This window comes from Fulvivirga ulvae, from assembly GCF_021389975.1.
Classification (GTDB): domain Bacteria; phylum Bacteroidota; class Bacteroidia; order Cytophagales; family Cyclobacteriaceae; genus Fulvivirga; species Fulvivirga ulvae.
This window is the reverse complement of record NZ_CP089981.1, coordinates 1259900-1375242: the sequence shown is the minus strand read 5'-3', so window position 1 is coordinate 1375242 and position 115343 is coordinate 1259900. Positions and strand designations below refer to the sequence as shown.

General features: G+C 42.1%; 108 protein-coding genes and 1 tRNA gene (2 of these 109 running past the window's edge). 60 read left to right on the top strand and 49 right to left on the bottom strand.

Annotation, left to right across the window (positions count from 1 at the left end; translation table 11 throughout):
- The 15 genes from LVD17_RS05765 to LVD17_RS05695 form a co-directional block, all read right to left on the bottom strand.
- A protein-coding gene (locus LVD17_RS05765) for a VanZ family protein (RefSeq protein ID WP_233765365.1) crosses the window boundary here: on the bottom strand, positions 1 to 197 show its 5' portion. Its footprint begins 169 nt before the window's first position; only the first 197 of its 366 coding nucleotides appear in the window; the start codon lies at positions 195 to 197; the stop codon falls past the left edge of the window.
- 5 nt (positions 198 to 202) lie between these two features.
- Positions 203 to 583 (bottom strand): glycine cleavage system protein GcvH, encoded by a 381-nt coding sequence (gene gcvH, locus LVD17_RS05760; RefSeq protein WP_233765364.1) that lies wholly within the window; start codon positions 581 to 583, stop codon positions 203 to 205.
- Between the two features lie 56 nt (positions 584 to 639).
- Positions 640 to 7863 (bottom strand): T9SS outer membrane translocon Sov/SprA, encoded by a 7224-nt coding sequence (gene sov, locus LVD17_RS05755; RefSeq protein WP_233765363.1) that lies wholly within the window; start codon positions 7861 to 7863, stop codon positions 640 to 642.
- Between the two features lie 13 nt (positions 7864 to 7876).
- Entirely contained in the window at positions 7877 to 8470 is a 594-nt protein-coding gene (gene ruvA / locus LVD17_RS05750) for a Holliday junction branch migration protein RuvA (protein ID WP_233765362.1), read from the bottom strand.
- Positions 8448 to 10745, bottom strand: a complete 2298-nt coding sequence (locus LVD17_RS05745; protein ID WP_233765361.1) for an NADP-dependent malic enzyme — start codon at positions 10743 to 10745, stop codon at positions 8448 to 8450. Before LVD17_RS05745 ends, ruvA begins: the two co-directional genes overlap by 23 nt.
- 151 nt (positions 10746 to 10896) lie before the next feature.
- On the bottom strand, positions 10897 to 11994 hold the full coding sequence (locus tag LVD17_RS05740; protein WP_233765359.1) for a DUF4837 family protein: 1098 nt from the start codon (positions 11992 to 11994) through the stop codon (positions 10897 to 10899).
- An 82-nt stretch (positions 11995 to 12076) separates the two neighbouring features.
- Complete coding sequence (locus tag LVD17_RS05735) at positions 12077 to 13477, bottom strand: lytic transglycosylase domain-containing protein (RefSeq protein WP_233765357.1); 1401 nt, start codon at positions 13475 to 13477, stop codon at positions 12077 to 12079.
- Complete coding sequence (gene gatA, locus LVD17_RS05730; protein WP_233765355.1) at positions 13474 to 14901, bottom strand: Asp-tRNA(Asn)/Glu-tRNA(Gln) amidotransferase subunit GatA; 1428 nt, start codon at positions 14899 to 14901, stop codon at positions 13474 to 13476. Before gatA ends, LVD17_RS05735 begins: the two co-directional genes overlap by 4 nt.
- A gap of 7 nt (positions 14902 to 14908) precedes the next feature.
- Positions 14909 to 15112, bottom strand: a complete 204-nt coding sequence (gene tatA / locus LVD17_RS05725) for a twin-arginine translocase TatA/TatE family subunit (RefSeq protein ID WP_233765353.1) — start codon at positions 15110 to 15112, stop codon at positions 14909 to 14911.
- Between the two features lie 101 nt (positions 15113 to 15213).
- Positions 15214 to 16407, bottom strand: a complete 1194-nt coding sequence (locus tag LVD17_RS05720) for a murein hydrolase activator EnvC family protein (RefSeq protein WP_233765351.1) — start codon at positions 16405 to 16407, stop codon at positions 15214 to 15216.
- Positions 16394 to 17152 (bottom strand): lipoprotein insertase outer membrane protein LolB1, encoded by a 759-nt coding sequence (lolB1, locus tag LVD17_RS05715; RefSeq protein ID WP_233765349.1) that lies wholly within the window; start codon positions 17150 to 17152, stop codon positions 16394 to 16396. The genes LVD17_RS05720 and lolB1 overlap by 14 nt, the downstream gene beginning before the upstream one ends.
- Entirely contained in the window at positions 17145 to 18872 is a 1728-nt protein-coding gene (locus tag LVD17_RS05710) for a tetratricopeptide repeat protein (RefSeq protein WP_233765348.1), read from the bottom strand. The genes lolB1 and LVD17_RS05710 overlap by 8 nt, the downstream gene beginning before the upstream one ends.
- A 17-nt stretch (positions 18873 to 18889) precedes the next feature.
- Positions 18890 to 19894: a sugar phosphate nucleotidyltransferase gene (locus LVD17_RS05705; protein ID WP_233765347.1), complete on the bottom strand. Its 1005-nt coding sequence runs from the start codon at positions 19892 to 19894 to the stop codon at positions 18890 to 18892.
- Between the two features lie 70 nt (positions 19895 to 19964).
- On the bottom strand, positions 19965 to 21452 hold the full coding sequence (locus LVD17_RS05700) for a lipopolysaccharide biosynthesis protein (RefSeq protein WP_233765346.1): 1488 nt from the start codon (positions 21450 to 21452) through the stop codon (positions 19965 to 19967).
- A gap of 12 nt (positions 21453 to 21464) precedes the next feature.
- The gene (locus LVD17_RS05695; protein WP_233765345.1) at positions 21465 to 22250 is read right to left on the bottom strand and encodes an enoyl-CoA hydratase/isomerase family protein; all 786 of its coding nucleotides are present in this window, start codon (positions 22248 to 22250) and stop codon (positions 21465 to 21467) included.
- Positions 22251 to 22565: 315 nt separating this feature from the next.
- Between LVD17_RS05695 and LVD17_RS05690 the strand changes: the two genes are divergently transcribed.
- On the top strand, positions 22566 to 23708 hold the full coding sequence (locus tag LVD17_RS05690; RefSeq protein ID WP_233765344.1) for a T9SS type A sorting domain-containing protein: 1143 nt from the start codon (positions 22566 to 22568) through the stop codon (positions 23706 to 23708).
- Here the strand turns inward: LVD17_RS05690 and LVD17_RS05685 are convergent.
- Positions 23685 to 24641: an NAD-dependent epimerase/dehydratase family protein gene (locus LVD17_RS05685; protein ID WP_233765343.1), complete on the bottom strand. Its 957-nt coding sequence runs from the start codon at positions 24639 to 24641 to the stop codon at positions 23685 to 23687. The two genes, LVD17_RS05690 and LVD17_RS05685, sit on opposite strands and share 24 nt — an antisense overlap.
- A 63-nt stretch (positions 24642 to 24704) precedes the next feature.
- Here LVD17_RS05685 and LVD17_RS05680 point away from each other — a divergent pair, with 63 nt between their 5' ends.
- Both LVD17_RS05680 and kbl read left to right on the top strand, forming a co-directional pair.
- Complete coding sequence (locus LVD17_RS05680) at positions 24705 to 25202, top strand: hypothetical protein (RefSeq protein ID WP_233768003.1); 498 nt, start codon at positions 24705 to 24707, stop codon at positions 25200 to 25202.
- 5 nt (positions 25203 to 25207) lie between these two features.
- Entirely contained in the window at positions 25208 to 26404 is a 1197-nt protein-coding gene (gene kbl / locus LVD17_RS05675) for a glycine C-acetyltransferase (protein ID WP_233765342.1), read from the top strand.
- Positions 26405 to 26462: 58 nt separating this feature from the next.
- Here the strand turns inward: kbl and cdaA are convergent, their stop codons facing one another.
- Positions 26463 to 27347: a diadenylate cyclase CdaA gene (cdaA, locus tag LVD17_RS05670; protein WP_233765340.1), complete on the bottom strand. Its 885-nt coding sequence runs from the start codon at positions 27345 to 27347 to the stop codon at positions 26463 to 26465.
- Entirely contained in the window at positions 27344 to 28210 is an 867-nt protein-coding gene (gene folP, locus LVD17_RS05665; protein ID WP_233765338.1) for a dihydropteroate synthase, read from the bottom strand. Before folP ends, cdaA begins: the two co-directional genes overlap by 4 nt.
- A 38-nt stretch (positions 28211 to 28248) precedes the next feature.
- Between folP and LVD17_RS05660 the strand changes: the two genes are divergently transcribed.
- From LVD17_RS05660 to LVD17_RS05650, 3 genes are read left to right on the top strand one after another with little or no spacing between them, the layout of a single operon-like run.
- Positions 28249 to 28797 (top strand): DUF1599 domain-containing protein, encoded by a 549-nt coding sequence (locus tag LVD17_RS05660; RefSeq protein WP_233765337.1) that lies wholly within the window; start codon positions 28249 to 28251, stop codon positions 28795 to 28797.
- Positions 28794 to 29903, top strand: a complete 1110-nt coding sequence (locus tag LVD17_RS05655; protein WP_233765336.1) for a BT_3928 family protein — start codon at positions 28794 to 28796, stop codon at positions 29901 to 29903. Before LVD17_RS05660 ends, LVD17_RS05655 begins: the two co-directional genes overlap by 4 nt.
- Positions 29893 to 30414 carry a shikimate kinase gene (locus tag LVD17_RS05650; RefSeq protein WP_233765335.1) on the top strand — a complete coding sequence of 174 codons (522 nt, stop codon included), beginning with the start codon at positions 29893 to 29895 and terminating at the stop codon, positions 30412 to 30414. Before LVD17_RS05655 ends, LVD17_RS05650 begins: the two co-directional genes overlap by 11 nt.
- 47 nt (positions 30415 to 30461) lie before the next feature.
- Here LVD17_RS05650 and LVD17_RS05645 read toward each other — a convergent pair whose 3' ends face one another.
- Together LVD17_RS05645 and LVD17_RS05640 are read right to left on the bottom strand one after the other, a co-directional pair.
- Positions 30462 to 32063 (bottom strand): OmpP1/FadL family transporter, encoded by a 1602-nt coding sequence (locus LVD17_RS05645; RefSeq protein ID WP_233765334.1) that lies wholly within the window; start codon positions 32061 to 32063, stop codon positions 30462 to 30464.
- Between the two features lie 28 nt (positions 32064 to 32091).
- On the bottom strand, positions 32092 to 33447 hold the full coding sequence (locus LVD17_RS05640; protein ID WP_233765333.1) for a hypothetical protein: 1356 nt from the start codon (positions 33445 to 33447) through the stop codon (positions 32092 to 32094).
- Positions 33448 to 33591: 144 nt separating this feature from the next.
- Between LVD17_RS05640 and proS the strand changes: the two genes are divergently transcribed.
- The 6 genes from proS (at position 33592) to LVD17_RS05610 (ending at position 39777) form a co-directional block, all read left to right on the top strand.
- Positions 33592 to 35067 carry a proline--tRNA ligase gene (proS, locus tag LVD17_RS05635; RefSeq protein WP_233765332.1) on the top strand — a complete coding sequence of 492 codons (1476 nt, stop codon included), beginning with the start codon at positions 33592 to 33594 and terminating at the stop codon, positions 35065 to 35067.
- 147 nt (positions 35068 to 35214) lie between these two features.
- Positions 35215 to 35901, top strand: a complete 687-nt coding sequence (locus LVD17_RS05630) for a glycosyltransferase family 2 protein (RefSeq protein ID WP_233765330.1) — start codon at positions 35215 to 35217, stop codon at positions 35899 to 35901.
- A gap of 3 nt (positions 35902 to 35904) precedes the next feature.
- Positions 35905 to 37359 carry a cellulose synthase family protein gene (locus LVD17_RS05625; protein ID WP_233765328.1) on the top strand — a complete coding sequence of 485 codons (1455 nt, stop codon included), beginning with the start codon at positions 35905 to 35907 and terminating at the stop codon, positions 37357 to 37359.
- A complete protein-coding gene (locus LVD17_RS05620) occupies positions 37352 to 38704 on the top strand; it encodes an MptA/MptB family glycosyltransferase (RefSeq protein ID WP_233765326.1) in 1353 nt (450 codons plus the stop codon). Before LVD17_RS05625 ends, LVD17_RS05620 begins: the two co-directional genes overlap by 8 nt.
- Positions 38705 to 38744: 40 nt before the next feature.
- Positions 38745 to 39194: a rhodanese-like domain-containing protein gene (locus LVD17_RS05615; protein WP_233765325.1), complete on the top strand. Its 450-nt coding sequence runs from the start codon at positions 38745 to 38747 to the stop codon at positions 39192 to 39194.
- Complete coding sequence (locus LVD17_RS05610) at positions 39187 to 39777, top strand: TIGR04282 family arsenosugar biosynthesis glycosyltransferase (RefSeq protein WP_233765324.1); 591 nt, start codon at positions 39187 to 39189, stop codon at positions 39775 to 39777. The genes LVD17_RS05615 and LVD17_RS05610 overlap by 8 nt, the downstream gene beginning before the upstream one ends.
- A gap of 4 nt (positions 39778 to 39781) precedes the next feature.
- Here the strand turns inward: LVD17_RS05610 and LVD17_RS05605 are convergent, their stop codons facing one another.
- Positions 39782 to 40462 carry a Crp/Fnr family transcriptional regulator gene (locus LVD17_RS05605; protein WP_233765323.1) on the bottom strand — a complete coding sequence of 227 codons (681 nt, stop codon included), beginning with the start codon at positions 40460 to 40462 and terminating at the stop codon, positions 39782 to 39784.
- A 91-nt stretch (positions 40463 to 40553) separates the two neighbouring features.
- On the opposite strand from LVD17_RS05605, the gene LVD17_RS05600 reads away from it, so the two are divergent.
- Genes LVD17_RS05600 through LVD17_RS05585 form a run of 4 tightly spaced genes read left to right on the top strand, consistent with a single transcriptional unit; the run spans position 40554 to position 43014 of the window.
- Positions 40554 to 41372 carry an MOSC domain-containing protein gene (locus LVD17_RS05600; protein ID WP_233765322.1) on the top strand — a complete coding sequence of 273 codons (819 nt, stop codon included), beginning with the start codon at positions 40554 to 40556 and terminating at the stop codon, positions 41370 to 41372.
- Between the two features lie 38 nt (positions 41373 to 41410).
- A complete protein-coding gene (locus LVD17_RS05595) occupies positions 41411 to 41959 on the top strand; it encodes a CopD family protein (RefSeq protein ID WP_233765321.1) in 549 nt (182 codons plus the stop codon).
- Positions 41943 to 42572, top strand: coding sequence for an SCO family protein (locus LVD17_RS05590; RefSeq protein ID WP_233765320.1), 630 nt, complete (start codon positions 41943 to 41945; stop codon positions 42570 to 42572). Before LVD17_RS05595 ends, LVD17_RS05590 begins: the two co-directional genes overlap by 17 nt.
- The gene (locus LVD17_RS05585; RefSeq protein ID WP_233765319.1) at positions 42562 to 43014 is read left to right on the top strand and encodes a c-type cytochrome; all 453 of its coding nucleotides are present in this window, start codon (positions 42562 to 42564) and stop codon (positions 43012 to 43014) included. Before LVD17_RS05590 ends, LVD17_RS05585 begins: the two co-directional genes overlap by 11 nt.
- A 3-nt stretch (positions 43015 to 43017) precedes the next feature.
- On the opposite strand, the gene LVD17_RS05580 is transcribed toward LVD17_RS05585, so the two are convergent.
- Positions 43018 to 43428, bottom strand: coding sequence for a DUF2141 domain-containing protein (locus LVD17_RS05580; protein WP_233765317.1), 411 nt, complete (start codon positions 43426 to 43428; stop codon positions 43018 to 43020).
- 311 nt (positions 43429 to 43739) lie between these two features.
- On the opposite strand from LVD17_RS05580, the gene LVD17_RS05575 reads away from it, so the two are divergent.
- The 6 genes from LVD17_RS05575 to LVD17_RS05550 are packed head-to-tail and all read left to right on the top strand — an operon-like array spanning position 43740 to position 49020.
- Entirely contained in the window at positions 43740 to 44057 is a 318-nt protein-coding gene (locus LVD17_RS05575) for a c-type cytochrome (RefSeq protein ID WP_233765316.1), read from the top strand.
- 50 nt (positions 44058 to 44107) lie between these two features.
- Positions 44108 to 44566, top strand: coding sequence for a nuclear transport factor 2 family protein (locus LVD17_RS05570; protein WP_233765315.1), 459 nt, complete (start codon positions 44108 to 44110; stop codon positions 44564 to 44566).
- A gap of 5 nt (positions 44567 to 44571) precedes the next feature.
- Positions 44572 to 45036 (top strand): (2Fe-2S)-binding protein, encoded by a 465-nt coding sequence (locus tag LVD17_RS05565; RefSeq protein WP_233765314.1) that lies wholly within the window; start codon positions 44572 to 44574, stop codon positions 45034 to 45036.
- Positions 45037 to 45040: 4 nt separating this feature from the next.
- Entirely contained in the window at positions 45041 to 47215 is a 2175-nt protein-coding gene (locus LVD17_RS05560; RefSeq protein WP_233765313.1) for a xanthine dehydrogenase family protein molybdopterin-binding subunit, read from the top strand.
- Positions 47216 to 48394, top strand: coding sequence for an XdhC family protein (locus LVD17_RS05555; RefSeq protein ID WP_233765312.1), 1179 nt, complete (start codon positions 47216 to 47218; stop codon positions 48392 to 48394).
- Between the two features lie 47 nt (positions 48395 to 48441).
- The gene (locus tag LVD17_RS05550; RefSeq protein WP_233765311.1) at positions 48442 to 49020 is read left to right on the top strand and encodes a nucleotidyltransferase family protein; all 579 of its coding nucleotides are present in this window, start codon (positions 48442 to 48444) and stop codon (positions 49018 to 49020) included.
- Between the two features lie 461 nt (positions 49021 to 49481).
- Here the strand turns inward: LVD17_RS05550 and LVD17_RS05545 are convergent, their stop codons facing one another.
- Together LVD17_RS05545 and LVD17_RS05540 are read right to left on the bottom strand one after the other, a co-directional pair.
- Positions 49482 to 51512 carry a glycoside hydrolase family 97 protein gene (locus LVD17_RS05545; protein ID WP_233765310.1) on the bottom strand — a complete coding sequence of 677 codons (2031 nt, stop codon included), beginning with the start codon at positions 51510 to 51512 and terminating at the stop codon, positions 49482 to 49484.
- A 144-nt stretch (positions 51513 to 51656) separates the two neighbouring features.
- Complete coding sequence (locus LVD17_RS05540) at positions 51657 to 52040, bottom strand: PLDc N-terminal domain-containing protein (protein WP_233765308.1); 384 nt, start codon at positions 52038 to 52040, stop codon at positions 51657 to 51659.
- A gap of 552 nt (positions 52041 to 52592) precedes the next feature.
- Between LVD17_RS05540 and LVD17_RS05535 the strand changes: the two genes are divergently transcribed.
- Genes LVD17_RS05535 through LVD17_RS05525 form a run of 3 tightly spaced genes read left to right on the top strand, consistent with a single transcriptional unit; the run spans position 52593 to position 53896 of the window.
- Positions 52593 to 53030 (top strand): DUF3592 domain-containing protein, encoded by a 438-nt coding sequence (locus LVD17_RS05535; protein WP_233765306.1) that lies wholly within the window; start codon positions 52593 to 52595, stop codon positions 53028 to 53030.
- A complete protein-coding gene (locus LVD17_RS05530) occupies positions 53017 to 53412 on the top strand; it encodes a hypothetical protein (protein WP_233765305.1) in 396 nt (131 codons plus the stop codon). The genes LVD17_RS05535 and LVD17_RS05530 overlap by 14 nt, the downstream gene beginning before the upstream one ends.
- Positions 53399 to 53896 carry a hypothetical protein gene (locus tag LVD17_RS05525; protein WP_233765303.1) on the top strand — a complete coding sequence of 166 codons (498 nt, stop codon included), beginning with the start codon at positions 53399 to 53401 and terminating at the stop codon, positions 53894 to 53896. The genes LVD17_RS05530 and LVD17_RS05525 overlap by 14 nt, the downstream gene beginning before the upstream one ends.
- A 947-nt stretch (positions 53897 to 54843) precedes the next feature.
- Here LVD17_RS05525 and LVD17_RS05520 read toward each other — a convergent pair.
- The 7 genes from LVD17_RS05520 to LVD17_RS05490 all read right to left on the bottom strand — a co-directional run bounded on the left by LVD17_RS05520 (position 54844) and on the right by LVD17_RS05490 (position 61377).
- Entirely contained in the window at positions 54844 to 55770 is a 927-nt protein-coding gene (locus LVD17_RS05520) for a diacylglycerol kinase catalytic domain-containing protein (RefSeq protein ID WP_233765301.1), read from the bottom strand.
- Between the two features lie 7 nt (positions 55771 to 55777).
- Positions 55778 to 56788, bottom strand: a complete 1011-nt coding sequence (locus tag LVD17_RS05515) for an SPFH domain-containing protein (RefSeq protein WP_233765299.1) — start codon at positions 56786 to 56788, stop codon at positions 55778 to 55780.
- Between the two features lie 4 nt (positions 56789 to 56792).
- The gene (ybiA, locus tag LVD17_RS05510; RefSeq protein WP_233765297.1) at positions 56793 to 57290 is read right to left on the bottom strand and encodes a riboflavin biosynthesis intermediates N-glycosidase; all 498 of its coding nucleotides are present in this window, start codon (positions 57288 to 57290) and stop codon (positions 56793 to 56795) included.
- A complete protein-coding gene (locus tag LVD17_RS05505) occupies positions 57287 to 57700 on the bottom strand; it encodes a hypothetical protein (RefSeq protein WP_155175451.1) in 414 nt (137 codons plus the stop codon). The genes ybiA and LVD17_RS05505 overlap by 4 nt, the downstream gene beginning before the upstream one ends.
- Complete coding sequence (locus tag LVD17_RS05500) at positions 57697 to 59139, bottom strand: nicotinate phosphoribosyltransferase (RefSeq protein WP_233765296.1); 1443 nt, start codon at positions 59137 to 59139, stop codon at positions 57697 to 57699. The genes LVD17_RS05505 and LVD17_RS05500 overlap by 4 nt, the downstream gene beginning before the upstream one ends.
- A 29-nt stretch (positions 59140 to 59168) precedes the next feature.
- On the bottom strand, positions 59169 to 60068 hold the full coding sequence (locus tag LVD17_RS05495) for an NUDIX domain-containing protein (protein WP_233765294.1): 900 nt from the start codon (positions 60066 to 60068) through the stop codon (positions 59169 to 59171).
- 622 nt (positions 60069 to 60690) lie between these two features.
- Positions 60691 to 61377 carry an NUDIX hydrolase gene (locus LVD17_RS05490; RefSeq protein WP_233765292.1) on the bottom strand — a complete coding sequence of 229 codons (687 nt, stop codon included), beginning with the start codon at positions 61375 to 61377 and terminating at the stop codon, positions 60691 to 60693.
- A gap of 138 nt (positions 61378 to 61515) precedes the next feature.
- Here LVD17_RS05490 and LVD17_RS05485 point away from each other — a divergent pair, with 138 nt between their 5' ends.
- The 4 genes from LVD17_RS05485 (at position 61516) to LVD17_RS05470 (ending at position 65270) form a co-directional block, all read left to right on the top strand.
- Positions 61516 to 62052 carry a sigma-70 family RNA polymerase sigma factor gene (locus LVD17_RS05485; protein ID WP_233765290.1) on the top strand — a complete coding sequence of 179 codons (537 nt, stop codon included), beginning with the start codon at positions 61516 to 61518 and terminating at the stop codon, positions 62050 to 62052.
- Between the two features lie 62 nt (positions 62053 to 62114).
- Entirely contained in the window at positions 62115 to 62891 is a 777-nt protein-coding gene (locus tag LVD17_RS05480) for a PhzF family phenazine biosynthesis protein (RefSeq protein WP_233765288.1), read from the top strand.
- A gap of 114 nt (positions 62892 to 63005) precedes the next feature.
- Entirely contained in the window at positions 63006 to 63845 is an 840-nt protein-coding gene (locus tag LVD17_RS05475; RefSeq protein WP_233765286.1) for a PhzF family phenazine biosynthesis isomerase, read from the top strand.
- Positions 63846 to 63848: 3 nt separating this feature from the next.
- Complete coding sequence (locus LVD17_RS05470) at positions 63849 to 65270, top strand: pyridoxal phosphate-dependent decarboxylase family protein (protein WP_233765284.1); 1422 nt, start codon at positions 63849 to 63851, stop codon at positions 65268 to 65270.
- 134 nt (positions 65271 to 65404) lie between these two features.
- On the opposite strand, the gene LVD17_RS05465 is transcribed toward LVD17_RS05470, so the two are convergent.
- On the bottom strand, positions 65405 to 65653 hold the full coding sequence (locus LVD17_RS05465) for a hypothetical protein (protein ID WP_233765283.1): 249 nt from the start codon (positions 65651 to 65653) through the stop codon (positions 65405 to 65407).
- Positions 65654 to 65894: 241 nt separating this feature from the next.
- Here LVD17_RS05465 and LVD17_RS05460 point away from each other — a divergent pair, with 241 nt between their 5' ends.
- The 4 genes from LVD17_RS05460 to LVD17_RS05445 all read left to right on the top strand — a co-directional run bounded on the left by LVD17_RS05460 (position 65895) and on the right by LVD17_RS05445 (position 72368).
- Positions 65895 to 67361: a sodium:solute symporter family protein gene (locus LVD17_RS05460; protein WP_233765282.1), complete on the top strand. Its 1467-nt coding sequence runs from the start codon at positions 65895 to 65897 to the stop codon at positions 67359 to 67361.
- Between the two features lie 407 nt (positions 67362 to 67768).
- A complete protein-coding gene (locus LVD17_RS05455; RefSeq protein ID WP_233765281.1) occupies positions 67769 to 69541 on the top strand; it encodes an ATP-binding protein in 1773 nt (590 codons plus the stop codon).
- Positions 69531 to 69977 (top strand): response regulator, encoded by a 447-nt coding sequence (locus LVD17_RS05450; protein ID WP_233765279.1) that lies wholly within the window; start codon positions 69531 to 69533, stop codon positions 69975 to 69977. The genes LVD17_RS05455 and LVD17_RS05450 overlap by 11 nt, the downstream gene beginning before the upstream one ends.
- Before the next feature lie 3 nt (positions 69978 to 69980).
- Positions 69981 to 72368 carry a hybrid sensor histidine kinase/response regulator gene (locus LVD17_RS05445; RefSeq protein ID WP_233765277.1) on the top strand — a complete coding sequence of 796 codons (2388 nt, stop codon included), beginning with the start codon at positions 69981 to 69983 and terminating at the stop codon, positions 72366 to 72368.
- 59 nt (positions 72369 to 72427) lie between these two features.
- On the opposite strand, the gene LVD17_RS05440 is transcribed toward LVD17_RS05445, so the two are convergent.
- On the bottom strand, positions 72428 to 72583 hold the full coding sequence (locus LVD17_RS05440) for a hypothetical protein (protein ID WP_233765275.1): 156 nt from the start codon (positions 72581 to 72583) through the stop codon (positions 72428 to 72430).
- 172 nt (positions 72584 to 72755) lie between these two features.
- Between LVD17_RS05440 and LVD17_RS05435 the strand changes: the two genes are divergently transcribed.
- Complete coding sequence (locus tag LVD17_RS05435) at positions 72756 to 73544, top strand: RMD1 family protein (RefSeq protein ID WP_233765273.1); 789 nt, start codon at positions 72756 to 72758, stop codon at positions 73542 to 73544.
- On the opposite strand, the gene LVD17_RS05430 is transcribed toward LVD17_RS05435, so the two are convergent.
- Positions 73541 to 74113, bottom strand: a complete 573-nt coding sequence (locus LVD17_RS05430; RefSeq protein ID WP_233765271.1) for an RNA polymerase sigma factor — start codon at positions 74111 to 74113, stop codon at positions 73541 to 73543. The genes LVD17_RS05435 and LVD17_RS05430 overlap by 4 nt on opposite strands.
- A 62-nt stretch (positions 74114 to 74175) precedes the next feature.
- Here LVD17_RS05430 and LVD17_RS05425 point away from each other — a divergent pair, with 62 nt between their 5' ends.
- The 5 genes from LVD17_RS05425 to LVD17_RS05405 all read left to right on the top strand — a co-directional run bounded on the left by LVD17_RS05425 (position 74176) and on the right by LVD17_RS05405 (position 80986).
- A complete protein-coding gene (locus LVD17_RS05425; RefSeq protein WP_233765269.1) occupies positions 74176 to 74919 on the top strand; it encodes a peptidase-C39 like family protein in 744 nt (247 codons plus the stop codon).
- Positions 74919 to 76364: a RimK family ATP-grasp domain-containing protein gene (locus tag LVD17_RS05420; protein WP_233765267.1), complete on the top strand. Its 1446-nt coding sequence runs from the start codon at positions 74919 to 74921 to the stop codon at positions 76362 to 76364. Before LVD17_RS05425 ends, LVD17_RS05420 begins: the two co-directional genes overlap by 1 nt.
- A complete protein-coding gene (locus LVD17_RS05415; RefSeq protein WP_233765265.1) occupies positions 76361 to 77623 on the top strand; it encodes a carboxylate-amine ligase in 1263 nt (420 codons plus the stop codon). The genes LVD17_RS05420 and LVD17_RS05415 overlap by 4 nt, the downstream gene beginning before the upstream one ends.
- Complete coding sequence (locus LVD17_RS05410) at positions 77602 to 78303, top strand: N-formylglutamate amidohydrolase (RefSeq protein WP_233765263.1); 702 nt, start codon at positions 77602 to 77604, stop codon at positions 78301 to 78303. The genes LVD17_RS05415 and LVD17_RS05410 overlap by 22 nt, the downstream gene beginning before the upstream one ends.
- A 262-nt stretch (positions 78304 to 78565) precedes the next feature.
- Complete coding sequence (locus tag LVD17_RS05405) at positions 78566 to 80986, top strand: carboxylesterase family protein (RefSeq protein ID WP_233765262.1); 2421 nt, start codon at positions 78566 to 78568, stop codon at positions 80984 to 80986.
- Between the two features lie 54 nt (positions 80987 to 81040).
- Here LVD17_RS05405 and LVD17_RS05400 read toward each other — a convergent pair whose 3' ends face one another.
- Positions 81041 to 82255, bottom strand: a complete 1215-nt coding sequence (locus LVD17_RS05400) for a TCR/Tet family MFS transporter (protein WP_233765261.1) — start codon at positions 82253 to 82255, stop codon at positions 81041 to 81043.
- Positions 82256 to 82413: 158 nt separating this feature from the next.
- Between LVD17_RS05400 and LVD17_RS05395 the strand changes: the two genes are divergently transcribed.
- Positions 82414 to 83436 carry a threonine aldolase family protein gene (locus LVD17_RS05395; protein WP_233765260.1) on the top strand — a complete coding sequence of 341 codons (1023 nt, stop codon included), beginning with the start codon at positions 82414 to 82416 and terminating at the stop codon, positions 83434 to 83436.
- A gap of 40 nt (positions 83437 to 83476) precedes the next feature.
- Here LVD17_RS05395 and LVD17_RS28780 read toward each other — a convergent pair whose 3' ends face one another.
- Together LVD17_RS28780 and LVD17_RS05390 are read right to left on the bottom strand one after the other, a co-directional pair.
- Positions 83477 to 83656, bottom strand: a complete 180-nt coding sequence (locus LVD17_RS28780; RefSeq protein ID WP_155174278.1) for a PLDc N-terminal domain-containing protein — start codon at positions 83654 to 83656, stop codon at positions 83477 to 83479.
- Positions 83657 to 83718: 62 nt separating this feature from the next.
- Entirely contained in the window at positions 83719 to 84594 is an 876-nt protein-coding gene (locus LVD17_RS05390; RefSeq protein ID WP_233765259.1) for a DMT family transporter, read from the bottom strand.
- Positions 84595 to 84651: 57 nt separating this feature from the next.
- Between LVD17_RS05390 and LVD17_RS05385 the strand changes: the two genes are divergently transcribed.
- Positions 84652 to 85920 (top strand): replication-associated recombination protein A, encoded by a 1269-nt coding sequence (locus LVD17_RS05385; RefSeq protein WP_233765258.1) that lies wholly within the window; start codon positions 84652 to 84654, stop codon positions 85918 to 85920.
- Positions 85921 to 86143: 223 nt separating this feature from the next.
- Here LVD17_RS05385 and LVD17_RS05380 read toward each other — a convergent pair whose 3' ends face one another.
- Together LVD17_RS05380 and LVD17_RS05375 are read right to left on the bottom strand one after the other, a co-directional pair.
- Complete coding sequence (locus LVD17_RS05380; RefSeq protein WP_233765257.1) at positions 86144 to 86860, bottom strand: LytR/AlgR family response regulator transcription factor; 717 nt, start codon at positions 86858 to 86860, stop codon at positions 86144 to 86146.
- 8 nt (positions 86861 to 86868) lie between these two features.
- Positions 86869 to 87942 carry a sensor histidine kinase gene (locus LVD17_RS05375; protein WP_233765256.1) on the bottom strand — a complete coding sequence of 358 codons (1074 nt, stop codon included), beginning with the start codon at positions 87940 to 87942 and terminating at the stop codon, positions 86869 to 86871.
- Between the two features lie 184 nt (positions 87943 to 88126).
- Here LVD17_RS05375 and LVD17_RS05370 point away from each other — a divergent pair, with 184 nt between their 5' ends.
- Positions 88127 to 90226, top strand: a complete 2100-nt coding sequence (locus LVD17_RS05370) for a hypothetical protein (RefSeq protein ID WP_233765254.1) — start codon at positions 88127 to 88129, stop codon at positions 90224 to 90226.
- Positions 90227 to 90334: 108 nt separating this feature from the next.
- Here LVD17_RS05370 and LVD17_RS05365 read toward each other — a convergent pair whose 3' ends face one another.
- From LVD17_RS05365 to LVD17_RS05355, 3 genes are all read right to left on the bottom strand, one after another.
- A complete protein-coding gene (locus LVD17_RS05365) occupies positions 90335 to 92878 on the bottom strand; it encodes an ATP-dependent Clp protease ATP-binding subunit (protein WP_233765253.1) in 2544 nt (847 codons plus the stop codon).
- Positions 92879 to 93000: 122 nt separating this feature from the next.
- Positions 93001 to 93639, bottom strand: coding sequence for a WbqC family protein (locus tag LVD17_RS05360; RefSeq protein ID WP_233765252.1), 639 nt, complete (start codon positions 93637 to 93639; stop codon positions 93001 to 93003).
- Complete coding sequence (locus LVD17_RS05355; protein WP_155168681.1) at positions 93632 to 94261, bottom strand: L-threonylcarbamoyladenylate synthase; 630 nt, start codon at positions 94259 to 94261, stop codon at positions 93632 to 93634. Before LVD17_RS05355 ends, LVD17_RS05360 begins: the two co-directional genes overlap by 8 nt.
- Before the next feature lie 298 nt (positions 94262 to 94559).
- Between LVD17_RS05355 and mltG the strand changes: the two genes are divergently transcribed.
- The 5 genes from mltG (at position 94560) to LVD17_RS05330 (ending at position 98944) form a co-directional block, all read left to right on the top strand.
- Complete coding sequence (gene mltG / locus LVD17_RS05350) at positions 94560 to 95612, top strand: endolytic transglycosylase MltG (RefSeq protein ID WP_370688829.1); 1053 nt, start codon at positions 94560 to 94562, stop codon at positions 95610 to 95612.
- A complete protein-coding gene (locus tag LVD17_RS05345; RefSeq protein WP_233765250.1) occupies positions 95612 to 96019 on the top strand; it encodes an acyl-CoA thioesterase in 408 nt (135 codons plus the stop codon). The genes mltG and LVD17_RS05345 overlap by 1 nt, the downstream gene beginning before the upstream one ends.
- Positions 96020 to 96982 carry a YihY/virulence factor BrkB family protein gene (locus LVD17_RS05340; protein ID WP_233765249.1) on the top strand — a complete coding sequence of 321 codons (963 nt, stop codon included), beginning with the start codon at positions 96020 to 96022 and terminating at the stop codon, positions 96980 to 96982.
- Positions 96983 to 97009: 27 nt separating this feature from the next.
- Positions 97010 to 98776 carry a DUF4153 domain-containing protein gene (locus tag LVD17_RS05335; RefSeq protein WP_233765247.1) on the top strand — a complete coding sequence of 589 codons (1767 nt, stop codon included), beginning with the start codon at positions 97010 to 97012 and terminating at the stop codon, positions 98774 to 98776.
- An 83-nt stretch (positions 98777 to 98859) separates the two neighbouring features.
- Positions 98860 to 98944 (top strand) — tRNA-Ser (locus tag LVD17_RS05330).
- 60 nt (positions 98945 to 99004) lie between these two features.
- Here the strand turns inward: LVD17_RS05330 and LVD17_RS05325 are convergent.
- The 3 genes from LVD17_RS05325 to LVD17_RS05315 all read right to left on the bottom strand — a co-directional run bounded on the left by LVD17_RS05325 (position 99005) and on the right by LVD17_RS05315 (position 101318).
- A complete protein-coding gene (locus LVD17_RS05325; RefSeq protein WP_233765246.1) occupies positions 99005 to 99724 on the bottom strand; it encodes a DUF6503 family protein in 720 nt (239 codons plus the stop codon).
- Between the two features lie 120 nt (positions 99725 to 99844).
- Positions 99845 to 100261 (bottom strand): OsmC family protein, encoded by a 417-nt coding sequence (locus tag LVD17_RS05320; protein ID WP_233765245.1) that lies wholly within the window; start codon positions 100259 to 100261, stop codon positions 99845 to 99847.
- A gap of 31 nt (positions 100262 to 100292) precedes the next feature.
- Positions 100293 to 101318 (bottom strand): alpha/beta hydrolase, encoded by a 1026-nt coding sequence (locus LVD17_RS05315; RefSeq protein WP_233765244.1) that lies wholly within the window; start codon positions 101316 to 101318, stop codon positions 100293 to 100295.
- 109 nt (positions 101319 to 101427) lie between these two features.
- Here LVD17_RS05315 and LVD17_RS05310 point away from each other — a divergent pair, with 109 nt between their 5' ends.
- From LVD17_RS05310 to LVD17_RS05295, 4 genes are all read left to right on the top strand, one after another.
- The gene (locus LVD17_RS05310; protein ID WP_233765243.1) at positions 101428 to 102399 is read left to right on the top strand and encodes a hydrogen peroxide-inducible genes activator; all 972 of its coding nucleotides are present in this window, start codon (positions 101428 to 101430) and stop codon (positions 102397 to 102399) included.
- Between the two features lie 77 nt (positions 102400 to 102476).
- Positions 102477 to 105503, top strand: a complete 3027-nt coding sequence (locus tag LVD17_RS05305; RefSeq protein WP_233765242.1) for an aminotransferase class III-fold pyridoxal phosphate-dependent enzyme — start codon at positions 102477 to 102479, stop codon at positions 105501 to 105503.
- 59 nt (positions 105504 to 105562) lie between these two features.
- Complete coding sequence (locus LVD17_RS05300) at positions 105563 to 105847, top strand: hypothetical protein (RefSeq protein WP_233765241.1); 285 nt, start codon at positions 105563 to 105565, stop codon at positions 105845 to 105847.
- A 218-nt stretch (positions 105848 to 106065) separates the two neighbouring features.
- A complete protein-coding gene (locus LVD17_RS05295) occupies positions 106066 to 106203 on the top strand; it encodes a hypothetical protein (protein ID WP_233765240.1) in 138 nt (45 codons plus the stop codon).
- A gap of 295 nt (positions 106204 to 106498) precedes the next feature.
- Here LVD17_RS05295 and LVD17_RS05290 read toward each other — a convergent pair whose 3' ends face one another.
- Entirely contained in the window at positions 106499 to 107137 is a 639-nt protein-coding gene (locus tag LVD17_RS05290) for an SDR family oxidoreductase (RefSeq protein ID WP_233765239.1), read from the bottom strand.
- Between the two features lie 155 nt (positions 107138 to 107292).
- On the opposite strand from LVD17_RS05290, the gene LVD17_RS05285 reads away from it, so the two are divergent.
- From LVD17_RS05285 to LVD17_RS05255, 7 genes are all read left to right on the top strand, one after another.
- Positions 107293 to 108153 (top strand): hypothetical protein, encoded by an 861-nt coding sequence (locus tag LVD17_RS05285; RefSeq protein WP_233765238.1) that lies wholly within the window; start codon positions 107293 to 107295, stop codon positions 108151 to 108153.
- Between the two features lie 93 nt (positions 108154 to 108246).
- A complete protein-coding gene (locus LVD17_RS05280; RefSeq protein WP_370688828.1) occupies positions 108247 to 108783 on the top strand; it encodes an RNA polymerase sigma factor in 537 nt (178 codons plus the stop codon).
- Between the two features lie 33 nt (positions 108784 to 108816).
- Positions 108817 to 109293, top strand: coding sequence for a hypothetical protein (locus LVD17_RS05275; RefSeq protein WP_233765236.1), 477 nt, complete (start codon positions 108817 to 108819; stop codon positions 109291 to 109293).
- A 1-nt stretch (position 109294) separates the two neighbouring features.
- Positions 109295 to 109771 carry a hypothetical protein gene (locus LVD17_RS05270; RefSeq protein ID WP_233765235.1) on the top strand — a complete coding sequence of 159 codons (477 nt, stop codon included), beginning with the start codon at positions 109295 to 109297 and terminating at the stop codon, positions 109769 to 109771.
- An 11-nt stretch (positions 109772 to 109782) separates the two neighbouring features.
- On the top strand, positions 109783 to 110901 hold the full coding sequence (locus LVD17_RS05265; protein WP_233765233.1) for a hypothetical protein: 1119 nt from the start codon (positions 109783 to 109785) through the stop codon (positions 110899 to 110901).
- A gap of 69 nt (positions 110902 to 110970) precedes the next feature.
- Positions 110971 to 111411: a MarR family winged helix-turn-helix transcriptional regulator gene (locus tag LVD17_RS05260; RefSeq protein ID WP_233765232.1), complete on the top strand. Its 441-nt coding sequence runs from the start codon at positions 110971 to 110973 to the stop codon at positions 111409 to 111411.
- Positions 111412 to 111522: 111 nt separating this feature from the next.
- Positions 111523 to 111966 (top strand): nuclear transport factor 2 family protein, encoded by a 444-nt coding sequence (locus LVD17_RS05255; RefSeq protein ID WP_233765230.1) that lies wholly within the window; start codon positions 111523 to 111525, stop codon positions 111964 to 111966.
- Between the two features lie 197 nt (positions 111967 to 112163).
- Here the strand turns inward: LVD17_RS05255 and LVD17_RS05250 are convergent, their stop codons facing one another.
- Positions 112164 to 112568: a GNAT family N-acetyltransferase gene (locus LVD17_RS05250; protein WP_233765228.1), complete on the bottom strand. Its 405-nt coding sequence runs from the start codon at positions 112566 to 112568 to the stop codon at positions 112164 to 112166.
- Between the two features lie 19 nt (positions 112569 to 112587).
- Positions 112588 to 112785, bottom strand: coding sequence for a hypothetical protein (locus LVD17_RS05245; protein ID WP_155173752.1), 198 nt, complete (start codon positions 112783 to 112785; stop codon positions 112588 to 112590).
- An 81-nt stretch (positions 112786 to 112866) separates the two neighbouring features.
- Between LVD17_RS05245 and LVD17_RS05240 the strand changes: the two genes are divergently transcribed.
- Positions 112867 to 113625, top strand: coding sequence for an SDR family NAD(P)-dependent oxidoreductase (locus LVD17_RS05240; RefSeq protein ID WP_233765226.1), 759 nt, complete (start codon positions 112867 to 112869; stop codon positions 113623 to 113625).
- Between the two features lie 352 nt (positions 113626 to 113977).
- The gene (locus tag LVD17_RS05235) at positions 113978 to 114214 is read left to right on the top strand and encodes a DUF6364 family protein (protein ID WP_233765224.1); all 237 of its coding nucleotides are present in this window, start codon (positions 113978 to 113980) and stop codon (positions 114212 to 114214) included.
- A 167-nt stretch (positions 114215 to 114381) separates the two neighbouring features.
- Here LVD17_RS05235 and LVD17_RS05230 read toward each other — a convergent pair whose 3' ends face one another.
- A protein-coding gene (locus tag LVD17_RS05230; protein WP_233765222.1) for an MBL fold metallo-hydrolase crosses the window boundary here: on the bottom strand, positions 114382 to 115343 show its 3' portion. 415 nt of this gene lie beyond the right edge of the window; only the last 962 of its 1377 coding nucleotides appear in the window; its start codon lies beyond the right edge, outside the window; it ends in the stop codon at positions 114382 to 114384.

Sequence of the window (115343 nt, the reverse complement as noted above, 5' to 3'; positions counted from 1 at the left end):
TTTTTTCTTTTTATCGAATCCTTCAGGTTCTCATACAGTCCGCTAATCAGCAAAAATGCGAGAACAAAAAAAACAAATCCATGACCTAATTTATCATATGAAAAAATAGATAGGTCCGGAACAGATTTGCCTGGGGTTAGGGTAAGGATCAGAATTAAGATCGCCCAAAGTATCGATCCTATCAGGTATTTATTCATTAAATTTAACCGCCTATAACTTCTTTGTAGGCATCTGCACTTAATAAATCATCAATCTCTGATTGATCTGACATCTTGATTTTGATCATCCATCCTTTTTCATAGGGATCTTCGTTTACCACTTCCGGCGCTGATTCCAGTTCGGAATTTACCTCTTCTACGGTGCCGCTGAGTGGCATAAATAGATCGGATACAGTTTTTACAGCTTCAACAGTACCAAAAACTTCTCCTCTTTCTACATCTTCTCCTTCGGTTTCAATCTCAACATACACTATATCGCCAAGTTCTCCCTGTGCAAAATCGGTAATACCTACAGTGGCTATATCGCCATCAATTTTTACCCATTCGTGATCCTTTGTGTACTTTAGTTCGTTCGGAATGTTCATATCTTTTTTATTAAATTTTGGCTCAAAAATACATTCTTTTTCCAAATGCAGAAATTTTATTGAGCTAAACTAAAGCGTATCTGAACTCCCAATCTGGTTGTTGCCCGTCTGTAAGAATTCGATATTTTGGGTTCATTAATATTGCGCTCAAAATAAAACTGCAGGTTAAGCTTCTCATTCAATACATAACTGATGTTAGGTCTTAATTGAATATTGAGACCACCATTAGTGATAGTATTTACTTCGTTGATCTTTCTTTGAATGGTTTCCGTATCTCTAATAGTAAAATTCATTCTGAACGTAAGGTCATTCTTTAATGAAACAACCCGTCCCTGCGATTTAAACGGAAGCTTAAAGTTAGCTTTTGTAAATCCAACTTCGAGAACAATGTCATTGCTCCTGACTTCGGTTACCTGAGCATTTGTGATATTTAAGGCCACATCGCGTTTTGTTTTGTACTCCACTTTTGCCGTAAGCCTACTTTTTGTTCTGACATTAACACCAATTAGCGGAGAAAATTGTTCACTTATCATTACCTGACTAATGATGTAGATGGGTATAAGCCTGCCTTCACTGTTTAAACTGCCAAATTCAGAATCGTTATAGCGCTCTATATTGCGATCCAATTCCAGCCCTTCGGTATAGTCTAACGAATTACTATAGTTCGAGACAGTGTAATTTGATTGATATCCGTGAGTAATTGCTACCGATTGAAAAATCTTCTGAAGTGCCGGAACGCGACTCAATCCGGTGTAGTCGACTCTCCAATTGGGTAGTGGTGTAGCCGGAAATGGGCTTAAGCTTACATCATTTACATTTTTACCGGTGTAAGCTGCGATAAAGGCAGGGATAATTACATCCTGAGAATTGGTGTCATATACTATGCCTGTCTTTTCATTAAATCTGCTAAGAATATCAAACCTGTTGGTTTCAAAATCCTGAAATATTTCAGAATTATTGTCGTCATCATCCCGGCTAAACGCTGTTCTTATTGTCATAAATGAGACGGAATATGCGCCGGATCTACTCGGGTTCAGCGACATGAAAAATGGTTCTTCTCCATCAAGGGCTTCATTCCTGAATATTTCTTCATATGATGAACTCTTTGTTTTTCTCACGTCTAACTGTACCTTCAAATCTCTCAAAGGCTCAACGTTAGCTCTGATGTTGTAATCCTCTGTTTTAGTTTGGGTAAAAGGAGCAGTCAATTCATTGTTGGTAGTTAAAGCTCCCGCCTTTTGAAGTTCAAATCGAATATCCGGGTCCTGTGAGCCAAGAATAAAAGGAAGACCCGGTTCGTTCCAGCTGCTATCCATACCAAAAAGGAAAGCTCGTGGCATGAAACCTGGTATTAATGTACCCTCCCTAAGTGTATAAGTGGCGTTAATAGATCTTACAGACATTAAGAATCTGAAGAATCCTTTCACGCCTTTGTTCTCAGCCTTTGAGGCTTGTTGAGTCGTATCCTGCGGCGTGGTTTGTCTCAATGAGCTCCTTCTTGTACTTCTTGAGGGAGAATTGATTTCTTTCAGGAAGTTTATTTTATTATACAACTTAACCAGGTCTATTTTTCCACTCACAGTATTGTCCCGACTGTTTTGAATAGTATTTCCAAAATCCAGGCTATCCGGCCTGTTAATCGGTCCCGCAGCCCACGAATAGCCGGCCTGATATCTATATTCTGCACTTGTCCAGTCAGTGATAGGCAATTTATCCAGGGGTAACCGATAATTGGCGCTGACCGTCTGGTCGAAATTTTTCATCCTACCCAGATTTTTTAGGTTGGTCATTACAGAGTCCCTGTACTGATCAGCAGTTATATATTCATTTGTACTCAGACTATTACCTCCTCTGGGGTCACTATCAGGCTCATCAATAATAGCGTTGGCCCGGGCGTTGTAATCAAGCGAAAGGCTCTTTGTAATGTCCCACTGTAAATTATAAGTACGGTTAAAGGTAAAATACTTCTCCATGTTTACAAGATCACTATTGTAAACATCCGGATTATTGCGATACACTGTTTTCCTAAATTCCCTTCTTAATTCACCTCTTACCGAAATATTAGTGGGAACCGGAGTAAAATTGAAGTCTTTGATCAATTTCAAAAATGGTGATTTGAGGAATTTAATATCTTTGAAAGGCTCCCAGGGGAGTACCTGGGGACTGTAATTATAAGCTACAGCAGCATTATGATTTTCCTGAAGCTGTTGTTGTAAGTTGAAGTTTGTCCGGATCATTTCACTGTAAGCATAGGTGAAGGACAGGTTTTCAACATCATAAATATGTTTTTTTGCATCAGGCTTAACCTTTACTTTACGAACATTGGTAAAGTTGATACTCCTTCTTGTGGTTTCATCCGTCACTTTATCTTCGTATTCTCTTCTTTCTTCCTCGGTTTCTAATGATTGGAGGGTTGCATCTAGTGTAATATCCGGATTAGCAGGATCAAATTTTGGTTTAATAGTGGTTTTCTCGTAACTCACATACATTGGGATCTTTAAGCCCAGCTGCTCAGGCAGTAATTTATCAAGTGTAACATTAGCAGAAACATCATAAGATGTAGTTTCCTCCCGGGTACGCTCAGCAATCTTCGATTGTATGCCTCCAAAGCCGAAGGTGGTATGCCTTGCTGTAGCCGTAATGTTGGCAAAATCTGCGAGTTTAGTATTTAGTGTGGCATTTGCAGCCCAGCCTTTGGTTCTGTCAAAGTCGGTCACCCTTAGTTCGTTGGCCCAGATGCACACCGATTTAGCAGCACCATCAGAGCGTGGATTTCTAACACCTATTGTGAGCCAGGTAACAGCGCTCATGTCAGGGTTACCTCGTAGTCTGATGCGGTTGTTACCAACTTCCTTAGCACCACTAAGCGGGAAAAGCTCTCTTTTTGATATATTTTCTCTGTCACGCTCTGATTTTAATGCATATAGGGCTTCAATATCTATATCTATTTCATTTACCGCAGGCCAGATATCCTCGGCCAACATTGCTCCTTGTGGCGTAATCTTTAATGGTACTTCTATTTCATAATAGTTTGAATCCACATCTGACCCCAGCCTTAAGAATGCCGTAACTTCATCATCTTCTGCATCCTGGCTATCTGCATGTAAAAACATTTTGATCCTGCCGTAGTTAATCAGGTCAAGTGCTACCTGTTTGTATACGGCTCGGGCATTCCCATCTTCAAGATCCTCAACACATACTTGAAGTGATTGCTCGTTTAACCGTCTCTCAACAGATGATGTATTGTCACGATCCCGGTCGAAGCCCGGGGGCAATACATACGGTGACAAAGTTTCGCTACCGGCACCATTCTCTTCAATATTTACCACTGAAACAGTAAGGTTTGTAAAATCTTCGGCTTCATTGACCTGGTTGAATTTAGGGTCAGCCAAAGAGTTATCATATCTCCTCCACCGGCTTGCAACAAAGCGAAAGTTAACCATTCTAAGTACAACAGGCTCCGAAAAATTAGTAAGGTAAGTCCTTAAATACTTAATTGATTTGAAACCTGATATTCCACCAAAAGTGGCATCGGGTTGCCTGATGGGTATTCTGAACAAGTACCAGGTTACTTCATCCCCGTTTATTTGCTGGCTAACTTTATCCACCACATATTCATGGGTTTCTAACTGATTTGGGTCTAAATCAATTTTATATTCATAATATTCCTCTAATTCATTTAGCGTATTGTCATTGTTAAGATCTTCGTTATCGGGAATAGTAGTAGCAGAGGGAGTATAAAGGCCGGTGTTATTTGTAACAACAGGGGAGTTGTTTTCTACTCCGTTGAAGTTTTTATATCGCTCGAGAATTCCGGCATCTTTGGCATCCAGCTCGTCCCCGAGGAAATAATTAAAATCATCTGCTGTTGGGTCAGGGAAGTTTGCAAAAGCCTGGAAGGGGCCGTAGATTTTTTCTTCTTCATTAGCTAAACCATCAAAGCCGACATCCTGATTTGATCTTGATGATTCGGAATTATCAAATGCATTAGTCAGGTATTGCTGTGTGGTAATGAAACCCCAAGGCAGGCTTTCCTTTGCTCCTGTTGGGTTATTGACATCAAAACCATCTGCAGGGAGCCCATTTTCAAATGCATGTTTTCCATCCGGTATTAAATCTTCTGAAATAGACCCGAGGTTGAAGTAAAGATCCCCACCTGTAGTATTGGGTTTATTATTTCCCCGTCCATCATCTATACTACCATAGGGAGAGTTGATGAAGGGATCCATCAACCAAAATTCAATATATTCTACATTTGATTTATCAAAATCTACTTCCGATCGAATAGCATTGGTCATACCTCCCCAGTTTGCTCTTATATCGCTGGGGTTTGTAAAAATCCCATCAGAACCTGCTACTGCTGGATTTAAATTATACTGGCCCCTTTCAGAAGGATAAAAAGCTATGTCAAAAACAGGCTGAATATTTATAACGTTCGGGTCCAGATTAGGGAAGATTTCCTGTGGAGCCACCTGTCTTACGTAATGGTTCTTAAGGTCTTCATCAGAAATTCCGTCAGGTTTTCTCCTGTCTCCTCTATAAAAAAGGTTATCGACCTGATACCAGGCAAACTTTGCCCTTTTATATCCATATTCCAGGTCGGAACTCCTTCCATTGAATCTGTTGTCCGTAGTTCTTGGGGTAGCAGCTAGTTTCCAACTGTTAGGGTTACCTAGTGCAAAGGGGGTAGCAGTATTCTCGAAATCATCAATATAGGAAGTGCCTTCACCATCAACTACATTCGACGTTCCCGGAATAAGCTGCGCAAATTCAGCGTTGAAAGTGACACTTGAAGGTTCTTTGGTTTGTATTAGCGGCAGTTTATCGAGCATCTTTGTGAGAAAGCGTGAATCTTTCCTCACGTTAATATCAAAACCATATTTTGTATTTCTGGTGGGTTCGTTACCAACGCTTATTCGTGATATTAATGGCCGTTCATTCAGGTGTAGCAATGTAGCTCCAAGGGTAATATCATCATCTACCTTGTAGTCAAGCCGCGTTCCCAAAAGTGTTCTGGATTGAAAGTTAAACAGGTCAGCTTTTTCATATGAAATGGTCAACTGCTTGCCGGAATTAAGAACACCTTCATTGATGATGTTTACTTTTCCAAATGTATAGTCAACCTGATAGTCCACGCCTTCCTGCAATGGCGACCCTCCGGCATAAACCCTTACAGAACCTTCCGCTATGTTGAAGCCGGGAATAACAATCTCATTAGTTGAACCAGCCTGAAATCGCCCGACAATTACATATTTGTTTTTACTTGAGACCAGTTCGGCGTCATTCTTGGTTTTACTGTATAGTTCTTCATACACATATTTCTCTACCAAAGATTGTTCCTGGGGTTGAAATTCGTTGCGTAAGGGATCATCGAAGGGTTGTAGGAAGGGGAAAATTATCAAACCTGACTCCGGTTCAATAGTGATGCCTGCCACATAGTCAAAGTTACCATCTCTGGAAGGATCTTCATTCTGATTAAGCCTGTCTAAACCCAGGATTTCTATTAAGGGCTTTGTGCTGGCAGTAACACCTTGCTGAAGCTGCGGGTTATCAATACCAGTATTGTCATCACGATATATTACGCGCAACTGGAAGCCCTCTTCTGCGATGTTGGTACCATTAAGATTATAAATATTCTTCATCATCAGGTCCCATGTAGGTACCCTGTTATTCTGGGCATCGGTAATGTTGATTTTTCGGGGTCTTAGCAATTTCAGGAACACAACCTGGTCTTCGTTGAGATTGGAATAATCTTCCGAAAGTTCACCTACTTTATAGCTTCGGCCATCATAGGTATACTCGTAGGCCACCGCCAGTGCTTCGTCGTTTTGTAATTTTCTAAAAAGTGTAATGTATCCCAAACGTGGGTTAATCACATACTCATTTGGAGCCAATTTGCGAGCACTACTGATTTTTTCAAAATCTAATCCGTTTGACTGTTCTCCAAAAAGTCCTTCCAGTTCTGACGTTATATCATCAGCATTTCTATTGTTTAGCCCCAGCAGTTGCTGGTATAGTGTGTTTGCTCCATTATAGTTGGCCACTGCTCCTGCTGTTGGAGAAACTACAGCATCTCTGTAAATATTTGCAGCATTAGGCTCAGCTAAATCCATAAGACCAACTACGTTTCTTAGAGTCTGGGTGTCATTGTTTCTATTAACTACATAAACTTCTACACGGGTTACATTAACTCCAGAATTTATAAAAGGGATACTACTCAGCCATTTTTCATAATTATCTCTAAAGAAGTGCCCGAGGAAGAAGTGTCGGTTCTCATCATAGTTTGAGGCACGAATCTCAAATTCACGTCCTTGTACACCTCCGCCATCTATTGTTATCGATTCTGACTTTCCTCTTTGTGTGGAGGCCACGCTGGTAACATAAAGATCACCAAATTGCATTTGAGCTTTAATTCCGAACAGGTTTTGCGCCCCAGTGATCAGACTGTTGTTGAGGGGCAGGCTTACATTACCAATTTCGAGCTTTTGTAGTATGTCTTCTTCATACCCGGTGTATTCTACTTTAAGGTTGTTTTCAAAATCAAAAGAATTGTTGTTATCAAAGTTTGCAGTCACCTGCAGTTTTTCTCCAATCTTACCGACAACGTTCATACTGATCTGCTGATCAAATTCAAACCCTCCGCTTCTTTGCTGTCTGATTGGGATATTAGGATTATTGATTCTTTGCCACCTGCCACCAAAATCCAGGGTTACAAAACCTCTTGGTATGATTTCTACATAAGTGCCACCGAAAATTCTGTCGAAGATAGGGCTTACATAAATTGGGGGTATAAGGTTCCTGCCACTTACAGCACTTTCACCATCTAGCCCTGCAGACCTGTTTTTCCAATATTCTTTTAATTGTTGTCTTTCCTGGTATTGCTTGAATTCTTCAAAAGTCATTGAAGAAGTAGGTCGGTAATTTAAATCGCCAATCTTTTCATAAATGGTATAATTCATACCGGTATCGATCTCAACATCTAACTGAAGGCTGGCCGGATCCTGCAACAACAACGGTGACGGACTCGTAACATTGCTGAAAGGATCACCGAGGCGATCTTTAGGTTGATAGGTAGGCTTTCTTGATGGCTCGTATTGCTCGTTTTTTGCTGAATCCAGCTTTGTAGTATCCTGCTGTTGCAACTTTGTAAGATACTTTTTCGTAGAACCTGTAAGGCTAAAGCTTTTATTCTTTGGATCTTCTTCGTAAGTAAATCCAGAGCAAATCACGTAAGCGCATAGAATAGCTGATAGCGATTTATAGAATCTCTTTGAAATCAAAACGTAAGTATTATCACGCGTTTTTTAAAGTGAGCTTAATTAATTCCTCCAAAGTAATCGTATTTCCCGAATTTTTCAGGATCCTGTCGATACTTTTTTCCGCTGTAGATTTGTTAATTCCCAACGTTATCAACGCGGATAACGCCTCAGAACGAATAGTATTGTGTGAAGGTGATGTTAATTCTGATTCGCCCGGATAAAGCCCTTCTTTTTTGATTTTGTCCTTTAGCTCCAAGATAATGCGCTGGGCAGTTTTCCCTCCAATGCCTTTCACACCCTGGATCACTTTAACATCCTCATTTATAATAGCTTGTTTAAGTTCTCCTGCTGTCAATGATGATTGTATCATCAAACCGGTGCTTGGCCCAACGCCAGAAATAGAAATGAGGTTAAGGAACATCTTTTTTTCGGAAGTGCTTGAAAATCCATAAAGGGTATGGGAATCTTCCTTTACATGCAAATAAGTATGTAGCATGATATTTTCGACATCCTTAATATCTCCGTAGGTAGCCAGGGATATGTTGACGTGATATCCGACCCCGTTGACGTCTATTATCACGTGGGTCGGATCTTTGAATGAAAGTTTACCTTTGAGGTACGAGATCATTTTTTAGGTTGTTATGGTATATCTGAGCGTCTACCACTGCAATAGCGGTCATATTAATGATTTCCCTGACGGAGCTGCCCAGCTGTAATATATGAACAGGCTTTTTCATGCCCAAAAGTATTGGGCCTATTGCCTCTGCTCCACCAATTTCCATTAGCAGTTTGTAGGCAATATTACCTGCCGCCAAGTTAGGGAAAATAAGTGTATTTGCACCTTTTTCAGCTAATTCACTAAATGGGTAATTATTTTGTTGAATCTTAGTGTCCAGGGCCACATTTGCCTGAATGTCGCCGTCTATGATAAGCTCAGGAAATTTTTGTTTGGCTAGTTTGACTGCCTGCTGGACCTTCTCAGGGATTTCCCCTTTACTTGACCCGAAATTGGAATAAGATAGTACGGCTACACGCGGTTCAATATCAAAGAATTTCACACCACGGGCTGTCATTCCGATGATATCAACAAGCTCTTCTGCCGTAGGATTTACGTTAACTGTAGTGTCAGAGAAGAAGAATGTACCCTTTTTGTTGGCTATAATATACATGCCTGCCACCCTTTTTACATCTTTCTCCATGCCTATGATCTGCAATGCAGGAAGTATGGTTTTAGGATAGTCTTTTGTAAGGCCGGAGATAAGTGCATCCGCCTCGTCATGCTCGACCAGCATGCTGCCAAACATATTTCTTTCACGCATTAACTTCGTAGCTTCATATAAGGTCACACCTTTTCGCTTACGTTTTTCATAGTAGGATCTGGCGAATTTTTCGACCCTTTCGTCTTCTTCATAAGTGTCAATGATGGAGCAGTCATTCAACTCAAGTTTATGCTCTTCAATAAGCTTTTCTATTACATCCCGCTTACCTAGCAGAATAGGATGGGCAATTTTTTCATCCTGCATGATTTGGGCTGCCCGAAGTATCTTAAGGTCATGAGCTTCTGCAAAAACTACCCGTTGTGGGTTCTTTTTGGCGCGATTGATGATTCTGGACATTAATTTCTCATCAATACCGATCCTTTGCTGAAGTTCGATATGATACTGGTCCCAATCTTTTATCTCTATTCTGGCCACTCCCGTATTCATAGCAGCTTTAGCTACAGCGGGTGATATGGTTGTGATCAGCCTGGGATCGAGAGGTTTCGGGATGAGGTACTCTTTTCCAAATATTATCTTACTATCTCCATAGGCTTTGCTTACCATGTCAGGCACGGGTTCTTTAGCCAGGTCGGCAATGGCCCTTACAGCAGCCAGTTTCATTTCCTCATTTATTGAGGTAGATCTCACATCGAGTGCTCCTCTGAAAATATAAGGAAAGCCTAAAACATTGTTCACCTGGTTAGGATGATCAGACCGGCCTGTAGCCATTATGATATCAGCACGGGTGTTCATGGCGGTTTCATAGTCTATTTCAGGACTTGGATTGGCTAATGCAAAAACAATTGGGTCATCGGCCATTGACAATATATCTTCTGGCTTAAGTATATCAGCAACAGAAAGACCCAGGAAAAAATCAGATCCTTTAATAGCTTCGGAGAGTGTTTCAAGCTCGGTTTCAATGGCAAATTCTGCTTTTGAAGCATCAAGGTTGTTTCGCTTTTTGCTTATAACACCCTTGCTGTCGCACATGATTATATTCTCTTTTCTCGCACCGAGTGCGATGTAAATTTTTGTACATGCTATTGCGGCGGCCCCGGCTCCATTAACTACGATCTTAATGTCTTCAATTTTTTTGTTTACTAACTCCAGAGCATTGAGAAGTGCAGATGCGGAGATTATGGCGGTACCATGCTGGTCATCATGCATCACCGGGATATTCATTTTTTCCCGAAGTTCCTGTTCTATCTTAAAGCTTTCCGGGGCCTTTATATCCTCGAGGTTTATTCCTCCAAAGGTAGGTTCCAGTGATTTGACAATCTCAATAAATTTATCCGGATCTTCTTCATTGATTTCAATGTCGAAAACATCAATTCCTGCAAATTTTTTAAAAAGTACTCCTTTACCTTCCATTACAGGCTTTGAAGCCTCTGCCCCTATATTTCCAAGACCGAGCACCGCAGTACCGTTGGAGATGACCCCCACTAAATTGCCCTTAGCCGTATACTTATAAACATCATCTTTATTTGCTGCTATTTCCTTGCAAGGCTCAGCTACTCCGGGAGAATACGCCAGGGCAAGGTCCAGTTGAGAGCTCAGGGATTTAGTCGGTACTACTTCTATTTTCCCAGGTTGATTCTGGGAATGATAATTGAGCGCGTCTTGTTTTCGTATTTTAATTGCCATAAGTTGGTATGTTAGCTTTAAAAGTAGAAAACTGCTTCAGGTCAGGTGGTCACCGGCTTGCCTATTTTAATCTGTATAAAATAGTTATATCAGGTGATACTGTTTTGAAGCAGCCTTCTTGTTCTTATAAGATAAAGTTAATAAATAATCATTAGCTGCCAGATGTTGGCACCTGCTGTTTGGTTTTAAAAGTGGACAGGATTACCTCCAGTTCCCGAATAAATTCCCGTTGGTTTTTACCCGGGCTGTAAACAAAACCTTCTATATAGTATAGTCTGCCCAGTTCTTCATCCACCAGAGTGTAACTTATGAATGGGCCTCCCATAGAGAGGTTACTGGTTTTCCATAAGCCCCTCATTTCTACGGCATAGCTGCCATTAAAGTTAACTTGCGTTGTTTTTACCGGAATGTATGGTACTTTCGTTTCTGTAATAATATGTGTTTCCGGTGCAGCCGGGTCTTCGAACAATTGGAATCTTGCAATTGAATCTCTCAAGTCGATAATAGCTTCTTTTTCAAAAGCCTTTTCTGATTTGTATGGTCTGTAGGTGATGAATAAATTCATGTCACTCTCAGCATTAATTTGCCTGAACCATACAAAACCAGGTTGGTTTACTACAAGCTTATATCCAAAGGGTATACGCATGGCGCATTCATGATCTTCTTCGAGCATTTTTGTAAGCCCTTCCACTTCTTTGGCTTTAAAGAGTCCCGCTTCGAGTCGGTTATTTTCCGCTTTATTGAAGAAATCCTGAAGTTGCTTTTGATTCTTTTCAATATTGTCAACAAGCATTTTTTCATTTTGTCCAAAGAGGTACATCACTGTTTGTCCTCTGGCGAATTCGTCGCGGGCTGTATGAACAAAAAGGTTAGGATCTCCTTTTATTTTATCAATAGACGACTTAGTAAAGTAGTTACGAACCACCCGAGAACCAGGCTTCTTGTCATCGATAGTCATAACAAATAATAGGTTCCTGACTGATTTCAGAATGTCATTCAGTTGTCTTGGGTCAACATAATTGAGTTTAAACATGGACTCTTCTCTCGGTAGTCCACCTACTTCTGCTCTAAAAGTTTCTCTTATTTGCTCGCCAACTTTCCCCTTCCATTTGGAGGAATCCATTACCACTATTATTTCTCCTGATTTACCGCTTGCCGGAGGAAGCAGACCTTTGCTTTTTCTGCTACTGTTGCTGTCGCAGGAATAAAATATTGTTACTAATATTATTAAGGAAAAGATACTTCTCATATTGGTATATTCTTTATAGGAATAACCGGCAACTTACAGTAAAGTCACTCGGTGCCCTAAAATTAAATAAATGAGAGCAGTTTTACTTAAGGCTAACGATTAGTTTTTGACCGGGCTTTATATTGTTGGTTTCCAGCTTGTTCATTTTCTTGAGCTCATCAAGGCTGATCTCTGAAAACTTCCTGGAAATATCCCAAAGAGTATCACCAGGTTGTACTACATACATCTTGAGTCCATCCTGAGAAGTGACAATTGGTGTTGCTGTTCTGGCTACGGTTCCTGAGTTTCCAGATTGCCATATGTTAAGGCTTTGACCTATACGAATGGTATTACCTCTCAAATTGTTCCACTGCCTGATATCAGCAACCCTTACATTATACCTTTCGGCTATAGTTCCCAGTACGTCACCACTGCGAACTCTGTAAACAATTTTTTCACGCCCATAAGTTGTGCCTATAGTGTTCACGGCCAAATGCTCTAATTCTTTTCTTCCTACTTTACTGGCCGAATCAAGTATGGCAAGCCTGTTTACATCGAAGGTTTCTTTAATATCTGCCGGTACTTTAAGTATATAACCGTTCTTGGTTTCGGGAATGACACTGCGTTTTAATCCGGGATTGAGCATCTGTAAATCTTCCACACAAATGTTAACCTGATCTGCAAATGTTTGAAAATGCAGGTAATTTGCAACGTGGATAGTGTCTGCTTCCATTCTGTACTCTAAATTTTCTTCGATGAAATTATGCTCATGTGCGTAATTCATAATATACGCTATGGCTATAAACTGAGGAAGGTAAGCCCGTGTCTCTCTATGTACATAAGGATATATTTCCCAAAAAGAGTTTTTGTACCCTGATTTTCTTATAGCTTTTCTGATATTTCCGGGTCCGGTATTGTAAGCAGCTATGGCAAGCTCCCAGTCGCCAAACATGTTGTAAAGTTGTTTTAAGTACTTACAAGCCGCTTCTGTGGATTTTTCAGGATCCATTCTTTCGTCAATGTACCAGTCCTGATGAAGCCCGTAATGCCTGCCTGTATAAGACATAAACTGCCATAGTCCTACGGCATGGGCTCTTGATACTGCTGTTGGATTAAGTCCGGACTCGACTATTGATAAATATTTTAGTTCTTCAGGAATTCCATATTTTTTCAGATACTTCTCAAATAATGGAAAATAAAGATTCTTCCTTTTGATAATCATTCTGGTATAATCCCTGTCCTTTACGGCAAAATAATTTACAAAAGCATGTACCCTGTTATTGTAGTGTAAGGGTATCTCGTTTTCTATGCAACTTAATCTATCCTTAATAAGATCAAAATCCGCATCTGCGGGAATAAACTCGTAATCTGATTCGGGAAAGTAATAATTATCCAGAGTGTCAGATAAAGAGACAGGACCTGTCAAAGAGTCGTACGAATTAAATTTTGCTTCACTTTTCTTGAGTGAAAAAAAGCATAAGGCGATTAGTAGTAGTTGTCTCAATTAAGGTTGATTAAATAATCTGAAAACGCTAGCAATTTATTCTCCTGAAAATCATCGGCCATGATTTGCAGGCCGATTGGTAAACCACCTCCATCCACTCCATTGGGAATAGATATAGCAGGTAGACCAGACACAGACGATTGTACGGTGAACAAATCAGCAAGATACATTTCCAAAGGATCTTCACTATGCTCTCCCAACTTAAATGCGGTGGTGGGAGTAGTTGGCATAATGATGAAATCATATTTAGAAAGTATCTCTTTGGTATACTCTCTGATAATTCTTCGTACTTTCTGAGCCTTTGTATAGTAAGCGTCATAATAGCTTGCACTTAAAACAAAGGTTCCCAGCATTATCCGTCTTTTCACTTCTTCACCAAAACCTTCCGTACGTGTTTTTTTATACATAGATTCAAGATCAGAAGTATTTGGACTTCTAAAACCATATTTAACACCATCAAACCTGGAAAGGTTCGAACTTGCTTCGGCAGTGGTGAGAATATAATATGTAGGAAGCAGATAAGCAAGCCATGGAAAGTCTACAGCCTCTATGGTGTGTCCATCGGCCCTGAGCCTCTCAAGTGCCTCCCGGGTTTTTAATCTTATGTCCTCACTAATCCCTTCAGTTTCCAGAGTTTCCTTAATGTAGGCTACTTTTATTTTTTTTGAAGAGTCAAACTTGGATACTGAATAAGCCTCAACCGGTTTGGTTGATACGGTACTGTCAAACTCATCTTTTCCTGCTATTACCTCCAGCGTAATAGCCATATCTTCTACATTTTTAGAAAATAAACCTATACAGTCAAATGAAGAGCCGTAAGCAATCAGGCCATGCCTTGATATTCTTGAATATGTTGGCTTTAGCCCAAGTATACCACAAAATGCAGCGGGTTGCCTCACTGAACCTCCTGTATCTGAACCCAGGGAGACAAGACACATATCTGCCTGGACCGCAACAGCTGACCCTCCGGAAGAGCCACCCGGTACACGTTCGTTGTCAGCATCATTTAGTACAGGCCCGAAAGCGGAATTTTCATTGGAAGACCCCATAGCAAATTCATCGCAGTTGTTGCGGCCTATAATAATAGCATCTTCGTCAATCAGACGCTGTACAGCGGTGCCGTTAAACTGAGACTCAAATCCGTTCAGGATTTTACTGGAAGCCTGAAGCCCATGGTCAGTATGACAGAGTACATCCTTTAAAGCTATTACCATTCCTGCGAGCCTGCCGGCCGTACCCTCTTTTAATTTTTGGTCAACTTCAAGGGCTTTTTGTCTGGCTTCATTATCATAAACCTCCAAAAAAGCATTCAGATGTTTTTTTGAATGAATGTTGCCTAAGTAGTAATTTACAAGTTCGGCGCAAGTAACCGAGCCGGCTTTTAAATCTTTTTGAATAAGACTTAAGGAGGTGTACTTTTTCAAAGGATGGTTATTTTTTTTCGTCCTCTAATTTTGATGAATCATCAATATCCTTTTTGATCTCTTTGGTAGCATCTTTAAACTCTCTGATACCACGACCCAGTCCTCGTGCCAGTTCTGGAATCTTTTTGGCTCCAAAGAATATCAATACTACCAGTATGATGATGACCCACTCCCAACCTCCGGGCATGCCTAGTGCAAATAAACTTTTCATCTGTATTTTATTTAAAAATTGCGTTGTAAAGATATACATTAATTAATCAACGAGAAAAAACTCGCTTCACATAGAAGATAATTGAGATAGAAAAAGTTCGCTTAATTACGATTTAACCATTGCTGAGGGTCAAGTGCTGTTACACTCTTCCTGACTTCAAACTTCAGTTCAGAAACACCATCTTTATTGGTCATAATCTCCCCGAGCTCCTGACCCGTAATCACCTTTTGCCCTGTTTTTACAAGCACATCCTTCAAACCGGCATATACGGTATAATAATCACCATGATTAATCACTACGGTGTTTCCGACCAGAGGTATAAATGCTACGGTTCTTACTTCACCATTGAATATTGCCTTTACCTTTTCTTTTTCTTTTGTTTGAATGTTTATACCGGTACTTTGAACGACTATACCCTTCAGTACAGGGTGATTATGCCTTCCAAATTTTTGAGAGACGAACCCCGATACTGGCCAGGGAAGTTTAGATTTATTGTCGGCAAATTCATTAGATAACTTAACACTGGCATCTGTTACGGTCTTTTCTGCCTTACGTGCTTTTTCCAACTCTTCTTTGATCAGATCATTGATCAGTTTGTCAAGCTTGGCAACAGCTTCTCTGCGTTCTTCAAGATCCTGCTTTAAGGATTTCTCCTGCTGCTGAAGATTCTGCACCAATTGGCTTTGATTTTGTTTTAAGCTGGACAGACTTTTATTTTCTTCCAGCTGCTCTGCCAAAAGGATGTTTTTTTCTGACATCTTACTTTCAATTAGCAGTATTTGTGAGCTAAGTGTTTCCTGAACTTTACTGATCTGTTCCGCCTGTTTTTTACGGGCTTTGCCGTATTGATCCATGTATTGCAGTCGCATCAAAAATTGATTGAAAGACTTGGCAGAAAAAATAAATGTGAGCTTGTTAAACCCGCTATTGGCTTTATGAGCAGCATAAACCATGGATGCATACTCTTTTTTTAATTGCTTCACATCGTCCTCTAGGGATGCAATAATTTGATTATTCTCTTCTATCTCCTCATTCAACAGGTTGATTTCCTTTCTTATGGAGCTGATCAGGTCTTCCTGGGTTTTAATTCGCTGATTCAGTGCGTTCAACTGTCCAAGAGTATTTTTTTTCTTACCGGCAGTTTCAGCAAGGATTTTCTCCGCTTCCTGTATTTTTCTCAGGTTTTCCTGCTTCTCTTTCTGAAGCTGGGCTTTGGATTTTTGAGCAATGGAGGTGGATGTGCTAAAAAGTAATAAGAGGAAAAATATTCCAAAAATTCTTTTACTTACGCTCATATTTTTTTGGAATGTTAAAAGGGAATTTTAGTTCCTTATCTTCAATTTCGGCCTTGCTGTACTCCAACTCAATTACGGTATTGAGTGTGCCGGACTTGCCTTTGTAAAATAATGAAATTATCTCTGAAAAAGGAAACGCATGAGAACCAACCATTTGAAAATCGTAATAGCGGATTACAGCGGAATTTTTTGAGGGATTTTCCAGCATCTCAACACGTTCGATTTTCATGGTTTTAGGATTAACATAGTTGCTTAGGCTAACCGATCCGGATTGCTGTTTGAGAATGTAAAAACTCTCGTCCTTAATAACCTCGTCGGAGCGGTTCCTGTTTACCAGTAAATTACCTAACGCGGCAGCCTGTATAGCTTCATAATTAACATCGAAATTAAACTGCTTGGTCAGTGAATCGTAATTGAAAACATAATATTCCTTTTTCACCAGGTTAACTATGGTTATTGAATCTTTACTTATGAGACATCGCGCGCCCTGAATTCCTACTGATGAGAAGGCTATCCATATAACGCTGTCTTTCTTAATTCTTATATTGGCCTTGGCTTTTATATCCAGTTCGTCATCTTTATAGTTGATTTTGGCTTTGCCTGAGAAGTATTCGAAGTCAACCTGCTGAACATCAAGTTTGTTTTTATCGAGGAAATTCCAGTGCACACCGGATAAGCGCTTACTACATGAAGAGGAAATGATCAATAATAAGCAGGTGAGAAAGAGGGCTGTTGTTTTATTCATAGAGTTTGCGGTCAGCTATCTTTTTGTCTATCAATTCGGAGTTAGGGTTGAGGCCTTTTGCAACTTGCCACTGCTTTACAGCTCCATCTACATTACCTAATTTATACAGGATATCTCCATAATGTTCATAATGTATGGCAGATGCGTTACCTGTTGATATAGCATGTTCTATTATTTTTTTTGCCTCTTTGTACTTTCCTCTCATGTATAGTACCCATGCATACGTGTCTAGAAAAGTAGCATTATCAGGGTTATCCTTTACGGCTTTAGCCGACATTTTTTCAGCTTTTTCGAGATCGTCTTTTCGAAGTGCCAGAAAATAGCTGTAGTTATTAAGTACCGCATAATTATTAGGATCATAATCTAAAGCAGCTTCAAATGCTTTGGCCGATTTATCATATTCCTGATTGCCATTGTAGGCGTCTCCCAGTATACTATTGAAAGCATTTACCAAAGCCAGGTTGGCAGACGATAATCTTTTTCCATGCTCAAGCGCTGCAACCGCTTCTTCGTAGTGCCGTTTTTGAAGGTGAGCAATGCCACTAAAATAGTATAGCGATCCCTGGTTAGGAAATAGCTCCAGGGCTTTATCGGAAATAAGCAGTACACTATCCATTTTATTCAACTCCGTAAGTATTTGCAAGGAGTTTTGCCATACAGCGAAGTTTGATCCGTCTAATTCCAATGAGCGCAAGTATTGGTCCTTAGCCTTATTATTTTCCCCTATGGCCTGTAGTAAGTCCCCGTAAATAGTATAGGCGTCAGCTACATCGGGGTGAGCTTCTACCAAAATTTTGGCCAGTTGTAATCCAAACTTGTTTAAATCTTCCGGCTTCAGCTCAACCCTGTATTCTGCCAGAAGCTGAATTTTATTGTCGACACTCAGGTCTGGGTTTTTAAAGGCCTGCTCTATGTTTTTAATAGCGTCCTCTACATGGCCTTTTTTTCTTTGAAGTTCGGATAGCACCAGCAAAGATTGAGTGGCTTCGGGGTGATCTTTAATAAAAGACTTTAGATAAACTATCGCCTCTTCATTTTGATCATTTGAAATTAATATTTCTGCCTGCTTTAGAATGTATGCTTCCTCTTCAGGGTATACCTCAATTAATCGCCGGCCTTCTTCAAGGGCCTTTTGAAGATTATTGTTTTGTAAGTAGATTTTTTGTTTCTGTGTAATAATCTCCTCTGATATACCATACGCAGCTTCTATCTTGTTATAGGTGGATAAGGCATCATCATACCTTTGTTGATAAATATAAATTGCGGCCAGTTCGAAAAGATACTGGTCGGTATTATCGAGCCTGCCTATCATTTCTTCATAGGTATCAGCTGCATGGCTAAAATCCCCAAGCTGAGTGTAAATATCAGCAGCAAGTACATAGAAATATTTGTTGTCCTGGTCAAGGCTCAGGGCTTCCTTAATGTGAGCCAGGGCCTTTTCTAATTCGTTACCCTGAGCCAGTATTTGAGCTATCTTGTAGTAAATCGTAGCATTGTCGGGTGTTACTTCCAGGGATTTCTGAAAGAGAACGAGGGCTTTGGCATAATCTTCAAGAATAAAATACTTCTCTCCTTCTGTAAAATAGAATTCTGCCTCCCTTAATTTGGAGTCAGAAATGTCATTTTTGTTTTTTGTCTTTTGGCCAGACGCATCATGTAAAGATATTGCTGAAATTAAAGAGCAAAAAATGACTGCGATATAATGTTTGCTAAAACCCATCAAAAAATTAACAATGATTACTGTACGGAGTTATAATCCCCCAGGCTCAGATCATCAGATTTACCTTCAAAACTAACGAAATTTCCCAATATTGAGTTTTTGAAGTTAGCGTTGTTCACTTCGCTATTTGTCTGAATGATAGAATTTTGGATGACAGAACTCTTGATTATAGTATTTTCACCTATCGAAACGTGAGGACCAATGACTGAGTTCTCTAAAATCACGTTTTCTCCTATAAATACAGGTGGGATAATTACGGAATTTTTCTTTTGAACGGTTTTGGCTACTAAATCGGAGTCTTTAATGAACTCAAGATATCTTTTGTTGGTGTAAACTGTAGCATCTTTATTTCCACAATCCAACCATTCTGATACCTGACCGGGGCTAAATTTAGCACCCTTCTTTTTCATGTTCTCCAGTGCATTCGTCAACTGGAATTCGCCTTTATCCTTAATGTTATTATCGATCAGGTACTGCATTTCTTTTTTAAGAAATTCACCATCCTTAAAATAGTAAATACCAATGATGGCCAGATCGGATACAAAAGTCTCAGGTTTTTCAACGAAGTCGGTGATGATTTGATCATTGTCAACCTTAATGACACCAAAGGCTGATGGATCATCTACTTGCTGCACCCAAATAATACCATCTTTAGAGGCATCCATTTTAAAGTCGGCTCTGAAAAGGGTATCAGCAAAGGCCACAATTACATTGCCTGCCAAAAGCTCCTGAGCACACAAAATGGCGTGAGCTGTACCCAACTTTTCATCCTGGTAGTAAATGCGTCCTTCACCACCTACAGAAGCTGCTATTTTTTTGAGATTTTCTTCCACGTCTTTGCCAAAATCCCTGCCTATAATAAAGCCGATTTTTTCGATGGATGTATCACTTACTTTAGCAATATCTTCCACCAGACGCTGAACAATGGGTTTGCCGGCGATGGGCATTAATGGTTTGGGAACTGTTAATGTATGAGGGCGTAATCTTGTACCCCTTCCGGCCATAGGTATTATTATATTCATCGTGAAAATATCTCTGTTTAAGTATGTGCAAAAAAAGTTTATTAAGGAGGCAAAACTAATGAAATAAGTTCTATTTTTTAATCAAACGAGGTTTTTCCAAAAAGTAGATAGCTGCAAGGATTCCAATTGAAACAATAATGCGAATAAAGCTATCTATCAAGAAATCACCATATTCAAATGACATGGACATTATGACAAAGGCACATGAAACGATGAAATATGGAAATAATATTTTGAAATTATAAGGAATAGGGTAGTGTTTTTGTCCCCAAATGTAGCAGATAAGGGTCATGCAGCCATAGCAAAGTACGGAAGTAATAGCACAGCCCAAATATCCAATATAAGGAATAAGTAGAAAATTTCCTGTAATGGTCACAATGGCACCAATGATACTGAAGTACATTCCATAGGCGGTTTTGTCTGTTAGCTTAAACCATATACTCAGGTTCATATAGATGCCATAGAAGAACTTTCCGAGCAGTAATATAGGTACCAGATACAGGGCAGTCCGATATTCGGGGTTGCGAAGGAATATGAAACCGATGAGGTCAACATTGATACTAACAAGCACCAGTATAAGCATGCTTAAGATCACAAAATAATGCATGACCCGCGCAAAAAGATTGGGAGCGTCAGGATCCTTGGCGTTGCTGAAAAAAAAAGGCTCTCCTGCGTAGCGAAATGCCTGGATGGCTAGCATCATGAAAATACTTAACTTGAATGTCTGCCCATAAACTCCCACCGCACCTGTACTTGAAAGGTTTTCATAAAAATCATCCGGAAGCAACTGTTCCAAAAGAATTTTATCCAGCTGTTCATTAAACATACCCGCAACTCCGGTGATCAGAATTGGAAAGGCATAAATAAGCATAGGCCTGAGCTTATTCCAGTCTATTCTAAACCTGATTTTAGAGATTGACCTCCAAAGCATAGGTACCAGCAGGGCGTTGGCTATTAAATTGGCCAGAAATATATATCCAATGCCTAAACTGTCGCTGTAAATGGAATTCAGGAATTGGTATCCGGGCCATTGATTGGAAATCATAAAAGGGATGACCATGAGGAACAGCACTTGAAGGCCGACATTGATAATGATGTTCAGCATTTTGGCAGTAGCAAATAGCCTGGCCTTATTTTCCAGTCTTAACCTCGCAAATGGGATGGCTAATATACTATCTATCCATAGAATTATGGCCAGCCATATTATTAACGTTGAGGCATTGGGGTAGCCAGCTGCAACTGCCAGATCGGAGGCAAACAGTATGATAAAGGAAGAAAATAATGTACTTACCACAGCTACCGTGGTGGAGGCAGCATTGAAAGTATCGGATAGCTTATCTTTGGTGGCAAAACGGAAAAACGCTGTCTCCATGCCGAAAGTATAAATTACTATCAGTATAGCTACATAGGCGTATAGGCCCGTAACAACACCAAGATCCTCAGAGTCCGGAAATACCTGAGTATGAAGAGGTACCAGAGCATAGTTGAGAAGCCTGCCTAGAATACTGCTAATACCATAAACAGCGGTTTGACTCGCCAGACTTCTCAGCTTGCCCATTTGAGTACTGGATTACTCGCCTTTAAATTCAGGTTTTCTTTTTTCTATAAAAGCTTTGGTTCCCTCATGAAAGTCTTCGGTTTTTGTGCAGTTAGAGAAGAAGTTGGCCTCGGCCTGAAAACCGTTTTCTTCAGAAGAGTAGTATGCGTTAACGCAATTAATGACCATGCCGACTGCCAGAGGGGCTTTTGAAATGATTTTGCTCATGATCTTATTGCTCAGCTCCATCAATTCCTCCTTTGTTTCCACAACATGGTTTACCAAGCCAATGCTTTTGGCGTCCTGGGCGGTGATCATATCACCGGTAGTCATAAGTTCCAGAGCTTTGCCTTTACCAACAAGTTGAGTGAGCCTTTGAGTACCACCGTAGCCGGGAATAATACCCAGATTTACCTCAGGCTGACCGAATTTTGCATTTTCTGATGCTATACGTATATGGCAAGCCATGGCAAGTTCACATCCGCCACCCAGAGCAAAACCATTGATAGCTGCAATTATTGGCTTTTCACATTGCTCTATCAGTGAAAATACTTCCTGACCATTCTCAGCAAATTTTCTGGCGTTAAGCTCATTAAGCTCAGCGATTTCCTTAATGTCAGCACCAGCCACAAAAGATTTGCTGCCTTCACCGGTAATGATGCACCCTTTAATCTCCTTGTTATCATATACATCTTGAATAGCGGTCCTAAGTTCCTCAATAGTAGAAGTATTTAGCGCATTAAGGTGTTCAGGTCTTGATACAGTCAGAGTGAGAATCCCATTGCGAATTTCCTCAGTCAGGTTTTGATATAAACTCATAAAATTTCTTTCGACTAATGTGGCTTCAAATATACGAGAGAATGAGCAAACGAAAAATCACTACATTCCTCGCCGTGCTATTTTTTCATATCTTACATGCTCTTTAGTGCTATTTCTAGATGTTTTTTCCTATTTTGGGAAAAATTTTAAAATATAGAATTTATAAATAATTGAAATTGAGGTATATATGTGTTTTTGGTGTAATTGGTTCGTAAATTGGGTATGTATATTAAAGTAATCATTTAAACAGATTTATTACTCAGGTTACTTTTTAGATAAAAATAAAATAAATACACTAGGAATAGGAAAAAAATCATGAAAACATTATTTACAATATCCGCATTACTCTTAGCCACAATGAATGTGTTTTCACAAGAAAGCACTTACAGCAATTACACTGGAAATTGGACAACTAACGGAAGTTGGACAGATGGTACAGCTCCTGCTTCTCTCAATTTGCCCATAACTAATGGCGATATAACTATGAACGGATATATCAATCTTGGAACGGCCCCGGCTCCGGCTCCTGGCTCTGGTGATATACTGACTTTTTCTGCGAATAAGGAGGCTTATGATTTTATCATTAATGATACCCTGGTTGTGTATGGGGATGTCTTTTTTGCAAATAAGGCAATGAATCTTGTGATCAATTCAGGAGGTTTTATGATCGTGTTAGGTAATATGGAGCTTAGTAATAAAATAGTTCTGGCCTCCGATGGAAACCTTATAATTAGCGGAACATTTAATAAGACAGGTTCGCAGGGTTCATATACGGGTACTGGTAATGTATATGCAGGCAACTATACTGGAGATGCTAGTGATTTAGTGCCGGATGCTTCCGAAATGAATGCTGGCAGCGACTTGCAGAATGATTTCCCTGATATTTACGACTTTATACAAGGAGGAGGCTCTACTCCACTTCCTGTATCTCTATTATCTTTTGATGCACGAGTTATAAATCATTCAGTTGAACTTGTTTGGTCGACTGCTTCTGAAGAGAATAATGATTATTTTACAATCGAAAAGTCGCATAATGGCATTGACTATGAAGAGGTTGCGACGATTGGTGGCGCTGGTTCTCATACAGGTGTGCTGAATTATAGTTACTCTGATAATGCTCCGATAAGAGGAAGGTCTTACTACAGATTGTCACAAACAGATTTTGATGGTACCACAGCTTATTTTGACGTGGTTACTGTGGATTATACAACGATAAAAGGCTTATCAGTATACCCTAACCCGGTTAATGTTTCTAATATGTTAACCATTCAAACAGGTGCGGATGCTGATGAAGATATAGAGATTGCAATCTATAGCAATGCCGGTCAGTTAGTGAAATCAGAAGTAGTTAGCGGTAATGGTGCAGTAACTATTCAAAATGATCTTAAAGCCGGATTCTACATGCTCCAGGTTAAATCAGGGCAGGTTATAATCTCAACCCGCCTGGTGGTTCAGTAGTTCTTTTAATCCGGTGAGGATGGTAGACGTCATTTTAGACAAATCAAATTGATGCTGCCATCCCCACTGACTTCTGGCTTCAGAATCATCGATTGAGTCAGGCCAGGAATTTGCGATAGATTGCCTGAAGTCAGGGTTATAAGTTATGGAAAAGTTTGGCAGGTGTTTCATGATTTCACCTGCTATTTCTTTTGGAGAGAAGCTGATCGCGGCAATGTTATAGCTTGACCTGATTTTGATCTTTTCTTTGTCAGCTTCCATTATATCTATAGTAGCTTTAATAGCATCATCCATGTACATCATGGGAAGATATGTATCTTCTGAAAGAAAACTTTCATAAGTACCATCTTCTAAAGCTTTGTAAAAAATGTCCACAGCGTAATCTGTTGTTCCACCGCCGGGTTTTGCTTTATAACCTATTAATCCGGGGTATCTCAGACTTCTGACATCCACTCCATATTTTTCAAAATAATATTCACACCACCTTTCCCCGGCCAGTTTGCTGATTCCATATACTGTATTCGGATCCATTACTGTATGCTGGGGGGTATTTTTGCTTGGTGTGTTTGGGCCAAATACGGCAATAGAACTTGGCCAGTATATTTTTTCAAGTTTTTTATCCCTGGCAAGTTCCAGTACATTCAGTAAACTGTTCATGTTGAGGTCCCAGGCAAATTTGGGGTCTTTCTCGCCTTTGGCAGAAAGTATGGCGGCCAGGTGATATATCTGGGTTATAGAATATTTGTCTATAATATTTTCCAGATCAGATTTATTCATAACGTTGAGTATTTCAAACGGCCCGTCGGCCAAATCACCTTCAGGCTCCCTGACATCAGAAGCTACAACATTATTTTTGCTATGTATATCTCTGAGGGCCAATGTTAATTCAGAACCTAACTGTCCACAGGCACCAATCACCAATATTTTGTTCATGAGGTCTCTTTAAAATTTTGATGGTGCGAAATTACCAATTAAATGACGTGCAAACCAAATCATTTGCCTGGCTTAATAACTATTGCCCATTCGATAAAGTTTTTATATTTGCTACTCGGGCTTATGGAATTCAACGAATATTTACATAGCAAAAAGATCGACTCTGATGCTTTCAGGAAAGCTAATTCATCACAATGGAATGAATGGAAAGCTATTTTTGATCAAATGCACCCCAAAAGTTTTACTGCTCAGAAGCTCTTTCTGATCAATCCGCTCAGGCATGCATTTCCTTATGAAGCACCTGTTGAGGTGGTGAAAGAGAAGAAAGCAGGGTCTCAAAAACCTATAATGAAACCCAAGCCTAAAAAAGAGGAGGAAGGGGAGAAAAAGGAAAGTGCCGCTAAACCAACGATGAGGCCGAAGCCGGTGATGAAAACTAAGCCAAAAATCCAGGTCAAGCCGAAAATACAAGCCAAACCAGATGGCGAAGGAAATGCAGGTGAAAGTAAACCGAAATTTAAACCCAAACCTGTGATCAAGAAAAGACCTAAAACTGATTGATAAATATGTACAATACGCTTAAAAAGAAATTGCAGGATGAACTTGATTCTATCAGAGAAGCAGGCCTGTATAAAAAAGAAAGAATTATAACAACACCTCAGGGAGCAGTAATCAAGACGCAGGATGGTAAAGAGGTTATAAACTTCTGCGCCAATAATTACCTGGGACTTTCGTCGCACCCGCGAGTAATAGAGGCAGCCAAAGAAGCAATAGATTCCCATGGATACGGAATGTCGTCCGTACGATTCATTTGCGGTACACAAGATATACATAAGGAGCTGGAGAAAAAGATTTCTGAGTTTTTGGGCATGGAAGATACGATTCTTTATGCGGCCGCATTTGATGCCAACGGAGGCGTGTTTGAGCCACTGTTTGGTCCTGAGGATGCAATTATATCAGATGCACTCAACCATGCTTCTATTATCGATGGGGTGAGGTTGTGTAAGGCGATGAGGTATAGGTACAGCCATAATGATATGGAAGACCTCGAAGCCAAGCTCAAGGAGGCTGATGCTGCCGGGGCTAAGGAGAAAATAATAGTTACTGATGGTGTATTCTCTATGGATGGTACCATAGCCCAGTTGGATAAAATCTGTGATTTGGCTGATAAATACAATGCCCTGGTCATGTCCGATGAATGCCACTCCACCGGCTTTATGGGAAAAACAGGCCGAGGAGTTCATGAGCATCATGGTGTGATCGGCAGGATGGATATAATTACAGGTACTCTGGGTAAAGCTCTTGGTGGTGCGTCGGGCGGTTTTACGTCCGGTAAAAAAGAAATTATCGAAATCCTTAGACAAAGATCGAGGCCTTATTTATTCTCAAACACGCTGGCTCCTTCTATTACGGGGGCCTCTATTGCAGTGATTGATATGCTTAGTGAGACTACTCAATTGAGGGATAAGCTTGAAGAGAATACTAAATATTTCAGGGAAGAAATGACAAAGGCAGGTTTCGATATCAAGCCCGGAACTCACGCCATTGTGCCTATTATGCTATATGAGGCTCCGCTGGCACAAAAATTTGCCGATGCACTTTTAGATAAAGGCATTTATGTGATAGGGTTTTTCTATCCGGTAGTTCCTAAAGGACAGGCCAGAATCAGGGTGCAGATGTCCGCAGCCCATGAGCGTGAGCATTTGGATAAGGCCATTCAGGCGTTTACTGAAATTGGCAGGGAGTTAGAAGTTATAAAGTAAAAAAACGCTACCCCAAAAGAAATCCCTTCTTGTTATCAAGAGGGGATTTTTTATTGTTTCAGGCTCTTGCCTTGGCCTCATTTATCGACGTAGCTTTTGCTTCCTTTTCGACAGGCTCCTCTACAGCCTCTTCTTTTTTCTCGTCTTCGGTGGTGAGGTAATCATTGATTTTCTTTCGTAGCTCCTGAGGAGACAGGTTATGAAGCAATTTGCCGTTTCTTGCCAAAGAAAACTGGCCTGTTTCTTCTGATACAATAAGCACCATAGTGTCTGTAATTTCAGACATCCCCAGGGCAGCTCTGTGCCGTAAGCCAAACTGCGCAGGCAATGCGTCATTTTCAGAAACAGGAAGAATACACCTGGCTGCTTTTATTTTGCCTTTAAATATAATAACCGCGCCGTCATGAAGCGGACTGTGCTTGTTGAATATTGAAAGCAACAATCGCTTGGATAAATAGGCATCTATGATGTCTCCTGATTCTGCATAGAATTTTAATTCAGAATCTTTGGAAAGAACGATCAATGCCCCGGTGTTTGTGCCGCCAAGGGTTTTGGCAGCCTCAATTATAGGAGTGATGTTATAGGCTTCTTTTGGGGCTCTGCGTTTCCATACAAATAAACCGTTGAAAAAATTGCCTTTATTGAAGTCAGTCGTCTTGCCAATCAAAAGGAGGAATTTTCTGATTTCCGGCTGGAACAATATGATAGCGGCGAGAACACCAACACCCATAAACTGGCCAAGGATTAATCCCAGAAGTTCCATCTGTGCAGCCCTTACGATCAGGTAAATAAGGTATAATGATAATACGCCGAGGAAAATCTTAACAGCAACGCTGCCACGCATCAACTTATAAACCTGATAGAGGAGAATACTTACCAGCATGATGTCAATTACATCAACCCAACTGACTTCCAAAAAACCTATGCTGAATAAGTAGATCAATTTTCTATACTATTATAAGTTAAATTAAAAAGTTTTACTGTTTCAACTGCCTCTTTCACATCGTGGACTCTCAAAATCTGTGCCCCGTTAAGAAGGGCAATTGTATTTAGAACAGTGGTTCCGTTTAAAGCTTCTGATGGGGCAATACCAAGTTTTTTGTAAATAAATGATTTTCTGGAAACTCCTGCTAATAATGGAAGCCCTAAAACCTTAAAATACTTCAAATTTTTTAGCAAAACATAATTTTGATCCATTGTTTTGGCAAAACCAAATCCCGGATCCACCACTATATCTTTAACACCTCTCGAATGTAATTCGCTCACTTTTTTCTCAAAAAAATCGAGAATTTCAATCAAAAGACTATCATACGCAGTGTTTTTGGTCATAGTTTTAGGGGTACCGCGCATGTGCATTAATATATACGGTACCTGCGTATCTGTAACCACATCGTACATACGTTTATCCAGTTCACCTCCGGAGATATCGTTGATAATATCGGCTCCTGCTTCTATGCTTTGTTCAGCTACAGCAGCCCTGAAAGTGTCGATAGAAAGGTATACATCGGGGAATGCTTTTTTGATGTTCTTTATGTGTGGGATGACCCTTTTCAACTCCTCTTCCTCCGGGATGTCATCGGCCCCTGGGCGGGAAGAATAGCCTCCGATGTCAATAATATCCACGCCCTGATCTGCCATGGCAGCAGCCCTGGCCAGGATAGTTTCTTCATGGGTATACCTGCCACCGTCAAAGAAGGAATCCGGTGTGGTATTAAGTATTCCCATTACCAGCGGAGACTGCAGGCTGACTACATTTCCGCCAATGTTGAGTGTTTTTTTACCTGAAAAAACTGTATCTTTCGCCACGTTTAAAGAAGGTTATTTATATAAAATAAGCATTAAAATTGATAGATAAAACGGTCAGCGAATATAAGCAGGTAATACAGGAGTGTAAAGGACTTTTTGAAAAGAAGACAAAAGATTATGGCACCGCGTGGAGGATATTAAGGCTTCCTTCTATTACTGACCAGATATACATAAAAGCGCAGCGAATACGCTCAATTCAGGATAAGGGACAGCAAAAAGTTGGTGAAGACGTAACCTCAGAGTTTATTGGTATCATCAATTATTGCATCATGGCCATTATTCAGATTGAACTAAAGGACAATTCTAATCTCGATCTCAAATATGATGAACTTGAACCGTTGTATGATCGTATAGCAGAGGAGACCCTTGATCTTTTGCAGAATAAGAACCACGACTACGGTGAGGCCTGGAGGGAAATGAGGGTAAGTTCGATTACCGATATTATATTGATGAAACTCCTCCGTGTAAAACAGATAGAGGACAATCAGGGCGTGACTCTGGTATCTGAGGGGGTTAAAGCCAATTATCAGGATATGATCAACTATTCAGTATTTGCATTGATAAAACTTAATTTTTTGGTTAAATGATAAAGAAAGGGATTGATATTTTTTCGAGGGTTTTTGTAGGTGGCTTGTTTATCTTTTCCGGTCTGATAAAGCTCAATGACCCAATAGGCACCAAGATAAAACTGGAGGAATATTTTGATGTTTTTGCTGCTGATTTTGGATCATTCTTCGAATGGTTTATACCTGTAGCCTTGCCGTTAGGCATGGTGCTTATTGTACTTGAGGTGGTATTGGGGATAGCAGTGCTGATTAATTATAAAATGAGGACAGCAACCTGGATTCTTTTATTGTTAATGATCTTTTTCACCTTCCTTACATTCTATTCGGCATATTTTAACAAGGTGACAGACTGCGGTTGCTTTGGAGATGCTATTCCTTTAACGCCATGGGAATCTTTTTATAAGGATGTCATTTTGATGGTTTTTGTACTACATCTGTTCTGGCATCGCGGACGTTTTGAGCCTATGTTCCGAAACAGGCCGGGCCATTTTATTATTGGAGCGGTAACCGTAGTATCATTTGCGGTTGGTGTTTATGCTATTCAACATCTTCCTTATATTGATTTCCGTCCGTATAAAATCGGAGCGAGCATACCTGATAATATGATAGCCGAAGAAACCCCCAAGCTGGAGTATACTTTCAAAGGTCCGGATGGAGAGTTGATAGAGTCCGATAAATACCTTATGCCCGACGCTGGATATGAATATGTTTCATCAAGAGTGGCCAACCCGGAAAAGTCAACGCCAAAAATAACAGATTATCAGGTGTTGAGCATTGAAGGAGAAGATTTTACGCAGGAGTCATTTGACGGAGCAAAGCTGATTCTTGTATTTTATGACACGCAAAAGGCCAATAAGGAACACATTAAAGATATAGTTGATCTGGTCAATGGCCTTGAAAGTTCCATAAAGCCTATGGTGCTGACTTCGGCCAGTGAGGGTGATTTTGAAGCTCTTCGCCACGAGTATCAATTGGCTGTTCCCTATTATCAAACTGATGCGACTGTATTGAAAGCTATGATACGATCCAATCCGGGGGTGTTGCTGTTTAAGCATGGTATTGTTTTAGGGAAATGGCACCACAACGATGTGCCGTCGTCAGAAACCGTCAATGGGCTTGCAAAATAAAATCTTCCTGGTTGGTATGCCCGGCTCTGGTAAATCTACAGTTGGTCTACAGTTGGCAGCCAAACTCAACATGCCTTTTATTGATCTTGACCAAAAAATCGAGGAGCAGGCACAATGTACAATCAAAGAAATATTTGCTCAGCATGGTGAAGCCCATTTTCGTGAGCTCGAACAGAAAGCTTTACATAATGCTGTTGAATCGGAAGGAGGCTTAATTATAGCCACTGGTGGTGGCGCCCCATGTTTTTTTGATAATATGGATGTTATTAAAGCCAATGGTGTAAGTGTTTTTATAGATACACCACTAGAGGAACTGGTGGCCAGGCTTAATGCCTACGAGAAGGACAAGAGACCAAAATTTTCATCTCGGGAAGGACTAAAGGGACAACTTGAAGAATTGTACAAGAACCGGCTCTTCTTTTATGAACAGGCAGACCTGAGATGGAACAACGCAACCGAAACGGCAGATCAGTTGATTGAAAGTCTGAAGAAACTAAAAAAGCTCGACTGAATATTTCGGTCGAGCTTTTTAATAACCTGTGATTTATTAATATCCTTTTAGAAAAAGAATCCTACTGAAATGGTAGCAGTGGTGTTAGTATTTTCAACTTCGGCTACCGCTGCTCCGGGGTATGGCATAATGGTAGAGTTTCTTCCAAGACTGTTTATCAGTCCAAGGTCTACAAAAAAGTCTTTGGTTCTTATGCCAGCTCCAACGGAAACTTTGCTTTCGCTATTATCAACGCCGTCATCCGTTGGGTCTCCAAGGTAGTTGAATCCTGCCCTTACCCTGAACATGTCAAAACGATATTCTGCCCCTGCTCTGTAATTATAAACGGCTTCATATTGATCTATACCCTGATTACTGTCTGAAAATGTATAGCCATCGTCCCCATTGCTTAATTTGGCCTGTGAATAATTAACCCTTTCCACATCTCCGGTAATAAATCCGTTTTTCCCGATGAAGTAGGTAATACCACCGCTTACTCTTGATGGGGTTGAGATGTTATAGTTAAAGGGAGTGTAGGTGATCGTCCAGTCATGATAGGCATCCCTGTAATCTGTAGAGCTTGTATAATCCGCCTGTAGTATTGTTTCCTGAGTTTGTTCCATGCCATAGTAACTAGGAGTGGTGTATGATAAGCCCAGCAATATTGGGGCTACAGGCCGTGCGATAACTCCAAAAGTAGCATTGATACCAATACCACTAATGTTATAATTGTCTATAAGAGTAAGCCTTCTTAACGTTGCCTGGGTAGGTTCTTCCGTATATATTCTTTCCACATCTCTGTCAACAGATAGTATGCCTATACCTGCGCCAAAATATACGCGGTCATTATAATTTCCACCATAGGAAATGGATGTTTGATAAATTCCGCCTTTTGAGTTAATAGTTTCTCTTTGTCGGGTAGGGAAATTCTCTTCAGGAAATGCGGGTACATAGATGGGGTCGCCATTGTTATCTGTGAGCAGAGAGCCATTTTCATCCGTAGCATAGATATCCCTGTCTACGATTGATTCTGTAGGACTTACAGGAAATACATCGATTAGATAAGTTTCATAAGCAAGTTCTACAAAGCTATTGCCGTTGTAGGTAAGGTTGCCACTGCCATCTATACCTGCGCTTAATACGGCATATTCTATAAAGTCTTTAGGAGAATTGGCATCCAGGACTATATCTCCATTTGAATCGACCGGATTATAAGAATCCCCTTCATAAGTTACCCTGTTTTGAAAGTCAGCGATCCTGTTAAGGCTCAGTCCGAATGATCCGCCTCTCCATTTGCTTTCTACCAAATCGCCTTTGGTTTTATTGAGTACCACACCGAGATTGGCAAAATTCAGGTTAAGCTTTGAGTCATTAACATTGGTGCCAAGATAGTCGGAGGATGAGCTGATAACATTGAGGGTAGGGCTAAATGAAAATTCTGACCTGTTAAAAAAACCCAGTCCTGCCGGGTTAGAGGAGGCAGAACTGATGTCTCCCCCTAATGAAGTTTGTGCTCCGCCCAAGCCCTGGATTCTGGCTGATCCGCCCAGGTAAGTTCTACTCATGTCCAGAGCAGTGGCGGAGAAGTCTCCTGCATCCTGTGCCTTAGCGGTTACCAAGAGGCAAAGCTGTAGCAGGCCTATTGAAATAAGCTTAATTAATCGGTTCATGAAATAAGGATCTTTGAGTTTTTACAAATTAGTTACCACCTCTTCTTGATCTGCTGCTTCCGCCACTGCTTGACCTTCCGGTAGAGCCAGAGCTTCTTGAGCTACTTCCTGAAGAGTAAGATCCGCTACTTCTGCTGTTGCTTCCTGAGCCTGAAGAGTACCCGGAGCTTCTGCTATTGGATCTGCTTGGAGAATAACCACTACTGTTAGATCTTGATCTGCTGGGAGTACTGTAGCCTGATGAAGACCTGCTATTGGACCTTGATCCACTGTTGTAATTTGAATTATTGTTTCCGGAAGACCTGTCGTAAGATGATGATCTGCTACGGCTTGTGCTTCTGGACTCAGTAGAGTAATTGGAAGTAGACCTTGTTCTGCTATTGTAGGTTCTGCCGTTTGACGCATTGTCATTAGAAGAACCTGAAACAGCTTCCCTTGATCTCCTGTAGTATCTGCTTTGGGTATTGGAATAATCCCTTGACGTTGCTTCGGTTGCCACACGGCTTGTTCTGCCATTTGATATGTCTCCACCAGAATTATTAGTAGTGGTTCTACCTGTTCTTCCATTACCGACTAAATCACCACTTCTTGAAGTACTTGGTCCTCTTTTTACCGTTCTGTTGCTTCTTGTCTCGTAGTTATTGATTACCACATAATTGTTTCTGTAAGGATAGCCATAGCCGTAATAAGAACCATAATAGTATGGTGAGCAGAAAGGATCATAAAAAGAGTAGAAAGGATCATAATAACCTCCCCATCCATTACCCCAGCCCCAGCCGTATCCTACCGAGACTCCTGAGTACCAGCCATTTCTCCATCCCCAGGTATTGCCAAAACCGAATGAAACAGACCAGCCGGATCTGAAAGGCCTGTAGCCATGCCCGTATCCGTAACGTCCGTACATATAAGGGCTATAGAATGGATCAAAAGCAGTACCTCTATAATATGAAGGATCGCTCCAGTAAACATCTGATGAATTTCTAAAGTAAGTGGTATTGCCATATCGATCTCTTACTACGACATCTGCATCCTGCTGATAATCGTTGACTACGGAGTAGTCATTATTATAATCATCGTTGTAATATTCATCTCCCGAATATTCACTGTCGCTTGAGTAATCTTCCTGCGATTTTGCCTGATAACGGGCGATGTATTCCGGGTTTACAGTTTTAGAAGAGAAGTTTTCCTGAGGGTTATTGGTAAGTTGTTGTACCTGATTGGCATCTTGTACTACCTTATCTTCCACTTTGACCTTCTTCACTGTATTGCGGTCGCTGGGCATGAAATAAAGGTCATCGTATTCTTTGTCCTGGGCGAATGAACTACCCAGCGCAAATATCGATGCACCTAAAAAAGCGGATAATTGTTTGATGTGAATATTCATGGCATACCTGTTTTGGGTTATAAACATACTTTATTAAACGACAATTCCAAAAAACGGATATATTTTAAGATAATAATATCCTTATATTTGCCGGAATAAAGTTATTTCAAGCTATTTACATCAAATTTTATACCAAAAACTGCTATGGGTAAAGGATTACCAAAAAGAAGTGAAGATTATTCTCAATGGTACAACGAATTAGTAAAAAAAGCCGATTTGGCGGAGCATTCGGCTGTGAGAGGCTGTATGGTCATTAAGCCGTATGGTTTTAGTATCTGGGAGAAAATGCAAGCTGCGCTTGACAAAATGTTTAAAGACACAGGTCATTCCAATGCTTACTTCCCTCTTTTTGTACCCAAATCTTATTTGAGTAAAGAAGCTGACCATGTCGAAGGATTTGCCAAAGAGTGTGCCGTCGTAACGCATTACAGATTAAAAAATGCAGAAGATGGCAGCGGCGTGGTGGTAGATCCGGATGCAAAACTGGAGGAGGAACTGATTGTAAGGCCTACTTCAGAAACAGTGATCTGGAATACTTACAAAAACTGGATCCAATCTTACCGCGACTTGCCATTGTTAATCAACCAATGGGCCAATGTGGTGCGTTGGGAAATGAGGACGCGTTTGTTTTTAAGAACTGCTGAATTTCTGTGGCAAGAGGGCCATACTGCTCATGCTACAAAGCAAGAGGCTATAGATGAAACCGTACAAATGCTGAATGTATATGCAGAGTTTGCAGAAAAGCATATGGCTATGCCTGTATATAAAGGTGTGAAGACCGAAAGTGAGCGCTTCCCGGGTGCTATTGATACCTATTGTATCGAGGCCCTTATGCAGGATGGCAAGGCTCTCCAGGCTGGTACATCTCATTTCCTTGGCCAGAATTTCGCCAGGGCTTTTGATGTAAAATTTGCAGACAAAGAAGGTAAACTTGACTTGGTTTGGGGAACTTCATGGGGAGTAAGCACAAGGTTGATGGGAGCACTGATCATGGCGCACTCTGATGATGACGGTCTCGTATTACCTCCGAAACTGGCGCCAATCCAGGTAGTAATTGTGCCTATTTTTAAGAATGAGGAGCAGCTTAATGCCATCACCGAAGTGGTTGATAAAATTCAGGCTGAATTGAAGGCTTTGAATATCAGTGTTAAATTTGATACAAGAGATACCAATTCTCCAGGCTGGAAGTTTGCGGAGTATGAATTGAAGGGGGTGCCTGTAAGAATGGCAATAGGGCCTCGTGATTTGGAAAATGGTACCATTGAAGTAGCACGTCGCGATACCAAGGAGAAGGAAGTAGTAGCTGTTGATGGTGTGGTGAAAAAGGTGCAGGACCTACTGGAGGATATTCAGGAGAATATTTACAAAAAAGCGTTTGATTATAGGGAAAGCAACACTACCAAAGTTGATACCTACGAGGAGTTTAAGTCAGTCCTTGATGGAAAAGGTGGCTTTGTTTTGGCCCATTGGGATGGAACTCCCGAGACAGAAGAGAAAATTAAGGAAGAAACCAAAGCGACTATCCGTTGCATACCTGTGGGTGCCCCTGAAGAGTCGGGCAAATGCGTTTACTCTGGCAAGCCTTCCGGCAGAAGAGTGCTTTTTGCAAGGGCATATTAAGATTTTAATAAACGAATACTAAAGACATGATGGCACTGTTGCTGTCATGTCTTTTTTTGTGCTTTATCGAAAGACTTCAATATTGTCACTAACCTGACTTTGCCCGCATCATATTTCCCGTACTTTTGCATTTGATTTTTAGATAAAATGAAACCAGTTATACGGGTGATCATCCCTGCTTTTAACGAGCAGAATGGCGTTGGCAATGTGATTAATGAAATCCCCCAAGATCTTGTAGAGGAGGTAATTGTCGTTAATAACGCGTCTACGGACGAAACAGAAAAGGTAGCGAAAAATGCCGGTGCTACGGTGCTTAAGGAACCAACCAAAGGCTATGGACGAGCTTGTTTAAAGGGTATTGATTATGTAACTAATCAAGGGAATACAGACGTTGTAGTTTTTCTTGATGCTGATTATTCTGACTATCCCCATGAAATGTATGAGGTTGTAAAACCCATAATTGATAACCAGGCTGATCTGGTGATTGGTTCCAGGGCTTTAGGGCACAGGGAGCGTGGGGCTATGACTCCGCAGCAGGTATTTGGCAACTGGCTGGCCACTTCATTATTGAGGTTGTTCTATGGAGTACGCTTCACTGACCTCGGGCCTTTCAGGGCTATCAGTTATGATAAGCTGATGGCTTTAAAGATGAAGGACAAGAATTATGGCTGGACTGTGGAAATGCAACTAAAAGCAGCCAAACAGAAGTTGAGATGTGTGGAAGTACCGGTTAACTATAGAAGAAGGATAGGCTTTTCAAAAGTTTCCGGTACGGTCAAAGGCACTATTATGGCAGGGTATAAAATCATTTGGACGATCTTTAAGTATATTTAACAGGTGGAATATATCGTTATCATACTCTATGGTTTATCTCTGCTGCTGATCTTTCTTTTTAGCCTGGGGCAGTTGCATCTTACCTGGCATTACCTCAAAGCAAAGAAACAAAAAGATGTGGCTGTAAAGCCTTTGCAGGTATATCCGAAAGTGACAGTGCAATTGCCAGTGTACAACGAGCGGTATGTTGTGCAGCGGCTTATTGATGCCGTATGCCGGTTTGAGTACCCTAAAGAGAAACTGGAGATCCAGGTACTTGATGATTCTACCGATGAAACGGTTGAAATTATAGCTGATAAAGTCAATACATGGAAGGCTGAAGGGGTGAACATCAGACATATTCGCAGAGAAGAGAGAACAGGTTTTAAAGCCGGGGCACTACAGTATGGCCTGGATATGGCAGAAGGAGAGTTTATTGCCGTATTTGATGCTGACTTCCTCCCTCAACCTGATTTTCTGAGTAAAACGCTGCCTGTTTTTGAGAATACAACCGGTGTGGTACAAACGCGTTGGGGGCATTTAAATAAAGACTATTCCATACTCACCAGGCTGCAGGCCTTTGGATTGGATGCACATTTTTCAATTGAGCAAACCGGGAGGAACCATGCCGGTAGCTTCATAAACTTTAATGGTACAGGTGGAGTGTGGCGTAAGAAATGCATTTATGATGCTGGTGGCTGGTCGGCAGATACGCTAACCGAAGACCTGGATCTTAGCTACAGGGCTCAAATGAAAGGTTGGAAATTCAAATACCTGGAGGACTATACAGCACCGGCAGAGCTACCTGTAATCATGACAGCTGTCAAATCTCAGCAGTATCGCTGGAACAAAGGGGCGGCAGAAACGGCCCGGAAAAATTTAGGGAAAGTATTCAGGTCTCCGATTAACGGGGTTGGTAAATTGCATGCTTTTTTTCATCTTTTGAATAGCTCGGTATTTATATGCCTGCTGCTTGCCTCAGTTTTAAGCATTCCAATGTTATTTATTAAAGATGCTTACCCCGCATTTAATTTCATCTTTAACCTTGGCAGCATCTTTTTGATCGGCTTTTTGTCTATTGGTTTTTTTTATTGGATAGCAAGCAGGCAGAGCCATCCCAAGGGAACAGGGAAGTACTACCTGACTACCTTCCCGGTTTTTCTTACTGTATCAATGGGGTTGTCACTGCATAATGGCATAGCAGTGCTTGAAGGGCTGCTGGGAATCAAAAGCCCCTTTATCAGAACACCTAAATTTAACATTAAAAGTAAAGCGGATTCGTGGAAAGACAATATCTACGTCAAGCGCAAAATTGACTTCCTTACTATATTAGAAGGGTTTTTGAGCCTCTATTTTATGTTTGGTATCGCCGCTGGCATTTATCTTAACGATTTGGGGTTGATCATTTTTCATGTGATGCTTACTTTGGGCTTTGCAAGTGTGTTTTATTATTCCATCAAGCCGTTGAAGCATGGTTAAGAGTAAATCAGGTCCTGTCTTATATTTGGCATCAGTACTTTCTTTACTCTTATATATTTTTATTGCCTATGTTGTTAAAAGGCATGATTCCTTTCTGCTTCTAACTTGCTACACTTTACTCTTTACAGCATTCCTTACCATGTGGTATTATGCATACTCCTCCAAGAGGGTTCGCTGGCTGGTGGTATTGGCTATATTTCTAAGGGTAAGTTTGCTGTTGGCGTTCCCTAATCTTTCAGATGATATTTACCGTTTTGTATGGGATGGCAGGTTGATTAACAATGATATTCATCCTTTCTCGTACCTCCCTACTTACTTTATGTCGCCCGGGTCTCCCGATGTTCCGGGGATTACCTCCAGTTTATTTTATCAGTTGAACTCACCGGAATACTTTACCATTTACCCACCGGTATCACAGTTCTTTTTCTCAGTGTCAGCCTCTATCTTCCCCGAGTCAGTGCATGGCAGTGCTATTGTGATGAGAATATTTATAATAGTTGCAGAAATAGGAAGCATCTGGCTGATCACGCGCATTCTTTTTCACTACAAGCTTCCGTCAAGGCATGTTTTGTTATATGCACTAAACCCGTTGATCATTCTGGAATTGACCGGAAACCTTCACTTTGAAGCCTTTATGATCTTCTTTTTGCTGGTGGCTGTTTATTTTTTTCTTACCCGGAGGTATATTATTTCTGCTCTGGCCTTTGCCTTCACTATTGCCAGTAAACTACTGCCGTTAATCTTTCTGCCGTTGCTGGTCAGAAGGATATGGGGAAAGCAGGTGATGGTGTATTATGTGCTTACGGCCATTTTTACCCTCATTTTATTTTTACCGTTGATCAACCAGGAGCTGATCAATGGCATGTCATCGAGCCTGTCGCTTTATTTTCAGCGATTTGAATTTAATGCCAGCATCTATTACCTGTTGAGGGAAGGAGGCTTTTATTTGAAGGGATACAATACCATTCACATCCTCGGAAAGTACCTGGCAGCTTCAACCTTTATATTGATCATGGGCTACGCCCTTCTTCACAACCCAAGGCGTGTGAAGCTACCGGAGGCAATGCTTTGGGTAATATTGATTTATTGCATGCTTACCACTACACTGCATCCCTGGTATTTGGCTACGGTTGTTTTGCTGAGTGTTTTTACTCCCTTCCGGTTTCCTGCTCTGTGGTCATTCCTGGTATTTGTTACCTATGTCGGATATTCTGAAACCGGTTTTCAGGAAAATTTGATTTTGACAACCATTGAGTATATTCTGGTGTATACATGTATGTTATATGAAATTTATATTCACTATATAAGGTCAACCAACAAGAAGGTAGTAGAAGTATATGAATAGACTATATATTTTTTTAGTGTTACTAATTTCGACTCAATGTATGGGACAGAAAGATTTTGATGAGAAGCTAAACTCCATTCTGGATAAGTCCGTGCCCTTTATTTATACTAATGAACTCAATGAGCTTACCGAAAAGGAAAGCCAAATTTTGATCCTGGATACCCGGTCAAAGAAGGAATACCGGGTGAGCCATATTCCCAATGCTATTTTTGTGGATTATGATAACTTCTCCGGAGAGGCAGTACAAGGTTATAATAAGGAAGCACCGGTTATAGTGTATTGTTCCGTGGGTTACAGAAGTGAAAAGATCGGGGAGAAATTGGAGGAGCTGGGCTTTAGTAATGTCAGAAACCTTTACGGAGGTATTTTTGACTGGAAGAATAAAGGACATGAGGTAGTGAATGACGAAGGTATGGAAACGGATAGTGTACATACCTATAATGAAAACTGGTCGAAGTGGTTAAAGGAAGGTGTTAAAGTCTATGAATAGACTGCTGATCATTTTTGTTAAAAATCCTGAACCAGGAAAAGTGAAGACCCGGCTGGCCAAAACCATAGGTGATGAAGCAGCCCTGGCGGTTTACTTAAAACTTTTGACGAATACCCACCAGACTGTAGACGGCCTGGAATGCGACAAGGCTGTCTATTATTCCGAATATATCGACTCTGAGGATAACTGGGAAAACAGTCGCTATCAAAAACACCTGCAAAAGGGCGACGACCTGGGGAAGCGGATGTTTAATGCCATTCGTGAAGCCTTTGTGTCGGGCTACAACTCGGTTTGCCTGATTGGTTCAGATATTTACGGGCTGACCGCGGACATTATTGCTCAAGCCTTCAATAAACTGGAAATAAACGACATAGTACTGGGGCCTGCGGAGGATGGTGGATACTACCTTATAGGAATGAAAAAACCCTACTCCGGAGTTTTTCAAGTATCACAATGGAGCACATCGACGGTTCTTAGTGATACTATTAAACTCATTGAGGATCAGGGATTAACTTTTGATAAAACCCAAACATTAAAGGATATTGACCGCGCAGAAGACCTGAAAGGGACTGATCTTGCATGATGTGCTAGCACAACTTATCAATATCCCTGATCAGTATTTTTCTCCTGTCAAAGTTGATCAGGTTTTTCTCTTTTAGCTCATTTAGAATAGTGGTCACGGTCTGGCGGCTGGTGCCGGTCAGGTTGGCAATGTCCTTATGAGTAAGTTTTGTAGGGATCATAGTTTCGAAACCCACTTTCTTGCCTTTCCAGGCAGCAGCATCTTTTAAGAAGTCTATGATCCGTGTTCTGGCATCTTTGAAGACCAGGGACTCAATCCTTCTTTCAAGCTTTCTTATTCTCAGGCCAATCAGCTTATAGATTTTAAAGCTCAGCTCTTTGTTTTCGGCCATTAGTGCCTGCATCTCTTCTATACTGATAGGACAAACGGTGGTGTTATCATCCATGGCCTGAGCAAAGTCGGCCCTTTTTTCTTCTCCGGCAAGGGCCAGCTCCCCAAAAATTTCACCCGTGCTCAATATCGATTTTACTACTTCCTTTCCTTCTTCGGTATAGTGCCCGATCTTAATCCGGCCAGCCGCTATCATGTAGATGTTCTTGGCTGGCTCCTCGGGAAAATAGACAAACTGGTTCTTTTTATAATAGTTAAAGCTATGTCTTTCAGAGATGGTTTTGATCTTGTGCGGACACATCAGGTTAAATAAATCAACATCCTCAAAGTACCATAAAGTTGAGTTACTACTCATTGCAATTAAACTTCTCGCGTTACGTCCTGGAAAAAATATTTATACTTAAGTTAGTAAATATAATCACTTTAGTAAAGATATACCTATAGCTATGTTTCTTAGTGACATCATCATTTACCCTATAAAATCCTTCCCGGGTGTACGTATAAACGAAATTAAAGTTGAGCAGCGTGGTTTGGCGCACGACCGCAGGTGGATGCTTGTTGATGAAAACGATAAATTTATCACCATTCGGCAACGCCATGAGCTGCTGCTTTTTGATTTGCATATTGAAGGCAATGGTTTCGTGGTAAAGCACCGGGAAAGCGGGGATACGCTTTCGCTTCCATGGAAAATTACAGAAGGCAGAGAAGTACAGGTAACCATCTGGGAGGATAGTGCCATGGCCCTCGAAGGAAGAAGTGAATGGAGTGACTGGCTTGCAGAAAAACTGGACCTGGACTGCCGGCTGGTGTACATGCCCGATACTTCCCGTAGACAGATTAAAAGGGAATGGGCCAAAGATGATGAAATTGTAAGTTTTGCCGACGGCTATCCGCTGCTTGTGGCTGGCTCGGCCTCACTGGCAGATCTGAATGGAAAGCTGGAACAAAAAATCACGATCGACAGGTTCAGGCCTAATCTCGTTTTTGAAGGAGGGAATCCATACGAGGAGTTTACCTGGGGGCAGTTCAAGATCGGAGAGAATAAATTTCAAGGGTTAAAGCCTTGTATCCGGTGTGTAGTGACTACCCTGGATCCGGTAACGGCTGAAAAGGGACGGGAGCCTTTGCTGACCTTATCAAAGCAGAAGGTTGACAACAAAATAGTTTTTGGGCAGCATGCCTACGCCACTGAGTATGGTGTGATAAAGATTGATGACGAAATAGAGGTACTTAATTATAAAGATTCGCCTTACGATCCGATTTAAATTGTGTCTGATGGTTAACTTTGCCGCAAATTAACAGCATGTCATTTTTATACGTTAAAGCCCTCCATATCATATTTGTTACCACCTGGTTCGCCGGGTTATTTTATATCGTCAGGTTATTTATTTACCAGACAGAGGCTTCCGAAAGACCTGACCCTGAGCGGTCTATTTTGGTAAAGGAGTATAAAAGGAACACCAAAAGGTTATGGTTTGCCATCACGTGGCCTTCGGCTGTGCTTACATTGATCTTTGGTACGTGGGTTTTGATGCATGTACCCGCCTACCTGAAAGAAGGGTTCATGCACATCAAGCTGGCCTTTGTGTTTGTGCTTTATGTCTATCATTTTATTTGTCACCGCATATACAAACAGCTCCAAAATGATGTTTATAAATACTCTTCGCAGCAATTGAGGATATGGAATGAAGTGGCGACTATTTTGCTGGTAGGCATCGTGTTCATTATTGTTTTAAAAAATGCTATGAGTATGGTTTGGGGGCTGGCAGGGCTTGTCGGCTTTACCGTTATACTCATGCTGGCTATAAAAATTTATAAAAACATAAGAGAAGGAAATGAAAAACAGAAGTAGTTATATCCTGGTTGTTCTTTTGGCCATAGTATTTGCTTCATGCAACGGGCAAAAAGAAAAGAAGAAATTACCCATTATGGGCAGAACAGAAATTGACGGTACTGATACTATACATCATACCATTGCGGATTTTAAGTTTGTAGATCAGGATAGCAATTGGGTTTCCACTGAGACTTTCACAGACAAAATCTATGTGGCGGATTTCTTTTTTACTTCATGCCCTACCATTTGCCCCGTGATGAAAGCCCAAATGCTCAGGGTTTACGATTCCATTCAAAACAAGTCTGATGTACTGATACTATCACACACCATAGACCCCAAGCATGATACCGTGGCAGTACTTAAAGAATTTGCAGATCGACTGGGTGTAGAGAGCAGCAAATGGCACTTTGTAACGGGTGAAAAAGATGATATTTACAAAATAGGACAAACCAGCTATATGGTGAGTGCTTCGGAAGATCCAACAGAACCGGGAGGCTATATTCACAGTGGTGCTTTTATATTGGTGGACAAGGGAAGAAGGATACGAGGGTTGTATGACGGCACAAAACCTGACCAGGTTGACCGACTTATTAATGATATTGATGTTTTACTTCAGGAATATGAAAAATAACATGATTAGAGGCTTAGCATTACTATTAGCAGTATTTATAATTTCCTGTAGTGGAAAAGGTGGCGAGAATAAAGAAATGAGCCACTCTGAGAATGTGAAACTGGAACAATATATGGTTACGGGGAGCAAACTCTATACGATCCACTGCAGTAGCTGCCATCAGTCGGAAGGGCAGGGCCTGGCGAAACTTTTTCCTCCACTTAGCGGATCGGACTATCTGGACGATAAGCTGCAAACTGTGCCATGCATTATTAAAAATGGGCTAAGTGGGGAAATTACCGTGAATGGCGTGGTTTATAACCAGCCCATGCCGGCGATACCTCAACTCACTAATCTCGAAATCGCCGAGATTACCACATATATTTATAATAGTTGGGGAAGAAACCACGGCATAGTGAATGTAAAGGACGTGGAGAAAATGCTTGAAAACTGCAAAAAATAGTTGCTACATATACTTTAAAGGGATGGTGATGGCCTCATCACTGTCCACTTTAATTTTGGTATCGTTGTAAGAAGGAGGCCCAAATGCCCCCATAGACTTTTTAGAGAAACCGAAGCCCTCTGTTGGTATCCCGAAAAAATTCTTGTCCAACTCTCCGTTTTCATTCTTATCATAAATGATGGACACCGAATAATGTCCTTGAGGTAAATCCGTGAATTTTATGTTTTTTGAGTTCTGGCTAACAGCAACCGTCTGACTTTTAAAAGGCTTCTCTAAGAAATTTTCCTTTGAGTTGAATATCGCTATAATCAATTGCCCTTTGGGTTCTTTGATATTTTCAACAGTAACATTCAGTTCATAGCTGCCTTGTTGAGCATGGCCGAATATTAACAGTAACGAAAACAAGATGGTCATTTCAATTTCAGGTATGATTAAAGTAAACTCAATTTAAAAGGGAAACCGGTATAAATTGATAACACAAGTGTACAAGTAATGTTGCATTTGTCAAACTAAACCTGCTATTGAGATTGAACAAGGTGAAGTTTATCGAATAAGCGGGTATGCTGCCATCATAGAGAGGATATTTTACGTATATGCAATATCAGCAACTACCTAAACGCTCTATGTATCTCAAACCCCTGATACGGCTTTCCATTTTTTTATTTGCCCTATTTCTATTCTCATTTTCCTATAAACAGCGCCAGAGCAGTGACTTAAAACAAAGTATGGATCGTGGCAAGAAACTGTACATGTCATATTGCCTTACCTGTCATATGCAAAATGGAGAGGGTATACCTGGTACTTTCCCTCCGCTGGCCAATGCTGATTATCTTATGGAGGATGCAGAACGCTCCATAGGCCAGATCATTAATGGAGCATCAGGCGAAATGAAGGTGAATGGTGTAGTTTATAACAACGTGATGCCCGGGTTCGATATGACCGACCGGGAGATAGCGGATGTGCTTAATTATATCAGGAACAGTTGGGGCAATCAGGGTGAGGTAATAACTGAGGAGCAGGTACATGAGGTTAGGGATAAATAAAATAACAGATCAGGACGACAAATAAATATATAACCTAAAAGCAGCAACACATGGAAACTAAACAATTACTATTGATTTTGACCCTTATTTTGGGCTTCAACTTTGCCGATGCCCAAACAGACAAGGAGCAGGTGGAGGCGGCAATACTGGATTATGTGGAAGGGATTTATGAGGTTCAACCTGAAAGGATTAAGAGAAGCGTACATCCTGAGTTGGTAAAAAAAGGTTTTTGGAGGCCCAAAGACCAGTCAGCATATAAGGATGAGTCCGTAATGACATTTGATGAACTGGTCGATCTGGCCGGTAAGTGGAACGCCAAAGGGTGGTTGCCTAAAGACGCACTCAAAGTAGTTGAAGTTTATGACGTTCAGGATAAAACGGCAGTGGGCAAGCTTACTGCTCACTGGGGTACGGATTATTTTCATCTTGCCAAATATGGTGACCGGTGGATGATCACCAATATACTGTGGCAGAGTCCTGCACCCATGGAAAAAACCGCTAAAAACTAATTCCCATGGCACAGTTCAGTTTAAATATCAATGCACAAACCTATAACATCGATGTTAGCCCCGATACGCCTTTGCTATGGGTGCTCAGGGATACCCTGGGTCTGAAAGGCACAAAGTTTGGATGCGGCAAGGCACTTTGTGGTGCCTGTACTGTACACCTCGATGGCAACGCGATCCGTTCGTGCAGCTTTCCGGTGTCTGCCGTTAAGGGCAAAGTTGTGACCATAGAAGGGTTATCCGAAAAAGGTGACCACCCGCTTCAACTGGCCTGGCAGGAGGTCGATGTGCCGCAATGTGGCTACTGCCAGACAGGGCAGATCATGTCTGCTGCGGCACTATTGCAGAGGAACCCGAACCCTACCGATAAGGATATTGATATGGCTATGTCTGGGAATATTTGCAGGTGCGGCACATATCTTCGTATAAGAAAAGCGATCCATACAGCCGCGAAAGGAGGGGCAGATGAGTGAATTGATGAAAATTAAACGCCGTGATTTCCTTAAGATCAGCGGCATTACCGGCACCGGACTTATCCTGGGCTTTGGTTTGTCAGCGGGAGCCAGAGACAAGGCGCTAACGCATTTTGAACCCAATGCATTTTTGAAAATAGGGTCAGACAACAGCATTATCATATTTGCCAAAAATCCTGAAATAGGTCAGGGAGTTAAAACGTCCCTTCCGATGATCATAGCAGAGGAACTGGAGGTTGACTGGAACAGCATAGAGATAATACAGGCAGGTCTTGACAGCAGGCTTGGTGCGCAATTTGCCGGAGGCAGTACGGCCATCAAGACCAACTGGCAAACTTTGAGAACTGCCGGAGCGGCAGGCAAATCTATGCTCATCGCCACTGCGGCCGGGAAGTGGCAAATTTCCGAAAGTGAGTGCTATGCCGAGCGTGGAGTAGTAAAGAACCGGCGAAATAAAAAACAATTTACCTATGGGGAACTGGCCGGTGATGCCTCAAAGCTTAAAATTCCGGAAACACCGCCCTTGAAAGACCCTAAGGATTTTAAAATTATCGGCACCTCCAAAAAAGGAGTTGATAATCAGCAAATAGCGACAGGGACTGCTGAGTTTGGTATTGATGCCCGCAAAGAAGGCATGCTGGTGGCAACGATATTGAAATGCCCAGTTTACGGAGGTAAGGTAGGAAGCTTCGATGACTCGGAAGCCAAAAAGATTGATGGTGTAAGGCACGTGATCAAAATAGATGCCCTGGGGCCTGTTGAGCGGGTAGCAGGTGTGGCGGTGGTCGCAGACAATACGTGGGCGGCTATGAAAGGCAAAAAAGCACTCAAGGTAACCTGGGATTATGGAGAAGGAGCATCAGAAAGCAGTGCCGGCATACTGGAGAAATTTGACACATACCTTGCCAAAAAAGGGGAGATAGGTTTGCGGGATGATGGCGATGTAGACGCAGCTTTTAACAAAAATGAAAAAGCGATTGAAGCCATCTACGAGGTGCCATTTCTCTCTCATGTGCCCATGGAGCCGATGAACTACTGTGCCGATGTAAAGGAAAATGAGTGCGAGGTATGGGGACCAACGCAGGTTCCCGGTTACGTACAGCGGTTGGCTTCCGGAATTGCCGGCATTCCCCGTGAAAACATTAAAGTAAATATGACGAGGGTAGGCGGGGGCTTTGGCCGAAGGCTAATGGCAGATTATGCGGCAGATGCAATTACCATCTCCCATCAGATAAAGCAGCCCGTACAGGTGGTTTGGAGCAGGGAAGATGATATACAGTATGACTATTACAGGCCTGCAGGCAGGTACAAACTTAAAGCTGCACTGGACAATGCAAATAAACTTACAGCCTGGTACCTCAATGCGTCAACAACATCGAGAAACCTGTTCCGCGGCTCTCAGGAGTCACCACATACCACTGAAGTTTTTCCTGATGGATTCCCGGCCGGGTTCGTGCCTAATTTCCGGATGGAGTACACGCCTGTGAAAACAGTGGTGCCTAGTGGTGCCTGGAGGGCACCGGGCCATAACGCAACTGCCTTTATCGACCAGAGTTTTATTGATGAAATGGCGCATCTGGCAAAGAAAGATCCCGTCGACTTCAGGCTGGAAATTTTGGGTAACGAAGATAAAGAAATGCCCTATGCAGACCATGGAGGGCCAACGTACAGCACCAAAAGACTTAAAAATGTTATTAAAATAGCGGCAGAGAAATCCAACTGGCACAAAAAAGAGGTTGGCATCTATAAAGGGTTTGCAGCGCATTTTATGTTTGGTGCTTATGTGGCAGAAGTTGTAACTTTATCACTGGACGCCAATAAGGAACCACATATTGAGAACGTATTGGCCGTGGTGGATTGTGGTATCGTGGTGAACCGGAGTGGTGCCATGTCGCAGATAGAAGGAGGTATAGTGGATGGCCTTGGAGCCGCCATGTTTGGAGAGGTTACCATAGCAGATGGCATGGCTCAACAGGACAACTTTGATACCTATAAAATGATCAGAATGAAGGACGCACCGAAAATAGAGGTACACCTTGTAGAAAGTAAGGAGTCTCCCGAAGGCCTGGGAGAAATGAGCCTGCCCATGATCAGTGCGGCTTATGCTAATGCAATTTTTGCGGCCACAGGTAAACGAATCCGTAAGTTACCTGTTCAATTATCTGAAGTCAGTTCGTAAATGAAGGAAATAAAAAACATAATAGCCGAGTATCATAAGATAGATTTTGATAAGAAAAAAGCCGCTTTGGCCACAGTGGTAAAGGTCAGAGGCTCGTCTTATCGCAGCCCGGGAGCCCGTATGCTGATTACCAATGACGGCCGGTGGATCGGTTCTATCAGTGGCGGATGCCTCGAAGGGGATGCATTGAGAAGGGCCAGGGAGGTAATGCAAACCGGCGAACCTCAGGTGATCACTTATGATACTACGGCCGACGGAGATTCCCTGGGCATAGGTCTCGGCTGCAATGGCATTATCGATGTGCTGATCCAGGCTATAAGGGAAGATGATGCAGATAACCCTATTAAAAGACTTGAAAGCTTTGTGAACTACGATAATCTGTCAGTAATAGCGACAGTTTTCAGAACGCATGGAACGCCAGGGGTCGCAGAACAGCTATGGATCGATAACAACAATGATGTTCATGGTGACATCCGCGACAATGCCTTGAGAACACAAATGAGTCAGGACCTGCTATGGGTACAGGAAAACAGAAAGCCGGAAATAAAAACATATGCCAATGGACAGTTGGAGGTGCTTTTTGAAATTGTTGAGCCTTGTATAGATCTGTTGATCTTTGGAGCAGGGTTTGACGCTCGTCCCGTGGTTGACCTTGCCAAGGTTATGGGGTGGGAGGTAACGGTTACGGACGAATGCATAGCCCATATTGCCCCGGCCCGGTTTCCGTTGGCTGACCAGGTAAAGCTTTGCAAACGTGAGCATGTCAGCGAGGAAATTAAAATAAAACCCTATTCGGCGGCGGTATTGATGTCTCATAACTATGAATATGACTTGCAAGTGCTAAAGAGGCTTCTTCCCACACCGGTAAACTATATTGGTATACTGGGCCCTAAAAAGCGCGTAGATAAAATGTATGAATCTCTTGAAGCAGAGGACTTTCAATTAACGCCAGAAGACAAACACCGGATCCATAGCCCAATAGGTTTGGATATCGGAGCTGAGACCCCGGAGGAGATAGCACTGTCTATTATTACCGAAATCCAGGCCAAGTTTACCAACAGGAGTGGAGGCTTTCTGAAATACAGAAATGCCCCGATCCATCACCGTGATGGCAAGGAAGACCAGGTATTTAAGCAGGTTTTTATCAATCAGGTCATCGAGAAGAAGAGCTCAATATAGCCCAATTTGGGGGAGTTGATAAAGTGATTTATTTACTAACTTCAAGTGTGAGTAAAATTGGAGTTATTATTCTTGCAGCAGGTTCATCCTCCAGGCTGGGCCGCCCAAAGCAGCTTTTGAGGTTCAATGGTGAATCTTTGCTTCAAAAAAGTGTGAAGGCGGCACTGGATGTTTCTGATATTACACTTACCGTGCTTGGAGCCCACTACCAGGAAATAGGTGAAGAGATCAAATATCTCAAGACCAAAAGCCTCTTTAACCTCGACTGGAACAAAGGTATGGGCAATTCGATCAAATTTGGCCTGCATGAAATTCATAAAGAGCATCCCGATCTGAACGCCGTTATTATCATGGTCTGCGACCAGCCCTTTGTATCAGGAGAGCTTTTGAAAACAATGATAGATGCCTACCACAGAGGAAACGCCCTGGTGGCTTCATCCTATGGAAGCACGGTGGGTGTGCCGGCTTTGTTTGACAGGCAATACTTTAAGCAAATATTGAAAATCGATGACAAAAAGGGGGCAAAAGCAATTCTCAATCATGGAGATACATTTTTGATCCCCTTCCCACAAGGTAGTCAGGATATCGACACGCCGAAAGACTGGGAGAATTTTAAAGCCATGTGATAGTGGAGGATGATGGAGATGCTGTTAAGTAAAAGGTTTTGGGTAATCGGTGAAAGAGTGACCGGTAATCGGTGAATTGGGTGAATAGTAAATGGTGAACTGTAATTCGAGGTGCTAAATCGGTCAGTGCTCCGAATTGGGCGATGACTTCGTCGTGCCTCCTCGCGATTACGGTGTAGTATAAGGGATCAAACGTTAAACCTGTGGAGTAAATGGATTGAGGAGTAAAACAAGTAAAGTGAAACTTGCTACTGAAAATCAGTGAACCGAGCTTATTGTTATATTATACGCCTTTGTCTACTGCTTTTGCCGACTGCTATTAACAACTGTCTGTCAGCAAAGAGGTGAAAGTGTTAGGGGCTCCCCAGAAATTTCGCTTGATCCAGTATAAGCTGCTTAATGGCAAAAAAAGCCTTACCAAATATCAAATTTAGTAAGGCCGTTCTTGAAAAATATTTTATTTACTTGGCTACAGGCACCAGGCTGATGGCCGCACCTCCGCCCGGGGCAAGTTTAAGGTCCAGCTTATCTTTACTGGTTACCGTTTTAGAAGTGATTTCATAAGCCGTTGGGTTATCATCCCAATGAGCATCCGCCGCATCTGCATAGATTGTTGCAGTGTAAGACTGTCCATTATCCAGAAAGCTAAGGTCAACCGTCAGCTCACGGGGGTTCTCATCTGTGATTGATCCGATAAACCATTTATGGGTATTTCGCTCTCTTCTGGCAATGGTTACATAATCACCAACCTCGCCATTCAGCACCTTAGACTCTTCCCAGTCTACCCCAACATCACGGATGAACTGAAAGGCAGCATTTCCTTCATAGTTTTCCGGTAAGTCGGCGGCCATTTGTACCGGCCCGTAGATCACCACATAAAGAGCCAATTGCTGGGCAAGGGTTGTGTTTACCTGACTGTTTTCCTTCCATGGGTTTAGCTTAATGTTAAAGATCCCCGGCGTGTAATCAATCGGGCCTGCCAGCATTCTTGTGAAGGCCACCGTTGGTAAATGAGACGGCGGGTTTCCTCCTTCAACTGACCAGGCATTGAACTCCTGACCTCTTAACCCTTCACGCGAAATAGCGTTAGGCAATGTCCTTCTGATGCCCGTAGGCTTTATAGGTTCGTGGGCATTGACCGCTACCTTATGCTTTGCAGCCGTTTCCAGTACCTTTCTGTAATGGTTCACCATCCACTGACCATGGTGGTACTCTCCTTTAGGGATGATCTTACCCACATAGCCCGTTTTCACGGCATGCATACCCAGGTTTTCCATCAATTTGTAGGCAGTGTCCAACTGCTGCTCGTAAGTTCTTGGCGCGGCCGACGTTTCATGGTGCATGATGATCTCTACACCTTTCTCTTTACCGTACCTTACCACTTCTTTCAGGTCGTAATCTTCATATGGTGTTACAAAATCAAACACACCCTCACGATCTTCAAATCCGATCCAGTGTTCCCAGCCCGTATTCCAGCCTTCAACTAATACTGCTCCAATATTATTGGCGGCGGCAAAGTCAATAAATGCCTTTGCGTTTTCAGTAGTAGCACCATGTTTGCCGCTGGCCATGTCCCAGGTAGATTTGCCGAGGTGCATCTCCCACCAGATGCCGACATATTTTGTAGGCTTAAACCACGATACATCACCCAGTTTATTAGGTTCGTTGAGGTTTACAATAAGCCTCGATTCGATCAGGTCACCGGCCTTGTCAGCAATCTGGATTGTTCTCCAAGGCGTACTGAAAGGCGTATTCCGCTTTACCTTGTAACCCGTAATTTCAGAACCTACCAGTTCACTTTCCATACCTAAAGTCTCTGTATCCACCTTTAAAGTCATGCCGGAGTAGTCGGTAAGGTTGGCTTCATGAAAGCTCAGGTAAAGCCCGTCATCGGTTTTCATAGTCACCGGTGTGTTTACGGCATTTTCTGGAATGTAAGTCTGAGCAAGGTTCGGATGGTTTCGTTTGCTGATAGCATCTATTTCAGAGAATTTGGTTTCATTATAGAGATGTTCGTAAATGTCCCAGTCGCCAGGTATCCACCATACCATATGGTCTCCGGTGAGGTTAAACTGTGTATTTTCATCCGTAATGATCACCTCCTTCATATTCGGCTGGTTGGGGAAATGGTACCTGAATCCAAGACCATCATCATACACCCTGAAAATTACCGTCAACTTACGCTCCAGGCCTTCCTGCTCTTTCAGGTCTACCGTGAGTTCATTGAAATTATTCTTCACCTTCCTTTGCTCCCCCCAGGGCATCTCCCAGGTTTCCGTAACTGATTTGGATGATGAGTTACTTACTTCAAGCCCGGATTTGATTGCGTCCATATCCTTAAAATCAAAACTTAGGTACGAACTGTCAATAACTACCTTTCCGCTATGAGCCACGGTATAGCCTACCTCTCCTTCTTCATTGGTAAAAAACATCAGGATATTATTTCCGGAAGGCGACTCGACTGTAAGCGGGGCAACGGTTTCTACGGGCATCTTACAAGCAGTGTTAAAAACAAAAAGAATAAATATGAACAGGCACTTGTACCAGGCCAGACGTTTTAGTTGGGTATTTAACATATTGGATGGGGTTATAGTTAGTTTAAAAGAAATGTAAAATTACTAAATAGAATATAATGGCTATTGTTGTGCCGGTATGTTTTCAGCCTTATCCGGCCACACCTCTACAATAAAATAAGCAATCTGACCTATGGTGCTGGTGAAAACCACAATGAGCACCCACATAATCCGCTGTGTGCTATCAAAAGACGGGTTTTTGCTGATCAATACAATGTAGTAGATCATTAAAATGAACCCGGATCCTACCGCTATAAACATCATGACCATCATAGGAACGAAGGACTGCAGGAATAACGGAACTTCATCCGGAGGCAGGTCGTGAGGATGCAAATCCATAGAAGCAACATTCACGAAAAGCGTGAAAAAAAGAACGAAATAAACCATTAAGAATATTAAAGGAGCAATGGTAAATAGCCCAAGAATTACTTTTTTTGATGTACTCATATGTTGTCTACTTGTGTTGACACGTAATTTAAGGAGATATTGACAAAATCGGAATTTTGAAGGTCAGTCAGAAGGACTGTGGAGTGGATACCCTAAAAACAGACAGAATTAAATACCCGCTTTACTAAGCCTCCAAGGATTAGTAAAGCTGAACCTTCGGAACCTACAGACCTAACAAACCAGAATTCCGCAACATTACAATAAAGACCTCTCCCTGTTCATGCTGAGCCTGCGAAGTATCAAAACAGTTTCCTCCTCTGGCTGAATAGTAAGCAGTTACCTACTTAGGTAGATCCTTCCTATCGTCAGGAAGACTGCGGGGGTGGATAATGATATTTATGACCAGGAGCGCAGATTATCAAAACCCTAAAAACAGACAGAATTTAACACCTGCTTTACTAAGCCTCCAAGGATTAGTAAAGCTGAACCTTCAGAACCTACAGATCTAACAAACGAGTAATTAACCGGAATCTCCGCCCTATACAGTTACACCAAGCACGAAGGACACATTAATATGCGAGCGTGATATTTGAAGTTATTAACCAACAAGGAATGGCAAATAAGGTAAGGTTTTATCACATTTGGAATGTTAAGCATATATTGATTGGACTAGTAATATCAATACTGGTCCTGGTCGCTATGGTTGCTTATTATAATTACCCATTATGGTATAACAGTTATCAGCTTTCTAAATATGATCGGGCCGTATGGGGGAAGATTTTGTCAGTTCAGGAAAAATCGATTATCAGGCAGACGAAGCTAGGAAACAAGTTAGATATTGAATATTATAAAGTACAATACACATATCAAAATGGTGACTCTACTTATAAACAAGAGGAGGATATTAAAGGCACCTTTCTTAATGGTTATAGATTAAAACATGTATTATCTTCATCGGATAGCTCGGCCAAAGTTCGTTTTTTGGCATCTGACCCTTCAAATAGTATATTAGATTTAACAGAAATCAATAAGTCCAATGCTCGATTTTGAAGAAGTTAAAAGATTTTTAGATAAAAAAATAAAAAATAATCCACTGGTAAAGGGATGTCTTGATACGATCACTCGGGAAGAGGTAGTATTTAGAAAAGGAATTATTAAAAGTAGAATAGAACTTTTGAGTCTGTATGACTTTAGATTAAAAAATGCCAAAAAATATAGAATAGACATTTTCTTGAAAGAGGAGCTAGATTCGTGGGAGTTAGGATTGGATAATCTCAGAAAAAGCGAAGCTGAAATTATGTTATTAAACTCCATTCGTACCAGCAATAGGTGCTATTTATTATTTTGGAATAACGATTCCTTTGAGTTAGAAGCAATTTTTTGGTTATCAAATAAGCAGTTAACTGCAATGGATAAAAATGACAACATTTAGATCAGAAATTTTCTTTGAAACAGGTGAAAATACAGATAAGCTCAAGGAAAAGATCAGATTTACATATGAAGCCGGTGATATGCTGAAGCATGACGAGTTTCGCCCGTTTGCAAAAAATTATACAACAACTCAGTTAAAAGGCCTCAGGCGGATGTCAATAAACGATCCCAATCTTCACTATATAGGTAATTATGTGGAGGGTAATTTTAATCTGCGGAGTCCAAGGTTTTTATTTTGGTACAGAGTGACATTATTTGTTTTTCCGCGCCCGCATGGAGCGAAAGTTTCTCTTGAGTTAAAATCATTTTGGCTGATTTTTGTGCCTTTAATAGTGTTAAATCTAATAGGGTTATTGCTGTTGGTTATGGAAGGATCAGCAGGCTTAGCCATATTGATCTTTTCGATGCCTCTAATGACACTTTTTATTATTAAACAGAACAATACAATAAAGTACTTCCGGGGTAAGCTTTGTAATAAAAACTGATCTTAAAAAGTTTCTTCCTTTCCAACGGATGACACTCAAAGAGAACTCCGCGACAAATACATAGGCACCTCCTCCCCGGTCACACCGAGCCTGCGAAGCATCTAACTTTTGCACCGGCTGAACGGTAAGTAGTAACCTGATTAGATAGATCCTTCCTATCGTCAGGAAGACTGCGGGGGTGGATAATGATATTTATGACCAGGAGCGCAGATTATCAAAACCCTAAAAACAGACAGAATTTAACACCTGTTTTACTAAGCCTCCAAGGATTAGTAAAGCTAAACCTTCGGAGCCTACAGACCTAACAAATCAGAATTCCGCAACATTTCAATAAAGACCTCTCCCTGTTCATGCTGAGCCTGCGAAGTACCAAAACAGTTTCCTCCTCTAGCTGAATAGTAAGCAGTAACCTATTAGATAGATCCTTCCTATCGTCAGGAAGACTGCGGGGGTGGATAATGATATTTATGATCAGGAGCAAAGATTGTCAAAGTCCTAAAAACAGACAGAATTAAACACCTGCTTTACTAAGCCTCCAAGGATTAGTAAAGCTGAACCTTCGGAGCCTACAGACCTAACAAATCAGCAATTCCACAGCATTTCAATGAACACCTTATCCCCGGTCACGACCTTGCGAAGTATCAAAACAGTTTCCTCCCCTGGCTGAATAGTAAGCAGTAACCTACTTAGGAAGATCCTTCCTATCGTCAGGAAGACTGCGGGGGTGGATAATGATATTTATGATCAGGAGCAAAGATTGTCAAAGTCCTAAAAACAGACAGAATTAAATACCCGCTTTACTAAGCCTCCAAGGATTAGTAAAGCTAAACCTCACAAAACCTACAGACCAAACAAACCAGTAATTCCGCCGCAAATACATAGGCACCTTCTCCCTGGTCATACTGGGCCTGCGAAGTATCTATCGCCGTGTTTTGCGCCGGCTGAAATCACCTGCTTATCAAACACGCCTTTTCTGAAGCTGTACCAATGCTCACTTTGCGTCCCGAATTAAATTCGAGATAATCTTCCAAAACCCCATCACTGAAGATCACTCCATTTTCCGGCATTTGTGATTCTATTGTTAGCTTGATCTGCTTATTTACCGCACCTACTACTAACTTCGAGCTTGTGCTTGGGCTTCGGTAAGGCTCCCGGACTATAAAGCACAGGCGGTCATCATCCCATTGCATTTCATAGGAATAAGAGGATGAGCCTGTCCCAAAAAATTGGGACAGGCCATTGTACTCATTAAAAACCGAACTCAACCAACCCGTAGAACCTGCACCTGTAGATACAATCAGTCCGCTGGAAGATTGTGTCTCGGTTTGGTCACCGAACGTGATCCTGTATCGGGCGGATGTGTGGTTGGCTTTGCCGATAAAGAAATCATTAAAAGCCAATAACTTTTGACCATCATTAAGCTCGGCCTCTGCCAGTGTTACTTTTTTGATCCCGACATTCCCTCTCAGAGATTGGGCCAACCCGTCCTGATAGTTGCCAACATTAAAAGGTAGCAACACTCCGCTATTCCTCTCAGGGTCAGGGTTGATGGCCAGGATAGGATTGGAGCCGACATATTTAGCTGTGTTGGCGACCAGGCCATCCTGTCCCAGTACTACTATGAGATCAGTATCCGTAAAAATGTATGAAGGCAGAAAATCCTTTTCCAGCACTGTGGTTTTCAGTTGCCTGGTTACCGTTCGTTGTACCGTAAGCAGACTGTTATAAAAGGTATTATGCTCCTGCTCATAGTCTTCAAAATCACCACCACTATGCTCAATGTAAAATTTAGCCTGCGGTTTTGTGTTAAACCTTTCTACCAGCTTTTCCAGCCTGGTCTTGTTCTTCACCAGAACGATCCTTTCAAAATCCATGATGGTACTATTTTGAATGTTTCAACAAACTGTCGAGCAGGTCAGGGCTAATATTCAGGTTGCTGATCTTACCTGCATTATCAGCCAATTCCCTGAAAGCCAGCGCTATGTTTGACCCGGCATCTGATTTTTGAGACATCGCCGTCAGCAGCCTCCAATCCATATTTCTGTAAGGCTTGATCATCGCTTCTATGGCATAGCCTTTGGCATCAGCCGTTTTCTTCTCATTGCTCACCTTCATGTCTATATAGTCCTGCTTTTTAGACTCCACGGAAATATCAGCCTCAACTCTCATTTCCCTGATCTTTCGCTGGTTTTGTGCTTCAGCAACCTCACGCTCCATTTGAGTTTCTGCGATCTCCTTCTTCTTTTGCTCTATGGCAATTTCCGTATTCAGTTCACTTTGCTTGATCTTTCTTTCCTGCTCCACGGAAAAATTCCTTCGTTCATAAATAGCCAGATCAGCCTCTTTCAACAATTCTTCTCTTGCCTTTGCTTCCAAAGCCCTGCTGGTTTCCGGTGTAGCTTTTACGGCCAGTATATTGACACTTAAAGGCTCTATACCCAATGAAGCTATCGTTGCAGAAGCCTTCAAGCCACTGCTGATTGTGTTTTCAAGAGCAGAAGAGCTATTGATAGCTTCCCTTAAGCCGGTTTTTCTGATAAAAGTTGCTGTGGCAGTTTGTGCCTCATTGATGATCCTCGCATTGAGTTTCTCATGATCATCGGTTTTAAAGTCGCCTTTTTCATTTACTGTAAAGTCTAGCAGGTCGGCCAATTGCTTCGGGTCTTTAATTTTATAAGTAATCTGACCTTGAATGGTTGTTTGCTGAAAATCTGACGTAGTTTCTGTGAAAATGAAATTCACATCACTACTTCCCATCGGAATCGCCGTAATAGAGGTGTTTGGAGCGAAATAGAAGAAAGATAGCCCTCTGCCTTCATTGGCGATTTTACCATTTTTGTATTTGATGACATAGGTCATCGAGTCGAATTTTATATATTTTATACCAAACATGGCATTAAGATTTAAGTGAATTATTAAGTAACAGTTCTTCACGTAGCTCGGTGAGGATCTCCCCAAGCAGGTTTTTACCGAGCCATGTATGGCGCGACTTTGCCCTGGGGTCGTCCTCCGTCAGACCTATTCCCCAGATGGGGTCTACCGGGCTGGCTTCTACGATGGTGGTGTCTTCCGTTTTCAATAACCTTTTCAGCAGGTTTTCATTTTGGGTAAATTTGGCCTTGTTACCGGCGTAAACAATACTTTTGCATTGCTCCTCCCAAACCTGCTGATCAAAGTTTTTGACCTTCCTGCCGAGGGCCTTTTGCTTACCCGGTGATTTGGCTTTCAAAATTTCCGTGGCTGTTTCCTGGTCACCGAATAGCAATGCTTTATGATACATCATGTGCTGCTCGCTGCTGTTGAAAGTGATGCCATCAATCTCAAAAGTGCAGGGGTGCCAGTTACTAAATGGAGAAGCTGTTCTCCAGAAATATGTGAATTTTTCTTCTGTCATTCTTTTACCAGTTTTATGACTTCCTCCCAATCTTCATAGGGATCGAAGCCTGCTTTATCTTCAAATAGTACGTTGAAATAAGGCTTCTTTTCATAGTAGCCGTATTTTTTGCTGATAATCTCAGGATTACCGTTTACATGGTCGAAATGAATGTCATGCTCCCTGAAAAAGGCCAGATACTTTTCAATCTCATTAGGGTGTGAGCAGGTAAAAAGGATCCTGCTCACATCTTTTCTCTTGCTGATCAATTGCAAAGCTTCTTTAGCCAGAGGGTAAAACTCGGTGGGGATCTTATGCTCTGACCAGTTGGGCTTTATGATCGTTTCATGAATATCGAAGGCCCAGAAGGTTTTGTCCCAGTTTTTTTCTTTGGCTTGTGCAAATGCCTTTTTGATCGCTCTCGTTATCATCCTACTAATTGTTTTTCGTTTATATTAATCTTTGCTTTGTCTCGCAACGCTTCAAAAGTCCATTCCTGAATGAGTTTACCATTCTCAAAAATTGTCACCATCTCATCTTTCAGCTTAGGAAAGTCATGTTCCAGTACCGTTTCATAGGTTTCATCCACCCTGATCAGCTTCAGCCTTCCGCCTTTACTTTTCTTAAAGCTTCCGGTAATGTTGCCCTCGGCATCCATTTCGGTAGGGCTTTTTTGTACTACCACATCTTTACCGTTGACCTGGGCATAGCTGCATTTCAAGGCAAACTTTTGCGTATCGCGGTCAACTTTTTGTAGCAGTGCCCCGCCCATGCCCAACACCAGGTTTTCAGCGCTGATGCCATTGGCCTTCAAGGCTCGGTACATGTCCTTAATGGCGTCATAATTTACACCATCACCCTGAATGACACGCACTTGTGGAGGCAATACTTTATAACCTTTTTCATTGACCGTGTAACCGAATTTGTCAAAAAGTATGTTGAATACACTGAGCAAAGTCATTACAGGATCGCCACTGTCGGGGCGTATAACCAGTACACCCTCTCTGTCGAGTACCTGGGCTTTCAGGTTTTCTCCCCAATACTCTTCACAGGCTTTGAAAATGTTGTAGCTGTCAGATACACAAGCCACCAGGCCGGTAGGGAAAGTGTTGAGTACGTGTTTAAATACATCAAGTTCACCATCTTTACCTAAAAGTGTGCATATACTGTGTTCTGTTGCAGGTATGCTTTTGCCATACACTTCGCTGGTGTTGTAGTACTGCTGCGCCAGTACAGATCCTGCCAGGGTATCGCTGCCCTGAAAGTTGATCAGGTGAGCGCTTCCGCCAAGGCCTGCACTTTCCACACTGCTCACGCCGCGGAACCCGAAGTCGTTAAGCACAAACTCGATACCTGCTTCAGCCCCTTCGGCAGCGGTTTCCTCAAAGTATTGGGTTACCACCTTTTTTACCTCTCTGCTTAGCGTAGCAACCGTGGTAGGGTACCAGATCTGCATAAGCAAAGTCTCCAGAAAGTTGGTTAACCAAAAGCACTCAGGATCGGTATTTTCTATGGTCATCAGCACATTTTGAGTGGGCACTGCAGTTCCTTCCGGTACAGCCTTGATCTTAACAGGGAGCTTGCCGTCATACTTGTCCAGGATGTATTGGAACTTGCTTTTGTCAAACACATCGTCCCGTCCGAAAACCTGTTTCAAAAATGGCTCAGCCTGGTCAAGGTCTTCCTGAGTGAAAGCTTTGCCTTCCAGATATTCTTTAATGAAGTACTGCAGGCCATAGAAAACAGTATTGTCAAATTTACCACCGCGGCTTTCGAGGTAGCTGTATACTTTGGTAGTACCCGGGTAGTACAGTTTGTGGTGAGAATACTTGTAAGCATCTGCGAGGAGGATTAAGTTATTGCGTTTCATAGCTATAAATGTTTGTGGTAAAACTTTAATTAATTTAAAACTGCTGCGTATCTGTTGGTTAGGAACCTGATCAGCCCTGTATGTTCATTGCTGAATTGTCCACAGGTGATGAGGTTTTCTATTCCTTCAAGTTTGAACCATTTTACTTCGGCGATGTCATCATGCGCTGTGGGCGTACCATACTGAAGATCGCAGCTGAAGAGCAGGGTTATAATCTTATCCGTATCACTTCGGTATCTCCAGTCATCTATTTTCATAGAAGTCTCATAAGTCATGTCGCCCACTTCAATCTGTCCGCACTCTTCGATCAACTCACGTCGGGCAGATACCTCATAGTTTTCATCTTCCGGATCGGCAAAGCCACCTACAAGTCTCCATTTGCTGCTGTTGGCCTTTCTGCCCAGCAATATCTCCTGCTTGTTGTTCCTGAATACGGCCACATCTACAGTAGGGTATACTTTCTTGAACTGGTTGTGGTATGCATAAAGGATCCCGGCCCTGAAATCCCTGGAATCAAAGATCTGATCCTGGTATTTCTTTCTAAGCTCAGTGGCGTTATAGTCGCCATGCTCTGGAAGGTCAACAGTCTCAAACCTGCCGGTGTAGTAGGGTATGAAGCTGTCGCGGCTGCCGTACAATTTAAATTGTTCCGTAGGGAACACACTGCTTAACAGGTTATCCAGGTTTTCAGACCATACCACATCGCTGGGGTGATCGCTCAAAGGCAGTACCACCACATCGTTATATTCCTTTTTGATCATCTTCTCCCTGGTGTAGTAATCGTAAGGGTTTTTTCGCCCAGGTACCGGGCTGATACCCAGCACAATGATGAGCTTGTTGTGATTTGCTTTCACCTTTTGGATGAGGTCAATATGCCCCTCGTGAAGGTATGGTGTCTGAAACCGTGCTATTATAACTCCTGTTTCCATTTCTTTTTGCGTTAATGTTACACAAATATAAATATGTGTAATTATAACGCAAAATAATTTACGTAAAATTTACACATTTTATTGATATTCATGATTAACCATTTGATAATCAGTGATTAATGCGGAAATATTTTTTAGATGAGAATGTCTTTCACATTAAATAAAGGCTTAGAAAGTGTGCCTGTCAGGGGCCAGCACCGGGGGATTGGTACCTGACGTCACCTGTTTTACTCAGCTTTTCAAGATTAGTAAAGCTTAACTGAAGCTATGGAATGCCAACGAAGCTATCTTGCATAACATAGAGTTGTTGATAAAAACGCCCAACAAGAGAGGGGATCGTTATGGCTGATGAATAGATTGTAATCGTCATCCTGAAATTTTCCATCTCGTACTTCCAAAACAAATAGCAAACTTTATGGAAAATATTCAGGATCCCCCGGATCAGGACAGTGTCATCACCTTAGACTGGACACCCGAATGTATACAGCTAAAATGTGGCGATGTCGTCTTCGAGAGAGACATCCGCTGGGAAATAGAAACAATGGAGATTCCGGAGGTTTCCGTTACGCTGTGAAAATTCAGGAAATGATGTGGAAGGTGGTAGGCAGCCTTCAGAAAATTCTTAAATCTCAAAAGTTATCCCCTTTTTCTTCAGCTCGAAATATTTCTTCTCATTGAATCGGAACAGATTCCCGGGGCGGCCGGCGCCGGTCATGTTTTGTTTTTCGTCCGTTTCTTCGAGGAAGCCGAATTTTAAGATTTTCTTTTTGAAGTTTCTCCGGTCTACAGATCGGTCGAGTACTGTCCGGTAGAGCTTTTCAAGTTCTGAGAAAGGAAATTTCTTTTCAAGCAATTCAAAGCCAATGGGTTCGTAAGTGATCTTGCCCTTGAGTCTTTGTATGGCTACATCGAGGATGCGCTTGTGGTCAAAAGCCAGTGGAGGGAGTTTCTTTACATTAAACCAGGCCACATCGCTGGCATCGGTGCTGGCGTGGAGCTCAAATGCGTCAGGCTTTACCAGTCCGTAATAGGTTATCGAAACCACCCTGTTTCTCGGGTCACGATCAGGGTTGCCAAAGCTGTAGAGCTGCTCCAGGTAGTTGATCGAAATGCCGGTTTCTTCTTTAAGCTCCCGCTGTACTGCCTCTTCCAGCGATTCATTATTTTTCACCAAACCGCCGGGCAATGCCCACATCCCCTGATAGGGCTGAATATCCCGTTTGATCAGCAGCACGGATAAACCCTCTTTTGAGGTATATCCAAAAACTACTGCATCTACTGCTAATTTAATATCCTGATCGAGGCTCATAGGCCAAAGATATTATTTATGTAAATATTACGCAAATAATAAAATGCAATCGCATGTATTAGTTTTTCTAATCAAATCATTTAAATAAAAACATACTGATTATCAGTCAAAACCATTGAGCCTGCGTTTAACAAAACCATGGAAAAGACCGAGATTAAAAATATTTGGGAGGACCTTCATGGAGAACTCTACCGCTTTATAGCTCATAAAGTGCAGGGCGATGCTGCCGCGGATGATATCCTGCAAGATGTTTTTATCAAAGTATATCTCCATATCGATCAGTTAAACAATGCGGGAAAATTGACCTCCTGGGTTTATCAGATTACCAGAAATACCATAGCTGATTACCTTAAGCAGAGGCCTGAGAAAAGCAATGTGTATAACGAAAGCTGGCCTGACCAGGAAATGGATGACGACCTGTACAGCTCTCTAAGCAATTGCATCAATAGTAAAATCAACAAGCTTTCCCCGGCCGACAGAGATGTGATGTTGCTTACCTATTTCAAAGGGTACAGTCAAAAGGAGTTGGCAGCATTTCTTGACATGTCATATTCGGGAGCTAAAAACAAAGTGCAGCGGCTCCGGTCAAAGCTTAAAGATTCAATCCTTAGCTGTGAAAATGTCGAATCTGACAAAACAGGGAAGATCACAGATTACACTGGAAAAAATATTTAAAAATTTCCGGGTCTTTTTTGAAGCCGTTTAGTCTATCGGGTGAAAACAAAATTATACGACTGATGAAAAATATTGATGTACACATTATTAATGCTTTTGAATACCAAAATAATGGCGGCAATCCGGCGGGAGTCGTACTAAATGCTGATGGCCTTACCGCCAAGCAAAAACTGGAAATAGCCGGGCAGGTTGGTCTCTCTGAGACAGCGTTTGTGTCTGCATCTGCCATGGCCGATTATAAGCTGGATTTTTTCACGCCGACTAAACAGATAGCACATTGTGGACACGCGACCATTGCTACTTTTACCTATTTGAAACAGGAGGGAAAAATAAAAGGAGATTCATCCTCGAAAGAAACAGTGGATGGAGTAAGGCAGATTTACTTTGAAGGAGCCAGTGCCTTTATGGAGCAGGATGCCCCGAAATATATTCCTGTTTTGCCGGAAGATAAGGAAAGCACCCTTTTAGCATTAGGCTTGGACAAACAGGATCTGCTACCTGGCTTCGATATCGAAATTGTGAACACAGGCAATTCTTTTCTGATTGTGCCTGTAAAGAGTGAGAATGTACTTAAAAGCTTATCACCCAGGCAAGAGGTCATAGAAAGTCTTTCTGAAAAGTACGGGCTTATCGGTTTCTATGTTTACAGCCCTTCTGAGGACTCAGCAGCACATGCCACTTCGAGAATGTTCGCTCCATTTTACGGCATTGAGGAAGAAGCTGCCACCGGCATGGCGGCCGGCCCGCTTGCCTGCTATCTTCATCACTATGGTGCGGTGCAGGCAGAAGAGGTGGTTATCTCTCAGGGAAAGCACATGACTCCCCTTCGCCAAGCATGATCACGGTAAGGTTGAAAATAACGGCACAAGGTATTGAGAAGCTCTATGCGGGCGGCAGAGGCTACGTTTCAGGGGTCAAAACTGTGTCAGTAGATCGAAATGAAGATAAATGAAATGAGAACAGTCAAGATATTTCAGGTCGATGCCTTTACAGACCAGAAGTTTAAAGGCAACCCGGCAGGAGTAGTGCCTGAGGCTGACGGGCTCACCGACCAGGAAATGCTGGACATAGCGCGGGAGCTGAACAACTCGGAGACAGCTTTTGTACTGAAAGGTGATCAGGAATATGACCTGCATATCAGGTACTTTACACCCCAAGCGGAGGTGCCTGTTTGCGGACATGCCACCATCGCGGCGATTTATGTACATGCACTGCAACATGCCTTGCCTACATGCACGATCAAAATAAAGACACAGGTCGGTATTTTGCCCATTCATGTTCAGGAAGTTAAAGGTGAATATGAGATCACCATGGAGCAGGCTTCACCGGTTTTTGAATCGCCTCTCGATGAATTGGTCACGAGTGCCATAGTTGAGGCATTGGGACTAAACAAGCAGATAATCAACAATCATTCACCCAATAGGTTGAACCCTGATTTGTCCCGGCTTTCACAACTGAGCCGGGAGATCAGTTGCAACGGATATTTTGTGTTTTGCATAACCCAAACCTCACCTGAATATGTTACTTATGGGCGGATGTTTGCCCCGGCCATAGGCATAGCGGAAGACCCGGTAACAGGCAATGCCAATGGCCCTCTGGGGGCTTACCTTATTCACCACCATTTGGTAAAACCTGATGGTGCTACATTTCAGTTTACTGCTACGCAGGGCAACGCCATGCAGCGGCCGGGAAGCATGAAAGTAATGGTAGATATTGTGAATGGTAAACCTGCTAAAGTCAGAATAAAAGGAACGGCAGTTATTGTATTTTCAACCACCCTCAAACTTGATTAACCTATGGATGCGACACTTAACAATGATTTAAAGACTCTGAACAACCTGCTGGAAGCGGCACTTGACGAAGGCCTGTTATATTTGAATGATATTGATAACCTGCCCACTTCAGTATCAGTTAAAGATACTGAGGGGATCGGTTTGCTCATGGAAGGCCAGGGAGGAGCCTCTGCCCTTGCAGAATTTAAAAAGCGGTACAGCAACCTGATGGTGTCGTCTACAGGACCCCGCTATTTCGGGTTTGTAACCGGAGGAGCGACCCCGGCGGCACTAATGGGTGATATACTAGCCACCATTTATGATCAAAATACGCAGACCACGAAAGGTCATGGTGATGTTTCTGCCATAGTTGAGTTTGAAGCCATACACATGCTCCTCGACTTTTTCGGTTTACCCAAAGAGGCATACCTAGGAGGATTTGTAACCGGCGCTACCATGTCTAATTTTACCTGTTTGGGCGTAGCACGGCAATGGCTGGGAAAAGAGAAAGGAATAGATGTGGCCAAAAACGGAGTGAGTGGTAATTTTAAAATACTTTCTGCAGTACCCCATTCGTCTTCCATAAAAGCTTTGTCCATGCTGGGGCTGGGCAGTAGCAATATAATAAAAATCGATACGGTTGACCCTTTGCGGGAAGCCATAGATATTAATAAACTGGAAAAGGAAATAATGACTCTTGAAGGGACGCCCTTCATCCTGATCTCGAGCGGCGGCACTGTTAACACGGTTGATTTTGATGATATGCAGGCTATTGCCAACCTCAAAAAGAAATATAATTTCTGGTGGCATGTAGATGCCGCATTTGGTGGTTTTGCAGCGCTTTCGCCCGACTATGCTCATTTGCTTAAAGGTTGGGAAGATGCGGACAGCATTACCATCGATGCTCACAAATGGCTGAATGTGCCTTATGAAAATGCTTTTTTCTTCGTTAGGGAAGAGCACAAGATGCTACAGGTAGAAACTTTCCAAAACTCCAATGCTCCCTATCTGGGTGATCCTATGGAAAATTTCAATTACCTCAATTTCCTGCCCGAAAACTCCAGAAGGTTCAGGGCATTGCCTGCATGGTTTACCTTAAAGGCCTATGGAAAGCTGGGATACCGGGAGATAGTGGAAAGGAATATCAGGCTGGCCCGGCAGTTAGGCGATTTTATTGTCAGTAGCGAATTCTTTGAGCTTTTGGCACCAGTGAGGCTAAATACGGTATGTTTTACTCTCAAAGATGGCCTTGATCCGCACCGCACCCAGGCTTTTCTCGATGCACTAAATGACAGTGGTAAAGTGTTTATGACGCCAACAGTTTACAATGGAAGAAAAGGAGTAAGGGCAGCACTGGTCAACTGGAGAACCTCTGAAGCGGATATTAGAATTGTGAAGGATGAGATGTTGATCGGGGTGAATAAGATTGCTACGGTGTGGTTTTGAACGGAATTGTGTTTAAGATTCTGGCCTTGTCAGATTAACCACTTATCAAATTTTTGCTAAAAATTATACTGTGGAGTCAGATACACAAAATATAGTAAGATCCCCCGGATTTCCGGGGGATCTAGCTTTATCAATTAATTCTTGTTTTCCTTTTCTTCTTCTTTTTCACCCTGAAGGTCGATGTCAACATCTTCGGTTTCAATACCTACTTTTTCGTTATCGGCATCTACTTCAAGTTCTACCTTTTTCTCGTCAGAAGCCTCTTCCTGTACTTCTATTTCCTCATTTTCAACATTTGCCTGGTCTCTTTCAGCATTGTTGTTACAACTTATTAAAGCCATAAAGCCCATGGCAACTATAAATAACTTTGCTTTTTTAATCATGATCTTAATCAAATTTTGATTGTTTGGTTTAACGGTATAAGTACAAGGTGTTTGCCAAACATGGTATGGGAGTTTAACCATTTGTCCATTCTTTCCCACCGGTGCAGCAATATTGTCCTACCATCGGTTAAAATTTGCATAGTCTCATCTCACAATTTAGCACTATATTTAGCCCGCAGCTTAAAGCAGGTGGCCTGAACTTTGGTTTGGCCGCCGCAGAAGGAAAAAAGATAAGAACACTATGACATACATAATTGTAACTATTGCCTACCTCGTTTTTTTAACAGGGATCATTATTTATAAAAGCCGCTCTGTTAAAACCCAGGACGACTTTGTAGTTGCAGGCAGAGGAGTGCCTGTATATTTGCTGGTAGGCACCCTGGTATGTACATGGATAGGGTCAGGTAGTCTTTTTGGTACGGCAGGCCTCACTTTCCGGTCTGGGTTTTCGGAGCTATGGTTCTCCATGGGGGCCTGGATTGGTATTATCATCATCTACTTCATTGCGGCGCGGATCCGTGCCATTTCAAAATATACACTTACAGACTTGCTGGAGACTCGCTATAACAAGGCTGCACGGCTATTGGGCACTATTACCATCATTGTAGCTTATCTTGTTATTGCGGGTTACCAGTTTAAAGGCGGCGGCCGGTTCATCAATATCCTTACCGAAGGAGCCATTGGTCCGGAGACCGGAACTATGATCACCTGTGTGCTCATCATTTCGTTTACAGCACTTGCCGGTATGGTTTCCATTGTGAGTATTGACATCTTCAATGGCGTTATTATGGTACTGGCAGTAATTGTAGCAGTGCCTCTGGCTATCAGCTCTCACGGAGGCTGGGGCGAGGTGGTCAATACCATAGAGCAGACCCGCCCGGAATACCTATCGTTGACCGAAGGGCATGATTTTACCTGGGCCCTCGGTGTTATATTACCTACATTGATGCTCCTGCTTAGCGAAAGTAGCATTTACCAGAAATTCTCATCAGCTAAAGATGCTAAATCAGCCAAAAAAGCCGTGATAGGAATGTTGTCCGGCGTTGTGATCATTGAGCTGCTGATGTGTACATTGGCAGTGGTAGGGTTTGCCATTTATGCTCACGATCCAAGGTTCTTTTTGAGCGACGGCTCCGTTAACAGGGCGATGTCGGAAGAGATTATACTTAGGATAGGTTATGAACAACTACCGGCCTATGCAGGCTCATTGATATTTGCCGCAGGTGTTGCCATAATCTTATCTACAGGTAATACCTTTTTAATGGTGAGCTCAACAAATGTCACCAGGGATCTTTTACAACCTATCTTTGGCAAGGCAGTGGAAGAAAAGTTTTTGTTAGTGCAGCGAATCGCTATTGTGGTACTGGGTATCTTGGCTTTTGTACTGGTATCTCAGTTTGAGACCATCTTGGAGATGGCCTTTATTTCATATACTATGATTGGTGCCTCCATAGCACCCGTGCTGATGGCATCTTTCTTCTGGAAGAGGGTTACTCCTGCGGGTGGTGTAGCTTCTATTTTAGGTGGTATGATTATACCGGTAATCAATAAGGCTTTGGAATCCCTGGATATGAGCTTCTGGATTTTTCCTATGGATACCGATTATATAGCTATCCCTGCATTGGCCACGTCACTGATCCTGTTAGTTGGGGTAAGTCTGTTGACTAAACCATCGCCTGAGAGTAAATGGAAGCCATTCTTCTCCTGAAATCAGGGAATATCACTTAGTACTTTTTAATATTTAAGCATTTCGGACGCATTCCTACATTTGTACCTTTTAGGAGACATTTACTCATTAGGGTGCAAATAGTAACGCTTGCATGGAGTAATGATTTATGTGTTTATAACATAAGTCTTCTTTTTATAATCCCCATATTAACCCTTATGCTTTGTGATCAGGGAGAGTCTTGTGTTTGCGGTCAATAACTTGTATCTTCTTTATGGCCTTCTTCGGCCAAGGGCTTGAATCCATGTAATGTAATTGCCTTTATAGCAAAAAACAAATACTAAAATGAAGGTTTTCTACATTGTTATGCATGTACAACCCGTGTTCCTTTTATTTCTTAAATTGAGTTGAACAAACTGACTACTGCTTATAGTTATATGAGTAAAAATATGATGAATTATGAAGCGTTATTTACTCATTCACCATCTCCCATGGTGGTGGCCTCAACAGAGGGGGTTATTCTTAACGCTAATATTGCATTTTGCGAACTGTTGGGCTGTTCGGTGAATCAACTCATTTCTACTCGCATTAGTGAGTATGTATACGGAGAAGACATTGAGGAGTATTTTGACCTGAACAAAACCAACACGGATGTAAAAAAGAAAGAGCAAGTAACACTACATATCAAAAATAAAGCCGCTGGCACTATATCAGTAACCTGTAAGTCAAAAATGATCAGTGATGAACAGGGCTTACCACTGCACCAGATCATCACTATGAATGTGTGCGACAATGAAAACATCTATTTAAATGCCTTAATGAGCAGTTTTCCCGGGCTAATTTATTTCAAGGACAAGGATAGTCGGTTTTTAAAGGTAAATAAAGCCTATATTAAGAAGTTTAGTGTAGCCACCCCGGAGGATATTATTGGTAAATCTGATTTTGATTTTTTTGATGAAAAGCACGCCCGTAATGCCTACAATGCTGAACAGAAAATTATAAAAACAGGACAACCTTTGCTAAATGTTGAAGAAAAAGAGGTATGGCCTGATGGACATAATACGTGGGTGGCAACAACTAAAATGCCTTTGCAAGAGATAAATGGCCAAACCATTGGTACTTATGGTATTTCCATCGGTATTACTGAAAAGAAGGAGAGCGAGATGAAGTTAAGAGAGAAAACCAGTATACTGAATGCTGTTACTTTACGTATGCCGGTGGTTATTTATAAGTTTCATGTAAATGAGGGATTACAAATTATAATGGGTAATCCCCGGGTAAAAGATGCCTTTATGTCCAGCAAGATAGTAAAACTGAGCATGGAAGAGGGCCTGGCCAGTCTTGTAGATAAAATTTCAGATGATGATGAGAGGCACAACCACCTTCACTTTAACAGTACTAAAGATGATCAGCATTTTGAAAACTTCGTGTTCACAAGCAGGTCGGTTGATGGTGAATTCATTGGACTGGCTCTTGACATAACCGACCGTAAACAAGCCAGACAAAAAATAAAGAAAAACGCTAAGGAACTTGAAAAAATCAATAGAGAGCTAAACCAGTTTGCCTATATTATATCCCATGATCTTAAGGCGCCATTAAGGGCTATCACGAATCTGTCTGAATGGATTGAAGAGGATCTTGGTGAAATCGAAAACGACGAAATAAAAGAAAATCTGCGACTTTTACGCAGCAGGGTGAACCGAATGGAAAACCTGATCAATGGCATTCTCACCTATTCAAGGATAAGCCGTACAAAGATAGATTATGCTGAGGTTGATACAAATGAAGTCGTGGCAGAAGTAATCGACTCACTTCTGGTGCCTGAAAGGTTTAGTATCACTATCTCGGGGCCACTTCCGGTAATAAGGTTTCCTAGGGTTAATCTTGAGCAGATATTCTCAAATTTGATTTCCAATGCGATAAAATATCATGATAAATCATTGGGCAATATTGAGGTTGGTTATAAAGAAAAGAATTCTTTTCATGAATTCTGGGTTAAAGATGATGGGCCAGGTATTGCAGCTGAGTATCACGAAAAGATATTTGTCATATTTCAAACCCTGCAGGCCAGGGATACTATGGAAAGTACCGGCATAGGACTTACAATTGTTAAAAAGATCGTTGAGGATCGCGGAGGAAACATTATTTTGAAGTCAGAACCCGGAAAAGGAACAAAGTTTGTTTTTAGTATACCCAAACTAATTGATGATAATGGAAATTAATATACCAGTGCAAAGTCAGTTATTACATATCTTACTTGTGGAAGACGATGAGGTAGATGTTAGAAACGTGCAGCGTGCATTTAAGAAAAACCATATTTCAAACCCGTTGCATATAGCAAGAAATGGACTGGAAGCACTGAATAAGTTAAGGGGAAGCGATGATATTGAAAAGCTTGACCCTTTGCCAAAAGTAATACTGCTGGATTTGAATATGCCTAAAATGGGAGGGTTGGAGTTTTTGCAAACCATTAGAAAGGATCCGGACTTAAAAACTATTAGTGTTTTTGTAATGACTACTTCCGATGAAGAGAGTGATAAGTTTGCTGCATATAATCTGAATGTAGCCGGATACATTTTGAAGCCACTCTCATTTGAGCGGTTTGTTAAGGCGGTTTCAATTTTAAATCATTATTGGACATTGTGTGAACAGCTTTAAATAATGGACTACGTAACTCAGGTATTGGTCATTGATGATGATGATGTGGACAGAGCTTCACTGAATAGGACGATGAAAAAAGCGGACCTTAGTTTCGCTTTAACAGAATGCTCGGACGGAGATGAAGCCATGAGGCTTTTAAAAGAGACTAAGTATGATTGTGTCTTTTTGGATTATCTCTTACCGGGTATAGATGGTCTTACCTTATTGCGCAAAATAAGGTCCAGTGGTATTAAAGTGCCCGTAATTATCATAACCTCTCAGGGAGATGAAAAAGTGGCTGTTGAGATGATGAAGGCGGGGGCATCTGACTATGTGGTAAAGGATCAGATAACTCCGGTAAGTGTAAAGCGACTGATCCAGACTGCAACTTTCGTAAGAGAAATAGAAAGAGAGCGAGAGGTGGCCGAGCAGGCCAGAAAGGTCAGTGAACTCAGGCTTTCGGAGGCACAGAGGATAGCTAAGATAGGGAATTGGGAGTATGACTTTAAGACCGATGTAGTTTATTGGTCTGAAGAGATGTTCAGGATATTCGAAGTTGACGAAGAATTTTTTGAACCGAAGCTTATCCACCTAACCTCCATGTTCCATGAGGATGACAGGGCTGATATACAGGCCGAAATCCAAAAATGCATGGAAGGAGGCCATATCTTTAACCTTGACTTAAGGGCCATTATGCCCGATAATTCTATCAAGCATGTAAATGTTCATGCCTATATACAATACGAGGTAGATGGTAATTACGATAAATTTGTCGGTACTACCCAGGATATTAACAAGCGTAAGCAGGTAGAGCAGGAGCTAATAGAGGCCAAAAAGCTGGCAGAGGAATCTGGCAGGGTGAAGGAGCAATTCCTGGCCAACATGAGCCATGAAATACGGACGCCTATGAACGCTATTATAGGTTTTGCCAACCTGCTATTGAAGGACAAGGAAAATTTCAGCATCCATCATCAAAAATACATTAAAGCGATACACCATGCCGGAGAAAACTTACTGGTGATCATTAATGATATCCTTGATGTTTCAAAAATCGAATCCGGTAAGTTTGAGTTGGAGAGTACGGATTTTAACCTTTCTGAAGTTGTGGATGGTGTGCTCAATCTCTTCAAACATAAGGCAGCCGAAAATGACATTGCCCTAAACCTCACTATTGAAGAAAATGTGCCTCTCTACTTACTGGGAGATCCTGTCAGGCTCAATCAAATATTGGTAAACTTGGTTAATAATGCTATGAAATTTACCAATGAAGGATACATTCATGTGAGAGTGAAGGAGCTCAGTACCACTGACAATACGGCTATGATCAGGTTCAGTGTGGAAGATACAGGCATAGGTATAGAAGAAAGCAAGCTGGAAACCATCTTTGATAGTTTTACCCAAGCCAGTAGTGACACCACGCGTAAATACGGAGGTACAGGTCTTGGCCTGACAATTGTTAAAAATATTGTAGAACTGCAGGGAGGAAGTATCGGTGTCGAAAGTGAGGTGGGCAAAGGTACTACCTTCTTCATGGATCTTCCGTTTGAATTGAGCGATGCGGAAATAATTGAAGGCGGTTCGGAAGAAATTATGAAAAATATAGATGAAATGGACCACCTGAAAGACATTAAGGTACTCATGGCCGAGGACAATGAAATCAATCAGGAACTTGCCCGGTTTATTTTCCAAGACCTCGGTTGGGATCTGGATATTGCCGAAAATGGTATTATAGCGCTGGAAATGCTGCTGAAAAAAAACTACGATATTGTATTGATGGATATCCAAATGCCAGAGATGGATGGTTATCAGGCAACCCTGAAAATACGTTCAGAGTTTGAACCTCCGCTATCCGAAATACCAGTAATGGCTATTACAGCACATGCCTTAAAATCGGAAGTGCAAAAATGTCTGGATGCCGGAATGGATGGCTATATTTCAAAACCCTTTCAGGTTGATGAGCTTGTAAGGAAAATTGAAGCTTTGCTTAAAGACAGGCAGAAATCCACGGAAGATCAGAGTAGGCAAAAAACTCAGACCCCAATTGATGAGGAGCCCGAAGAAGGACCGGTAATCAATCTAAGCAGTCTGTATGCTCTCTCTGGTAAGAACTCTACCATGGTCAATAATATCATAAATATCTTTGTAAAGGAGACCCCTAAAGTTATTGAGCAAATAAGGTCCTTTTACAAGGAAAAGGACTGGAAAAGCCTGCAAAGTGCCTGTCACAAGATGAAATCGTCATGCTCTGTAATAGGTGCAGTAGAAATGCATAAGAATATGGAAATGATCGAAATAGATTGTTTGAATAACAATATCGATCCTGCAAAAATTGAAAAACTTATCGGCAGAACAGAGGTGTTGCATGAAAAAGCCATCATAGAGTTGCAGGGTACGCTTGCTACCAATTAATTAGAATGAACTTCTGAAAGCGGCCTGCTTCCAAGGGCAATGTTGCAGTTTTATGCGTACTACCCTTTCTTATGTTTCCCCTTTTTTAATATTGTTTTGTAGGACTTTGCTTCCTGCGTGCGCTTTACCTCCAGACTTACAGACTGTTCCGGATGCTCATTGATAGTGGCAGCCACCAGGTTGGAGGAGACTGTCATAGGCCGGACCTTTTTCATGATTTCTATATTTGGTATCCATTCATGTGACGTTCGTTTTAGCAAAAGTCACATTTTCAGTCAAATAGTATATCCCGCCAAAGACCCTTTGCAGACAGCTAAAATCCTTATTTTAATTAGTGACTTTTAAACGAAGCCTCGTCTGACCAGTATATCATAAATAGGATAAATTATGTCAGATAATAAAGAATTGAAAATCAGCGCTTATCATTTAACCGGTAATATTGATATCCGGGGCTGTAGAGATAAAGTCAGCGAGAAGATAGTTGCGGAAACCAAAACCGACCTGTTTATTGAAACAGGTAAAGAGCAATACATTTTCATATTTAACTATGGCGTTATCACTTTTTATAATATGAGTGAAAAGGAAATGGGCATTGCTTTTAGCCGCTATTTCCCCGGAGTTTCCAAGGCCCTGCTTCCGGCAGATGATTTTGTGCTCAAGATAGGTGATCTGAATGAATTGAAAGTAGAATTCAATAGCCTTAGCCTTCAACTGATCAATCAGGAGACTATTAAAATTGCCATGCTTAATGTGGCGCAAAGCGTAGCCCTCATGTATTTTGACACAGTATCTCAGGACCTTTTGATGAGGGTGCGCGGCTTTACCACTCAAATGGAGGAAGAGGGAAAGTTAAAAATAAGCCGAAAGAACATTATGAAGTTTATCGGAAAGGCTTTAAACACAAAGAACAAGATTGCCGAAAACCTCTATATCTTTGATGCTCCTCCCGTCACCTGGAACAACGAATACCTCGAAAAAGTCAACAGTACGCTTTCAAAACACTTTGACCTTGGTCTCAGATACCGCTCTATCGAAAATACCTTCGGCATAGTAGAGGATAACCTCGATGCCTTTATGGAATTGTACCATCAGAACGAAAGCAGCAAACTGGAGTGGATCATTATCATACTGATTCTGGTAGAAGTACTGGATACTTTTATAACAAAGATAATCTAGGACTTTTGTTTGGAGCGGTATGTCTGATAGAGTTTGTTTACCTTGCTTTTTGCCCTTTTTAACCTCATTTTAACAGCGCTCTCAGAGAGGCCAAGGGTAAGCTGGATGTCTTTGATCGGGTGTTTTTCCTTGTACTTGAGCAGTAATATCATTTTTTCCTCCGGGGAAATCTCATCCAGAAGGTTGTCCAGTATTTTAATGGATAGCTCCTCAGGCACTTCATCAACGCCCTCGATCATTTCGGCTACTTCTTCAGCCATCTTTTCCGTTATTACCTGTCTTACATTCTTTTTGTTTTTTCTCAAATGGTCAATGCAAGTATTGTGAATAATGGAAAAAAGCCAGGTCGAAAAACGTGCTTCACCCTTAAAAGACTTGATGTTGATAAAAAGTTTGATCAAAATTTCCTGGCAGAGATCTTCGGCCACATCCTCACTTTTGACATAACTCATGCATTTCCGGAGAATATACTTTTCATGCCTTTGAACAAGCAAAGAAAAATACCCCGGATTATAGACATCCTGAAGAAGAAGGATCAACTGTTCGTCGGAAATATTTTTATCAATCATTAAAACAGGGTGACTTTTTATTAAAACACCGTCAAAAATGTGAATTAGAAAATTAGGCAAAGATGCTGTTAAAAACCAAAGAAAAGGTTCTGGATTTGAACATAAAAGCTCAGCCAGATGATGTGACCTGCGGGCCCACCTGCCTGCATGGTGTTTATCAATATTATAATGATAATGTACCTCTCAGGCAGGTAATAGATGAAGTAAAGCAGTTGGCTTCGGGGGGAACCATTGCAGTACTGCTTGCTAACCATGCCCTGAAGAGGGGCTATAATGCCACAATTTACACCTATAACATAAGTACGTTTGACCCGTCCTGGTTTAAACAAAAAGTTGATCTTACAGTTAAATTAAAAGAACAGTTGAAGGCCAAGCCGGATGATGAGAAGCTACAGGTAGCTACTGCCGGTTATCTACAGTTTTTATCAAATGGAGGCAAGTTGAAATTTGAAGAGCTGACCCCAAGCCTGATAAAATACTTCCTAACCAAGAAGATGCCGATTCTCACTGGATTAAGTTCTACTTATTTGTACGAAAGCCCCCGCGAGACCGAAGAGTTTATAACCGGTACGGGAGAATACGTGATCAGGTATGATGATATCAACGGCGTGCCTACCGGGCATTTTGTAATCATCAATGGGTTTAACCAGGAGAAGAGGCTGGCACTAATTGCCGATCCGTTAGATCCTAACCCTATTAGTGAAAAGCAATACTATAAAGTAAGCTTTCAAAAACTTATTAACTCTATTATGCTTGGCGTAATGACTTACGATGCCAATTTGCTAATCATATATCCTAAAAAATAATGCCGAAATTAATTATTACAGAAACCCCGGAAAAATGGAACCTAAAGTCTGAAGGCGCTGAAGTGATCTCGCCTTCAGAGTATTTTAGCAAGCCTGAGTATCAGGAATCAAAAGCTTATAAGATCATCAACTTATGCAGGTCGCATCAGTATCAGAGCCTAGGGTATTATGTATCGCTGCTTGCCGAGGCCAGGGGGCATAAGGTTATACCCGAAATCGCCACCCTTCAGGACTTCCGTTTCCCGTCATTAATCAGGGATGATGCTGAGGAGTTTAATGACCTGATTCAAAGTAGCCTGAAAACACAGACAGAAAATAAGGTTGTTATCCATATTATGTTTGGTCAGGTCGATAACCTGCAATTTTCCAAAATTGGTGTTTTACTGTTCAATCTCTTTCAGATACCAATTATCCAGGCAGTATTTGTAAAAAAGGATAAATGGCAATTGCAGGCTTTGAAGCCCCTTCACTTGAAAGATCTTGATGAAAGCAACAGCAAGAAGCTTCAGGAAGCGTTGTTTTTCTATATTACAGGTAAAAAGGTGGTTAGGAAAAAATATAGCCGGAAGAAATATGATCTGGCCATACTCATGAGCCCTGAAGATGCTACGCCGCCATCAAGCCCTAAAGCTATTCAGAAGTTTATTGCAGCAGCAGATAAGTTAGGGTTTAATACAGAGGTGATCACTAAAAACGACTTTGGTAAACTCGTTCAGTTTGATGCCCTGTTTATCAGAGAAACCACTAATGTAAATCACTATACCTATAGGTTTGCCAAAAAAGCAGAGTCCGAAGGCCTTGTAGTGATCGATGATTCTAACTCAATACTAAAATGCACCAACAAAGTATATCTGCACGAATTGCTGGTTGCTAATAAAATAGCTGTCCCCAAGTCATTCATCCTTAGAAAAGACAGTCAGAAAATTCCGGATAATTTCAATTACCCCATGGTCATCAAGCAACCTGACGGCTCGTTTTCCAAAGGAGTAAAGAAGGTATCGGACGAAAAGCAGCTGGCAGAAACATTGAAGGATCTTTTTCAGAAATCTGAGCTACTAATCGTTCAGGAGTTCATACCTACCTCATATGACTGGCGGGTTGGGGTGATCAATAAACAGCCATTGTATGTGTGTAAGTATTTTATGGCTCAAAATCACTGGCAGATTGTGGACTGGAAGAAGAATGGAGAGCACCGTGAGGGAAAAAGTGAAACTGTAGCTGTCGCTGATGCCCCCAAAGCACTTATAGATACGGCTCTAAAATCAACGGCGCTGATAGGGAATGGCCTGTATGGGGTAGATATCAAAGAAATCAATGGCAAGTTTTATGTAATTGAGATCAACGATAATCCCAACATAGACGCCGGTGTGGAAGACAGGATAATTAAAAACGGCCTGTACACAAAAATTATGGAAACCTTTCTCGAGAGGATACAAAAACGATGAGTAATTCTAGATTACACCTGTTCCAGGGCTATGGTATAGAGCTGGAATACATGATAGTTAACAAGGAATCACTGGCCATAAAGCCAATTACGGATGAGCTCTTCAAAAAGATCAGCAATGAATATGTAAGTGAGATAAATAGAGGTAAAGTAAGCTGGTGCAATGAGTTGGTACTACATGTCGTAGAGCTAAAGTGCTCAAAGCCTGAGCCTGACCTTGTGGAAATGGGCGAAGAATTTCATAAAAATATCAAAAATGTGAATAAAGAGCTCGCATCTTTCAATTCACAATTGATGCCAACGGCGGCCCACCCCTTGATGGACCCTAACAGGGAAACGTTTTTATGGCCTCATGAGAGTAACGAGATCTATGACGCCTACAACAAGATATTCAACTGTTGTGGTCATGGATGGTCCAATCTTCAAAGTACTCACTTAAACCTGCCATTTTATGACGATGAAGAGTTTGCCAGACTACATGCAGCCATCAGGCTGGTGTTGCCTCTGTTACCGGCGATAGCTGCCAGTTCACCGGTTTTGGGTGGTAAAAACACGGGATTTTTAGATAAACGACTGGATTACTACCAAAAAAACCAGCGCGTAATACCATCGCTGACCGGAAAAGTAATTCCTGAAAGAGCATTTTCAAAAAGGCAATACCATAAACTGATCTATGATCGTATTGCCCATGATATTGCACCTCACGATCCTAATAAGATATTACAGCCGGTATGGCTGAATTCCCGTGGTGCCATAGCCAGATTTGACAGAGGATCTATCGAAATTCGTATTCTGGACATTCAGGAATGCCCCAAAGCGGATCTTGCCATACTGGCTCTGGTCATTACGCTTTTGAAAATGCTCGTCAATGAGAAGTTTACTTCCTTTCATGATCAGCAGAAGTGGGAAATAGAGCCCCTTTATGCCATATTTCAGGAAACGATCAAATATGGGGAGAATGCCGTGATTGATAATGCTGCTTACTTTGAAATGTTTGGTGTTTCCGGACATGAGCACATGACTGCCGGAGCACTTTGGAGTGAGATACTCAAAAAGGCGGAAAAGCAGCACCCTAAAGAAATAAAGCCATGGCTTGCAGAGCTAAATATTATCCTGACCCAGGGAACACTGGCAAGCAGAATATTGAAATCATTGGCAGGTGTTTATTCAGTTGAAAATATTAACCTGGTTTACCGAGAGTTGTCGGATTGTTTAATGTATAACGAAATGTTTGAATTATGCGTGGAAGAAAAATTTTGATTTCATGTGAGCATGCGGGTAACTATATACCAAAAGATTATAAATTCATGTTTGCCAATGCTGAAGAGGCTTTGGAGTCTCATCGTGGTTGGGACCCGGGAAGTCTTGGTATTGCAAAATATTTGGCCCGACACCTTGAAGCACCAATGTTTTATCAGAAAGTGTCACGACTACTGATTGAAACCAACAGATCGCTGGATAATAAAGAACTGTTCAGCGAATACACTCATAATATTGACAGGAGTATTAAAAACGCGCTTCTGGCTAAATATTATCATCCATACCGTGATGAGATTGAAAACAGGATCAAGGATTTTATAGCTGCGGGAGAAACTGTATTACACCTTTCCATTCACACCTTCACTCCTCAGCTCAATGGTATAGTGAGGGCTGTGGATGTAGGGCTTTTGTATGATGAGTCCCGTATTGAAGAAAGAGAATTTTGCAATCAATGGAAAGGACGGCTTGATAATATGTTACCAGATCGGCTAATTATGCTCAACTGTCCTTACAATGGAGCTGATGATGGATTTACTACCTATTTGAGAACCAAATTTCCAGGTAGTGCTTATTTAGGAATAGAACTTGAAGTTAATCAGCGCTATCCTGATACCCCCGCAATGAGCAAAATAAACGAAGCTTTCAGTCAATCTCTATTGTCCACGTTTCTCCCCGCTTAAGGTGGGGAGAAATTTACCCACCCCAAAAAAGCCGCTTAACAGGCTAACCTATTAAGCGTTAATATTTTATTGGCCCTCTTGACGGCCAAAGATGATATGCTGGTTTCGTCGACAGAACCTGCGCCTCATATATTCTTATAGTACAATAACTTTTCCTACCCTATACATTTGCAGCATCAGTTAATTGAGGTTGTTGAGTGTAGCATTTGATCCACACCTTTAACTGTCTAAAATCAATTTTTTAAGTTTAACTCACAGATTAATGAAGTTAACAATCACAACACTTTTAATCCTGGCTGGTTTTGTAAGTTTTGCACAGAACTCAGCTCTTAAACACAACAAAGTCAAAACAGTGGCGCTGAACAAGGTCCAGGGGTATTTGGAACATTTACCTCCTGGTTACAGTAGTAATCCTACCAAAAAGTATCCCCTACTTATTTTTTTACATGGCGCAGGAGAAAGAGGAAGTTCACCAGCCGATATGTACAAGGTGGCCAAAAATGGTCCTCCTAAAGAAATTGAAAATCAGGGAAGCCTTTGCTTTAATGTCAACGGTAAGCAGGAGTGTTTTATCGTATTATCACCGCAGCTAACAGGAAGCGGTAACTGGACAGGTTATGCTCAACAGGAATTTTGGAACTATATTCTTAATGGGCCAAATAACTATCGTTATGACCCCAACAGAATTTACCTTACTGGACTTTCACTGGGTGGCAACGGAGTTTGGGAAAGAGCTTATGATGTTGAAAACTCAAACAACAACCTCGCTGCTGTTGCACCGCTTTGTGCATGGGGCAATACCAACAAAGGTTGTATTGTAGCAGAAAGAAATATTCCTGTTTGGGCTTTTCATGGTACTTCGGATGATGTAATTGGTTTTAACTCAGGTATTGCCATGTATAACTCAGTCGATAACTGTGAGAGTAACGGACAGACCAACCAATTTACTGCTATTCAGGGTGGTGAACACTGGATTTGGAATGATGTATACAAAACAGACCATTCTCAATATAGTCCAAATGTTTACGAATGGCTATTGTCACACACGCTTGACGGCAGCGGCAGCGGTGGTGGAGGTGGTGGTTCTACTACCAACCAGCCCCCTGTAGTAAATGCAGGTCAGGATGTAACCGCTCCTGCCGGAACCACATCCATAGGCTTTGAAGCTACAGCTTCTGATCCCGATGGTGCTATAGCTGCTTTTGCCTGGACCCAGGTAAGCGGGCCAACAGCCAACTTGTGGAATGCCGACAGAGCTAGCGTAACTGTTGGAGGCCTTACAGCAGGTTCGTATAAGTTTAAGGTTACTGTTACAGATAATGACGGTGCCAAAGCTACTGACAATGTATTGCTTACCGTGCAGGCATCTTCAGGTGGTGGAGGTGGTGGTTCTACTACCAACCAATTGCCAACGGTTAATGCCGGTGCAGATGTTAATGCTGGCACATCAGAGACTGCTATTTACCTGGTAGCCCAGGCTTCTGACGCTGACGGTTCAATTGCTTCCTATAGTTGGAAAAAAGTAAGCGGACCATCTGCCAGCCTCTGGAACCCTGACAGAAGCAAGCTTACACTGGTACATTTTGTAGAAGGTACCTATGTGCTGGAAGTTACCGTTAAAGACAATGATGGAGGCCAGGCGAGCGATCAGGTTACGGTAGTGGTTGGAAATGGCTCTGGGTCTGGCTCAGGAGACGATACTAATACCGTTGCAACAATTGAGAAGAAGGTTTCATCCGATGGCATGCCATATATGGAGTATTTGCCATCTTCCTATAGTGAGTCTGGAAAGTACCCTGTAATCATTTATTTGCATTCAGATAAAGCTGAGGGAACGAACCTTGATCTTTTAAAAGCAGAAGGCCCGATGTATTTTGCCAATCAGGGTAAAGAAATTTGTGCCAATGGTCAGTGCTTCATTGTACTGAGCCCTCAGATCGAAAAAGGTTCTGGCTTCTGGAAGGGTAAAGTAGACAGGTTCTACAATTATGCAGTGGCTAATTACCCTGTAGATCAAAATCGCATCTACCTGGTAGGCTTTGATGGTGGAGCGGTTGATGGCCTTTACAGATTGATGGACGGCACCAACAGCCCTAACAGATGGGCAGCTGCAGCAGCAATCAGCTACTCCATGCCTCTTTCGGTAGGCTGTAACATAGCTTCAAGTGGAGCTGCCCTTTATATGGCAAACTCTACGCTTGATGAAGTAAATAATTATAATGATGCCCTGAGCTTCTACAATAAAGTTGACAACTGCACTTCAAACACAACACATTTTGTGACGGAGTCAGGTAGCCAGGAGCAAAGCTGGAAAAGGTCTTTCGATCCCGGTATTACCAACCTGTATGCATGGTTGCTTAACCAGACCATCAGCTACCAGGCTTCAAGCGCACGTATGTCAGGTGAAGAAGCACCAGTTCTGGAATCGGAGGATATGTTTGAAGGCAACCTGACCAATGTTGAGAAAAACTTTAGAACTGATAAAAACCAACTGTCGTTGACTGCTGATAACCAGCCGGTGAAAATTGAAGTAAAGTCAATCAATGGTACCACTGTAAAAAATGTGAACAGCAATGGGGAAGTTGCCCTTGATGATGTGGAAAATGGTATCTATCTGTATTCAATTGTAGATGAATCGAACAACCCGCTTCAAAGAGGCCGGATAGTGAAGTTCTCCAGATAGGATTTTGTGTTTTAATTATCTGTATAAAAGGCTGCTGTAAAAGGCAGCCTTTTCTCATGTTTTAAGGTTTTGAAAAGTCCGGAATGCAAGGCCGAGGCTGATCAGTGTGAGCAAGGCCCCTAAAACAAAAGGTGCTCCCGGGAAATAAACCTCATAAGCATTGGGATCGGTAAAATAGGCAAATATACCAGTCATAAGAGGAGGTCCCACGATAGAAGTTACGCTAATCAGGCTGGTGAGGCCACCTTGTAACTCGCCTTGTTCGGAAGCAGGTACCTGGTTGGACATAATACCCTGCAACGATGGACCGGCAAGTCCACCCATGGCGTAGATCACCGTAAAGGCAAACATCATCCAGCCCTCATAAGCATAGGCGAACAGCATGAACCCAACAGCGTATACAAAAAGCCCGATGTAAACACCTTTTACCTGTCCTATCTTGGGTAAAATAATGCGAATCAGTAATCCCTGAACCAGAGCTACCATCAGGCCGACAAAAGCGAGGGAATATCCGACCCAGTCTTCGCCCCACTTGAATTTTTCCATAGTAAAGTATGCCCAGGTGCTTTGTGTGGCATGAGCTGCAATATATACCAGCACCAGCGACGAGACCAGGCCGAGGATAACAGGATATTTTTTAAACTGAAGCAATGAACCGACCGGGTTGGCACGACTCCATTCGAAAGGTCGCCGGTCTTCCTGCTTTAAGGATTCAGGCAGTACGAGATAGCCATAAAGCCAGTTAATAAGCGTCAGTGCCGCCGCTGCCATAAAAGGGACACGAGGCCCAAACTGACCCAGCACACCACCTAAGAGAGGCCCGACAATGAAGCCTAAGCCGAAGGCTGCACCGATAATGCCAAAGTTTTGCGAACGCTTTTCCGGTGGGCTTACATCAGCAATGTAGGCTGATGCCGTTGTAAAGCTGGCTCCGGTGATCCCGGAGATTAACCTCCCTACAAACAGCCAGCCGATAGTAGGTGCCAAAGCCATGAAAATATAATCTACACCAAAACCAAGAAGGGAAAAAAGCAATACCGGACGGCGGCCAAACTTGTCACTTAAACCTCCCAGCACCGGTGCGAAAACAAACTGCATAGAGGCATAGGCAAATACCAGCCAGCCACCGTAAACTGCCGCATCACTGATGTCTCCATTAATAAGCTCGGCAATAAGCGTTGGCATTACCGGAATAATAATGCCCAGGCCGATTACATCGATCAGCAGTGTGACAAAAATGAAACCAATGGCTGCTTTACTATTCTTCATGCTTCTGAAAAGTTTGGCCTAAGGTAGTTCAAAAAATGAAAAATATCATAGCGGAGAAGATAGGTGCATTGTACAGGTACTTATTATATTTGATCGGTAAGGCTTGAGTAAGCCTGAATCCTTATCTTAATAATGCTTTTACAAAAAAATAATACCCGATGATAGCAGACCTTCGAAGTGATACAGTGACCAAACCAACGCCCGGCATGCTGGAGGCAATGATGCATGCCAGAGTGGGTGACGATGTTTTTGGTGAAGACCCTACCGTAAATGAGTTGGAAGAAAAATGCGCACGGCTTTTTGGTATGGATACGGCCATTTTTTGTCCATCGGGCACCATGACAAACCAAATAGGGATCAATGTGCTTTCAAACCCTTACGAAGAAGTGATTTGCTACAAAGGCTCACATATCTATAAATATGAAGGTGGTGGTGTGGCAGGTAACAGTGGCCTGTCATTCAGGCTGCTTGAAGGTGACAGAGGCAGGATTAATCTGGACGATATTTTGGCCAACGTTAATGCTGATGATATTCATTTGCCCATATCTTCCATTGTATCGTTGGAGAATACCGTTAACAAAGGAGGAGGTAGCTATTATACCTTGTCCGAGATTGCAGAAATATCTGAGGCATGCATGTCACGAGGTATTAAAATGCACCTTGACGGTGCCCGTCTTTTTAATGCCTTGGCAGAGACCGGTGATAAGCCGTGTGATTATGGGAAATATTTTGATACCATTTCAATATGCCTGTCTAAAGGCCTGGGAGCGCCGGTCGGCTCTGTTTTGTTGGGTAAAGCTGAGCATATCCGCAAAGCGCGGCGCATGCGCAAAGTGTTCGGTGGAGGCATGCGACAAGCCGGATATTTGGCAGCAGCCGGTATTTATGCCCTCGATCACCATGTACAAAGGCTGACAGAAGATCATCAACGAGCACGTAAAATAGGAAAAGTGCTTGAAGATATGCCTTATGTAAACAACGTACTTCCGGTAGATACCAATATTTTGATCTTTGAACTGGCTCAAGGCATTACTACAGATGCATTTTTACAGCGGCTTGATCAAAAAGGTGTTAAAGCAGTAGCTTTTGGGCCGCGGGAAATAAGGTTTGTAACACACCTGGACTTTGATGATGACGCATTAGACTTCACTATAAATGTATTGAGTCAGCTCAGTTTCTGAATTGGTTCCGTAAATCGTAATTGATAAGGAGGAGGGCAGCTTAGTAAGCCCTCCTTTTGTGTATAAAGTAATATATGATGGCTGCCAGTATATTGGCAAAAACTGCAAGGATAGTCCAAAGAAGTTTAGAAGTTTCATCCAACCTTTTATTGACAACCCAGACATCATAAATAACCCAAATCGCACAAATAAGCCCAATTAAATAGATTAATCCACTCATGATTTTTATGTTCTGGTTTTAATTAATCACGTTAAATTATCAAAAACCAGCGAGCTATACAATCATTTCTGACTAACGAGGTATACGCCAAGCATGATTACCATAGAATACAGTACGGTAAAAACATCCAGTTGGTCGTCACGAAATGCTACAGCCACCAGCGTGGCAAACACCGGTTGCAAATAAATATAACTGCCAACCAGAGAAGAATTTACAAACTTCAACGACCATACATTAAGCAGATAAACCAAAAATGTAGCAGCAAGGATAACATAAGCGATGCAAAGCCAGATAGAGACCGGAATACTGGCCCAATCGACAGCGCTGAGCTCACTGATACCAAAAGGGAAGGCAATGATGCCACCAAATAAAAATACCCATTTTATAACCGTGATCGCTTTGTACTTGGCCATCAGAGGCTTTACAAGCACAAGGTAGACCGCGTAGGATGATCCGTTGAGGAGGATGAGCAGGTCACCCAGAAATGTACCTTCACTTAGCGAAACGCCATCCTTGGTAAGAAGGAGATAGGCTCCGAGGGCTCCGATTAATACACCTATAATTTTTTTAACCGTAATACCCTCTTTCCCCAGGGCATAAGCCACAATCATCACCATAATAGGAGAGGTGGTCATGATCACCGAGCCATTGATCGGGTTAGTGAGGCTGAGGCCTTTGAAAAACAGCAGTTGGTTGGCCGCTACCCCAAACAGGCCGCATAGAAAGAGCAGTCCAAAATCCTTTCGCGATTTAATCTTATCCGCTCCGGTAGCAGCGCTGAAAACCCAAAAGAGTAAAGTGCCCAGAATAATCCGAAAAACAATAAAGCCAAAGGGCTCTAAATACTCCGGCATTACGAACTTTGCAACCGTGTAGTTGGCACCATAGATCAGAGTAACAAAAAGGAGTACGCTGTGTATTTTTATCTTTCCGGGCATGTCCAAAACTATGATTTAAAGAATTGAAAATTGTTACCTTTAAAATAAAATACTGTGATGTTTGATTTGAATTTACCTTTGGCAGAACGCATGCGGCCTGCGTCCCTTGATGAGCTCATAGGCCAGGAACATTTGGTAGGAGAAGGAGGAATTTTAAGGAAGACCATTAAATCAGGCGTAGTCCCGTCTATGGTACTCTGGGGGCCTCCCGGAGTAGGTAAAACTACAATCGCCAACATCATTGCCAACCAGGTAAAGTCGCCATTCTATACCCTAAGTGCGGTGAGTGCAGGTGTTAAAGATGTAAGGGAAGTCATAGAAAAAGCAAAGAGACAGTCCAAAGCCATACTCTTCATCGATGAGATCCACCGCTTTAATAAATCACAGCAAGATGCTCTACTTGGTGCTGTGGAGAAAGGAACTATTACATTAATCGGTGCAACTACTGAAAACCCGTCATTTGAAGTAAACTCAGCTTTGCTCAGCCGTAGCCAGGTCTATACCCTGAGATCGTTAACCGAAGAAGATTTGCTCCGGCTGATCGACATGGTGCTGAAAAAGGATGAAAAGCTGAAAAAGAAGAAAGTTCACCTGAAAGAGTACAAGGCCATGCTCAACATCTCCGGGGGCGATGCCCGCAAACTGCTCAACCTCCTGGAGCTTGTTTTTGATTCACTGGCTGGTGATGAGATTGAGATCACCGATGAAAAAGTAATGGACATAGCACAGCAGCGCGTGGCCATTTATGATAAATCCGGAGAGCAGCATTACGATATTATTTCTGCTTTTATCAAATCTCTCAGAGGCAGCGATCCCAATGCCGCGGTCTATTACATGGCACGTATGATTGAGGGCGGTGAAGACGTCAAGTTTATTGCACGCCGCATGTTGATCATGGCCTCTGAGGACATCGGTAATGCCAATCCCACTGCACTGGTGATTGCCAACAATACCTTCCAGGCCGTAAATGTGATAGGTTACCCAGAAGCAGAGATCATACTTTCTCAATGCGCCACCTACCTGGCCTGCTCACCCAAAAGCAATGCCAGTTATATGGCCATTAAAAAAGCCAAAGCCATAGTACGGGAAACCGGTGACCTGCCCGTACCCATGTCTATAAGAAATGCCCCCACCAAGCTTATGAAAGACTCCGGCTATGGACAGGGCTACAAGTATGCACATGACTTCGCCAACAACTTTGTAAGCATGGAGTTTCTTCCTGAGCAGATCAAAAATTTCAAACTTTACGACCCCGGCAAAAATGCCCGCGAAGAAGAAATGAGAAAGCGCCTGAAAGCCCTCTGGAAGGAGAAATATGGGTATTAGTGTGGTGATCGGTATTTGGCAATCGCTGACCAGTAATTGGTCAAACAGTGTTTATTAAAGAATCGGGGTTTAAATATTTTTACGACACTACTATCCCCTTTACGGGATTATAGGGGTGTTTTTGAACCATAAATTAGTAAACCAAAGATTGAAGCAAGCACGGTCAGTCACCCAGAAACCCAGTACCAGAAACCAGAAGCTAGCCACAGAAACCAGCACCCAGTTAAATCTGATGCTTAGCATTCAATACCTCCAGGACCTGGTCTTTATAAAGTCTGCCAATGGGTAGTTCTTTGCCGGGCACTTCTATGGAAGTAGCAGAGTAGGTCTCCACCTTTTTAAGGGCGACTATAAATGAACGATGAATACGCAGGAAGCATTCTTCGGGTAGTTTTTCCTCCAGATAGCTTATTTTTTGATGGGTTATTACCTCTTTGTCACTCGTTTTTACCCTTACATAGTCTTTGAGGCTCTCAATGTATAAAATGTCCCTAAGCTGTACTTTGACCATTTTCTTGTCCGCTTTCAGGTATATATAAGCTTCTTCCGACTCTATATCAGTGGTTTGTGTTGTTTCAGGAGAAATTTCTGTATGGTACACGCGGCTCACGGCTTTCAGGAACCTTTCAAATGAAATGGGCTTTAATAGATAATCCACTACATTTAATTCATAACCTTCCAAGGCATAATCACGGTAGGCAGTAGTGATAATTACCTTCGGCGGGTTTTGAAGAGTTTTTACAAAATCAAGTCCCGTAAGCTTAGGCATTTGGATGTCCAGAAAGATCAGGTCTACAGGCTCCTTTTTTAAGATCTCAAATGCCTTCAGAGCGTTACTGCATTTGGCAACTATTTCAATATTTTCCAGCCGGTTGATATAAGATTCGATGACTTCAATGGCAAGAGGCTCATCGTCCACTATGATACATCTGATCTTCATTTTTTTATTTACGTTTTTTGTGCGTATTCGTTTAAATACAGTTTGAGTACTATCAGATACGAATCTTCAGCATCCAGAATTTTCAATTCATAGCCGCCACCATACAGCAATTCCAGCCTTCGGTTTACATTTTGGAGACCAATACCTTCCCTGTAGTTTTGCTCATCTATGGTCTGGTCAGCACTTTTACTATTATCCACCTTCAAAGTCAGCAGGTCGTCCTTTACGTTCAGGTCTATACTGATCCATGAGTGGTCTGTTTCACCGCTTACACCATGCTTGAAGCTATTCTCCACAAAAGGCAATACCAGCATGGGAGCAATGGTCTTCCCCGATACGTCACCCCTTACTGAGAATGAAACGTCCAGCCTGTCCCCATACCTGAGCTTTTCCAGTGCTACATAGTTCTTTACAAGTTCAATCTCTTTGGTTAGGGGTACTGTATCTGTATTACACTCATAAAGCATATAATTCAGCAGGTCAGACAGTTTCAAAACTACCTCCGGGGCACTATCAGATTTTTTTAGTGCGAGGGCATACAGGTTATTCAGAGTATTGAAGAGGAAGTGAGGGTGTATCTGCGCCCTTAAAAATTTTAACTCGGCCTGTAGTTTATCCCTTGCCAGGCTTTGAGAGTCCTGCTGGGTTCTGTACCAATGTTTAAAAAATTTAATAAGTGTAGCCAGCACCACTACTGGATAGATGTAAGTAGCAGATTTCAGTATTTTTAACGGATGCCACAAACCACCCCAGTCGTCATCAGGATAATAAATGGGGCGCTCTATATAATAGGCGGTTAGCCAGTGGGTAAGCCCTGCAATGAGCAGTATGACCACTGCCCAGAAGAAGAACAGGAAGTACTTTTCCTTCAACAGGTATTTGGGCAGGAGAATGTACAAGGCAATGTACGTGGCAAACAGTTTTTCAGGCAGGTAGAGCAGCTGCATCTTGAACTGGTGTAAATAATCATCATTAAAGCTGCCCCAGAGCACAGCAAAGAAACTGATGAACACCAGCCAAAAGATTATATGTTTCAGCACCCGTGGTGTCCGTTGATAATATACTGTGAATTTCTTCTGCACGTTATTCCATTTATATCATAAAATTAACCCAGATAACCGTCTTAAAATTGCCGTATTAAAGATAATTCGACATATAGCAGAAACCTAATGATGAACAAAGGCTTAATCCCCATGTTCATATCCTTATTAAGGGTAAATTTTGTAGAAATTATCTTAATTTGCGTAGTACCGTTTTAATCCAGTGATGCAGAAACCCGCGTTGATTTTTGAACATTCCCCATGGTTTTTAGTGCTGTGCGTACTCGCAGGAGCAGCGTATGCACTCTTATTATACACCAAGTCCGGCCCGTGGGGCGCCGGCCTTAACAAGCTCTTGTTTGTCTGCCGTATGCTTACGGTAACCATAATCGCAGCTCTGCTCATCTCTCCGGTATTGAAGCAGATCAAAAACCTCATAGAGCAGCCCGCTATGATCTTCGCCATCGATAACTCATTATCCCTGGCAGAAGTGACAGACAGCGTGCAGTTAGCCACCTTCAACGAACAACTCAGACAGGTAGCTTCTGAGATAGATGATCAATACCGTATCGAATTCCGGAACCTCGCGGGAGATGAAAGCGATGAATTTCCGCAGCAGGTTCAATACGATAAACAGAGTACTGACCTGAGCAACCTTCTCAATGATATTAAGCAGGATTATGAAGGGCGAAACCTTGGTGGTGTTGTACTGGTATCAGATGGTATTTACAACCAGGGAGTTTCACCCACTTTTGCCGATTACAACTTTGACATTTATACTTTAGGAGTAGGTGATACCATTCCGAAATCCGACCTGTCGATCATGTCCCTGCTTTACAACAAAATATCATATCAGGGCAATAAATTTCCGCTTATTGCCCAGGTCACACACCGTGGGTATGCCGGGCAACAGGCAAAAGTTTTGGTAATTAAAAATGGAAATGTAATAGCAGAGCAGCAGGTAAAGCTAAGTGGTGATAACCAGTTGGTTGATGTTAAATTTCTTATTGAGGCGGAGGAGAATGGGTATCAGCGATACCAGGTTACAGTTGAAAGAAAAGATGGAGAATTTACCTATACCAATAATCTTCAGCAAGCTTACATAGAGGTGATCGAAGGTAAAGAACAAATTGCCCTTTTAGCGCCGGCGCCCCACCCCGATATTAAGGCCCTAAAATCGGCTGTTGAGAGCAATGCCAACTACACTATAGATCAATACATACTAAGTATGAATGAAGACGTTCAGAAGCTGGTATCTTCAAATAAGAAATATGATCTGATTATTTATCATCAAATTCCAGATAGAAGTGGGGTGTATAAGCGCTTTACTGAAAAGTTTGAAAAGGAAAAAGCCTCAACCCTGGTGGTGTATGGCTCCCAGACCGATGTCAGGCAATTTAATTCATTTAACAAAATATTGTCACTGGATGCTATCCCCGGAGAGTATGATCAGGTAACGGCTGTTTTTAACCAGGGATTCAACAGCTTTAAACTATCTGATGAACTGCAACAGTCCATGGATGAATTTCCCCCTGTGGTAGTGCCGTTTGGCAGGGTTTCTATGTCTGCCGATGCAGATGTTTTGCTATATCAGCAGGTGGGAAGTATTGCCACTAACAAGCCGTTGATAGCGGTGATGCATCAAAACGATAGCAAAAGAGGAGTGATCATGGGTAGTGGCTTATGGCGGTGGAAGTTGACTGACTATGCCCAAAATGGTAATAACGAAGCTTTCAATGAGCTGATCACAAAATTGGTTCAGTACCTGTCTTCAAAAGAGGATAAGAGAAAATTCAAGGCATATCCGGTTAAAAATGAATTTCTTACCAATGAGAAAGTAATATTCGATACCGAAGTCTATAACGATCTGTATGAAAGGGTCTATGGCAACAAAATAGATCTTACCCTCACCAATGCAGAAGGCAAAAAGTTTAACTACAGCTACATAACCAATGAAAATAATACCCGCTACGAAATCAGCGGACTGTCTGAGGGAGTTTATAAATACTCAGCATCCACTCAGTTGGGTAATAAAAGGGAAACAGTAAATGGGGAATTTCTCATCAAGGAACTGCAAATCGAAAACATCAATCTGACTGCCGATTTTAACCTGCTCAGAAAACTCTCCGACAAAACCGGCGGTAAGTTTTACAAAGCAGACGAAATGACCGGATTGAAACAGGAATTGACAACCCTGAAAGCCCAGGGTACAATCCATACCAGTGAAAAGTACCTGCCATTTATTCATTTGAAATGGCTGTTTTTCCTGCTGCTTTTCCTTTTGGCAGGAGAGTGGTTTATCAGAAAGTATAGCGGAGGGTATTAATATTGTTCATTTTTTAACTCTGATAGGGTTTCAAACCCTGTCAGAGTTAAAAAATGAAAAGGCCATCTCTTTCGAAATGGCCTTTTCTTATTTCAGTTAAGGATTAACTTACTCCTCTTTCTCTTCCTTCTTAGATGCCTTAGGCTTTTTCATTTTAAGCTTTAGCTCGTCGCCTTTACCATCGTAATCTGCTACTATGGTTGCACCTTCTTCGATCTCACCTTTAAGGATCTCCTCGGCAACAGAATCTTCCAGATATTTCTGAATGGCCCTGTTCAAAGGTCGTGCACCATACTGAGGGTCATATCCTTTCTCTGCCAAGAAGTCTTTCGCTTTTGTGGTCAACTCTACGTTGTAACCAAGCGATTTGATTCTCTGGAACAATTTGTTCAGCGTAAGATCGATGATCTTGTGAATATCTTCCCTTTGCAGAGAGTTAAATACGATCACATCATCAAGTCTGTTCAGGAATTCAGGGCTGAAAGCTTTTTTCAGTGCACTTTGGATTGTCGATTTCATTACATCATCAGCATTGTTTTGCTTAGATGATGGTGCGAAACCAATTCCTGCTCCGAAATCTTTCAGATCCCTTACACCAATATTGGACGTCATGATAATGATAGTGTTTCGGAAATCAACCCTTCTGCCCAGTCCATCGGTAAGTATACCATCGTCCAGTACCTGGAGCAACAGGTTAAATACATCAGGGTGAGCTTTTTCTATCTCGTCCAGCAATACCACACTGTAAGGCTTTCTTCTTACTTTCTCTGTAAGCTGGCCACCTTCTTCATAACCCACATATCCCGGAGGCGCTCCAACCAGTCGTGATACGGAGAATTTCTCCATGTATTCACTCATATCTATCCTGATTAGTGTGTCCTCTTTATCAAACAGATAAGTGGAAAGTACTTTCGCCAGTTCAGTTTTACCTACTCCGGTCGGTCCGAGGAAGATAAACGAACCAATCGGCTTCTTAGGATCTTTCAGCCCCACACGGGTTCTTTGGATAGCTTTTGTAAGCTTTTTGATGGCATCGTCCTGTCCGATCACCTTACCGCTCAGCTCCTGGTTCATACCCAAAAGTTTGTTACTCTCTTTCTGAGCTATACGCTTGGTAGGGATACCAGTCATCATGGCTATAACGTCAGCGACATTTTCTTCGTCTACGGTATAGCGCTTGCTCTTGGTTTCTTCTTCCCATCGTTGCTTAGCCTGCTCAAGCTGCTCAAGGAGTTTTTTCTCCTTATCTCTAAGCTGGGCAGCCTCTTCGTACTTCTGGCTTTTTACAACCTGGTTTTTCTCTTCCTTAATATCCTCAATGGCAGCCTCAAGCTTCACGATTTCATCAGGAACGTGTATGTTGTTGATATGTACCCTCGCACCGGCCTCATCGAGTACATCTATCGCCTTATCCGGAAGATATCTGTCGCTGATGTATCGGTCAGAGAGTTTCACACATGCTTCTATGGCCTCAGGCGTATAGTTTACATGGTGGTGGTCTTCATATTTTTCTTTAATGTTGTCCAGTATCTGAACAGTTTCCTCAGGAGTGGTTGCATCAACCATTACCATCTGGAACCTTCTGGCTAGAGCGCCATCTTTTTCGATGTACTGTCTGTACTCATCAAGTGTAGTAGCACCTATGCATTGGATCTCTCCTCTTGCCAGGGCAGGCTTGAACATATTAGAGGCATCCAGTGAACCTGAAGCTCCTCCAGCTCCAACTATGGTGTGAAGCTCATCTATAAACAGGATCACTTCAGGGGATTTCTCCAGTTCGTTCATCACGGCCTTCATTCGTTCTTCAAACTGACCGCGATATTTAGTACCGGCTACCAGAGAAGCAAGATCCAGCGTTACTACACGCTTACCGAAGAGTACCCTTGATACTTTTTTCTGTACGATCCTCAGTGCCAGGCCTTCTGCAATGGCAGTTTTACCAACACCAGGTTCACCGATAAGTATAGGGTTGTTTTTCTTTCTACGGCTAAGGATTTGAGCTACACGCTCAATTTCTTTTTCACGGCCTACGATAGGGTCCATTTTATTCTCTTCAGCCAGCTTGGTCAGGTCACGTCCGAAATTATCCAGTACTGGAGTTCTTGATTTTTCCGTGCCTTTCTTCTCTTTTCCGGCTCCTGATCCGGCACCTCCTCCGAAAATTTTGGATGAATCATCATCCGGATCGTCAGTATCTGATGATGCCATCGGATTTTCTGTCTGGTATTCCAGAAGTTCTTTGACAACATCATAATTGACATCAAATTTTTCGAGGATCTGCGTGGCTATGTTATCCTCATCCCTAAGGATAGATAATAACAGGTGCTCTGTTCCTATGAGCTGGCTTTTGAATATTTTGGCCTCTAAGTATGTTATCTTCAATACCTTTTCAGATTGGCGCGTAAGAGGAATATTGGCCAGATTTTTCACATCGTGAGAAGCGGTACCTTTAGAGACTTTCTCTACGGCTCCTCGTAACTCATCAAGCGCTATTCCTAACTTTCTAAGCAGACCAACTGCTACACCTTCTCCTTCTCTGATCATTCCCAGCAGCAGGTGCTCAGTGCCGATATAGTCATGCCCAAGTCGTAACGCCTCTTCCCGGCTTAGTGAAATTACTTCTTTAACTCTATTTGAAAATTTTGCTTCCATATTTGAGCAATTCTAGTGACTAGTGTAAATGTATGATTTCTTCAAAAATATTACCACCTTCCATAGTAGTATTTGTTTAGAATGATTTATTAATCGTTTAACGAAATACTAATTCTAAATGTTCATTCTTGTGCCATCGAATTAGTAACTGATGCGGCCGCGTTTGGCCCTTCGCAAAACAATAGGTCAATTATACTAAGGTTAGCCACAAAAGTGTTGCCAAAAACCTGTTGGTACGGCTGAGGGCGGTAAAAGGTGTTCTGCCCGTACCCCTGTTTTGGATGAATAACTGACCTCAGGTCAATTATATCGCTTTCAGGCTTCTTCTCAAACTTATCTGTAAAATTTATTACAGGTTTAAGCTGTAATAATTTAAGACATAATGTCAGTAGATTCAAGTTTAAGTCAAAGAGAAATTTTTCCCTTTTTTGGAATTCAACCTCAAAGTAGTCTGAAAAAAACTCATAAAAAGGGGCACGCCCATACGCCGACATGATCGTTCTCCAGTGGTCGTTATACCACTTCTCTTTATAGCTGATCCTGATATCTTTTATTTTAATTTTTTTGTTGCCCCCTTCGACAGGAACCGAAAGGCGTTCAACTTTATTGGCACTCAACACATGGCACCTGTTGCGGTAAGTTTGCTTGACGTAGTATTCTTCCTTTTCAATAAATATAGTGTCAAACTTTTTCAGGCATGTAAAATATTCAATGCATGGCAGGTAATGAAGGTCAATAAGTGCTGTTTTGTTATCAGGCATATTCATGAATATCTCCAAGTCCTTCCCTCAGTACCACAAACTCATCCTGCGTGCAGTCTACTACGGTTGATGGAATATTGCCTCCCGGGCCTCCGTCAATGACAATGTCTACCTGGTGTTTAAACTCTTCGAAAATTACCTCAGGGTCGGTATTGTACTCAAGCACATCATCGTCGTGTTTGATCGAGGAGTTTACAATAGGGTTGCCCAGAATGTTTACCATCATTCGGGGTATGTTATTGTCAGGTATCCTGATCCCGACTGTTTTTTTATTTACGTTAAGTATCTTGGGTACATTGCTGTTAGATTCCAGAATAAAGGTAAAAGGGCCTGGGAGTGCCTTTTTTAACACTTTGAAAGTAGGTGTGTCTATTCGCTTTACATAATTGGAAATATCACTCAGATCATAACAAATAAACGAAAGGTTAAAATCCTTGGGTTTTATGCCTTTGAGCCAACAAAGTTTGTCAATAGCTTTTTTGTTGAAAAGGTCGCAGCCAATACCGTAAATGGTATCGGTGGGGTAAATGACTATTCCCCCATCCTTGAGCACATCCACAATGTGTTCTATTTTATCCCGTTGCGGATTTTCAGGGTATAGTTTGATTAATTCTGCAGGCATCAGGCTGATTATTTCAAATGAGGGGCAAAGTTAAAGAAAAGAAATAATACATGTGGGGTAACGATCTTTCCTTTCCTGCAATGGTGTTTTTACCACCACAATAGGCCCTGGTGTATTTAAAATGATCTATTAATCATTTGGTTTGGAAATGTTAATTAGTCTGTCAGACATCAACAGATACATCTTGGATGGTGCTGAGGAACTATTTTATTAAAGGAATTATTACTTTTGTCGTGAATTACAAGTACACATGCCAGCGTTACTTGTAGAGACATTACTACTTATTTAAAATCATATGATGAAAAGAAGGAATATCTTCGTCATTTTTATTTTAGTTTTTACCATACTGTTGTCTTCGTTCTCATTCTATGTTTACCAGATGATTTATTCACCCAACTTTTTGGTAGATAAGGAAGACAAAGTACTCATAATTAAATCTGACGAGACTTTTAAATCTTTGCAGGACAAACTATACGACCTCAACTATGTTCAGGATCTGGTGTCGTTTAGCTTTCTTGCCAAATTGATGGATTATGACACTCAGGTCAAGCCGGGCAGGTATCTGATAAAAGCAAATTCTGCAAACCTGGAGGTACTCCGTATATTGAGGGCAGGACTGCAGCAGCCGGTCAATCTCACCTTTAATAACATCAGGCTGAAAGAAGAGCTGGCAGAAAGGCTCACCAGGAATATTGAGCTGACACCGGAGGGGTTTAATCAAGCCTTGAAACACTATATAAACACCAATAAAGATGGTTTTAATGACAATAATATCATCAGTATGTTTATACCCAACACCTACCAGGTATACTATGATATTTCAGGGGATGAGCTTCTTGAGAGAATGCATGGCGAGTATGAAAAATTCTGGAATAGTGAGCGAAGACAAAAGGCTAAAAATTTAGGGCTTACGCCGCTGGAAATATCTACTTTGGCGTCCATTGTGCAGGCTGAGAGCATAAAAAAGGATGAAAGCGCCAAAATAGCAGGCTTATATATCAACCGGCTTCAGAATGGTATTGCTTTACAGGCAGATCCCACGCTGGTTTTTGCTTCCGGGGACTTTACCATCAAGCGGGTGCTTAATGTGCACAAAGACATCGATTCTCCTTATAATACCTACAAATATCCCGGTTTGCCTCCCGGTCCGATCAATATGCCTTTTATACACTCCATAGATGCGGTATTGAATTATGAAGACCATGATTATCTATACATGTGTGCAAGAGAAGATTTTTCCGGATACCACAACTTTGCGAGTAATTATAATGAACATTTGAGAAATGCTGCGCGATACCAGAGGCAACTGACTATTGAACAGCGCAAAGCAAGAATGAACAACAGTAACTGATGTTTGAGCAAACTACCCAAGTAAGAGTGAGGTATGCCGAAACTGACCAGATGGGTTATGTTTACTATGGTAACTACGCTACTTATTTTGAAGTGGCCCGTGTTGAAAGCCTGAGAAGCTTGGGGCTTAGCTATAAAGAGCTGGAGGATCAGGGGGTAATGATGCCTGTACTGGAAAATAAATCGAAATATCTGGCACCTGCCAAATATGATGAGCTTCTTACCATCAAAACGACCATCAAAAAGAAACCTGCTGTAAGGATACAATTTGATTATGAAATTTATAATGAATCTGATAAATTGATCCATATTGGTGAGACGGTTTTGGTTTTTGTAGATATGAAAACCGGAATGCCCTGCCTGCAACCAGAGATGATGGCAAAATTGCTCAATCCTTTTTTCGACTAAATGAAGAAAAGAATAACCAACTATATTCTTGAGAGCAAGTATTATTATGGGCTCATAGACCTTCTCAAACGGATCAGGTTCAGAAGTTATGATGACCTTACACTTTACGAGATCATTACTGTTTTTATTGGTAAAATCAAGAAAGATGAGATTGTAGAAAGAGCAAATGCTGTTGCGTTCAATTTTACAGTGGCGGTATTTCCTGCTATCATTTTCCTCTTTACACTCACGCCCTACATTCATCAGGTGATCCCGGGGGTGAGCAAAGATTCCATAATGCAGTTTATCGGAGATATTATGCCGGAGAGCATGTATGAAACGGTTTACGCTACCGTGGAAGATATTGTGGGCAATACCCGTGGCGGACTATTGACTTTTGGTGCGCTTTTGTCCCTCTACCTGGCTACCAATGGGATGATGTCATTGATGAAGGCATTTAACTCATGCTACAAAACCATCGAAAAAAGGGGCTTTCTTAAGATGAGGCTGGTGGCAACAGGGCTTACTATAATGCTGGCTATTGTACTTATCCTCGCCAGTGTGCTTTTGGTAATAGGCAACGCAGCAGTGGATATTATCAATAACTTTCAATGGCTTGATATTGAAGACTACCTGATCTATATCTTCTTTTTACTGCGTTTTGTAGTGCTTTTCATTGTGTTTTTTCTGGCTATCTCGTTTATCTACTATTTTGGCCCGGCGGTTCATTACAACTGGCGGTTTTTCTCGGTAGGCTCGCTGATAGCCACACTCCTGAGCATGGGCGTGACTTATGGTTTTTCATTCTACATTTCAAATTTCGCCACCTATAACAAGCTTTATGGCTCCCTGGGAGTGCTGATCGCTTTGATGATCTGGCAGGAGATACTTTCGATTGTTTTGCTGGTAGGCTATGAGATCAATGCAAGTGTACACCACGCTCACCGTATTTCAGGTATAGACGAAAGCAAGCTGGCAGGCTAACAAAAATTTGCTTAATATAGCTTCCCTATGATATCCAAAATTAAGATCCCGAATCTCAGGGAAACGCTTATACTCACTGCAAAGACAGTGGCAAGATTCCCTTTGGCAACCTTGTGTGGCATAATAGGCACGATAGCCATGTGCTACTACGTAGAGGTCGATTACCAAAACGATGACTTACAAAAGAAACTCATGAAGATCGTGATGGTCAGTAGCCTGGGTATTTCATTTTTTACGGCTTTGCAGCTCTTTGGTGAACACCTTAAAAGCAGGGTCCTCCATTATGCAATTCAACTCTTAGGCCTCGTGCTGCTGTTACTTTATTATTTTTCGTTGCCCTTAGAGCTTAAAGTTGTTCATGGAGTACGGTTTGTGTTGTTTGGGCTTGTGGCACACCTTCTGGTATCTTTTGCTCCATTCATTATCCATTTTAAAAGGCCGGGGTTTTGGTCGTACAACAAGCAGCTTTTCCTGCAAATACTCACGGCATTCTTCTTCTCCATGGTACTGTTTGCTGGTCTGGCTCTGGCTTTTCTTGCTGTTGAGAAACTCTTTGATGTAGAGATCAGGGATAAGACCTATTCTAAGTTGTTTTTCATTATTACCGGTATATTCTCCATGCTGTATTTTTTGGGAGGTGTGCCCAGGAGGGAGGTGATGTTTCAGGATGAAGAAGCCTACTCCAAAGGCTTATCAATATTCACCCAGTACATACTTATACCCTTAGTAGGTATATACAATATAATTTTATACCTCTATACATTTAAGATCATCATTCAGTGGGACTGGCCCAGAGGCTGGATAGCCTATTTGTTTGTGAGCTATTCGGTGTTGGGTATACTGTCTTATCTGCTTGTATATCCTGTAGTTACTGATAAAAGCAAAGTGTGGCTACGGGTATTTGCGAAGGTTTTCTTTATCTCACTCATTCCTTTGGTGGTGGTACTTTTCCTGGCGGTTTACCTGAGGGCTTCCGAGTATGGGCTCACGGAGAACCGGTATTTTCTTTTTGTGCTCGATTTCTGGCTGTTTGGAATCGGCGCCTATTTTATCTTCTCCAAATCCGGCAATATTAAGCTGATACCACTTACACTGGCAGTAGTAATCCTTCTGACGTCCTTTGGGCCTTGGGGAGCATTTTCGATGTCCATCAACAATCAGGTGAGCAGGTTTGAAAAAATATTTGACGAAAAAGTAAAAGGGACTGAAGAGCTTCAGTTCGAAGACCAGAAGAACCTGTCGTCTATACTGACTTACCTGATGAGGCGGGAAAGCCTTGATGAGGTGCAGGGGTATTTTAAGCATGACATCGACTCATTGAAAAAGGAAAAGTATGTGAGTATCGAAAACCTTCTGCTCCAGGAGTATAATTTGGAGTATGTCAATGAATGGGCTGACGAAGGGAACACGCTGCGAAGGTATTTTTCTTTTACTACCCGCACCAACTACGTTGCTGATATAAATCATGCTGTGTTTCTGAGGTTTGAAGACTATCAAAAGAGCAACTACAAAGGAGTGGCTATCGAAATTGATAAAGATGAACTTCTGATCAACATGTCGGACTCTGTAGGGTGGGAAGCTCAGATCAGTATTAAGTCATTGGTACAGGATCTGGCAAAATTAAACAATAGCTACGTATATGATATGGAACCTGAAAAGATGGCCTTGCACGGAGAAAATGAAGCCATAAGCTACTCATTATATGTGCATAGCCTATATGTCGAAAGGGTGGCAGACGGGCAGTTTGCGCTTCAGAATATCGGGTTTGATCTGTTTTTTACGAAGCGTAAATAAAAAAATTAAATTGTTGTTTGCGGAAAATAAATAATCATATACATTTGCAGTCCCATTCGGCAAAAGAGTTCGAATGACAACATAGAGGAGTGGCAGAGTGGTCGAATGCGGCGGTCTTGAAAACCGTTGTACCGCGAGGTACCGGGGGTTCGAATCCCTCCTCCTCTGCATAAAGGAAAGGCCTTGGCTATTAAGCTGAGGCTTTTTTGTTTTTAATTACATCATGCATCAAGACCTGCTTACTATAACCACAATATCACTCCCCAAATAATTGTCATCCGCATCAAACCAATGCTTTACGCGCGGTAATTTCAGGCCACCTGTTTCGATCAGCATTTTGTCAAACTTCAAATATTCTGCCGGCTCTCCCGTTTCATCGTTCAATAGAGAGCATCCCAATAACTGGTAGGTATCTGTGTCGAAGTAGAAGACCCATGTGGAGGCAATCAAAGGCTTTTCAAGTTGATAGGTGACAGCGTAGACTGTTTGGCCATGAAAACCGACTTGTTCCACTACATGCTTAATTTGTCCGCCGGCTGTTTTGAGGCTCATAGGTAGCCCTAAAGTGAAACTGTAGAATTGTTTGTAGCCTTCCGTTCGGGTTGGCTGCAGCCTGTATTTGCTAACACTATCAGCAGGCAAAGTTTCGGAGCTGGACTGATCCATGAAAGTTGAGCTTTTGCCATCCTCGTAAAGCCATTTCAAATTATGACCTTCTGAGTTTCTCTTCAAACTAAAATTGCCGTTTTGATTATTAAGTAGCAATTCGCTGTGTCTTTCAGGCCATGACGTTCTGGGTTCGTCAATTATCATCTTTAATGCTACCTTCTGCCATTGCTCTTCAGGATCATGAAATTGAATGGATCTATCAATGATCTGATTAACATCAGCCTGGCCAAAAACACTTGCCGGAATAATGATAAGGAGTGCGAGTTGAATAATTTTCATAAATGATAATTTCTGAGGCTTAAAAATTATTTATACGAAGGGAATAAAATGAAGTAGCCCTAAAAGTCAATTTTATTGCGTCAAACTGGCTTTTAGGGCAGGATTTGTTAACAGGGCAATTTATACCAAACTCGCTGACAAAGTGATCTTCGTATTCAGCAATTTGCTAATCGGGCAGTTTTCTTTGGCGTTCTGAGCGGCCTTCTGAAATTCGTCATCTGAAATTCCAGGTACATCACCTTTTACAATCAGATCGATCTGGGCAACTGCACCATCTTCGAAAGTGAGTTTGGCCTCAGTGTCCAGGTTGTTAGGCTTATAGTCAGATTCGCCCAAAACAAAGCTCAGTTTCATGGTGAAGCAACCTGCATGTGCCGCTGCTACCAGCTCTTCAGGGTTAGTGCCCACACCTTCTTCAAACCTTGATGAGAAAGAGTATTGGGTTTTGTCCAGTACGGTGCTTTGTGTGCTTACGGTTCCTTTTCCTTCCTTACCGGAACCTTTCCAGTTGGCGCTGGCTTTTCTTGTAAATTTCATAGTTAAATTGGTTTTTATGGTTTAACAAATATTAATGTAGTTTGGCTTTTAATGCTGCCGTTGCTTGCTCTATGGCAGCACGGGGAGCAGGTGTATTGGTAATAGGGTTAAGCATCACAAAGTCGTGAATAGTGCCGATATACCTGGTGGCAGTCACCTTTACACCGGCCGCATTTAACTTTTTGGCGTAGGCCTCACCCTCATCTCTAAGCACATCATTTTCTGCAGTAATAATTAAGGCCTCGGGCAAATCCTTCAACTCTTCTATATCTGCACGCAGCGGAGAAACCGTAATCAGGTTACGTGTTGCTTTATCAGGGGCATACGCATTCCAGAACCAGATCATTGCGTTGAGAGTGAGAAAGTGGCCATTGGCAAATTGTTGGTAAGACGCTGTATTAAAGTTAGCATCTGTTACGGGATAAAAAAGTAACTGGAAATCAATTTTTGGACCTCTTCTTTCTTTTGCCATTAATGTAACGGCTATAGCCATATTTCCTCCTACACTGTCGCCTCCCACAGCAAGTTTGGACGTGTCCAGCCCCAGTGAAGCCCCGTTTTCTTTGATCCACTGAGTGGCCGCATAAGCTTCTTCATTGGCTACCGGATATAGCGCTTCAGGTGAGGGCGTATAGTTTACAAAAACCACGGCAATGTTACTTTTTACGGACAGTTCCCTAATCAGGCGATCATGTGTGAAATCGTTGCCCAATATCCAGCCACCGCCATGAAAATACATCAGGGCTGGCAGCTTTCCTTTGGCATTTTTTGGTTTTATGACCTTGAGGTTAACAGTCTTTCCATTTTGTGTAATAGTTTTTTCCTGAATGTCTACCGGCAGCTTTTCGTAATCTCCGGTTTGCGCATTGATCAGTACCTTACGGGCGTCTTCTATGGATAGTTCATAGATTTGCGGGCCGGAGTTTCCATGCACGGCTTTCAAAAATTCCCTGGTTTCCTTTTCTACATTGTAGCTCCCAGGTAAAGAAGGATCAATTTGTCCCTGACCAAATGTGGCACTGAATAATGCCACTGCGAAAATTAATAGCTTTTTCATCGTTTATCTGTTTTTGTTTCGATTAATAATTTGATGAAGCAAAGCTTGAAGTTTTGTAATTATAAATCAAATTAATAATTTTGATGTATTATAAAATTTATTTATAATCATGACTATCCAACAACTTAAATATATAGTTACCCTTGATAAAGAGCGGCACTTTGCCAGGGCAGCAGAGGCCTGCATGGTATCCCAGCCCGGGCTAACCATTCAACTAAAAAATCTTGAGGAGGAAATAGGTGTCAAGATTTTTGACAGGGCAAAAGTACCGTTGAAACCTACCGTGCTAGGTGCAGAGATCATAGCCAGGGCGCGCAAAATACTCAGGGAGGTTGATGGCATCCGTGATTTTGTGATCACTGAAAAGAACGCCCTGGAGGGCAATATCAAAATGGGTGTGATTTCCACGCTTTCACCATACCTTGTGCCCATGTTCATCAAGGCGATGGAGGAAGTAGCGCCAAAGATGAAGTTTACCATTCGTGAGGCTTCAACCGGCCAATTGATGCAGGAGCTGGAAACGGGTACACTTGATGTAGCATTGATGGCAACACCTACCGGCAGTACGGCGCTAAGGGAATTTCCCATATTCAATGAGCCATTTATTGCTTACTTGCACTCATCACACCCTATGGCCAAGGCGGATTTTTATGAAATGCAGCCACAGGATAAAGCCGACCTGTTGTTACTTGAAGATGAATACTGCTACAACGCCCAGCTTCTGGATATATGCAACCTCGATAACAGTAAAAATATCAGTGAGCAGTTTACCTATGATATTACATCTATTGAAACCCTGAAAAATATGGTGCGAGCTTCACTCGGGTTTGCCATCATCCCCCAACTTTCGATAATGCATGAGAGTGAAGGCGCTTTTGCTAAGCCCTTTAAAGATCCAAAGCCGGCGAGGGAAATCAGCCTCGTGGTTTCAGATACTTTTTCACGTAAACTACTTCTGGAAAAAATGAGTGAAGCCATATGGGATATCCTGCCGGCAACACTAAAGAAAGATATAAAATACCGTGAGATCAGGTGGAACGATTCTCCTTATTTTGTAAAGGCAATTAAGAGCCTTGCGTGAAGTTTATCCTGTTGTAGTAACTAAATTTTGGTCTCTCACGGTTGTTTCGCTAATATTACCTCAAACGTTAAGGTCATATGTTAGTAAAACCGATTCAGGAAGAGCGCATTCAAAAAGCCCGGCAGCTTGTAAGCGAATATTATGGTATTTCCGGGGAGCTAAAAGCACTGCAAGGTGAAGTGGATGAAAACTATTTGCTACAAACCGGTGCGGGAGAGCAATACAGTTTTAAAATATCTTCAACCCATATTTCCGAAAAGGAAGTGGAGTTCCAAAATGCCTTGCTCAATCACCTGGAGGATAAGACTGATCTCATTTTGCCCAAAGTGGTTAAAAGCCTGAAAGGTAGCTACTATGAAAAAATTGATCTCGATGGAGGAACAAAAATCCTGCGATTACTGACCTGGGTGCCGGGCAGGTTGTATGCTGATGTAAATCCAAAGAGCAGCGAATTGCTCATAAGCCTGGGCAAAGCTTGCGGCAAGTTAAGCACGGCCCTCAGTGGTTTTGAGCATCCTGAAGCCAACCGCAAGCACCGATGGGACCCTGCCCAGGCTGACTGGGTAAAAGACCACTTCAACAAGTTTTCCGAACCGGGGCAAGCTGATACGGGCAGACATTTCTATGCGTTGTATGAGTCCGTTCAGCCTTTAGTAAAAGACCTTCGAAAGGGAGTAAACTACAATGATGCCAACGACTACAATATCATTGTTAACGATGATCATTTAAACCCACAAGTCAATGGTTTTATTGATTTCGGTGATGCCATATACACCTTCAGGGTTAATGAGCTGGCCATAGCCCTGGCTTATGCCATGATGGGTAAGCATAACCCACTCGAAGCAGCCTGTCACGTCATTGCAGGCTACCATGAAGCATTTCCCCTGGAGGAAAACGAAGTAGAAGCCTTATTTGCCCTGACCTGTATCCGGCTGGTTATTAGCGTAACCCACGCTGCCATTAACAAAAAGCAGCATCCGGACAATGAATATCTACTGATCAGTGAAAGGCCCGCCTGGGACCTATTGCAAAAGCTGGTGAAAGTAGCGCCTGCATTTGCCCATTACAGGTTTAGGGCTGCATGTGGATGGATCGCGTGCCCCAATGCAGAAAAAATAACCCAGGCAGCAAAAAAGCATAATCTGAGATTTGCCGGTGTGGTAGACGGGATGGAAGATCAAAAGCTACACTGGATGGACATAAGTGTGGGTTCTGTTGAGTTGGGCAATGCTACGAATTATCAGACTACCAAAGCTTTTTGCCGACAGGTTGACCGGTTGATGGAAGACCGTGATGTGGCGATAGGCATAGGCCGGTATAATGAGGTTCGACCGATTTATACAACAGATGCCTATCTGCAACAGGGCAATGACGGCCCACGCTGGCGCACCGTTCATTTGGGTGTGGATCTTTTTGCTCCGGCAGGCACGGCGGTTTACGCTGCATACGAGGGTATAGTACATAGCTTTGCCAACAACAGTAGCGCCCGTGACTATGGCCCGACGATCATATTGGAACATGAGCTTGATGGAGTTAAATTTTACACACTGTACGGGCATTTATCCATAAAGTCTTTAAAGGAGTTAACCGTGGGGAAGGCTTTCAAGAAGGGTGAACTTCTGGCATGGTTTGGTGATGAAAGCGAAAATGGCGAGTGGCCGCCTCACCTGCATTTTCAGATGATGAGCGACATGTTAAATTATGAAGGGGACTACCCCGGAGTGGCATACCACGATGAAATTGACGTGTGGACGCAGCTTATCCTGGATCCGATGCCGTACATGGGCCTGACCCCGCCGGATGATGAGAAGAGCAAGGCAGAGGATATTCTGGCGCAGAGAAAGAAAAAGCTGGGCAGAAGCCTGAGTATTTCATATCACAAACCTTTACACATCGTAAGGGGCTTTAAGCAGTACCTCTATGATGCCACGGCAAGGCGTTATCTCGATATGGTCAATAATGTAGCGCATGTAGGACATGAACATCCGGCGGTAGTGCGGGCAGGGCAGGAGCAAATGGCCGTGCTGAATACCAATACCCGATACCTGCATGAGCAATTGGTTTATTTTGCCGAAGAGCTTACGGCCACGATGCCTAAAGAACTGTCCGTCTGCCATTTTGTAAATTCAGGTAGTGAGGCCAATGAATTGGCACTGCGAATGGTACGCGCCAATACCCATCAAAAAGATATGATAGTACTCGAAACCGGTTATCATGGCAATACCAATGGCTGCATTGATATCAGCTCCTATAAGTTTGATGGCAAGGGAGGACAAGGTGCACCCGAACATACCCATGTAGTGCCCGCGCCAGACCTTTTCCGCGGGCTATACCGGGCGGATGATCCGGAAGCCATAAAAAAATACATCAGGCATGTTGAGCAGGCCTTGCTATCCATTACCGAAAGTGGCCGAAGCCTTGGAGGGTTTATAGCCGAGAGCATTATGAGTTGCGCAGGGCAGATACCTTTACCACAAAACTACCTGCAAGAGGTTTATCATATGGTCAGGTCAGCAGGAGGGTTATGTATTGCCGATGAAGTTCAGGTAGGCATGGGTAGGGTTGGAGAGCGCTTTTGGGGCTTTGAGCTTCATGAGGTTGTACCTGATATTGTTACTATCGGGAAGCCGCTGGGCAATGGTCACCCTCTCGCCGCAGTAGTCACTACCGTAGAGGTGGCCGAAAAATTTGCCAATGGTATAGAGTACTTCAATACGTTTGGTGGGAATCCGGTATCATGTGCGATTGGCCGTGCAGTATTGTCTACCATTAAAGAAGAAAACCTGCAGCAAAATGCCCTGCAAACCGGAGAGGCCTTAATCCGTGAACTCAGAAATTTACAAAGCCAGTATCCTGTCATAGGAGATGTACGGGGCAATGGTCTTTTCTCAGGTTTTGAACTGGTAAAGCCTGGACTGATCCCTGCAACGGAAGAAGCTGCCTACCTGTCCAACCGTATGCGAGACAAAGGAGTGCTGATGAGCGTTGATGGCCCCGCCAACAATGTGTTAAAACTTAAACCCCCGATCTGTTTTGATCCTTCCGATATGGATTTCTTTCTGGAGAAGCTGGAGGAGGTTTTGAAGGAGGATTTTTTGAAATAATACATTGGTATTCGGGGGTGCTTTTTGTTATATTATTTAAAAAATAAATATATAAAGATATGATTTATGCTAATGCCATCCGAGTCACGGCTTTATTGCTGATTAGCCTTGTGTTTTCCTCCTACAAAGTAGTTGGTGAATTGCAGGAAACAGAAAAATATGTAATGGTATACGTTGAAGACCGCGGTAGGCAGAAAACGATATCCATCAACCGTGCTGGCGCTGATCCTGATATTAGCATTATTAAAGTTGACCAAAAAGAAGATTACACTCAAGTTGTGGAGATTCTGGAAAAATTAAATGCCGAGGGTTATATCTTGTTAATAGCTCTGTCTCTGGGATGAATGGATACCTTTTCTATTCATATATGCTCAAAAAGAGTGTTTAAATGGAAAACTTGGCAGACTTCTGGAGCAAGAAACCTCATTTGGTGAGGGTAATCGCTCCAAAGATTATTATGTAGCTTACTTGCTCTAACAGTTCATTCCTGAATTTTCGTGTATGCGTGTGATTCATACGGAGGTTTAATGAAAATATCAGGAATCTCCCTGATCCGGGGCGCATGACTGTACTTTCACCAACACATTTTTTCAAGCCTATACTTTCTACTTCCCAGCGGATGTCTCTCGAAGAGGACTCCACGGCATTCAGTGTGCAGGCTTCTGATATTGAGCAGGTCAGATTTTACTGGTGCTCTTAGCTTCGGGATTCCGGATATTTTCTCCGCTGCTCTGCGAAAATTCCGGAAAGACGTTGGGAGGTTTTTCTTGCAGGGGTATGACCTCACCCGGCAGCAGGCAACAGGTTAGTTTTAGCCGGAATGCCCTCTTTGAAACGGAGATGGCAATGTAAAGCTGGCCAACTGGTTTTGCCCATTGCTAATAACAACTTTACAGAGGCGAAAAGTCAGAGTCTCCCCAAAATTCCGCCTGATCTGGCATCTTCCCGATTGGAATAGTTTTCCGACCGATAAAATTCACGCCCGAAATTTAAAATCACAACTCTGCCAAAGCCTCCTCAATACTCTTATCCCCATTCACGATCTCAAATGTTCGGTTCCTTACCTGGGAGTGGTCGAGTACAGCTACCAATACCTGAGCTACATCCTCGCGGGTGATCTGGCCCTGCTCATGGAGTTTTTCACCGGCATGAATATGTCCCTGGTGCTCACCGTTAATAAGTCGGCCGGGTCTTACTATGGTATAATTGAGGCCGCTATTGATCAGGTGTTCATCAGCATTATGCTTCGCTTCCAGGTAGTGCTTTAGCTTTTCATGGCTCTCAGGCTCATCTGCTCCCATTGAGCTTAGCATTACAAACTTCTTGATGTCATGACTTTTGGCTTCATCAATCAGCTTTTTAGCACCTTCCTGATCAACAGCCACCGTTTTGTCAGGCCCGGTCTTGGAGCCTGAACCAGCAGCAAATATGATTTTATTAACTCCTTCCACTACCTCCGAAAGGTCCTTTTCCAGATCGCCTGTTCTGGTCTCGATCCCCATTTCATCAAACTTGCTTTGCTGCGACTCATCACGAATCATGGCAATGGGATCATATTGACCATGGTTCTTTAATATTTTTATTATTTCAGTTCCAGTAAGGCCATTGGCACCTACAACTAATACCTTTTCCATGTTTTTTTCTTTTAATAACAAGCTGGAGTGCTATCATGTTTTTCAAAATCCTTCTTCAGAGCCTGAGATGAAAAAAAGCAGAAAAAATATTCAGCGCCATTAAACCTTTTGGTCGCAGCCTCATCTAACGGGCACAAAACAAAATTTATACGACTATGAAAAGGATTAACACATTTAGAAAATTGATATTTTTCACAACATTGGCTGCCACTATATTTATGTTTCAGGCTTGTAATGAAGATAGCAACGTGGTTGAAGCGGTTTCTACGGAAGAGGAACTGGACCTTGTTGAAAATGGCAGTGAATCGGAGGCGGTTGTGGATGAAGACCTTCAGATTATAGATCAGTCAGTGGAAGAGACTGCTGCCTCAGGAGGAAGAGTTGCCGGAGACAGCCTTTGCGTAACCATTATTCGTGACGGGGTAGCTAAAACCATTACACTCGACTTCGGCGATGGCTGCATTGGCCCCTATGGCAGGGAGCGCTCAGGTAAGATCATCATTACTTATGGAGGTACTTTTGACGACGAGATGGCCAACAGGGTGATCACTTTTGAAGATTACTATGTGAACAACAAAAACATAACCGGGACCATTTTGCTGCGAGACATCAATAGAAATGCAGAGGGTAACCTTACTGCAACCAGGGCTTTGGAAGACTACACGATCCATTACCCCGATGGAAATATATTTGTAATGAACGGCTCAACCACAAGGGAATGGCTCGAAGGTGAAGGTGATGGCATACTTTCCAATAATGTATTCAGGATCACCGGAGCCTATGAGGGTGTTTCTACCAGAGGAAGGGGCTTTACCCATACCATTACAGTGCCTATAATCACTGATTTTAGCTGTAGGGCCAGTGGAGGCTTTGCCAGAGTTAGCGGCGTTAAAGAAATGGTGATCAACGGCATTGACCGCAACAGGACCAGAACAGTCGATTATGGTGATGGCACATGCGACAATGAGATCACCGTCACCATCAATAATAAAGTTTATACAATCACCGGCTCCTGAGCATATTTATATTCAGGAAATTAATAACTTATCATTGAAGAAGTTGCCATGTACGGTGACTTCTTCAACTCATTAGAAGCAAAAGCTCCTACAGTGGAAGAAGCAGAGTTAGTCAGGTTATTTCGACATGAGGGTTTAAGGCGCGAGGCCTTTGCTAAGCTGGTGCAGCAATACCAGAAAAAGGTATATGGCATTGTCAGAAAAATGGTCATCAGCCATGATGATGCTGATGATGTTGTGCAGGAGGTGTTCGTGAAAATCTGGCATAATTTGGATAAATTTAAAGGTGAGTCGGGACTTTTTACCTGGATTTACCGCATAGCCACCAATGAAAGCCTGCAGTTTCTCCGTAAAAAAAGAAGGCGCATGTTCTTTAGTGCAGATATTACAGAAGTGCTCATCAACAACCTGACCAGTGAAGTCCATTTGGATGGGGATGAAGTACAGCTAAAACTTCAAAAGGCGATATTACAGTTGCCAGATAAGCAAAGGCTGGTGTTTAATCTGAAGTATTATGAAGAGCTGAAGTACGAGCAAATAGCGGAGATAACAGAGAGTAGTGTGGGGAGTCTTAAAGCTAGCTATCACCATGCTACAAAAAAAATTGAAGAATATTTGCAGGGTAATTAAACTTTTTGAACCGGGAAGCATCTAAATAATCAAATGAAAGAAGAGAAAGGAAATATCGACCTCAATAAAATTCCTAAAAAGGATCTTTACCAGGCACCTGAAGGCTATTTTGAGGCCTTGCCTGATAATATCTTGCAGAGGATAGATGAGGAAGAAAACGGGAAAGAGAGAAAATTTGGTGTGCAGGTAAACTGGAAAATGATAGGGTATGCCGCTGCTGCTTCAATAGTGCTCCTGGTATCAGTGCTTATTGGGTTTCAGCATCCAAAAGATGATACGGTCAGTGCTGCCGACCTGCTTTCCGAAGTGCCAACTGCCGATCTGGTGCTCTACCTGCAGTATTCAGAGATCGACACTTACGAAATAATTGAGGCTACTGATATCGAGGATTTAGCCGACCCGCTTGTTGGTGCAGGTGATCTGACAGACCCTCAACTGGATGATGCGGATATGGAATTGCTATACGAGCAATATGGCATATCTCCTGATGAAAATTTACAAATGTTTTGAAATGAAAAAGATTATAATGGTTTTGCTACTGGTGTTCTCAGGCACCCTTTTAACGGCACAAAGTAAAGAAGCACTGGAGAAAATAGAAAGTGCCCGTATAGCCCTGATCACCGAGAGGCTGGAGCTTACACCTGAGCAGGCCGAGAAATTCTGGCCACTTTACAGGGAATACAGCGAGAAGCGTAAAGAGCTACGTCAGGAGTTTATGGACGCCCGGCAATCCGTTGACAGAAAAGACATGACAGAGGAGGAGAGCAAAATGCTGTTGAACAAAGGACTTGAGCTAAAGGAAAGGCAGCTAAATATAGACCGTACCTATGCAGAAAGACTTACAAGGGTGATCAGTACACAGCAGTTGCTTCAATTGAGAAAGGCTGAAGATGATTTTAGAAGGATGCTACTTGAGCGGCTGGAGAGGCGGCGAGACCAGCGGGAAAGAATTAATAATAGACAAGAGCGGAAAGATAATGATTATTAGTCACTTAAATTTTGAATAACATAGCACGTTATATATTTATGCTTCGGAGGAGTTTTTTCCTCCGGGGCATTTTGTTTATGGCCTTGATTATTTTTCAGGGCCACCTTTATGGTCAGGAAGAAGAGAAGGAACCTACCCTGGAGGAGTTATACGGTGAACTGGACTCCCTTTTTGCCAATGAAACTGTCCCGGATGACCTCTTTAACCTTGTGGACAGCCTTTTGGCCCTGGATAGTGCAAAATATTCCTCACTCAACCTGCGGTTGGGTTACGTGAGCAATATTGTAAGTGCAGGCCGCAATTTTGGCTTTGACCAGTACGGGTTCTCGCCAGGAGCTACCTATTATCATCATTCTGGTGTTTTTGCAGGGTTCACAGGTTATTGGAGCAATGAATATGAACCCGGCTACTACCTTAACACCCTTAACCTTGGCTATATGCATACCATAGAGGAAAAATGGGTACTGAGTGTCTGCCACGACTTTTACCTTTTCAACGATAGCATAGAAGACCACAGCTTTAATAAGGGAGCCCAGGCTGCTGTATACTTTCAAAAGAAATGGGCAGATGTAGGTGTTGACTATGCCTTCCTGTATGGCAATGATAAAGCCCATCGGGTTACAGCCCGGGCAAACGGACGGCTGAAAATCAAAACTTCAGGGATAATTGATGGCATTACTTTCATGCCGGGAGCATCATTTCAATGGGGAAATGCCAATGTGTTTTATCTGAGGCAGCCCAGAACGGCTGCTACTGACCTGTACCAGATCGTGAAGGAAAATGGCTATACTGGCCTGGGGTATAGAGGCTATAGAAAACTGGTTTACCTGCTGGAGTCAGATCGCCAGTTTGCCGCAGCTTACTTCTTAAGAGAGAGGGGCTATACCAATGAGCAAATCGCGAATACCATACAATCATACTACTACGGTGAATTTAAAGTGGAGGACACCTTTGGATTCATGAATTACAGCTTTTCGTTACCCATCTCCATTACGGCGGGTAAGTGGAACTTGCTGCTTAATTATACCTACAACATGCCCGTAGCCCTTCCGGGAGAGGAGATAGCGTATGAGGCCAACGGCTACTTTAGCACCTCACTGTCATACCTGCTTTACTGGCAAAAGGGTTGAGCCGAAACCTTTTCAAATTTTTGGATAAGCTAGCCTTTATCTTTACATTAGTTGATATATCAATTATTTATGGAAAAATTTGATGCCGAACTTGAAGATGTCTATGTATTTAAGCTCGTGAGGGCAGCCCAGGCTTTTAAACAATATGCCTATGATGCCCTGGCGAAAAAAGGGATTGATGTCACCAGTGATCAATGGGTGGTATTGAAGAAAGTCAGTGAAGAGCCGGGTATCAATCAAAGAGAGCTGGCAAAGGCTATTTACAAAGACCCAGCCTCAGTGACCAGGATATTGGATGTATTGGTAAAGAAAGAACTGATAGAGAAGAGGCAGGGCAAAGACAGGAGAATTTATGAAATCAGGCTGTCACTGAGAGGGGAGAAGCTGGTAGAGAAAACGCTGGGTGTGGCAGTAGATATTCGCAAGAGTGGTTTGGAAGGCTTGAGCAGTGAAGAAATACAGATCTTTAAGAAAGCCCTTGATCAGATTTTTAAGAATTATTCAAGCTAGATTTTTTTGAATATATAATTGATATATCAATAGTTAACTTATCAATTTAACTTTAATATGCTGTTATTCAATCTATTAAAATGTTCTGTTGGGATCTAAATAACGAATACAATGAAACACTTAATTATTATTCTAATCAGTAGCCTGGCATGGGTTCAGGTGAGTAAATCGCAATCAATTATGGAAAAGGAAAATGTAGAAAATGTGGTAAAACAATTTGTGCAAGGAGCAAACCAGCGCATGGAGGAGCAGGTAGATAGCGTGCTGGATGATAACTTTCGGGCAGTGGTTAACCGGGCTTTTGGAAACGATCAGCTTATGCTAATCCCCAAGCCTGTTTACCTCGATATGCTAAGTGAGGGTAAGCTGGGCGGTGACAACCGTACAATTGAATACTTATGGACCGATATAACCGGTAATAATGCCTTGGTGAAAGTCAGGCTTACAGGCAAAGCCACGGTTTTTACCACATACATTTCGCTGGTAAAAAACAAAGAAAATCAATGGCTGATAGTCAGTGATCAACCCCATATAGAGCAGGTTTCAGATAATTGAGACCTTCCTGGTTTTTGAAAGTATTCTATGCAGATGTAAAATGTCTAATGAATGGAATTGCTACAGCAGTAAGCTTTACCAAGCTTTTAAAGTTTAGTAAAGCTGCTGTTTAGCTTTGCAAGGCTGCTCCAACCATTTAAAAATTGATACAGAAGAGACGTCAGTTTTTGTTTATATGCAGCTTTGCCGATTGCTATTTAAAAAATGCGCTCCATGATCACATAGTCCTTGCCGGCTTTGGTAAATTTTCTTTCAGTCTTTTTGAGGCCAAATTTTTCATAGAACATGCATTTCTCTTCCCTCGCATTGCACCAGATGCTTTGAGCTCCGGATTGATCAGCTTCGGCTATAATGTGACTAAGTAATTTTGATCCATATCCCAGTCCCTGTTTATCTATACGCGTAGCAAACTTTCTGAACTGGAGTTGATCGTCTTTAAGGAAAAGGGAAATGATAGAGATAAGCTTATTTTCTTCAAATAAGCCATAATGGGTGCCTTCGTGGTCTTCGGGTAGTTGTACAAATTCAAGCGGCTTCTCCGGCCACATCACTATATGGCGGAGTGGCCATGTATCACTGGCACTTATTTTTTCTATCCTCATGGGATTGCTTCTGGGTGGTTTACCTTTTGGCTGTCATGCCGGCTACTCTGAATGGGAACATCAGAATAGCTGTTACCAGCTTGAATATACCACCGATGGCAAATCCCAGAAGCTGGAAAGGCAGCAGGATCAACCAAATGAAAACTACCAGGAGTGCAAGTGGCCAGCAAAGTGCCAGCAGGATGAACCACAGTATAAGTCCTATAAAAAATCTCATAATTCCTCATACGCTCATAAACAAAAAAGGTTGGTTATCTGTAATAATGGCTTTAGCTCATAAAATGCCTAGATTTAGCCTATGCAAGTAAATTTGACAAATAAAGTTGTTTTGGTTACTGGTGCCAGTCGTGGCATTGGCAAAGCCATAGCGGAGGTGCTCGGAGAAGCCGGGGCTTCAGTAGCAGTACATTGTAACAGCAACCTGGAACTTGCGCAGAAATTAGCGACGGTCATCGGCCATAACTCAAAAGCTTTCCAGGCAGACCTGGGAGATGCCAAAGCTGCCGAAGAGCTGCTCAATGCAGTCTTATCACACTACGGGCACCTCGACATCCTGATCAACAATGCAGGCATAGCCATTGCTTCCGATATGAAAATGAACGGTGAGCAATGGCTGCAGGATTGGAGTAAAACCATGGCCGTTAACCTCACAGCCCCCGCATTGCTTTGCAGGCTGGCCATTCCACACTTCATCGAACGAAAGGAAGGCATAATCATCAACATAAGCTCACGCGCCGCTTTCAGAGGAGACACGGCCGACTATCTGGGCTATGCAGCCTCAAAAGGAGGACTTGTAGCCCTCACTAAATCCATCGCCCGGGCCTATGGAAAGCAGGGAATAACAGCTTTCGGAGTAGCTCCGGGCTTCACCAAAACAGAAATGGCCCAAGACTTCATAGACGCCTATGGCGAAGACTATGCCATAAAAGACATCGCACTAACAGAACTCACCGAGCCGCTTGATGTGGCCCATACCGTATGCTTCCTCGCCAGCGGCCTCGCCAAACATGCCACCGGAGCCACCATTGACATCAATGCAGGAAGCTATGTGAGGTGACCTGGACTTGCTTATTGGCTAAGGTGATTTGGTAAATGGGTGAACAGTAATTGGTCAACAGTGAAAAGATAAACGGGCTTCGCGTTAGAGTATGAGGTTTTTAATATTTCTACGTCACTACTATCCCCATAAGTATCCGAGACTCTTAAACACCTCAGAATTTAATACCTGCTTTACTAAGCCTTTAAGGACTAGTAAAGCTCAACGTTCAGCACCTACAGGCCTGGCAAACCATTAGTTACTGAGAGTACGTCAGGCGCCAGGAACTTAACAGGTATTCTTTAACCTCAAGATTTGTTCAAATAGTGAATTCTTTGTATTTATACTATATTTAAGTCCATTAGCGAGTTAAATGATGAATACTAAAATAACCCTGGAACTAGAAAGTGAACTTATAGTGCGAGCCAAAGAATATGCTAAAAAGAACAAGACAAGCCTTTCAGGAATGATTGAAAACTATCTGAGCTCATCAGAGGAATCCATCGATTTAACCCCTCTTGTCAAAAGCCTGTCCGGAATTATAAAATTGGATGATAGTGATTATAGAAAGGAACTTGCATATTTTCTTTCTGAGAAGCATAAGCGATGATTCAGTAAAGTCATAGGAGAAAACTCCAGCTACAAGGCCACAACAAACTACATTACCAGATCAGAGAACTGTGAACAGGCGAACAGTAAACCGCCAACGCTCAACTACCCTCCCGTTGCTGTCCCCGACAGCAACATTTCTCTACTCCGAAGAAAGCTAAAGCAGCCTTAAACCTCCACAGCCTCACTTTCAATTTCAACACCTGTATCTTTAATGGCACCAAAGCCCCCGTACACGTTGATCGGGTTTTTGAAGCCTTCCCGTTTCATGATAGAAGCAGCAATCATAGAACGATAACCACCGGCGCAATGAACCACATAGTCTTTTTCTTTGTCAAGCCCTTCGAGGTTGCCGGGCATGTCTGATAAGGTGATGAACGCTGCCCCTTTGATGTGGGCAGCGTTAAACTCTGCGGGTTTGCGAATATCTATAACCTTATCTCCTTTTTTCATAAATTCCGCTACATCAGAGGCATTGATGGAATTTACTTTTTCCAGTTCTTCGTCCCAGTTTTCAATACCACCTTTCAGGTAGCCTCTTACATTTTCGTACCCTACACGCGCCAGTCTTAATATAGCTTCTTCTTCCATGCCAGGCTCTACGATCAGCACGAGCGGTTGGTCAATGTCTATCAAAGTTCCTACCCAAACGGCATACTGGCCATTAAGTCCGATATTTACGGCACCTTTGATAAAGCCCCTTTCGAAATCATCGGGTTTCCGTGTGTCAAGGACCAGGGCGCCTTCTGCTATCAGTTTTTTGAATTCGTCAAGCTCCAGTGCCGACTTGTTCTTATCCATAATGCTGTCAATCGGTTCATAACCCTTCTTATTGATCCTGGCATCTTCAAAGAAGTATTTGGGAGGAGGAAGCATACCATCCGTAACTTTGGCGATAAACTCCTCCTTCGTCATATTCTGTAGAGCATAGTTGGCAGCTTTTTGCATGCCAATAGTAGAATAGGTTTCCTTGCCAATATTTTTTCCACACGCAGACCCGGCACCATGTGCTGGGTAAACGATCACATCATCAGCCAGGGTTTTTATCCTGGTGTTGAGCGAGTCGTACATCATTCCGGCCAGCTCTTCCTTACTCATTACACCATCGAGCAGGTCAGGGCGGCCTACAT

Excerpts from the sequence above, each read along its gene's own strand:
- LVD17_RS05480 (WP_233765288.1), top strand. The coding sequence starts at position 62,115 with ATGAAAAATATTGATGTACACATTATTAATGCTTTTGAATACCAAAAT.
- lolB1 (WP_233765349.1), bottom strand. The coding sequence starts at position 17,152 with ATGAATAAAACAACAGCCCTCTTTCTCACCTGCTTATTATTGATCATT.
- LVD17_RS05370 (WP_233765254.1), top strand. The coding sequence starts at position 88,127 with ATGCAGAAACCCGCGTTGATTTTTGAACATTCCCCATGGTTTTTAGTG.
- kbl (WP_233765342.1), top strand. The coding sequence starts at position 25,208 with ATGTACAATACGCTTAAAAAGAAATTGCAGGATGAACTTGATTCTATC.
- LVD17_RS05405 (WP_233765262.1), top strand. The coding sequence starts at position 78,566 with ATGAAGTTAACAATCACAACACTTTTAATCCTGGCTGGTTTTGTAAGT.
- LVD17_RS05255 (WP_233765230.1), top strand. The coding sequence starts at position 111,523 with ATGAAACACTTAATTATTATTCTAATCAGTAGCCTGGCATGGGTTCAG.
- LVD17_RS05275 (WP_233765236.1), top strand. The coding sequence starts at position 108,817 with ATGAAAGAAGAGAAAGGAAATATCGACCTCAATAAAATTCCTAAAAAG.
- LVD17_RS05385 (WP_233765258.1), top strand. The coding sequence starts at position 84,652 with ATGTTTGATTTGAATTTACCTTTGGCAGAACGCATGCGGCCTGCGTCC.
- LVD17_RS05410 (WP_233765263.1), top strand. The coding sequence starts at position 77,602 with ATGCGTGGAAGAAAAATTTTGATTTCATGTGAGCATGCGGGTAACTAT.
- LVD17_RS05260 (WP_233765232.1), top strand. The coding sequence starts at position 110,971 with ATGGAAAAATTTGATGCCGAACTTGAAGATGTCTATGTATTTAAGCTC.
- LVD17_RS05390 (WP_233765259.1), bottom strand. The coding sequence starts at position 84,594 with ATGCCCGGAAAGATAAAAATACACAGCGTACTCCTTTTTGTTACTCTG.
- LVD17_RS05430 (WP_233765271.1), bottom strand. The coding sequence starts at position 74,113 with ATGATTGATAAAAATATTTCCGACGAACAGTTGATCCTTCTTCTTCAG.
- LVD17_RS28780 (WP_155174278.1), bottom strand. The coding sequence starts at position 83,656 with ATGAGTGGATTAATCTATTTAATTGGGCTTATTTGTGCGATTTGGGTT.
- LVD17_RS05575 (WP_233765316.1), top strand. The coding sequence starts at position 43,740 with ATGGATCGTGGCAAGAAACTGTACATGTCATATTGCCTTACCTGTCAT.
- LVD17_RS05290 (WP_233765239.1), bottom strand. The coding sequence starts at position 107,137 with ATGGAAAAGGTATTAGTTGTAGGTGCCAATGGCCTTACTGGAACTGAA.
- LVD17_RS05615 (WP_233765325.1), top strand. The coding sequence starts at position 38,745 with ATGGGACAGAAAGATTTTGATGAGAAGCTAAACTCCATTCTGGATAAG.
- LVD17_RS05720 (WP_233765351.1), bottom strand. The coding sequence starts at position 16,407 with ATGAGCGTAAGTAAAAGAATTTTTGGAATATTTTTCCTCTTATTACTT.
- LVD17_RS05525 (WP_233765303.1), top strand. The coding sequence starts at position 53,399 with ATGACAACATTTAGATCAGAAATTTTCTTTGAAACAGGTGAAAATACA.
- LVD17_RS05490 (WP_233765292.1), bottom strand. The coding sequence starts at position 61,377 with ATGAGCCTCGATCAGGATATTAAATTAGCAGTAGATGCAGTAGTTTTT.
- proS (WP_233765332.1), top strand. The coding sequence starts at position 33,592 with ATGGGTAAAGGATTACCAAAAAGAAGTGAAGATTATTCTCAATGGTAC.
- LVD17_RS05380 (WP_233765257.1), bottom strand. The coding sequence starts at position 86,860 with ATGAAGATCAGATGTATCATAGTGGACGATGAGCCTCTTGCCATTGAA.
- LVD17_RS05340 (WP_233765249.1), top strand. The coding sequence starts at position 96,020 with ATGAAGAAAAGAATAACCAACTATATTCTTGAGAGCAAGTATTATTAT.
- LVD17_RS05310 (WP_233765243.1), top strand. The coding sequence starts at position 101,428 with ATGACTATCCAACAACTTAAATATATAGTTACCCTTGATAAAGAGCGG.
- LVD17_RS05620 (WP_233765326.1), top strand. The coding sequence starts at position 37,352 with ATGGTTAAGAGTAAATCAGGTCCTGTCTTATATTTGGCATCAGTACTT.
- LVD17_RS05595 (WP_233765321.1), top strand. The coding sequence starts at position 41,411 with ATGTCATTTTTATACGTTAAAGCCCTCCATATCATATTTGTTACCACC.
- LVD17_RS05285 (WP_233765238.1), top strand. The coding sequence starts at position 107,293 with ATGAAAAGGATTAACACATTTAGAAAATTGATATTTTTCACAACATTG.
- LVD17_RS05295 (WP_233765240.1), top strand. The coding sequence starts at position 106,066 with ATGACTGTACTTTCACCAACACATTTTTTCAAGCCTATACTTTCTACT.
- LVD17_RS05465 (WP_233765283.1), bottom strand. The coding sequence starts at position 65,653 with ATGATTAAAAAAGCAAAGTTATTTATAGTTGCCATGGGCTTTATGGCT.
- LVD17_RS05600 (WP_233765322.1), top strand. The coding sequence starts at position 40,554 with ATGTTTCTTAGTGACATCATCATTTACCCTATAAAATCCTTCCCGGGT.
- LVD17_RS05395 (WP_233765260.1), top strand. The coding sequence starts at position 82,414 with ATGATAGCAGACCTTCGAAGTGATACAGTGACCAAACCAACGCCCGGC.
- LVD17_RS05235 (WP_233765224.1), top strand. The coding sequence starts at position 113,978 with ATGATGAATACTAAAATAACCCTGGAACTAGAAAGTGAACTTATAGTG.
- LVD17_RS05695 (WP_233765345.1), bottom strand. The coding sequence starts at position 22,250 with ATGAGTTTATATCAAAACCTGACTGAGGAAATTCGCAATGGGATTCTC.
- LVD17_RS05320 (WP_233765245.1), bottom strand. The coding sequence starts at position 100,261 with ATGAAATTTACAAGAAAAGCCAGCGCCAACTGGAAAGGTTCCGGTAAG.
- LVD17_RS05365 (WP_233765253.1), bottom strand. The coding sequence starts at position 92,878 with ATGGAAGCAAAATTTTCAAATAGAGTTAAAGAAGTAATTTCACTAAGC.
- LVD17_RS05420 (WP_233765267.1), top strand. The coding sequence starts at position 74,919 with ATGCCGAAATTAATTATTACAGAAACCCCGGAAAAATGGAACCTAAAG.
- LVD17_RS05315 (WP_233765244.1), bottom strand. The coding sequence starts at position 101,318 with ATGAAAAAGCTATTAATTTTCGCAGTGGCATTATTCAGTGCCACATTT.
- LVD17_RS05450 (WP_233765279.1), top strand. The coding sequence starts at position 69,531 with ATGGAAATTAATATACCAGTGCAAAGTCAGTTATTACATATCTTACTT.
- gcvH (WP_233765364.1), bottom strand. The coding sequence starts at position 583 with ATGAACATTCCGAACGAACTAAAGTACACAAAGGATCACGAATGGGTA.
- LVD17_RS05495 (WP_233765294.1), bottom strand. The coding sequence starts at position 60,068 with ATGGAAACAGGAGTTATAATAGCACGGTTTCAGACACCATACCTTCAC.
- LVD17_RS05535 (WP_233765306.1), top strand. The coding sequence starts at position 52,593 with ATGGCAAATAAGGTAAGGTTTTATCACATTTGGAATGTTAAGCATATA.
- LVD17_RS05540 (WP_233765308.1), bottom strand. The coding sequence starts at position 52,040 with ATGAGTACATCAAAAAAAGTAATTCTTGGGCTATTTACCATTGCTCCT.
- LVD17_RS05245 (WP_155173752.1), bottom strand. The coding sequence starts at position 112,785 with ATGAGATTTTTTATAGGACTTATACTGTGGTTCATCCTGCTGGCACTT.
- LVD17_RS05570 (WP_233765315.1), top strand. The coding sequence starts at position 44,108 with ATGGAAACTAAACAATTACTATTGATTTTGACCCTTATTTTGGGCTTC.
- LVD17_RS05710 (WP_233765348.1), bottom strand. The coding sequence starts at position 18,872 with ATGGGTTTTAGCAAACATTATATCGCAGTCATTTTTTGCTCTTTAATT.
- LVD17_RS05300 (WP_233765241.1), top strand. The coding sequence starts at position 105,563 with ATGATTTATGCTAATGCCATCCGAGTCACGGCTTTATTGCTGATTAGC.
- LVD17_RS05425 (WP_233765269.1), top strand. The coding sequence starts at position 74,176 with ATGCTGTTAAAAACCAAAGAAAAGGTTCTGGATTTGAACATAAAAGCT.
- LVD17_RS05455 (WP_233765281.1), top strand. The coding sequence starts at position 67,769 with ATGATGAATTATGAAGCGTTATTTACTCATTCACCATCTCCCATGGTG.
- ybiA (WP_233765297.1), bottom strand. The coding sequence starts at position 57,290 with ATGACAGAAGAAAAATTCACATATTTCTGGAGAACAGCTTCTCCATTT.
- LVD17_RS05435 (WP_233765273.1), top strand. The coding sequence starts at position 72,756 with ATGTCAGATAATAAAGAATTGAAAATCAGCGCTTATCATTTAACCGGT.
- LVD17_RS05305 (WP_233765242.1), top strand. The coding sequence starts at position 102,477 with ATGTTAGTAAAACCGATTCAGGAAGAGCGCATTCAAAAAGCCCGGCAG.
- LVD17_RS05485 (WP_233765290.1), top strand. The coding sequence starts at position 61,516 with ATGGAAAAGACCGAGATTAAAAATATTTGGGAGGACCTTCATGGAGAA.
- LVD17_RS05605 (WP_233765323.1), bottom strand. The coding sequence starts at position 40,462 with ATGAGTAGTAACTCAACTTTATGGTACTTTGAGGATGTTGATTTATTT.
- LVD17_RS05630 (WP_233765330.1), top strand. The coding sequence starts at position 35,215 with ATGAAACCAGTTATACGGGTGATCATCCCTGCTTTTAACGAGCAGAAT.
- LVD17_RS05690 (WP_233765344.1), top strand. The coding sequence starts at position 22,566 with ATGAAAACATTATTTACAATATCCGCATTACTCTTAGCCACAATGAAT.
- LVD17_RS05560 (WP_233765313.1), top strand. The coding sequence starts at position 45,041 with ATGAAAATTAAACGCCGTGATTTCCTTAAGATCAGCGGCATTACCGGC.
- LVD17_RS05745 (WP_233765361.1), bottom strand. The coding sequence starts at position 10,745 with ATGGCAATTAAAATACGAAAACAAGACGCGCTCAATTATCATTCCCAG.
- LVD17_RS05700 (WP_233765346.1), bottom strand. The coding sequence starts at position 21,452 with ATGGGCAAGCTGAGAAGTCTGGCGAGTCAAACCGCTGTTTATGGTATT.
- LVD17_RS05740 (WP_233765359.1), bottom strand. The coding sequence starts at position 11,994 with ATGAGAAGTATCTTTTCCTTAATAATATTAGTAACAATATTTTATTCC.
- LVD17_RS05685 (WP_233765343.1), bottom strand. The coding sequence starts at position 24,641 with ATGAACAAAATATTGGTGATTGGTGCCTGTGGACAGTTAGGTTCTGAA.
- LVD17_RS05565 (WP_233765314.1), top strand. The coding sequence starts at position 44,572 with ATGGCACAGTTCAGTTTAAATATCAATGCACAAACCTATAACATCGAT.
- LVD17_RS05415 (WP_233765265.1), top strand. The coding sequence starts at position 76,361 with ATGAGTAATTCTAGATTACACCTGTTCCAGGGCTATGGTATAGAGCTG.
- LVD17_RS05325 (WP_233765246.1), bottom strand. The coding sequence starts at position 99,724 with ATGAAAATTATTCAACTCGCACTCCTTATCATTATTCCGGCAAGTGTT.
- LVD17_RS05590 (WP_233765320.1), top strand. The coding sequence starts at position 41,943 with ATGAAAAACAGAAGTAGTTATATCCTGGTTGTTCTTTTGGCCATAGTA.
- LVD17_RS05345 (WP_233765250.1), top strand. The coding sequence starts at position 95,612 with ATGTTTGAGCAAACTACCCAAGTAAGAGTGAGGTATGCCGAAACTGAC.
- LVD17_RS05470 (WP_233765284.1), top strand. The coding sequence starts at position 63,849 with ATGGATGCGACACTTAACAATGATTTAAAGACTCTGAACAACCTGCTG.
- LVD17_RS05505 (WP_155175451.1), bottom strand. The coding sequence starts at position 57,700 with ATGATAACGAGAGCGATCAAAAAGGCATTTGCACAAGCCAAAGAAAAA.
- tatA (WP_233765353.1), bottom strand. The coding sequence starts at position 15,112 with ATGAAAAGTTTATTTGCACTAGGCATGCCCGGAGGTTGGGAGTGGGTC.
- LVD17_RS05475 (WP_233765286.1), top strand. The coding sequence starts at position 63,006 with ATGAGAACAGTCAAGATATTTCAGGTCGATGCCTTTACAGACCAGAAG.
- LVD17_RS05440 (WP_233765275.1), bottom strand. The coding sequence starts at position 72,583 with ATGAAAAAGGTCCGGCCTATGACAGTCTCCTCCAACCTGGTGGCTGCC.
- LVD17_RS05400 (WP_233765261.1), bottom strand. The coding sequence starts at position 82,255 with ATGAAGAATAGTAAAGCAGCCATTGGTTTCATTTTTGTCACACTGCTG.
- LVD17_RS05530 (WP_233765305.1), top strand. The coding sequence starts at position 53,017 with ATGCTCGATTTTGAAGAAGTTAAAAGATTTTTAGATAAAAAAATAAAA.
- LVD17_RS05460 (WP_233765282.1), top strand. The coding sequence starts at position 65,895 with ATGACATACATAATTGTAACTATTGCCTACCTCGTTTTTTTAACAGGG.
- LVD17_RS05335 (WP_233765247.1), top strand. The coding sequence starts at position 97,010 with ATGATATCCAAAATTAAGATCCCGAATCTCAGGGAAACGCTTATACTC.
- LVD17_RS05445 (WP_233765277.1), top strand. The coding sequence starts at position 69,981 with ATGGACTACGTAACTCAGGTATTGGTCATTGATGATGATGATGTGGAC.
- LVD17_RS05500 (WP_233765296.1), bottom strand. The coding sequence starts at position 59,139 with ATGAAACGCAATAACTTAATCCTCCTCGCAGATGCTTACAAGTATTCT.
- LVD17_RS05250 (WP_233765228.1), bottom strand. The coding sequence starts at position 112,568 with ATGAGGATAGAAAAAATAAGTGCCAGTGATACATGGCCACTCCGCCAT.
- LVD17_RS05640 (WP_233765333.1), bottom strand. The coding sequence starts at position 33,447 with ATGAATATTCACATCAAACAATTATCCGCTTTTTTAGGTGCATCGATA.
- LVD17_RS05705 (WP_233765347.1), bottom strand. The coding sequence starts at position 19,894 with ATGAATATAATAATACCTATGGCCGGAAGGGGTACAAGATTACGCCCT.
- mltG (WP_370688829.1), top strand. The coding sequence starts at position 94,560 with ATGAAAAGAAGGAATATCTTCGTCATTTTTATTTTAGTTTTTACCATA.
- LVD17_RS05610 (WP_233765324.1), top strand. The coding sequence starts at position 39,187 with ATGAATAGACTGCTGATCATTTTTGTTAAAAATCCTGAACCAGGAAAA.
- LVD17_RS05270 (WP_233765235.1), top strand. The coding sequence starts at position 109,295 with ATGAAAAAGATTATAATGGTTTTGCTACTGGTGTTCTCAGGCACCCTT.
- LVD17_RS05520 (WP_233765301.1), bottom strand. The coding sequence starts at position 55,770 with ATGGATTTTGAAAGGATCGTTCTGGTGAAGAACAAGACCAGGCTGGAA.
- LVD17_RS05360 (WP_233765252.1), bottom strand. The coding sequence starts at position 93,639 with ATGCCTGATAACAAAACAGCACTTATTGACCTTCATTACCTGCCATGC.
- ruvA (WP_233765362.1), bottom strand. The coding sequence starts at position 8,470 with ATGATCTCGTACCTCAAAGGTAAACTTTCATTCAAAGATCCGACCCAC.
- LVD17_RS05355 (WP_155168681.1), bottom strand. The coding sequence starts at position 94,261 with ATGCCTGCAGAATTAATCAAACTATACCCTGAAAATCCGCAACGGGAT.
- LVD17_RS05515 (WP_233765299.1), bottom strand. The coding sequence starts at position 56,788 with ATGTTTGGTATAAAATATATAAAATTCGACTCGATGACCTATGTCATC.
- LVD17_RS05645 (WP_233765334.1), bottom strand. The coding sequence starts at position 32,063 with ATGAACCGATTAATTAAGCTTATTTCAATAGGCCTGCTACAGCTTTGC.
- LVD17_RS05240 (WP_233765226.1), top strand. The coding sequence starts at position 112,867 with ATGCAAGTAAATTTGACAAATAAAGTTGTTTTGGTTACTGGTGCCAGT.
- LVD17_RS05545 (WP_233765310.1), bottom strand. The coding sequence starts at position 51,512 with ATGCCCGTAGAAACCGTTGCCCCGCTTACAGTCGAGTCGCCTTCCGGA.
- LVD17_RS05555 (WP_233765312.1), top strand. The coding sequence starts at position 47,216 with ATGAAGGAAATAAAAAACATAATAGCCGAGTATCATAAGATAGATTTT.
- LVD17_RS05585 (WP_233765319.1), top strand. The coding sequence starts at position 42,562 with ATGAAAAATAACATGATTAGAGGCTTAGCATTACTATTAGCAGTATTT.
- LVD17_RS05655 (WP_233765336.1), top strand. The coding sequence starts at position 28,794 with ATGATAAAGAAAGGGATTGATATTTTTTCGAGGGTTTTTGTAGGTGGC.
- LVD17_RS05580 (WP_233765317.1), bottom strand. The coding sequence starts at position 43,428 with ATGACCATCTTGTTTTCGTTACTGTTAATATTCGGCCATGCTCAACAA.